The sequence below is a fragment of the Bacillus sp. MSP13 genome, assembly GCF_000815295.1.
GTDB classification, from domain to species: Bacteria; Bacillota; Bacilli; order Bacillales; family Bacillaceae; genus Bacillus; species Bacillus vallismortis.
Genome location: NZ_JXAQ01000013.1, coordinates 227,350 through 342,692, shown reverse-complemented (window position 1 = coordinate 342,692; position 115,343 = coordinate 227,350). Strand labels below are relative to the sequence as shown.

Below are 115,343 nucleotides of genomic sequence, written 5' to 3'. Positions count from 1 at the left end.
ACTCTTCTATATTCTCTCCCTCGATGAACTGCATGACATAATAAGCCTGTCCGTCTATGATGAAATCTTCCATGAAGGCTGGTATGTGCGGGTGGTGAATGCTTTTGAGCAGCTTCATTTCCTGCTGGAACCGGACTCTTTCTTTTTCCTTTTTCGCTTTTGTCTGCCGCAGCTGTTTTAAGACATAAGGTGTTTGCGTACGGACATCGGTGCACAAATAAACCAAGCCATACCCGCCCATGCCGAGGCATTCTTCGATTTTGTATTGGTTGTTCAGGATCACGCCGTCCTTTAGAGGGCGGTCAAATAACAGTTTTTTTATCTGTTTCAAAGCCATGTCTGCACTTCCCTTGGTTGTACTGATTATAGTTTATCAAAACAATGGCATTCCAGGCTAAGTCAGGTGGGAGCTCAGCATGAAAAAGAGCCGGCTCAAGGAATTTGAACCAGCTCATTATGAATTAAAACTGCTTTGTGACATCGTATTCATAATCTATTTTTGCTTTGACATTACTCATCGTCGATCTGGCTGTCGCTAATGTATTATATTTAAAACTCCATACTTTTGCGACACTGAGTTGATCTGACAATGATATATCATAAGACCCTGACGTCGAGCTGTTTACAAGAGCACGGCGCCATTCGTTGTTTTCGCTTGTCATGATCAGATGGCGTGTATTTCCCTGGCTTGGTGTTTGAGTGGCGGTTGTTTGTACTCTAGTGACAATGGCATCGCGTGGTATTCCGGCTTGGTTTGTTAAATCAACCTTGATCACGCTGGAGTCAGAACCTGAGGGGCTAAGGGCAGTGTTTCCTTTATTTTCAGCAACGCCGCTGAATGGGAACGTTCCGCTGCCGGATTTGATTCGATTTTCAATTGAAAGTGTGAAATACATGTTCCCAGTATAGGAGCCGCGTGACACTTTTACATAGAAGGTATCCGTCGTGTTTTGGGCGTCAGCATTGGCATAAATAAAAGAAGAGTACGTATTAGGATTAATGACTTCTGTGCCTTGTGAAACAGGTACTCTGTTTCTATCGTAAATTTCAATTTTCATCCCTGTGTACGCGCTTTGATATGTACTTCTCACATAGACTTTTTCTCCCTTATTAGCTGTAAACGTGAAATAGGCTTCATCCTGCCCAGCTTCCAAAATCGTTGTATCGATATTCTTATATTTCCAATAACCGATTGGCGCGGCGGTATCGAATGAATTGTTTCCTGTAATCGCAGTAACCCCGGCGGCTGATGCCGAATAAGTAAAGGTGAATAAGACAGACAGTATCAACGCGAATGAGATAAGCCATTTTTTTGTCATACAAACAACCTCCTTTTATTTCCATCATACATAATAATGTCCCCTGTGTAAATAAATGTTTTTATAGGTTAATATATACATTGGATTTGCCGATAAAAAAGAGTAAGAGAAAATTGTTCAGGAGGGAATCCAATGCGTCTGAATCGGCAATTTATCCGCACACAGCTGATGGCACAGAACATATTGAATAGGAATGTGGCTGGTACACACAAGAATGCATCTGAAAAAACAGCAGCGGTGCTGGAGAAGGCATACAGCAAGCTCGAGTCACGGTCTTATGATGAGGGGATTAATCAGATTAATTATTCGAAAACCAGTGTGGCGGGAAACAGCGGGACTTTCAGCAAAGTGTATCGATCAGCGAATGAACGAACAGTGAGGGACACAGGGGAGGAAACAGTGATTCAATCCAATAACCCCTATGAGTCTGAGAGTGATGTCAGAATCAAGATACTAGATGAAAAATACAGCAGGATCAATGCGATTAACAAAACGAAGTCTGATCCATTAGGCTATATAAAGGATAAGTACCAAAATGCAAAGTCTCCTTATTTCAGAAGTGATCTGTCTGCTGCGGAAAGACAGGCTGCTTATGATAATGAAACAGAATGGCTATTCAAAGGGAAGGCGCAAAACTATAACTTGCAGGATGCCGCATTTCGCCATGTCACGTTTCATGGAGAAGTGGAGGATGAGAATGCAAAGGTGTATCAGCGAAGCCAGGTGAACCAGCAGCTGCAAGTGCTGTTGAACCGAAATGATATTCACATTCCACAGGGGACGGAGCTTACGTTTACGATTACGCCGATTGACTATAAGGTACAGGTGAGCGGGACAGACGATGAGGCACTGATTGAGCAAATTGAGCAAGTGCTGCAATCTGGAGACAACAGCAAAGAGCTATTTTTACATATCATGAAAAGCCTAAGCGCTGATTCGACACAATATTCCCAAGAGGCATATCAAAAGTATCAAGCTGCTCGTGAGATGTACGATGTCACAGGCTATCAGTTGAAGGATTTAGAAGTGATGGACGGGCGGTACATAACACCTGATGGACGTGACGTAATAGACGTTTATAAAGAAGAGCTTGAAAAAGATCCTGTCCAAAAACAAACGGCTCCCTATGCTATATCCCACTATCGTTTGGCGCTTAGTAAACTGGTGAAAGCCGGGTATGATGCCATTCCGGATTTCATTCTCTCAATTGATTACAGCAATGGATCTTTGAGAGATGTGGGGCAAGGCAAGAGCTATGGCACCGGAGATACCGAGTGGCTTGAAACAATAAAACGTCAAACTGGCGTGCATTATTAGGTGAGCTGTTCATTGAGAACAGCTTATTTTTTATGAAAAGATAAGGAATCACAAAATTCAAACAATTTCATTATATTTATATAAAAAATTTAAAATGAAGTGTTGATGAAAAACTCTGACTAAAAGTGTTTACCTGAAAAAAACAATTGTGTTTTCCAGAGAAATTTATTATGATGAAATAAGTAATTTTAGAGATTATATAACAATATTTCATTTGATTTTTCAGATTGTTATAGAGGGAGATTTCGATAATTTTATTAAGAGGAGGAAGAGAAGTGGCAAATCAAGAATTAAAGAGGGGATTAGGCGCGCGTCACATTCAGATGATCGCCTTGGGCGGCACGATTGGTGTTGGCTTGTTTATGGGTTCTGCCAGCACGATTTCATGGACTGGGCCGTCTGTCCTTTTGGCTTATGCAATATGCGGAATTTTTATCTTTTTTATCATGCGTGCGATGGGTGAAATGCTGTATGTCGAACCGAGCACGGGTTCTTTTGCGACATTCGGCCATAACTATATTCATCCGCTGGCAGGTTATATGACAGCATGGAGCAACTGGTTTCAGTGGGTTATCGTCGGCATGTCAGAAATTATCGCTGTCGGTTCCTACATGAAGTATTGGTTCCCGGATTTGCCTGCTTGGATACCTGGTATCGTGGCAATGGTGATTCTCGGTGCGGCGAATTTAATTTCTGTTAAGTCATTTGGCGAGTTTGAGTTTTGGTTTGCGATGATTAAAATCGTGACGATTATTTTGATGATTATTGCGGGAATCGGGATTATTTTCTTCGGATTCGGCAACGGCGGAGATCCGATCGGATTGTCGAATCTGTGGTCCCACGGGGGATTCTTTACAAACGGCTTCTCTGGCTTCTTCTTTGCGCTTTCTCTTGTTATTGCGGCTTATCAAGGGGTTGAGCTGATCGGGATTACAGCCGGTGAAGCAAAAGACCCGAAAAACACGCTAAGAAGTGCGATTCAAAGTATTATTTGGCGCATTTTGATTTTCTATATTGGTGCTATTTTTGTGATTGTGACAGTGTATCCTTGGGATGAGCTCAATTCACTTGGAAGTCCGTTCGTGTCTACGTTCGCGAAAATTGGTGTTACAGCAGCTGCCGGCATTATTAACTTTGTCGTGATTACAGCGGCAATGTCCGGCTGTAATAGCGGTATTTTCAGTGCAGGACGCATGCTTTATACACTGGGGGTCAATGGACAAGCACCAAAATTCTTTACGAAGATTTCACGCAATGGGGTACCGCTCTACGGCACAATTGCTGTAATGGTCGGTTTGGCTGTTGGTGTTGTGCTGAACTATATCGCGCCGCCGAAGATTTTTGTATATGTTTACAGCGCCAGCGTGCTGCCTGGTATGATTCCTTGGTTTGTCATCTTGATCAGCCACATCGGATTCAGAAAAGCGAAGGGCGCTGCATTAGATAAACATCCATTCAAAATGCCGTTTGCGCCTTTCACAAACTATGTGACGATTGCTTTCTTGCTGATGGTTCTTGTCGGCATGTGGTTCAATGATGATACTCGTATCTCACTGGTTGTAGGTGTGATTTTCTTAGCGCTTGTGGTCATTAGTTATTATGTGTTTGGGATTGGCAAGCGTTCGCAGGCCAATTTGGCAAAAAGCGATCAATCGGTTGAATAACATGGAAAAAGAGACATTCACGGATGTCTCTTTTTTTATTTTTGGCGTATGGAATTTTCCTGTTTCCGCAAGCTATAGGGTAAAGATAGCGGAAGGAAAGGTGTTCATAAATGGATGTTACACTCGGTTATTTGCGTGAATCACTTTCGAACCACCTTGAAAATGAAGTCTGCCAGCGAATTTGCAAGAAGATGCTGGCGAAGCGTTATGCGAATGAAGAGGAATTTGTAAAAGATTTGGATGACAATGAAATGTCTTTTTTGAACCATGTATTAGAAAAAGAAATTAAGTATGCGCAGAATGAACAGGATCAAAAACGGGCCAAAGAATTAAACGAGGTGTATGAATTACTGCTTTGAAAGGCGGGTAAGAAATGGGAGCAATTGAACGAAGCGGATATACATTTCAGCCGGAGTTTAGTGTTATCCGACAAAACGGAGCCATCCATGTATACCATCACGGCGAATTTGTGGAAGAAATTGAATTTGAATGTAACGGAGAATATCCAGATCACGATTTGATTGAAGAGCTTGTGAATCATTATTGTTTCGAGCATGAGATTTAGAGCCCTGCCCATTTCGCAGGGCTTCTTTCATTTAGGATGTGATCAGGCCGTATTTTTTCAGGATATTCACTGTAATGTTTTTGGCTTTTGTGCCGGAATCATCGACATTGGTGACAAGAATATACGAACCATGCTCTGTTTTGATGAATCCAACAAACCAGCCTAATCTCATATCTGTCAAACGGGTTCCGGTTTTCCCATAGAGCGTGTAATGATCTCCTTCCTCTTGAATCATCATGCGCTTGACGGTTTTCATTACTGATTGATCAAAGGGGAGTGTCTCATGAAAAAGTTTCTTCAGAAAGGCTTCTTGTTCCAGCGGAGAAATTGCAAGCGAGCTCTGCAGCCAAAATTGGTCGATGCCGCCGCTGATATCCTCGTTGCCGTACGACAAAGTATGAAGCCAGACCTTCATCCTTTTTTCGCCGATATCCCTCGCCAGTTCTTGATAATACCAGATTGCCGATTCACGCATGGCCGATCCAAGCGTGTGGTCGCGGTTCCATGAATCGAACTCACGCTTGACCCCGTCCCACCGTTTGACATCGTATTCATCTCGAACAGCTTTTACCTGCAAACCGATTAAGGCATTTACGACCTTGAAGGTGGACTGCGGAGTTTGTCTTTTGTTTGCATGTTTTCTGTTGTATATAAAGGCCTTGTCCTTTTGCACATCGTGAAAAATGAAGGTTCCATCCGTATCTTTGAATTCGTTATCGACTTTCATTTGGCTGACATTCAGATGCTTTTCATGGGCAGACGATGATGTGTGAACGGAAAAGCCGGCGATACCTGCAATACCTGCAATACTAAGCACAAGCACAACATATGTCCATTTCTTCATTTGGTTCTCCCCTTTGCTTTGATCAATTATCTTTTCTCTATTTCTTTTGTACTTCCTTTTAAAAGAATGCGTAAATTTGGTTTTGAAAACAAATACTGTAATTGGGTTTATCTGCGTGTGATAACGTGAAAAAAGAGGGTAAAAAGGAAGGCAGGGTTGCAGGATGAATGAGCATATTCCACATGACAAAAGCCTCGATAACAGTCTGGCTTTGATGCGGGAAGGATATTTGTTTATAAAGAATAGAAAAGAGCATTACCAATCGGATTTGTTTCAGGCACGTTTGCTTGGAAAAACATTTATTTGTATGAGCGGCGCGGAGGCCGCGAAGGTATTCTATGATACGGAGCGATTTCAGCGGCAGGGTGCTCTCCCGAAACGAGTGCAGAAATCGCTGTTTGGGGTGAATGCGATCCAGACAATGGATGGTGAAGCTCATCTTCATCGGAAGCTGCTTTTTCTGTCATTAATGACGCCGCCGCATCAAAAGCGTTTGGCTGAACTGATGACAGAGGAGTGGGAAGCGGCCGTCACAAGATGGGAGAAGGCAGATCAGGTTGTGTTATTTGAAGAAGCAAAAGAAATCCTGTGCCGGGTGGCGTGCTATTGGGCAGGTGTTCCGCTGAAGGAAACGGAAGTGAAAGAGAGAGCGGATGATTTCATCGATATGGTCGACGCGTTTGGTGCCGTGGGGCCGAGGCATTGGAAGGGAAGAAGAGCGAGGCCGCGTGCCGAAGAGTGGATTGAAAGAATGATTGAAGATGTTCGTGCCGGCTTATTGAAGACACCTGCCGGAACAGCGCTGCATGATATGGCGTTTCACACGCAAGAAGATGGCAGCCAGCTGGATTCAAGGATGGCCGCCATCGAGCTGATTAATGTACTGCGGCCGATTGTTGCGATTTCTTACTTTCTTGTGTTTTCAGCTTTGGCGCTTCATGAGAATCCTGCGTATAGAGAATGGCTGCGTTCTGGAAGCAGCCGGCAAAGAGAAATGTTTGTGCAGGAGGTCCGCCGATATTACCCATTTGGCCCGTTTTTAGGGGCGCTTGTTACAAAGGATTTTGAATGGAATAACTGTCAGTTTAAGAAGGGTACATCGGTATTGCTTGATGTATATGGAACGAATCACGATCCCCGCTTATGGGACAATCCTGATGAATTTCGGCCTGAACGATTTGAGGAGCGGGAGGAAAATCCGTTTGATTTGATTCCCCAAGGCGGGGGCCACGCGGAGAAAGGCCATCGCTGTCCAGGGGAAGGGATAACAATTGAAGTCATGAAAGCAAGCCTGGATTTTCTTGTGAATAAGGTAGAATACGACGTCCCGGAACAATCGCTGCATTACAGTCTTGCCAGAATGCCATCATTGCCTGAAAGCGGATTTGTGATGAGCGGAATCAGACGGAAAGGGTAAATGCAAAAGCTCTCTTCCTTATCGAAGAGAGCTTTTAAATTACTTCTTTTTTTCATCATAATATTGGACGGGATACATGGAGCCTTCGGATACCATTTTATTGTCCTCAATATCTTGCGGGTGCGGGTGGCCAGCTTTATCGACTGGGAATTTTTCCATTTCAGGTTGTTTTGTCATTTTCATTTTCATGCTGTGAATGAATTCTCGCGCTTTTTGGCGATTTGACGGGTCTTTTAATAGATAAGAAGTGATGCCGACAGTTGAAACAGCGAGACCTGAAAGTAACAGCTTTTGTTTCATGGTGATACTCCTTTCTATTGTTAGAGTAGTGTTTCCTATATCATTCCCGTTCTCATGATCACTAAACCTTGCCGGTTGTCTTAGGAGAACTGTAAAGAGGGTGCTTGTTTCTGTATAGGGAAAGCTGGAGAAGGAAAGAATAATGCCCATGATAAAACCATGTAATATGTAAGATTTTTGTAGTCGATTGGTCATGTTCATGGCGGAATATTACACGAATGTAAACGTGAAATAGGACCATAAGGCTGATTGTTAAGTTATTGTAAATTCAGCGGTTGTTTTATTTACAACCAATTGAACTTGAAACATAATCGAAGAGAGTTTGCTGAATAATGTCTAAATAGAGGTGAACATGTTGGCGATTGATTTACAAACATTACTGTTCGAATTTCTTGGAGGTCTCGGTATTTTCCTGATTGGGATTAAGTTCATGGGAGAGGGGCTTCAGAAATCGGCTGGAGATAGATTAAGGAATATTTTAGACCGTTTTACAAGCAATCCGCTGATGGGTGTATTGGCGGGGATCATTGTGACGGTTTTGATTCAGAGCAGTTCCGGAACAACGGTGATCACCGTTGGGCTTGTCAGTGCGGGCTTTATGACGCTTCGCCAGGCCATCGGCGTTATTATGGGGGCCAATATTGGAACAACGGTTACCGCATTTATTATCGGAATCGACATAGGGGCCTATGCCTTGCCGATTATTGCCGCCGGCGGATTTTTACTGTTCTTCTTTAAACATAAAAATGTGCAAAATGTTGGGCAGGTTGTGTTTGGATTCGGGGCTCTGTTTTATGGGTTGGAGTTAATGAGCGGCGGCATGAAACCGCTCCGTTCACTTGAGGCCTTTCATGATTTAACGGTTAGTATGAGCACCAACCCGGTTCTAGGTGTTGTGATTGGGACATTGTTTACGGTACTCGTACAAAGTTCCAGCGCCACGATCGGTATCCTGCAAGGATTATTTTCAGATGGTCTGATTGATATTAACGGCGCGCTTCCGGTGTTATTCGGGGACAATATCGGAACGACGATCACCGCGATTCTAGCGTCTCTAGGGGCATCTGTTGCCGCGAGACGTGCTGCGGCTACTCATGTGCTGTTTAACCTTATCGGAACAACGATTTTCCTGATTTTGCTCAAACCGTTTACTTCTTTGATCTTATGGTTGCAGGCTTCAATGGGGCTTGATCCTAAAATGACGATTGCCTTTGCGCATGGAATCTTTAATACGTCCAATACACTCATACAGCTTCCTTTTGTGGGGATATTGGCTTTGATCGTAACAAAACTGATTCCGGGCAAGGATTCAATGGTGGAATACAAGTCGCATCTTGATCCGATTTTTATTGAGCAATCTCCATCTATTGCTCTCGGACAAGCAAAAGAAGAAGTTCTGCAAATGGGGAACTTTGCGGTACAGGGGCTGGAAGTCACAAAACAGTTCATGGTCACAAAACAGCCGAAATATGCGGCAAGTGCCTACCAGCTAGAGGATGCAGTTAACAATCTTGACCGAAAAATTACTGATTATTTGATTGAGCTTTCTTCAAGCTCTCTTTCAGAGCACGAGTCTGAAGAGCATCATATGCTGATGGATACAGTCAGAGACATTGAGAGAATCGGGGATCACTTCGAAAACGTGAATGAACTGATTGAATATCAGCAGGCGCACCGTGTGGTTCTTACTGAATCTGCCATGGATGATTTAACCAAAATGATGGATTTGACGATATCTACTGTGAAGGCGTCCATGGATGCTTTGCGCCACAATGATGTGAAGATCGCTGAACAAGTTATTGAAAAAGAAGATGAGATTGACAAAATGGAACGGAAGCTTCGCAAAAAGCATATTATCCGTCTGAATGAAGGGCTGTGCACTGGACAAGCGGGTATTGTCTTTGTCGATATGATCAGCAACCTGGAGCGTATCGGTGATCATGCGGTCAATATTGCAGAAGCAGTTATTGGTGAAAATCAATAAGAAAAAACGCTGAGAATCTTAGGATTCTCAGCGTTTTTTGTAGTCTTTTTTAACGTGCTGGAAGACATCAGGGTAATTTGTGAATACTCCTGTCGCTCCCCAGTCAAGCAGACGGCGCATATCTGCTTCCATATTGACTGTGTAAGGATGAAGCAGGAGGCCGTGACTGCGGATCATGCGGACGTTTTCTTGATTCAAGGCTTTATAATCCGGTCCCGCACCGACAGCGTATGTTTTGATGTCCTCTAGGCCAGCATCTGTCATGGACGCCATTTGTTTGGCATCCAGTAATTGTACGATAGGCAGGTTTGGCTGTAATTGATGAACTTTTACCAGGCTTTCTTTGCTGAACGATTGAATGATCACTTGGCCGCGTTTAGCATGTTTGCCCAGTAATTTATGTTTCTGCAAAGAAGCGAGCAGTTTTTCTTCCATACCTGGATAAGTGTCGGGCGATTTTGTTTCAATGTAGTAGTTCGCGTGTTTTCCAAAACGGTCTAATACTTCGTCTAATGTAGGAACTGTCAGACCGGCGTACCATGGTTTTGCTTTTTCTGGATAGGCTTCATTAAACCATGAACCGGCGTCAAGTTTCTTAATGTCTGCAAGCGTATGGTCTTTCACCCAGCCTGTTCCGTTTGTGGTACGGTCCAGTTTTTCATCGTGCATGGCAATCAATTTGCCGTCTTTTGTCATTTGCAGATCCAATTCAATATAATCTGCTTTCATTCTCTGAGCGGTTTCGTAAGACAGGATCGTGTGTTCAGGCACATATCCGGAAGCCCCTCTATGCGCAACCGTCAGGATACGGTCAGGTGACAGCAGGTTTCCTTTTGACGCTGCCGACACTGGGGTTACCATAAATGAGAGTAAGCCGAGCGACAGAAGAACCAAGGCTAGTATTCTATTTTTCCTCATGATTTCTCCTCCTTATCAATAACTGTTTTTCATATTAAAAAACAGATGTAAACGTCGTATTGGTAAATGATTAATCTTTTATGTTTCTTTCTTAAACGTGCTCCGCCCGTTTTCCTGTATTCCATGTCAGGGCCAAGAAGACGATGGCGAGAATGCAGGAAGAGACCAGCATGATAAAGCCGCCGTTCCAATCATATCGGTCAACAACAAAGCCCATAATGGCGTTTGCGAAAGCAGATCCGCCGATGTATCCAAAGAATCCGGTCAAACCGGCCGCGGTTCCGGCTGCTTTTTTCGGCGCGAGATCAATCGCTTGCAGGCCGATCAGCATAACCGGTCCATAGATTAAGAAGCCAATGCTGATCAGGGCGATGTTGTCGACGAGCGGATGGCCGGCCGGATTCAGCCAGTACACCAATACGGCAATGAAAACGCCCGCCATAAACAAAACGCCTGCCGGTGCCCGGCGGCTTCTGAAAAATCGGTCACTGATCCAACCGCACAGGATCGTTCCCGGTATGCCGGCGTATTCGTACAGAAAATACGACCAACGCGAGTCCTCAGGAGAAAAGCCTTTGGCTTCAGTTAAGTAAGTAGGCGCCCAGTCAACCACGCCGTATCGCACAAAATAAACAAATACGTTGGCAAACGCGATGAACCATAGAAATTTGTTGTTCAGCACATATTGAAAAAGGATTTCTTTTGTTGTTAATTCTTTTTCCTGATTTTTAAAAGCGTGTGTCGGGTAGTCATTCCGATACTCATCAATTGGAGGGAGGCCGCAAGATTGAGGCGTATCGCGAACCAATAAAACAATTAAAAATGAAATGATAATGGCAATGATGGCTGGGAAGAAAAACACGCTTTTCCAAGTCACAAACATCGCGATGCCAAGAGTGACAAGCGGGGCGAGGATACCGCCGCCTATGTTATGGGCAACATTCCAGATCGACATTTTTGTGCCTCGTTCACTAATAGAAAACCAGTGTGCCATTGTCCTGCCGCATGGCGGCCAGCCCATTCCCTGAAACCATCCGTTGATAAACATAAAAATAAACATGATGGTAACGCTTGAAGTCACCCAAGGCATTGAGACGAAAAGAATATTAACGATTGCTGATAAAAACAGGCCTGTCGCGAGGAAATATCTCGGATTACAGCGGTCAGACACGATTCCCATAATGAATTTGCTGAAGCCGTATGCAATGGACACAGCGGCCAGCACCAAGCCCAGTTCCGTTTTTGAAAATCCCTGTTCCTGCAGATAAGGAATGGCAAAGGCAAAGTTTTTCCGCAGCAGGTAGTAGCCCGCGTAACCGATGAAAATACCAATGAAGACTTGGAGCCTAAGCCGTTTATAAGCCTCATCCGTCTTTGAATCATCCAGTCTCTCAATGTGAGGAGCCGGTCTAAAGATGTGAAACATCAAAATCATCCCCCTTTGCTGTATGTGCCGGATGTGTGGCGTGTCTCCTTTCTGAAAAACAAAAAGAGCCAGAAACTCCCTTTGTATAAAGGGGGTTAGATTCCTGGCTCTCCTCATCTCCATCCAAGCTATTAACTTGTTATGATAGCGCTTTCTTAAATTATCATAGTCAGAAGTGAATGTAAACGGTGAATTTTAAAACTGGATTTTTCGAAAAGTGAATATTACCCTTTTACTTATTGTGGTTATGTTTTTTTGCAAGCAGCATAAAAGTCTGGAGGGAGGCTGTTACAGATGGATGAATTAGAACTCGCATTCGGTATTTTGCCGTTAGGGATTATCGTGTTATCGGTTGCCGGGACTTGTGTTTGTCAAAACGTGTATCTGATGCCGATGATTAGTTTGGTGATTTCGCTAGTGCTCACGTTTACCGTTTTTAATCCATCATTTTTGGGGTGGGTTGTTGTCTATACTCTGATTTCAGCCGCTATATCGTATATCACACTGATTGTGGTCAGGAAAAGGAAAGCATCAAAAAAATGAAAATGCCCACTTTCTAAGATATCGTTGACTATGGCAACTATGTTTGGTTATAATTGCCTTAATCAATGATATAAGAAAGTGGGGATTGATTTTGAAAACCAGTGAGACATCTGTTGGATTAAAATTCAGAAAGTTCAATCGATTCTATACGAATGTCCTTGGCTTCCTTAATGAGCATATTTACGACAGCCCGTTTTCCTTAACAGAAACACGGATTTTATTTGAAATCTATAATACGCCGAATTGTACGGCCAAAACCCTCCAGGATAAGCTAGGGCTTGACCGGGGTTATGTCAGCAGGATGTTGAAACAGTTTGAAAAAGAAAAGTTAATCTATAAACAAAAGAGCAAAGATGACGCTCGCCACCATTATATTTATGTTACGGAAACTGGAAAAACGATTTATAAAAAGCTGGAAGAGAAAGCGAACGAACAAGTAGAACGGATGCTCAAAGAAATTGACCAAAAGGACCAGCGGAAGCTTGCAGAGGCGATGGCAGAAATTGAAGCGATTCTCTCACAGTCGCTTTCTTCCAGAACGTCAGACATATCGATTAGAGATTATTTTCTTTCGGATGATCTCCAGCTTCTCATCGAAAAACAGAGACAATTTTATGCGGAGGCCCATGGCTGGGACGACACGTTTTTAGCCTATCTCCATGAGACCTTTGATGCTGAAATTGAAACCATATGGATTGCGGAAAGCGGCGGGAAATTTGCCGGCTCTGTCGGGTTGGTCAAACATGATGAAAAGACCGTGCAGCTTAGGTGGTTCCTAGTTGATGACGCTTTTCGAGGCAGGGGGCTGGGCACACAATTGCTGGAGCATCTGGTTGCATATTGCAGGGATATGGGGTTTGAACGCATTTTTCTTTGGACGGTGAGCACCATGGCTGAGGCTCGTCCGCTCTATGAAAAATTTGGTTTTAGGGTAAGTGAAGTGAAAGAAGAAGCGCCATTATGGGGCCAGCGTCTGACAGAAGAACGGTGGGATTTGGAGCTGTCATGAAAAGACTGCACTACGCGTGGATCATCGTTTCCGTCACCTTTTTGATCTTATTGGCCGTTCAGGGGGTGCGCCTGTCGTTTGGAGCGTTTGTGGAGCCATGGGAACGGCAGTTTTCAATGGATCGAGGCACCATCTCGCTGATTTCTACAATAAGTTTTATTGTCTATGGCATATCTCAGCCTGTGATTGGGCGGCTTGTGGACAAATGGGGTGCCCGGGCTGTTTTGTCATGGAGTGCGCTGCTGACAGGGATCAGCATTTTCTTAACATGCTTTATCTCTTCGCCTTGGCAGCTGTTTTTGCTTTATGGATTAGGTGTCTCGCTTGGAGTTGGGGGAGCATCGAATGTGGCAGCAAGTGTGTTGGTCGTCAATTGGTTCAGCAAAAAGCGGGGACTAGCCTTTGGGATCATGGAAGCAGGTTTTGGAGCGGGGCAAATGCTTCTCGTTCCAGGCTCACTCATGCTGATCCATTGGTTTAGCTGGAAGCTGACGGTGGTAGTATTGGGCTTGCTGTTAATCGTGATTGTTTTTCCGGCTGCACTGCTGATGCTGCGGAACAATCCTTCAGAAAAGAATGCAGAGCCGATAGGCGGAGTGGCTGCTGCAGAAAAAGAAACAGCGCCCAACACAACTGCTCTTTCAGTGACTGGAATGTTTCGGATGAGGCAATTCTGGTTTTTGATTTTGCCGTTTTTGATCTGCGGGTTTACGACCGTGGGACTGATGGATACCCATTTGATTCCATTTTCTCACGATCATGGCTTTTCCACGACAGTCACAAGTGCCGCTGTCAGTCTGCTTGCCGGCTTTAATATCGCTGGCATCTTACTGTCCGGAATGGTAGCGGACCGGTGGAGCAGCCGGAAAATCCTGTGCTTTTTATATGCGGTGCGCGCGCTGTCGATCGTGATACTCATATACAGCCACGAGCCCTACTTGCTTCTAGGTTTTGCAATTCTGTTTGGATTAGTGGACTTCGCTACCGTAGCGCCGACTCAAATGCTCGCCACCCAATACTTTCAAAACTACTCGATCGGCCTTATGATCGGCTGGCTGTCGCTCGCCCATCAAATCGGCTCGGCACTCGGCGCGTATATCCCTGGCGTCATCTATACGGTAACGGGAGAGTATACAATGGCTTTTTATTTGTCGATTGGGATGCTTGTGCTGGCAAGTGTGATGAATGTGATGCTGAGGGAGCCCGCGGCGGTTATACGTGATAGTGCGGCTGTGGCGGAGAAGGTGTAAGAGAGAAGGAGCATCTCTGATGATGGCATTATTCAGAGATGCTTTTTTTGTATTTTTGTTCTAATACGAAGTCAATCATGCCGACAATACGGGCGTTTTCGGATTTTTGTTTAAAGCGGTCAGAGATTTGAACTTTTCTTGAGAATGGAAAAACAACAAAAACCCAAAAAAGGCCGATCAAGGCAAAAAACATTTGTACAGATAATTGTATTAATTCATTAAAACGAGTGCTGAAAAAATAAATATATAAAGTTACGAATGTCACGAAACAAACGATTTTGACGGTGTGTTTGAATGTGAGTTGCGGTTCGCTAAAGAATACTTTTAATTGATTAAGCATGATGGAGTCATGTTTGTTTAGGAAAATCAAAAGTTCTTTATCATCTTTTGCATGTTCTACAATAAACTTCGCTGCTGTTTCGGTTTCTTTATATGTGTGTAGGTCTACATTCAATACATACATCTCTAATTATAAAAATTGCGTATTTCTTTTCTTAATTCAAGTTGAAACAAAACTAAAGAATTTTTTTGTTATATCTTTCAGTTAGAATAAAATCTATAACTCCTTTCATTCGCAAATATTCGGCTCTCTGCACAAAGTGCAGAACAGTATGTAATTGTCCTTTTCTAGAAATATGTAAAAGCTTAATCAAATCAATAAGGATTTTTAAAAAAATGATGAATAAAAGATAGATAAACATATCTGGTATGTCAATGTAATTAATTTGTCCTGAAAATAGAGTAGTTGCATAAATGACAATTATACTTCCGCAAAACATTAAACTCATATAATGTGAAAGGGAAAATGGACGAGCAGAAAAATATGCTTTTAATTGGTTTAGCACAGCGATATCTTTTGAATCTAAGAAGGCCAAAAGCTCTTTATCATTTTTACTAATTGTAAGTACATGGTTCAATACAGCATGAAAATTCATTGAATCTTCTTTATCAGAGGCAGTTGGTTCATTTGCTTGTATGTTTTGTTGATCCACTTTATATTTTTTATAAAGTATTGTATGAATTAACTTGTTTTTCTCATAGAATTCAGATTGTTGAATAAGGGATGCTTCTCCTTTGTTTTTATATCCTCTTTTTATGACGTGGGTATAAGTCATAAACATACATATGACTGTAAAAATAGAAAAAGCTGCAGGTGAAATATTTGATAATATAGGATTGATGAAGACTTCTTTTGCTTGAATAAAAAAGAAAGAAGCTAAAGTCATAGATATAAACATGCATAAAACTGCTACTTTCACTAGAAAATGAAGCGGAAGAAAGGGTTCAGAATAATATTGCTTCAACTGGTTGAGTGTAAGAGAATCTTGGCGAAAAAGATAATCTATTTTCTCCTGTTGATTTTGCATCTGATCGATATCATGAGTGATGGTCCTAGTTTTTTCAAAAACGATTTGATCATTCTTCATTTTTGATAAACCTCCAAAAGATCATAAATAAACTAAAAAACTGCATGAGCATATTTTAACTTATGTTCATGCAGTTTTGTATTAAAGTAGCCAGTATAATAAGTAAAAATGGCCAATAATACACCAGAAAGTTGAGCTACTACTTAATTGTTCGTTATATCGAGACTCGTTTTGCGTGGTATGCCTCCTGTCGGTGTGGTGGTCTTGGGTTGCGTGTAGTATGATTTTTGGGGATTTTTTATATGATGTTCCTGTGATAAAAAGGGAAAGCAGATGATTTCATCACCTGCTACTAAATGACAAATGTTTCATCATCGGCTGCCTATATTTCTCTAATAATACTGTTTGAATCATTATTTAGGAAAATAATGATTCGTGTTAAAAATAATTACTGAGGATTTTTTTCTCTAAACTCTTTTAGAGCATTTACCCATATTTCAATTAATTGTCTAAGTTCTCTTGTTTCTATTTCACAGGTTCTGCTTTTTATATATGCCTCGGGATCATCTTCATCTTCAGCTGCGTATTCTGCAAGATTATCGTAAATAAAAGTTTTATCTTTTTTAATTTCTAATCCACAAACATTCCCATTTAGTTCCTCGTACTCACTTGTCCCGTTTAGTACTTTATCTATTACTTCATATTCAAAGGTAGGATCTCCTTGAACATCTGACATTAGAAATTCTGCCACTAATTGAATACGCTCAGGTAATATGATAACAAGGCTTTTACTTCCGTTCTTAAATCTAACTTGGTCAAATTTGTAATTGTATTTCATATGGTCCTCCTACGCTTACGGATAAATCGGAAAACTTGAAATGATTTTCCCGTTGCTATCGATAAACATTCTAATTCTTAAATTGTCTTTTGTCCGTCCTTCATATGTGTTTTTTGTTCCAGGAATAAATTCTTTATTTTCATATGCTTCATTTATGGAGTCAACGACTTGTTGAGGAGTCCATTCTTCAGGGAAAAATGTTGAAAACCCATTGTTGCTAAATTTCTTTTTTCCATTTACTTCAACTTTCCCTTTGTAAACACCGTGTTCATTTTTGTCAGATTTTGTTCCTGAAATGACTTTTCCTGCAGTATCATCTAATCCCTCATAATGATATCCAACGGCTGCTTCTCTATAGTTTACCTCGCCTTCAAAGATGTGTTCTAACGCTTTAGGTCTAAAATTTTCTACGTTGCTCAGTTGCGCTATTAATTTCTTGCTCGGTTCACTTTTTAAATTTTGGTCGCTATCAAATCGCATAACACTCTCTTGCTTCTTATCCAGTTCCTTCTTCAGCTTCGAAACAGGGTTCTCAAAACCCCCAGCGCCCTGTATTGCAGGTTTTAGATGATTGTTATTTGGCAATGTGAAATAAGGTTTCGCTTTATCAGTAATGTTCTTTGCTAAAGATTTATGATCGTTCACAAAAGCTTTTGTTTCCTTTGTCACGAATTTTCCGGCTTTTGTTGCTGATGACACTTTTCCGAGTCCTTTTGCTCCAAAAAGGGAAGCAAGTGCGTAGGTGATGTAATGGGAGCGGCTATATGCATCACCATGAACCATATTGTCGTTCCAAGATGTTTTGAATGAATCGACCATATATTCAAAAGTCTCGGGCGCGCTATAAATCACATTTTGGAGTTCCTGTCCGGCTTTGACTTGTTCCTCGATGCCCATCTTACCCTGCGCTCTATAAGACCATACAGCAAGATCGTAAGCGCCGACTGCGAGGTCGCATGCCCCGGTGACGATATCTTTTCCGGCATCCCAGAGCCCGACAATTACACCCTTTCCGCCTTCGACAAGCATTTTTCCTGTTTCTTGCTGTGCCTTCATTTGAACAATGCTTGAATAATATTGTAATTGCTCAGCGTTCAGGTTGTCAGTGCCAATCTTGTCTGCAATTTTCAAGTATTCCTCAGGATCAGTAGTTTTGTGGAGTTTTTTCTTAAGATACTCGATTTCTTCCTGTTTTTTTGCTTTGATGAACTGCTGGGATTGTTTGTGAATATCTTCTTTGTTTTGATAAGCGTCTGTTTCGTGAAAGGCTTTTGCGTTAAAGTTCATTGGATTTGTGCTTCCGCCTTTGCTGGTGGCGCCTGTCAATGCTTCGAAAAATGCCCGAACCTCATGTTCCACAGCTTCTGAGGCCTCGTAATCACTGTTTAGTTTCTCATCTAGGTCATGCAGGTGTGTAACCGTTTTTTTCGTTTTTATTTGCTTTATCCAGTTTATCGGTGACAGTAGATTGATCGAAGAGGGATAACGGCAAAATGTCATCAATTGAATTCAGGATTGATTTCATTTCTTTATGCTGTGCCTCTATAATGCCATCAGCTTTGACAAGTCCGTTATGCAATTCATTATCGAGATAAGATTCCTCAACGTATGCATCGTCATCGAATGTTGCTTCCTCAATTGCAGCTGGCACGTTTTTGAAAAAAGCAATTCTCATGTCAATGAGGTCCAGCCACAGTTCCGCTCCTGCCGCTTGTTCCTTATAGAATGCTTTAATTGCGTTAGCACCCTTGCCTGTCATAGCATCATCCAAATTTGCCATCTCTTTGAACTGTTTCTTTAGAACAGCCATATGCTCTCTTAATGTTTGATAGGCTTTAAGGCGCGTTTCAGCAGCTTCTAAAATTGTATTTGCTTCAAGTGTTTTCAATGTACTGTGTCCTTTCGCCTGAATTTTCCTGTAAATATGGTACCATGGTGAATTAAGGAAAGGAGCGTAAACTGAATAATCAAGGAAAAACAGTACTTTTTTACTGATTCTATTTATTCATTTTACTCGCAGACAGGGAAAGCTGCTGGATCAGCTGTCATGCCCATATGCCGGTTTCTACACTGGTTTTGTGCAAATAAATTTTAGGTGATTCTCTACGGTATATGTGGAGCTCACCTGCATTCTTATGAAAAAATCTCTGTTGCAAGCTCATGATGATTTCTAATTTCGTCTTTTTGAATAAAAATTTATTTTTCAAATATTTCAGTTATAATGGTTGGGAAATAGATAGGAGGGGCAAAGATGTATCAATCAAAGAAGGTTTTGTTGTTAGGTTCAGGTGAGTTAGGAAAAGAGGTAGTGATTGAAGCTCAGCGTCTAGGGGTGCAGACGGTGGCGGTTGACAGTTATGAGCACGCTCCGGCGATGCAGGTCGCACACAATAGTTATGTCGTTGATATGCTGGATCGCGAGCAGATCAGAACCATTATTGAGAAAGAAAAGCCGGATTTGATTGTGCCTGAGGTTGAGGCGATCGCGACGGATGAATTGCTGAAGCTAGAGGAGGAAGGGTTTCATGTCATACCGAATGCGCGTGCTGCAAAGCTAACGATGGATCGGGAAGGGATCAGGCGGCTTGCGGCGGAAACACTCGAACTTCCAACGGCTGGCTATGAGTTTGCGAATACATATGACGAATTTGTACAAGCGGCAGCTCAGATCGGCTTTCCTTGTGTCGTTAAACCATTGATGAGTTCATCTGGAAAAGGCCAGAGCGTATGCCGCTCTGAAGCAGATGCAGAGAGCTGCTGGGAGACAGCCATGGAAGGCGGACGTGTGAAAAACGGGCGCGTGATCGTTGAGGAGTTTATCCCATTCGAATCAGAAATTACGCTCTTAACCGTACGAGCGGTAAACGGCACGGCATTTTGCGAGCCGATCGGACATGTGCAAAAGGACGGAGACTATATCGAATCATGGCAGCCGCATCATATGACAGAGCAGCAAATGGAAGAAGCGAAGCATATTGCGAAAGCCATTACAGATGAGCTTGGCGGATACGGCCTGTTTGGCGTTGAGCTTTTCCTTGCGAAAGATAAGGTGTATTTCAGTGAGGTTTCTCCTCGTCCGCATGATACGGGCCTGGTCACGCTGGTGACGCAAAATTTGTCAGAGTTCGCGCTGCATGTCCGGGCGATTCTCGGTTTTCCGATTACAGAAATCACACAGCTTTCTCCTGGTGCCAGCCGGCCCCTCAAAGCACCGGAAGAATCAGCGGATTACACAGTTGAAGGACTGGAAAACGCACTGGCAGTACCGAAAACTCAAGTTCGCGTCTTTGGTAAGCCGATAACGAAAGCCGGACGCCGTATGGCAGTTGCGCTTTCTGCGGCTGATACAGTTGAAAAAGCGAGAAATAACGCAAAGAAAGCGTTGGATCAGCTATCTATAACATAGAGCGAAATCAGGCCTTGTCAGGGTACAAGGCCTTTTTTCATTCCTGATAAAAGTTTTATCATAAGAATCAGAAACGTGATTATAATGTAAAAGTCTTCCACTGTTAAGGGTGGTTGACACATAGGGAGGGAGATGACAAAATGAAATTAGTTCCAAGATTCAGAAAAAAGTGGTTCGCTTACGTAACGGTTTTATGTTTGGCATTAGCAGCGTCGGTATCTTTCGGCGCACCGGCAAAGGCGGCAGAGAACCCGCAAACGTCTGTTTCGAATACGGGTAAAGAAGCTGATGCTACGAAAAACCAAACGTCAAAAGAAGAACAGGTTTCCGCTCCTTATGAGGGAACCGGGAAAACAAGTAAATCGCTATACGGCCAAAAGGAACTGGAAAAAAACATTCAAGCCTTACAGCCTTCGAGTATCATCGGAACCGATGAACGCACCAGAATCTCCAGCACTACATCTTTTCCTTACAGGGCAACTGTCCAACTTTCAATCAAGTATCCTAACACCTCAAGCACATATGGCTGCACCGGGTTTTTGGTCAATGCCAATACAGTCGTAACGGCTGGGCATTGTGTGTACAGCCAGGATCATGGCTGGGCTTCAACGATAACAGCCGCGCCGGGCCGCAACGGTTCGTCATATCCATATGGAACTTATTCAGGCACGATGTTTTACTCCGTCAAAGGATGGACGGAAAGCAATAACACCAATTATGATTACGGAGCTATAAAATTAAACGGTTCTCCCGGAAACACGGTTGGCTGGTACGGCTACCGGACAACAAACAGCAGCAGTCCTGTTGGCCTTTCCTCGTCAGTGACAGGATTCCCATGTGACAAAACATTTGGCACAATGTGGTCTGGTACAAAGCCGATTCGATCCGCTGAAACATATAAGCTGACCTATACAACCGATACGTACGGCTGCCAAAGCGGCTCACCTGTTTATCGAAACTACAGTGACACAGGCCAGACAGCTATTGCGATTCACACGAACGGGGGATCGTCATACAACTTGGGAACAAGGGTGACGAACGATGTATTCAACAATATTCAATATTGGGCAAATCAATAAGTACAGCAAATTAGCCATTTTTATGTTTATTTTGTTTTTATGCGGGTGCGGTTCACCGACCCAATCTGCTCAAAAAGAAACAACGATTCCTGTCACTCTTCATGTGGAGGATGCCGAGGGGCTGCCGGTTGAAGGGGTGCAAGTGACAATTGTCGCAGCACCGGCCTCAGATCAAGAGCCGAGTATAGAGATTGGCGAGATACTCGGCAAAACAGACAAAAATGGAGACATCAAATGGGATACCGGCAAAAAAGGTCATTACTCAGTCGCATTGACGAAGGATGAAACATCAGTAACCCATCACATCTCATTAACAGAGGATCAGAAAGATAAGGTGATCATCTGTGTTTTTAATAGTAAAGATCGTTCAGAAATAAATTAAAACTACTGTAAAAAGGGGACTGATCTACGTTTTTAAGACAGGGATCAGCACATCTTTTAAACAGTCAATTGCCAATCGTTTATAGGTGATTGGCTGTTTAGTTTCTTGAATATAAATATTGTTATAATAGTAAATGCGTTCAACGTCGTGGTTCAAACAAGCTGTTAAGATAGAACGTTTCATACTTTAGCGAGGATTAAAACGATTCGATGGAAGCATGATCGGCGGGTGTTCCTTGCGAGACATGCTCATGGTAATGCATTCTAGTTTTACGATAAAAATGAATTCACAATGTATTTTTGAATAAAACCTTCAAACTTCATAGTGGATTCTCTTTTGGAAACAAGCTTCTAGTAGAGCGATAATCGTCTAAGGGCAGTAACGCTAAAAAAGCTTTCAGCTAATCTTTTACAGATCGGAAGTGTCAAATAACCGGATCAAGAGCGACATCTTTTGTATTCACTTTGTAAGGCTTGATCTTTTCAATGATAAAAATGAAGCAAATGCTCCTCTTTAACTTTGGTCAAACAGATCAAATTCTGCTGCATTGCACCGTCCTTTAAGTCTTTCTTTTTTTACGAGAGAATAGATATTATCGAATTTAATCAATTCTTATCAATTCTTATAAATTGAAAATACCTGAACCCTTAATAAACCCTTGTAAACTTAGTCTTGATATTAGACTAGCTATTTCCTCAGGTGACTCCTGCATTCCTTGATTTAGCCACTCTCTTATAATTCCAAAATGAGCAGAAAAAACATAAGATATCAGAAAGTTTCTGCTAATTGTTCCCTGCTCTTGTTTTTTTACATTAGGAATACTGAAAATATTTTCTTCCATAAGATTTTGTATTTCTCTTTTAAACGTTAAATCAAATTTCTCTTTGAGGAGAGCACCGAGTATTAAGTGGTTTTCTTTATAATATTTTATCATTTCGACAAGAAAAGGGATGTGTTTATTGGATCTATAGTATTCTACTATATCTAACTTCTCCACTGTAGATGATAGACTTTTTAAGTCAGATAGAAATTTTTGCTGACATTTCGATAGTAAGTCATGTTTATCTTTATAATGTAAATAAAAAGTGCCTCTATTTATATCAGCTAATGTAGTAATGTCTGTAATCGTAATTTGGTCGAAGTTCTTTTGGTTGAGTAATTGTCCGAATACTTTATATATTTCTCTTTCAGTTTTTAAATAGCGTCTATCATTTTTATTCATCTTAACTTTCATCCCTCAATTAATTAGTATTCATATATTTTATATTTGTTGATTAGCAAACGAATTTCTAATATATATATATTGTTCAATTATCTGTCATAAAGTATACTCAAAGTAGACCTAAACAATCAATAATTTCTCATTTTTAAGTTTTTAGACTTCGAGGTACGAGATATGGAAAGTTTAATGTGGGTTTTTCCGATTATTTTCATGTTTCATGAATTTGAAGAGATAGTTTTTTTTGTTCCATGGATCAAGAAAAACAAAAAGTACTTGCTTAACAAATATAGTGGAGTAAGAACTACATAAATAGGTTTGAAGGGATAAGCAGCGAGTCATTTTCAATTGGAGTTTTTGAAGAGTTTATAATTATATGCATATTTACAGTTGTTTGTATTCAATTTAACTTTTATAATTTATTTTTTTCTTTAGTTTTAGTTTATTTTCTTCACATACTAATCCATATACTTCAATGCATTTACATAAAAAAATATGTACCCGGAACTTTAAGTGGGGTGATATCTAGTGTTCATAATGTATATATCTTTTATGAATTTTATGAACATCAACTAGTGAATTGGAAATATATTGTTCCTTACATATTGATTCTCTTTATTTTGAATATTCATTTTTGTCTACATATAGGTAAAAAGGTTTATGCGGTTATTTCAGGAAAAATTCTCATTAAATCATTTTTTGTTTAAGATTCTAAAACTATAAAGAGCATTCTTTTGCAAACTCTGATGGAGTGTAAGATGAAAAAGATTTGTTGTGTATTTTGTACCTTTTGCTTGTAAATTAATCTAAAATAAATGATTAACGGTATTTAGTATCAAATGCATGAAAAAATAGAAGTGTACCTGAATATAGATAAACTGGTGATCTTTCAGTGGGACTGTCTAAAAATTTACCAACTATGGTTGGTTCCAATCTAATCATTAGCAGAGAATATATATGTTAATGATTATTTTTTATATATTTTCAAAAGTGGGCTGCTCGCTCTTCTTATATTTATGGTAAATAAACCTGGATCTAAGTATGATTATCATTTCTAGTAAAGTTTAATATGTTTTTTAAATGATCAGTGTAGAAACCCTTAATTAGTTAGCTCCAAAACAAACATTTAAGGTGAGTTCCAGCCAACAGGGAACTCACCTTAACACTTTCTATATTAATTGCTTAATTCCGCTGTATTCGCTCTAGCATTATTTAAATCATTTTTTGAACGTTTTAATATTGATAATATTAAAACAATTAAACTGATTATTCCTATATATATTAAAACTTTAACTGGCTCATCACTGATTTGCAGTTTAGTTTTAAAGTATAGTAATTCACGAAGACCATCGACAACAAAACGAGAAGGTAACCAAGAATTAACATATTGATAATTGAAAGATGTTAAAAACTCTTTTGGAAGATTTAATATCGGCAAACTAATGAAAAGTACAATGGCGAATAAAGGAATACCTGCTATACCAATCCATGATAAGATTGCTGATATTAAAAGATATATACAAAAACATGATAAAGTTAAAAATAGAGCTGTATTTGTGTAATTTGGAATATTCAAATCTAACCAATAGACTGATATCCAGACAATACTGAATCCAACTATAAAAGATAGGAGAATACCTAATACAATCTGCCAAAGTTTTAAATATAGTTTCTCAATTTTTGTTGGGCAAGTTATTTTTTTTATTGCCAAAAATACAAGTGCGGAACAAATAAGACTTGCCATCCACAGAGGTTGAAATATTGAGATAGGCGCATTACCATTTGCGCTATGTGAGCTGACTTCATTTACATACTTTGTTTCTTTTTTTATTGGAGTTACCATGGCTAAAGATTGTGCAAAACTTAATTTATCGGTGTTTTGTTTTAATAAATCGGTAATTTCTGCACGTGTTTTAGTATTTATTGAATCATAAATCTTATTTATTACTTGTTCAGTCGCTTTTACGCCAACTGGATTCATTCCTTGGTTAATTAAAATTTTGACTTCTGGGTTTATAGGTTTTTCAGTTTGGAAGGAAAGTTGTTTTTCAGAAAACTCTTAGGGATGATGATAGCAGCATAATATTTTTGATTATTCAACTCTTCCTGTGCTTTTTCCTCACTATTGACGTCTATCCATTTAACGATAGCATCCTTGCCGGCAGAAGCCTTTGTTTTGCTTTTCATTGCCTTGACAATCTCTTTACTTACATTAACCTCTTCGTTTTTTGAGATTTTTACACTATGATCATTATTTACTATTGCAATAGGTATATCTTTAGGTTCTGGGTTAACTGTTGGATTGTTTGAAAGGCAGAAGATTGCTACTACTAAGAAAGCCATGATTGGGGATAGCAGTATAAGTTTTTGTTTGAAAAAATTCATAGATTTTCACCTCTAGTTTTGTTTTATTTTATTCTGGATATAAGGTCTTGAATAATTGTAATTTTTTTAAAAAGAATTGCAATACACAATAAAGTTGCATTAGTTTATTACTCAACAAATCGTTAAGAGGTGTCTTGTTAATTTCATAAAATTATATTATTGAATTAACTAACGATGCGTATGGATATCATAATCTGATGGAAGGGACTATTTCTTACTCTTTAACAAAAAATAATGAATGAGCCCCTAAGTTGTATTTTAGATATTAAAGCAGATTATAGAAATGTTAAAAAGGTGCAAGACTGGAGGGAATAACAAATCATTTTTAATGAATTCAATTGTTATATACCAATTTTATGATATAGGGAGTCGTTTTAAATAAATATACGGATCCTGTTTGTATCTAATCTAGTATTCCAAAAAGTGCTATACTGAACATAAAAGATATGAGATAATGAATGTTGTTTTAAAACGGTCTTGCATTTTCTGCTCTGTGTAACAATTCATTAAATATGACCGATGACCGATATAAATATTATGCTCAAACTTGTTGCTGTGTATTTTATATGTATGCGTTAATAAGTGCTTAAATAGACTTCTTGAGATTTTATATAGATTTAATTTGATCACATGTTCCGTATTAGGATTGTTTTAATTGGAGGTTTGGCTACACTGTGAATTATATCCCCTGTATGATTACAATAGGAAATTTTATTTGCGGCCTGCTGGCGATTCATTCCTTGTTATATCATAACATTCATTCAGCAGTGCTTTTCATTTTTACCGGCATGCTTCTCGACCTTTTTGACGGGATGGCTGCACGTAAGCTTAATGCCGTTTCTGATATGGGCAAAGAACTCGATTCGTTTGCCGACCTGGTGACGTTTGGTGTAGCTCCTGCCATGCTTGCATACAGTGTCGCATTATATTCCCTGCCATTTATCGGGATTTTATGCGCATTGACGTATAGCATTTGCGGAATGCTTCGCCTCTCTAAATTTAACATTGAACAAAGTAAGCTTCCGACATTTATCGGAATGCCGATTCCATTTGCGGGTATGTGTCTTGTGCTGCTCAGCTTTACCTATCACCCGATCCTGCTGGCCATCGGTGCTTGTGGACTTTCTTATTTAATGGTGAGTAAAATCAAATTCCCTCATTTTAAAAAACATGAGGCAGAAAACCTGGAGTCCGAGAGATGGAATTAGTTCAGGATCTCATAGCGGATTACGGTTATCTCGCTATTTTTTTGATGTTGGTATTAGGGATTGTTGGATTGCCGATTCCAGATGAAGTGATGATGACTGTTGTCGGCTACTTCACAAATACGGACGTGCTGAATTATGAGCTTTCAATATTCATCAGCTTTGTCGGAGCTTTGTCAGGTATGCTGATCAGCTACATGATCGGCAGAAAAGCCGGCCGCCCATTTATTGACAAGTACGGCAAGTGGGTCGGATTAAAAGAAAAGAGAATGATCAAAGTGGAAAAATGGATGAAGAAATACGGTCCATATTCGCTCATTTTTGGTTATTTCATACCCGGCGTCAGACATATGACGTGCTACTTTTCAGGAATCGGCAAAATGGAATTGAAAACGTATATTACGTTTGCGGCAGTCGGCGCCTTTTTATGGTGCTTTATTTTTATTACAATCGGAAGGGTTATAGGGATTATTCATGTTTAACACAGCTGTAAAGATTCTGTATCGTTCATTGATAGAGCTGACAAATCATCGTCTGTCTTCCTATCTGATTAAAAGATTTTGCGAGTCTACCATCAGCAAACCAGTCATTCCGCTTTTCTCAAAACACTTTCGGATTAACTGGGATGATGTAGATGGCTCGGCCGCTGATTACGGCTCGCTGTCCGAATTGTTCATTCGGCATATTAATTTGGAGAGGCGCCCTGTTTCTAAAGAGGCGCATGCGGTGGTCAGCCCTGTGGACGGTGTGGTTCAGACGGTAGGAACAATAAATCCAAACCAGACCTTTACGGTAAAGGGAAAAGATTACTCATTCGCTGAGCTGACCGGCTGTAAAAGTGCGGACCATCAATATAACGGCGGATATTTCATCGTACTGTATCTAAGCCCGCGGCATTATCACCGTTTCCATTCCCCGATCAGCTGCACGTATCAAAAGCTGGCCGAGCTCGGAAATCGCTCATATCCGGTCAATCAATTAGGATTACAATACGGAAAAGATGTGCTTTCGAAAAATTACCGGTTTGTGTACGAGCTGAATGGCGGTGCTCGAAGTGTCCTGATGATTCCTGTCGGCGCAATGAATATTAACTCTATCGTGCAGACGAGCACCCGGGATGAATTAAAGATCGGCGAGGAGCTTGGCTACTTTTCATTCGGCTCAACCGTCATTTTGATTTTTGAAAAAGACGCGTTCCAGCCGTCCGCCCATTTAACAGAAGGTCAGGAAGTCCAAGTGGGACAGGCAATTGGCTATATGAAATAAATAAAGAGGCGCCGACTTTTAAAAGCCGGCGCCTCTTTGTTTTTATATAACGCCTTGAGAAACCATGGCGTCTGCTACTTTTAGGAACCCGGCGATATTGGCGCCTGTGATCAAGTCCCCCGGCTGGCCATATTTTTCAGCCGCCGTCATACTGTCACGATAAATAGTGACCATAATATCGCGCAGTTTGGCATCTACTTTTTCCGCTGGCCAAGACAATCTGGCGCTGTTTTGCGCCATTTCAAGGGCTGACACGGAGACACCGCCCGCATTGGCTGCTTTCGCAGGACCGAAAAGAATTTGATTGCTTCTGAACACTTCGATGGCTTCCAATGTAGATGGCATGTTCGCGCCTTCTCCAACAGCCTTTACGCCGTTTCTCACGAGAATGTTCGCGTCTGTCTCGTCAATTTCATTTTGTGTGGCGCACGGCAAAGCGATGTCACATGGAATGGACCATATACCAGAGCCGTCTTCGACATACTGCGCGTGCGGATGCTCTTTTACATACTCGCTGAGTCGTTTGTGTTCAACCTCTTTTAAACGCTTCAGTGTACTGAGGTTGATACCGTTTTCGTCATAAATATAACCGTTTGAATCGCTGCATGCCACAACCGATGCACCGAGTTCAGCGGCTTTTTCTATCGCATAGATGGCCACATTTCCAGAGCCGGAAACAACAACGGTGCTACCTTCAAAAGTAAGGCCATTGTCTTTTAAGAGCTCTTGCATAAAGTAAACCGTGCCGTAGCCGGTAGCTTCTGTGCGGATTAAGCTTCCGCCAAAACCGGGGCTTTTCCCAGTTAATACACCGGCCTCATATCCGCCTTTTATTTTCTTATACTGTCCGAACATGTATCCGATTTCTTTCGCTCCGACGCCGATATCGCCAGCAGGCACATCCTGATCCGGTCCTATATATTTACAGAGCTCTGTCATGAAGCTTTGGGTAAAGCGCATTACTTCTCCGTCTGATTTCCCTTTTGGATCAAAATCTGATCCACCTTTTCCTCCTCCGATCGGCTGGCCTGTTAAGGAGTTCTTGAAAATCTGCTCAAATCCCAGAAATTTTGTAATGCTGGCATTGACGGAAGGGTGGAACCGCAAACCGCCTTTGTAAGGGCCAATCGCGCTATTGAATTGTACGCGGAATCCGCGGTTGACCTGAACACAGCCCTGATCATCAACCCATGGGACGCGAAACGTTATCATTCGTTCAGGTTCTGCGATTCTTTCAAGGATATTGTGTTTGATGTATTCTGGATGTTTGGCTAAGACTGGTGTGAGGGAATCGAATATTTCTTTTACAGCTTGAAGAAACTCCGCTTCATGAGGGTTGCGCTGCTCCACAACTTTATACACTTTATTCACATAATTTACTGCGGCCTGTAAGTTGGATTGTTTTACATCTTCTAAGGTATGCATGTTTCAATACTCCTTTTTCTTCTAGTATTAAAATATAATGGAGGTAATCTGACAAATGAGTTGACATGCTTTGTTAGGTTACATATTGTGGTACATTTTACAAGTTTGATTATGTCTAATCAATATGGAAAATAGATGAAAACGATGCTGATATGAGATGGATCATCACTCAAACGAAAAACAGGGAAAAAAGGTCTACGAAAGGCGGGAGCATAGAAACAAATGTAAACAGGACCGCATGAAGAAAATCTGACAAGCGATCAACGAACAGATTGGCAGATGATGTCTGTCGGCTTATCATTGAAGGGGGTGATGATGATGGATGAACAACTGATGAACTGGATACAGCGTTTTCAGCAAACAGGGGATCATGAATCTCTTCTGAATCTTCGAAATGCATGCTGGCCGGTTGCAGAGACACTCATTCGTGAGCTTGTAAAAGAGAATGAGCCGGAAAAAGCAGATGACCTTCGGCAAAAAGGAATGGAGCGTTTTCCATTTATCATCGGTAAATACCGGCAAGAGGTGCAATTGCCTGTCGAGACGTTTTTGGGGAACACGTATCGGTTTTATTTTCAACAGGTCATGAGAGAAAAATAAGAGCTTAAAATATAAATCTTTGAAGAAAGGGAAAGTAAACCGGGAGAAGTGACAGGGAAATATAAAGATATCTAGAATGGAATAAGCTTGTTGATTAGCCTAACTGAGGGCAGGTCAACAAGCTTTTTAATACTGGAAAAGGAAACTTTTGTGATGTCTATTCATTTTGAAATGGGGGTTGATCATGAAAATGTTCATCAAGGAAAGGTGTCGGGGTATGTAAAGTCTAAAACGGTACAGGATGCCGGTGACTTTGCTACGATGATGCAGCAGTTTAAAGCCGAGCGTTATATAGGAAAAAGAATCATGCTTTCGGAGTTTATTCAGACGAAACCGGTTCAGCAATTCTCCTCACTTTGGATGAGGGTGGATCGTGTGGCGGGAGATATTCTTCTATTCGAGAATATGAGTAATAGGCCGATTACTGGGACAACGGAATTGGAATTACTGTTCTATCGTGTTAGATGTTCCGGAAAATAGCGCTGTGATTTCATTTGGCGTTATTATCCGGCCCGGGCCAGACTTGGATTGATCAAGTGTCTTTTGAAGAAGGGAATAAACATGTGCCGTCTGCGAATATGGAAGTGGCTTCTGAACTTTTGGAAGAACCCGTGAATTTATCGTTTGAAGAAGAGGTGGAGTAGGATAAACAGGAAATCAACCTATTAGTAAATGAATGGAAAAAACCATACCGAAATAATCAATACCGTTTTTCGTCCCCATGTATCAGCCATTCTGCTCTAAAAATAGAGTGTGGGCGGATATGTTCATCTTTGCGGCACTTTCCTGTATGATATAGTAAGAGTGTGCATAGCAACTAACTATAATTGAACAGGGTGTTTAAATCATGGAAAAACAATACAGAGTTTTACTTTACTATAAATATGTTCCGATTGAAGATCCAGAGGCGTTTAGAGAGCAGCATCTGGCTTTTTGTAAGGAGCTTGGTTTGCTAGGCCGTATCCTTGTTTCTTCTGAAGGAATTAACGGTACGGTATCAGGTACGGTTGAGCAGACTGAAAAATATATGGAAACAATGAAAGCTGATCCTCGTTTTGCGGATATGGTATTTAAAATTGATGAGGAAGAAGGCCATGCGTTCAAAAAAATCTTCGTCCGCCATAAGGAAGAGCTTGTAACGCTTCGTCTAGAAGATGATGTGGATCCGAATGAAACAACGGGACAGCATTTGAAGCCTTCGGAATTTTACGAGAAAATGCAGGACCCAAACACAATTGTGATCGACGCGCGTAACGATTACGAGTATGATCTTGGCCATTTCAGAGGCGCTGTCCGTCCTGATATCGAAGCCTTCCGTGAATTGCCTGAGTGGATCGAAGAAAACAAAGACATGCTTGAAGGCAAACAGATTTTAACGTACTGCACAGGCGGCGTGCGCTGTGAAAAATTCTCAGGCTGGCTGATGAAACAAGGTTTTGAAGATGTATCACAGCTTGACGGCGGAATCGTGACATACGGAAAAGATCCTGAGGTGCAAGGCAAGCTTTGGGACGGCCAGTGCTACGTATTCGATGAAAGAATCAGCGTGCCTGTCAACCGTGTCGAGCATGTGATTGTGGGAAAAGACCACTTTACAGGTGAACCGTGTGAGCGTTATGTGAACTGCGCAAATCCATCTTGCAACAAAAAAATGATATGCACACCGGAAAATGAGTATAAGTATATGCGCAGCTGCAGCCACGAATGCCGCACGAACTCAAGAAACCTGTATGTCAAAGAGCACAATATGACAGAAGAAGAAGTAAACGCAAGACTGGCAGCGATTGAAAAAGAAGATCACGCTGCTGCTGAATAATAGATAGTGCACCTTGTTTTTAAGGTGTTGTTAGATTGTTGACAAAATCCTAAAAGCTTCGTTTTGGGATTTTGTCTTTTTTACGGCGATGTTTTCATGCTTTTGCAGCGGCTCGCTTTTTGAACTGTTAAGAACAAAATACAATATTGAAATCAGCGGTTACTTATTCACCAATGTCGGCGCGACGGCGTTTTTATCAGAATCCCTCACCTATGATAAAAATGAAGAGATTGTGGAATATGCGCATATGAATACGAGGGGAGACCGAATGAAATTCACCGTAGAACAGTCATATCATTCATAAAGAATACGTGTTGAAGAAAGGAATGGTGGTTCTATGTTTCTTTTGACGAATGGAAAGGTGCTGTGGGGGTCTGTCATTGCTGCTTTCATCCTTTCAATCGTGTGTTATCCGTTTCTTCCGGCCGAGATGCCGATTCATTATGATGCAACAAACAGCCCGGATATGATGGTTCACAAGCTGGCGGGGACAGTGATACTGCCTGTCATGATGTTGGTGTTTGCATGGGCGCGGAAGGTCAATTGGCAATTTGTGATTGCGGTGTATATTTTGCTGATTTGTCATCTTGTCATCTTGTATTTAGCGGTCTAATGTCAGACAGCCGGAGTGAATCTGGCTGTTTTTCTTTTATTCATCTTCATTTGACAATGAATGTGGTGTATAATAGCTCATGATCATAAAGAATATTCTGAAATTTATAGGTTGGAAGCGGCGTATCATAAAAGAAGCGGCTGTGTTTTTTGTAATTTTAAAAGACTGAATATTTAAACAACTACGGAAGGTGTGTTAAAGATTGAATAAGCTTATTGAACGAGAAAAAATGCCATTTCATAAGGAAAAGCCCGATCCGTCATCCTTGGAATTCGGGAAGTATTTTACGGATTATATGTTTGTGATGGATTATGAGGAGGGAATGGGCTGGCATCATCCGAGAATTGCACCATATGCGCCGCTTACGCTTGATCCTTCTTCATCTGTATTTCATTACGGCCAGGCTGTGTTTGAAGGATTAAAAGCGTATAGGACAGAAGATGGCAGAGTGCTGCTGTTCCGGCCTGACCAAAATATCAAACGGCTGAACAGGTCGTGTGAGCGCATGAGTATGCCTCCTTTAGATGAAGAGCTGGTGCTTGAAGCATTGACGAAATTAATTGAACTGGAGAAAGATTGGGTTCCAAAGGAAAAGGGAACGTCATTGTATATTCGTCCCTTTGTTATCGCCACAGAACCGAGTCTCGGGGTGAAGGCATCCAAAAGCTATACATTTATGATCGTGCTTTCGCCTGTCGGCTCCTATTATGGCGATCAGCTGAAGCCGGTAAGAATTTACGTCGAAGATGAGTACGTGCGGGCGGTAAACGGCGGAGTCGGATGTGCAAAAACGTCGGGAAATTACGCGGCCAGCCTTCAAGCGCAGCGAAAAGCGAATGAGCGGGGCTATGACCAGGTGCTTTGGCTTGACGCTATTGAAAAGAAATATGTGGAAGAAGTCGGAAGCATGAACATCTTTTTTGTTATGAATGGGGAAGCTGTCACCCCGGCTTTAAACGGAAGCATTTTAAGCGGGATTACACGGGCGTCTGCCATTGAACTGATTCGCAGCTGGGGCATTCCGGTTCGTGAAGATAGAATTTCAATTGATGACATTTATGCGGCGTCTGTACGCGGGGAATTGACGGAGGTCTTCGGCACGGGCACGGCAGCTGTGGTTACCCCTGTCGGTGAACTCAATATTCATGGAAAAACGGTGATTGTAGGCGACGGACAAATCGGGGACATATCGAAAAAACTGTATGAAACGATAACAGATATTCAGCTTGGCAAAGTGAAAGGTCCGTTTAACTGGATAGTGGAAGTGTGAAGTTGAAAAAAGAACCTGCTCGGAGGCAGGTTCTTTCAGCGTGTCGACAAACCCTCGCATTCGTTGTCAGTCCTGCGCGTTGGTGCTCACGAATTGCTACATTCGCTGTGCTCCAATGCTCGTCCTTCCTAGACTTCAAGGGTTTTCAATCACGCTGAAAAGCTGACAAAGTCATAAAACGAAAACCGTTTTATGACTTTGTCAACAATCTGAAAGAACCTGCTCGGAGGCAGGTTCTTTTTACTTTGAATAAGTCATATCAGATGTCTGCTTGCTTTTCCGGTTTTTCGCATAATACACAGTATAGCAGACGGCCATAAACGGAATGCCGCAATACAGTGCGATTCTTTGATTCGGATCAAAGGCTATGCCGATGACGGAAGCCAGACATAAGAGGAACGCGGCAATCGGCACGAACGGATACCAAGGGGTCCGGTATTTTAAATCGGCGACCTTGTTTCCCGCTTCGATATAACGTTTTCTGAACATAAATTGAGAAGCGGCGATACCCATCCACACAACAACGACCGCAAAACCGGAAACCGACACGAGCACAACGTATACAGTGTCTGGCGCAAATACGCCGGACAGCAATGACAGAATGCCGCCGATCATGCTGAACATTAGCGCGTTAAACGGAGTTCCTTTTGACGTCAGCTTTGCAAATGCCGGGTGAAGCGTTTTTTCTTTTGATAAAGACCACAGCATCCGGGAAGAGGCGTAGAGTCCTGAATTAGCCGCTGACAGGATCGCTGTCAGAATGACAAAATTCATGATATCGGCTGCGTACGGCACACCGACTCTGTCAAAGACAGCGACAAACGGGCTTTTGATGACGCCAGCTTCTTGAATTGGAATCAGCCCTGAGAGGACAAAAATCGTTCCGATAAAGAAGAGTGAAAGGCGCCAGACCGTTGTTTTTATCGCTTTTGGTATCGTTTTGTCGGGATCAACACTTTCTCCGGCGGCAATCCCGATCAGCTCAGTTCCAGAAAAGGCAAAGTTGACGGCCAGCATTGTCATTAAAATTGGGACAAATCCATTCGGAAAGAGCCCGCCTTCCGCTGTGAAGTTGGACAGCATCGGAGCCGCTTCCCCGCCTTGAATCGGGATGATGCCGAACATGGCAGAGCCGCCTAAAAGAATAAACATAATAATGGCTAATACTTTGATGCTGGAAAACCAAAATTCTGATTCAGCGAAAAACTTGACTGAAAATGCATTCAGCAAGAAAATGAACAGCGCAAAGACGGCGCTCCACATCCAAACGGATGTATGGGGAAACCAGCGCTGCATTAACAGGCCCGCTGCTGTGAATTCTGACCCCAATGCCACAGTCCATGTCAGCCAGTACAGCCAAGCGACCGTAAATCCGGTGCCCGGCCCTATGTATGTGGCCGCATACGTGTGAAAGGCGCCTGTCACAGGCATCGCCACTGACAGCTCACCGAGGCACAGCATAACCAAATAGACGATTCCAGCGCCGACTAAGTAGGCGAGTATCGTTCCCGCCGGGCCTGCCTGCTGAATGGTATAGCCAGAGCTTAAAAACAGCCCGGTTCCGATGACACCCCCTAAGGAAAGCATAAAGAGGTGCCGGCTTTTCATACTTCTCTGAAAGTTTGTCTCATTCTTGTTGTGAACAGATTTCATCTTTTACCAACTTTCTATCGGCGATTTATTTCCTTCCTAATAAAAAATCTCATGTCAGCGAGTGACACGAGATTCCGGCGAACCGGCTTTAAGATAGAATATACAAACAATTCCGATAAGTCAAGTTGTTTTTAAAGATTGCGCCCAAGCCGCAATTTCTTTGATATCTTCTGGTGTTGTCCGGCAGCAGCCTCCTATCAGCTTCGCCCCTTTTTCATGCCACGTGCGGGCGCTTGTTCCGTAAGGTTCTGTGCATCCTGCGCCGTTCCACGTTTTTGTCTTGGGGTCGTATTGCTCGCCTGAATTCGGGTAGACAATGATCGGTTTTGATGTGTGCTTTTTTAACTCCTCTATTAAAGAAGGGATATGCTGAAGCGGCGTGCAGTTGATGCCGAGCGCCGCAATTTGGCGGTGCTCATCAAGCCATGACGCGCAGTCAGCGGCAGGTGTTCCGTCACTGATATGCTGGCTGTCTTTTGCGCTGAAGCTGATCCACGCATACGCTTCAGGAAATTCCTTCAGCAGCCGCGCAATCGCTTTTGCTTCGCTCAGACACGGGATCGTTTCACATGCCAAAACATCGGCTCCGGCTTCGATCAGCGCCTTCATGCGGGGGCGATGAAATTCAACAAGTTCATCCTCTGAGATTCCGTAGTGTCCGCGATACTCAGAACCGTCTGCAAGATAAGCGCCATAAGGGCCTACAGAAGCTGCAATGATCGGTTTCGGGCGATTCAGGCGGTTTTCTTCAAACGCCCAAAATTCATCACGTGCTGCTGCTGCGATGCTGACGGACATCTCGATGAGCCGGCGTGCTTCGGCTTCGCTCAGCCCGCGTGCGGCAAAGCCTTCAAACGTAGATTGATAGCTGGCGGTGATCGCACAGTCGGCGCCTGCCGCGAAATAATCAGTATGCACTTGTTTGATCAGCTCCGGCTCTTCCATCAGGATTTTTGCCGACCAGAGACTGTCGTTCAAATCACAGCCTTTGCGTTCAAGCTCAGTCGCCATGGCGCCGTCTAGCACAATAAGCGGGTATGTATCTAGTATGTGTTGGATAGGGTTCATAGAATGTACCGATGCCTTCTTTCAGATTTTTTGAAAAAGATATAAAAATCGTAATGGAGGCTTGCGTGTTTGTCAATAAACGAAAAGGGAAAGGTGTTCAGCTCATCTTTCTGAACATCCTTTTTTACGATATTTGTTTGTTGTGTGTGTCAGCCTGTGTGTCAGAAATCGGCCAGCATTCAATGCCATTGTGGTTGTTAAGCACATTTTTATAAAAGCCCGGGTCTTTGCCCGCTTTTTTCTGGCGTGTATAGTCGTGCAGCGCCACAAAAATGACCTTTGACAGTAAGAAAATTGCTGTTAAATTCACGACGGCCATCAAACCAGATTCCATACGAGCTGGACTTTGGCAACACAGCCACATACAATCATCCCCAGCACTTTTGTTTAAAAAACTGATATTGGTTTCGACATCATAATAGTTTCCGCTTAGTTACGAGCCTCTCGCCCCTGCGAGAGTCAATATGAAAAAATTCATTCACGTGTTCTTTTTGGAAGCGAAGCTTTTGTACGACACGGGGAAACAGAGCCCTTTGTAAACAAAAACAGTCGTCCTGGCTGTTTTTTTTGCTGTGAAGAAATACTGGGCTGACAGCGTTTTGCGGCTTTTTTATAAAAAATCAGAAAATAAAGATATTGACTTATTGTTCATTTGTCTTACAATTAAACAAAAGAGTATAGGGAAGGAGCGGATGAAAACCAAACTAACAATAAAAGCGCTTTCAGACAGGAGCTGTATACACAAATAACAGGAGGTTATGTGGATGAACCGTATCAGAAAAGCACCCACTGGCATTTTAGGTTTTCCGGTTGCGCCTTTTAACACACAAGGACAACTGGAGGAAGAAGCTCTTTTTCAAAACATTGAGTTTTTGCTGGAAGAAGGCTTGGAAGCTATTTTTATCGCTTGCGGATCAGGTGAATTTCAATCTCTCAGCCAGAAGGAATACGAGCAAATGGTCGAAGTTGCAGTCTCGGCAGCCGAAGGAAAGGTACCGGTTTACACGGGGGTTGGCGGTAACCTCAGCACGGCGCTGGAATGGGCGCGCCTGGCGGAGAAAAAAGGCGCCGACGGCTACTTGATCCTCCCGCCGTATTTGGTACATGGCGAACAGGAGGGGCTGTACCAGTATGCGAAAACGATTATTGAAAGCACTGACCTGAATGCGATTCTTTACCAGCGCGATAACGCCGTTCTTTCTGTTGAACAGATTAAGCGGCTGACCGAATGTGAACAGCTTGTCGGGGTGAAGGATGGGGTGGGGAATATGGATTTGAATATTAACCTCGTCTATACACTCGGCGACCGTTTAGGATGGCTCAACGGAATGCCGATGGCTGAAGTGACGATGCCGGCTTACCTGCCGATCGGGTTTCATTCTTATTCTTCAGCGATTTCAAATTATATCCCGCATATTTCCCGGATGTTCTATGACGCATTGAAAAACGGAAATGACGAGCTGGTGAAGGAGCTCTATCAGCATGTGATTCTGCCGATCAACGACATTCGCAAACAACGAAAAGGATACGCCGTATCTTTGATTAAAGCGGGCATGGAGATTATGGGGTTAAATGTGAGAAACACAGCCAGACCGCCTGTCGGCCCGGTTGAAAAAGAGCACTATCAGCAATTAGAAGCGATTTTGAAGCAGGCGGCTGACCGTTTTCCGAAAAAAGCCGCGACGGTTTGATGAACAGAAAAAAACATGAAAGGGGCAATGGGCATGTCTGTAATCACGGAACAAAACACGTATCTCAACTTTATTAACGGAGAGTGGGTGAAGTCTGAGTCAGGCGATATGGTCAAGGTCGAAAACCCCGCGAATGTGAATGATATTGTCGGTTATGTACAGAACTCAACGGCTGAAGATGTGGAACGGGCCGTCACCGCTGCCAATAAAGCCAAAAGGGCTTGGAGAAAGCTGACGGGGGCCGAGCGGGGCCAATACTTATACAAAACGGCGGATATCATGGAACAGCGTTTGGAGGAAATCGCCGCCTGCGCAACGCGTGAAATGGGAAAAACACTGCCGGAAGCGAAAGGAGAAACGGCTCGGGGTATTGCGATTCTGCGCTATTATGCCGGAGAGGGCATGCGCAAAACGGGTGACGTCATTCCGTCTACTGACAAAGACGCGCTCATGTTCACAACCCGTGTTCCGCTCGGTGTGGTCGGCGTGATTTCTCCGTGGAACTTCCCGGTCGCGATTCCGATTTGGAAAATGGCCCCGGCATTGGTATACGGCAATACCGTTGTCATCAAACCGGCGACAGAAACAGCCGTTACTTGCGCGAAAATGATTGCCTGCTTTGAAGAAGCGGGGCTGCCGGCAGGGGTCATCAATTTGATAACAGGACCGGGTTCTGTTGTCGGGCAGGGGCTTGCTGAGCATGACGGTGTTAACGCTATTACGTTTACCGGATCAAATCAGGTCGGAAAAATCATTGGGCAGGCCGCTTTAGCGAGAGGAGCCAAATACCAGCTTGAAATGGGCGGCAAAAACCCGGTCATCGTAGCTAATGACGCTGATCTGGAAGCTGCGGCTGAAGCTGTCGTTACGGGTGCCTTCCGTTCAACTGGCCAGAAGTGCACTGCGACAAGCCGCGTCATCGTGCAAAGCGGAATTTACGACCGTTTTAAAGAAAAACTGCTCCAGCACACAAAGGATATTACGATCGGAGACAGCTTACAAGAGGATGTCTGGATGGGACCGATCGCCAGCAAGAATCAGCTTGATAACTGCCTGTCGTACATTGAGAAAGGCAAACAGGAAGGGGCTTCCCTTTTGATCGGAGGAGAAAAGCTGGAGGACGGAAAGTATCAAAACGGCTATTATGTTCAGCCTGCCATTTTTGACAATGTGACATCTGAGATGACGATTGCCCAAGAGGAAATCTTCGGCCCAGTGATTGCCCTGATCAAGGTGGACACGATGGGGGAGGCACTGGACATTGCCAATGATGTGAAGTTCGGCTTAAGCGCATCCATTTTCACGAGAAATATCGGCCGAATGCTTTCATTCGTTGATGAAATTGACGCCGGGCTTGTCCGGGTCAACGCGGAAAGCGCGGGAGTAGAGCTTCAGGCGCCTTTTGGCGGCATGAAACAGTCGAGCTCCCACTCCCGCGAACAGGGTGAGGCAGCGAAGGACTTTTTCACGGCGATCAAAACCGTTTTTGTGAAGCCGTAATGATGCTGGAAAGAGGCTAACGTCTCTTTCCCAGCTTTCTCACAGCCAGCATATGATTCTCTACTTTGAAAAGGAGAAGATACTATGAAAAAAGACTATGCGAATGTTTCACCGGCGCGCAAAAAAACGTCTGTACGCTGGTTCATCGTTTTTATGCTGTTTCTTGTGACCTCAATCAACTACGCGGATCGGGCGACACTTTCTATCACGGGAGATTCCGTCCAGCATGATTTGGGGTTGGACTCGGTCGCCATGGGATATGTCTTTTCTGCTTTTGGCTGGGCCTATGTTATCGGGCAGCTTCCGGGCGGCTGGCTGCTTGACCGGTTTGGTTCAAAGACTGTCATAGCGTTAAGCATCTTTTTCTGGTCGTTTTTTACGCTGCTGCAAGGGGCGATTGGTTTTTTCTCCGCCGGCACAGCGATTATCCTGCTGTTTGCCCTTCGTTTTCTGGTCGGCTTTTCCGAAGCGCCATCATTTCCCGGAAACGGCAGAGTTGTTGCTTCATGGTTCCCAAGCTCCGAGCGCGGGACAGCTTCAGCCTTTTTTAATTCAGCTCAATACTTCGCAATCGTCATTTTTTCTCCTTTAATGGGCTGGCTCACCCACTCTTTCGGCTGGCATTCCGTCTTTGTTGTCATGGGTGCAACGGGCATTCTTCTGGCTATCTTCTGGATAAAAACGGTATATGAACCGAAAAAACATCCGAAGGTGAATGAAGCCGAGCTTGCGTATATCGAACAGGGCGGCGGGCTGATTTCGATGGATGACAGCAAAAGCAAGCAAGAAACAGAATCGAAATGGCCGTATATCAAACAGCTGTTAACGAACCGCATGCTGATTGGCGTATACATCGCGCAATATTGCATTACGACTCTCACTTATTTCTTTCTCACATGGTTTCCGGTATATTTGGTTCAGGCCCGCGGCATGTCTATTCTTGAAGCTGGGTTTGTCGCTTCTCTTCCGGCGCTGTGCGGATTTGCCGGCGGCGTGCTTGGAGGCATCGTGTCAGACATCTTACTCAAAAAAGGCCGTTCGCTGACCTTTGCAAGAAAAGCGCCGATCATTGTCGGCATGCTGCTGTCTTGCAGTATGATCATCTGTAACTATACAGATTCAGCGTGGCTCGTCGTCGTCATTATGTCACTTGCGTTTTTCGGAAAAGGCTTCGGCGCATTGGGGTGGGCTGTCGTGTCGGACACGTCTCCGAAAGAGTGTGCAGGATTAAGCGGCGGTTTGTTCAACACGTTTGGGAATATTGCCTCGATTACAACACCGATTATCATCGGCTACATCGTAAGTGCCACAGGATCTTTTAATGGCGCGCTCGTGTTTGTCGGCGCGAACGCGGTTGCGGCGATCCTTAGCTATTTGCTGCTGGTCGGGCCAATCAAACGTGTGGTGTTAAAGAAACAAGAACAGGGCCCCGATCAATCAGTGCCCATCTAATATTTATGAAAGCGCTTTATAATAGGAGGGAAATAGATGAGTTCATCACTGCAAGAGCAGGTTCAAAAAGAAAAGAGATCGAATATTCCTTCAATTTGTGAGATGAAGGTGATCCCTGTTGCGGGACATGATAGTATGCTGCTGAATTTGAGTGGCGCGCATAGCCCATTTTTCACCCGAAATATTGTGATCCTAACTGACACCAGCGGAAATCAAGGTGTCGGCGAGGTGCCCGGCGGAGAACAGATTCGCCGCACACTGGAGCTGGCGGAGCCGCTTGTTATCGGAAAATCCATTGGCGCATACCAGTCGATATTGCAAACGGTCAGAAAGCAGTTTGCCGACCAGGACAGAGGAGGACGCGGCATCCAGACGTTTGATTTGCGCACCACGGTACATGCCGTCACAGCGCTGGAAGCGGCTTTGTTAGATTTGCTTGGAACGTTTCTTCAGGAACCGGTCGCGGCTTTGCTGGGCGAAGGAAAACAGCGTGATGAAGTGAAAATGCTCGGCTACCTCTTTTACATCGGCGATCGAAAGCGGACGACCCTGCCATATCAAAGCGATGAGCAGTCAGATTGCGGGTGGTTCCGTCTCCGCCATGAGGAAGCGCTGACCCCAGAGGCCATTGTACGTCTTGCTGAATCCGCGCAGGAGCGCTACGGCTTTCAGGATTTTAAGCTGAAAGGCGGGGTGCTGCGGGGGGAGGAAGAAATCGAAGCTGTCACCGCATTGGCGAAACGTTTTCCAGAGTCAAGGATCACCCTTGATCCGAACGGGGCGTGGTCATTAGAGGAAGCGATTGCATTATGCAAAGGCAAGCATGATGTGCTCGCGTATGCGGAAGACCCGTGCGGGGATGAAAACGGCTATTCCGCCCGAGAAGTAATGGCTGAATTCCGCCGCGCGACAGGCCTTCCAACTGCGACCAATATGATTGCAACCGACTGGCGGGAAATGGGTCACGCGATCCAGCTTCACGCCGTGGATATTCCTTTGGCTGATCCCCATTTCTGGACAATGCAGGGTTCGGTGCGGGTTGCGCAAATGTGCCATGATTGGGGGTTGACATGGGGCTCCCACTCCAACAACCACTTTGATATCTCCCTTGCGATGTTTACCCATGTGGCAGCAGCGGCTCCGGGACGCATCACGGCGATTGATACCCATTGGATCTGGCAGGACGGGCAGCGGTTGACGAAACAGCCTTTTGAGATTGCCGATGGCTGTGTGAAGGTGCCGAATAAGCCCGGTCTTGGTGTTGACATTGATATGGAACAAGTGGAAAAAGCGCATGAACTCTATCGAAAAATGAATTTAGGCGCCCGGAATGATGCGATCCCTATGCAGTATCTGATCAGCAGCTGGGAGTTCGATCGGAAACGCCCGTGTCTTGTGCGATAAGTTTGATTGACAATATTGTCATACCGGCTATTTTGTCTTACAATTGAACAACTGAAAGGAGAGTTGTTCGTGTACGAAGGTTTAGAAGATCTGAAAGTCGATACAGTCAATCGGAAAACATTAGCCAAGCAGGTCATTGAACGGATTGTTCATTTATTATCAAGCGGACAGTTAAAGGCTGGAGACAAATTGCCGACAGAAATGGAACTGATGGACATTTTGCATGTCAGCAGGCCGGTGCTTCGGGAGGCGCTAAGTTCACTTGAAACGCTGGGCGTCATTACGAGAAAAACCCGCGGCGGCACGTATTTCAATGACAAAATTGGCATGCAGCCATTTTCCGTCATGCTTGCCTTGGCCACTGATAATCTTCCGGCTATCATTGAAGCGCGGATGGCGCTAGAACTCGGGCTCGTGACGATTGCCGCGGAAAAAATCAATGAGGATGAGCTTCAGCGTATGCGGAAGACGATCGACGACATCGCCAACAGCACTGACAATCTTTATGGTGAAGCAGATAAAGAATTCCATCGAATTATTGCATTAAGTGCCAATAACCCCGTTGTTGAAGGGATGATTCAGTCCCTCTTGATCACCCACGCGAAAATTGACAGCCAGATTCCTTACAGGGAGAGAGATATAACCGTCGATTATCACAAAAAAATCTACGATGCACTTGCTGAAAGAGACCCTTACAAAGCGCATTACCACATGTATGAGCATCTGAAATTTGTCCGTGACAAAATTTTGAAAGGCATGGATGAGAAATAATTGTAGAGACAGCCGCAGTTGAACCGAAATAGCTGCGGTTTTTTTGAACCGGTTTAGAAAACGCTTACTATGATATGAGGAGTGATTTCAGATGGCGATGAACCTCAGACAGAACCAAGCGCCCCTTTACATCAAAGTGAATGAAACAGATAACACGGCGATTATTGTCAATGATGGAGGACTGCCAAAGGGCACTGTTTTTTCATGCGGGCTCGTACTTGAAGAAGATGTCCCTCAAGGCCATAAGGTGGCCTTAACCGGCCTGAATCAAGGAGATGAGATCGTGCGTTACGGGGAAGTGATCGGATTTGCCGATGAGACGATCAAACGCGGGAGCTGGATAAGGGAAGCCCTCGTAAGAATGCCCGCTCCCCCGGCTTTAGATGACCTTCCTCTCGCAAACAGAGTGCCGAAGCCGCTGCCGCCACTTGAAGGCTACACGTTTGAAGGGTATCGAAATGCAGACGGCAGTACCGGGACGAAAAATATTCTCGGTATCACCACAAGTGTTCAATGTGTGGTTGGCGTTTTGGATTATGCGGTTAAGCGGATCAAAGAAGAGCTGCTGCCAAACTATCCAAACGTCGATGATGTTGTGCCGCTGCATCATCAATACGGATGCGGCGTGGCGATCAATGCGCCCGATGCTGTCATTCCGATTCGCACAATTCAAAATCTGGCGAAGCATCCGAACTTCGGCGGCGAAGTGATGGTCATCGGATTAGGATGTGAAAAGCTTCTCCCGGCAAGAATCGCTTCTGAGAATCCTGATGACATCCTCTCACTCCAAGATCACCAAGGTTTTGCGGCAATGATTCAATCCATTTTGGATATGGCGGAGGAACGGCTAATCAGGATGAACAGCAGAACCCGTGTGACCTGTCCTGCTTCTGATCTAGTCATTGGCCTGCAATGCGGCGGCAGTGACGCGTTTTCAGGCGTGACAGCGAACCCTGCCGTAGGGTATGCGGCTGATTTATTGGTTCGAGCAGGTGCGACGGTTTTATTTTCTGAGGTGACAGAGGTGCGGGATGCCATTCATTTGTTAACGCCGCGGGCGGTCAGCGAAGAGGTCGGACAATCGCTGATCAAAGAGATGAAGTGGTATGACAGCTATCTCCGGCGGGGAGACGCAGATCGAAGTGCAAACCCTTCACCAGGCAATAAAAAAGGCGGGTTATCCAATGTGGTGGAAAAAGCGTTAGGCTCAGTAGCCAAATCGGGCTCAAGCTCCATCTCCGGCGTGCTCGGACCAGGTGAAAAGGCGGAGCAAAAAGGCCTGCTGTTCGCGGCGACACCGGCAAGCGATTTCGTGTGCGGTACCCTCCAGCTGGCGGCAGGCATGAATCTGCAGGTTTTTACGACAGGAAGAGGAACACCGTACGGCCTGGCCGCTGCTCCGGTGCTGAAAGTATCGACGCGGCATTCATTATCAGAGCATTGGGCGGATTTAATCGATATCAATGCCGGACGAATCGCGACAGGAGAGGCCAGTATTGAAGACGTAGGATGGGAAATTTTCAGAACGATTCTGGATGTGGCAAGCGGCCGCAAACAAACGTGGGCGGACCGTTGGGGCCTTCATAATGATTTGTGCTTGTTTAATCCTGCTCCAGTGACTTAATTCATTTTTATGAGAGTGGAATATTGTATAAAATGGTGACTGGTATAAAAATAGCGAAGGGGTCCATGATGGGCCAAAAACGAAATCGGAGCACAGCTAGCCGCCGGCATAACAGTGGGAGAGCCTGCCTTGACATCTCGATGACAGGCTTCACTTATTCAAGGCATTGGATGCGAGCAAGTCTTCATTTTCATAACAGGTATGGGATATAGAAAAAAAGAAAATTTAATAATTTTTGCAAAACACACACGATTTTCCATTACAATATGTGTAACCACGTGTGTGTTTTTTGATTTTGCAAAGGTTAGGTGAGAAGATGCAGCGCATATTGCTTGTGGAGGACGACCATTCCATCAGTGAAATGGTGGATCATTATTTAACAAAAGAAGGCTTTGAGATGGTGCATGCTTTCGATGGAGAAGAAGGCATCCGGCTGTTTCAGCAGGATTCATACGATTTGATTCTGCTTGATATCATGCTGCCGAAGCTAAACGGCATGGATTTTCTGAAAATCATTCGGGAAAAAAGTAACATTCCGGTGTTGATGATTTCTGCAAAAGACGGAGAGGTGGACAAGGCATTGGGACTGGGGTTTGGTGCGGATGATTATATCGCCAAACCGTTTTCGATGATTGAGCTGACAGCCAGAATAAAGGCTGCGATACGGCGGGCGACGCAATATTCGACGGAGGAACCGGCCCAGAATAAGATGATTCGGATTCACCAGCTTGCGATCGATACAGACAATGTCTCAGTCTTGAAAAATGGGCGGCCGCTTCAGCTGACGTCAACAGAATGGCAGCTGCTGTGCTTATTTGCGGCAAATCCTAAAAAAGTGTTTACGAAAGAACAAATCTACCGTTCTATCTGGAATGAAGAGTACTTTGGCGATCAAAACATCATTAACGTACATATGCGGCGGCTTAGAGAAAAGATTGAAGATGACCCCTCTTCACCTCAATATATTAAAACGTTATGGGGCATTGGTTATAAATTAGGAGAGTTTTAGCATGACAGTGTTATGGATAGCCGCTGTCATCGCTCTGGCGTGTTTGAATGTGATTCAATTTATGATGAAAAAGAGACGGGATGGGAATCTGGCATACACGGCAGAACAGCTTGGCGCCATGCTCAATCGGGATTCGACAGGGCAAATTTTGCTTCATACAGATGATCAGGCGCTCAAAGACCTGCTTGTCAACATCAACCTGTTTGTTGAGAATCGTCAGCAGATCAGCGCCCGGTTTGCCAAAACAGAGCAATCTATGAAGCGGATGCTGACCAATATGTCACACGACCTGAAAACACCGTTAACAGTCATCCTCGGCTATATCGAAACCATTCAAAGTGACCCGGACATGCCTACCGAAGAGCGGGAAAGATTGCAGGGGAAGCTCCGACAGAAAACAAATGAACTCATTCAGATGATCAACTCTTTTTTTGATTTAGCAAAATTAGAATCTGAAGATCAAGACATCCCAATCACCAAAATCCATATGAACGACATATGCAAACGAAATATCCTGCACTATTATGACGCCGTTCAGTCAAAAGGCTTTCAAGCTGCCATCGACATTCCGGATACGCCAGTGTATGCCCACGCGAATGAAGAGGCATTAGACAGAATCCTGCAAAACTTATTATCCAATGCGATTCAATATGGCGCGGCCGGCAAGTTTATCGGCATGGAGCTGTTCTATGACGAAACGAGCGTTGCCATCACTGTATGGGATCGCGGAAAAGGAATCAGTGAGACCGGCCAGCAGCGTGTGTTTGAGAGGCTGTACACCCTTGAAGAATCCAGAAATAAAGCATTTCAAGGAAGCGGTCTCGGATTAACCATCACGAAACGGCTCACAGAAAAAATGGGAGGGTCAATATCCGTTCAAAGCAAGCCTTACGAACGGACCGCATTTACGATTACATTGAAACGCATGACCTATTAACAAACGTAAGAATTTCTTAAGATATGAGAAATAAAAATGACAGGGCTCACCGCTACAATAGAAAACAGAAAAAGAGAAGGAAGGAGAAACCAAGTTGACTTATATCGTACAAACAAACGGACTGACCAAAACGTACCAGGGCAAAGAAGTTGTATCCAATGTCAGCATGCATATAAAAAAAGGCGAAATCTATGGCTTTCTCGGCCCGAACGGCGCGGGGAAAACAACCATTATGAAAATGCTGACGAACCTTGTCAAACCGACAAGCGGTGAGATTAGCATCCTAGGGAACAAGCTCACCCGCACATCATACGAGGTGCTGGGCAACATTGGCAGCATGATCGAATATCCGATATTTTATGAAAACCTGACAGCCGCAGAAAATTTAGACCTGCATTGTGAATACATGGGATATCACAATAAAAAAGCCATTCAAGAAGTGCTGGATATGGTGAATCTAAAACAAATCGACAAGAAGCCAGTTAAAACATTTTCGCTTGGTATGAAGCAGCGCCTTGGGATTGCGCGTGCCATTCTCACGAAGCCGGATTTGCTCATTTTGGATGAGCCGGTGAATGGTCTTGATCCTCTCGGTATCAAAAAGATCAGGCAGCTGTTTCAAGTGCTGAGCAAAGAGTACGGTATGACGCTGCTGATCTCAAGCCACTTGCTGAGTGAAATCGAGCAAATTGCGGACACGATCGGCGTCATTCGGGACGGCAGGCTGCTTGAAGAGGTGTCAATGGAAGATGTCAGAGGCCAGAACACAGAATACCTCGAGCTTGTCACGCCGAATCAGACAAGGGCCTGCTTTGTGCTGGAGAAAGAGCTCCGTATAACCAACTTTAAAATGTTAAACGAGAAAACGATTCGGATTTACGAGACTGAAGTCTCTCAGTCTTCCATTTCTAAAGCGCTGATTTTACATGATGTAGACATTGAATCAATGAACAAAAAGTATACATCGCTGGAGGATTATTTTATTAACTTGATCAACGGCAATAGCATCAATGCGTAAAGGAGGAGAGACAAGTTGCTGAATTTGATTAGAATTGAATTAAGAAAAATGAAAATGGGCTGGTATGTCAGAGGCGTTCTTATTGCCAACCTGATCATCATGGGCTTTTTGTGGCTGATCAGTTATTCAGAAAGTGCCGATGGCGGGGGTTCGTTCCAAAGCATAGAGGAAGCGTTTCTTATCATCGGCACCTTCGTCAGAGCGGTATTTATCGTTTTTGGCGCTGTGCTGATTACAAAACTGGTGATTTCCGAATATAAAAACAAAACGATTCTTGTGATGTTCACATACCCGATCAGCCGTAAAAAACTGCTCGCTGCTAAGCTTATGATCGCGGGCGGACTGACGTTTACAACGATTTTGCTTTCGAATATGCTCATAGCCGCCGGTTTCTTTTGGCTGAATTCGATCTATCATTTCATACCGGGAGAGCTTACGTCAGAAATCATGTCTCAGCAGGCGGTAAAAATGGCGGTTTTCGCTTTTGGCGCCGCTGGAACCAGTTTAGTTCCCATCTTTTTTGGGATGCGTAAACACTCGGTTCCGGCAACCATCATTTCATCTGTAGTGATTGTGATGCTCATCAGTTCAACAAGTCCGGGCTTCTCCATTTCGTCTGTTGTGTATATCCCATTATCTTTGGCAGCTTTCGGTTTGTTTTTTTCCTACATGGCAATCAGGAACGCAGACAAGCAGGATGCGTAAACAAAGGCGCCCCCTTATAAAAGGCCGATGCTATCAGCACCGGCCTCAGCGTGTCGACAAACCCTCGCATTCGTTGTCAGGCCTGCGCGTCGGTGCTCACGAATTCCTACATTCGCTGTGCTCCGATGCTCGTCCTTCCTAGACTTCAAGGGTTTTCAATCACGCTGATAGATGACAAAGACATAAAACAAAAACCGTTTTATGTCTTTGTCAACAATCTGAGGCCGATGCTATCAGCACCGGCCTTTCGATTATGAATCTGTTCTTGTTTCAAGATAATGCTTCTTGCCAATCTCTTTGCTCATCATATAGAAATGGAAGCAATATTCACCGATTGCCATAGCGACCGCGGCAAATAAAGCCGCCAATGCAACTTCACCGCCAGTCATACCCATAGAGAGCGGCATGCCCATCAGCCAAATGACGAGAAAAGCCAGACCAAAATCAGCTATCGTTGCAATCATATTATTCCATCTCGGCAAGATATAAAGATCGCCCAGCAAATAAGAAATAATCCCTAACACAAGTGTTATTAAGAGCGTATCACCAAACGTGTAACCAAAACCCAGACCGAGCACGAGATACAACACAATGATTGTCATAATACCTTTAATCGCGAGTGCTTTCACATGTGTCATTCCAAAAGACCTCCTTCTATATGTTGATTTTGTTATGTATGATTCCTCAAATGCAGAAAGTTAAACCATAAATTGCGTTTTTACAGTCCATATAAGGGAGTGAATGTTTTTATGAAGGGAAAAGTGATGACCATTTTGCTGACGTGTATACTTTTCGGAGGCGGGTGCAAGTCTGCTGAAGAACCCCCCGCATCATCTGCTCAATCATCTCGCCTGCCTGCTTCTTCTAAAAACAAAGCTTACGATATTCATGAGGATTTTGTTGAAGCGGAGCGTTCATTCGGATTCGATTTGTTCCGAAATATGTCAGACCATGGCAGGTTAATGGATAATCTGCTGATTTCTCCGTACAGCTTACACCAGGTGCTGATGATGACAGCAAATGGAGCGGCTGGAGATACAGCAAAAGAAATGAAAGCAGCCCTATACTTGTCGGACATTCAAGACAGCGTTATAAATGAGTCATCGTATGCGCTCTTGAAAAGGTTCGAATCTTTGCCGAAAGGTGATCTGCTGACTGCTAATGCCGTATGGTCAAGGCTTGAAGCTAAGCCAGACTTTAAACAAACGATTAAACAATTCTTCTCAGGCAGTGTCTTTAAAATGGCTGAGAATATTCACACCGCAAAAAACTCGATCAATCAGTGGACGGCTCACCAAACAAAGGGACATATTGACGATATAGCGGATCGTCTTTCACCGGAGGCTGTTTCGCTGTTGATAAACGCCGTCTATTTTCAAGAAAAGTGGTCGCTGCCGTTTGACCGGCACGTGACCGCTGAGGAGCTGTTTTTTCTGCCTGACGGCTCGAGCAAAAAACTGCTGATGATGAAGCAGACTGCACGCCTTGCTTACTTAGAAAATGAATTGTTTCAAGCAGTCAAGCTTCCATATGAAGATCAACACCTATCTTTCACTTTATTTCTGCCAAAGAAAAAACCGGCTTCTTTCATGTCTTTATTTTCAAATCAAAGTGTAAAAGAATGGGACAATTCATTTCAGCCCAAAGCAGTGAAATTGAGTATGCCCCGGTTCACATTGAATGGGAGGTCTCAGGTAAAACAGGCTCTTCGGGAGATGGGGATGGAATCCGTCTTTTCCGCTGCTGACTTTTCCAGCATGTTTACTGAAGGCCGCGGGGTAACAATTGATGATGTGAATCACCATACATTTATCAAGGTGGATGAATCAGGGACCGAAGCCGCGGCTGCCTCTTCAGTGGAAGTTATTGAGAGGGGACTGGCCCCAGACGTTACCTTGAGGGCCGACCGCCCATTTTTCTTTGCCATTACTGATGAACAAACAAAAAGTCTTTTGTTTTTAGGCTTTGTCGCGAATCCGAATGAATAAATTTACAAACTTCTCCTGTCCCTCCGTCATCACTTTTGAAGTCATGAAATATGATGAAAGGAGATCAAGGGGAGGTGACGTGATGGCGGTCGTTAGAGCAACGAGCGAGGATATCGATTTGCTGGCAAGGCTGCTCAGAGCTGAAGCGGAAGGCGAAGGCAAGCAGGGGATGCTGCTTGTCGGCAATGTGGGAATTAATCGGCTGCGGGCAAATTGCTCAGATTTTAAAGGCCTCCGCACCATCAGGCAGATGATTTTTCAGCCGCACGCATTTGAGGCGGTCACTCATGGATATTTTTATCAAAGGGCACGGGAGAGCGAGAAAAGCCTTGCACGCCGTTCGATTAATGGCGAAAGGATCTGGCCTGCAAAATTTAGTTTGTGGTACTTCAGACCGGAGGGGGACTGTCCGCCCCAGTGGTATAACCAGCCGCTAGTGGCCAGATACAAGTCACACTGCTTTTATCAGCCGACTGGGGAAACGTGTGAAAATGTATATAACACATTTTAGAGACAGGGCGCCGTTCAAATCGAACGGTGTCTTTTATTTGAAAAATATACAATGGAAAATATTCCTGTGAGATAATGAAAGTAAAAACGGAGATGACAGAATGGCAACAATAGACCTGCAAAAGAAAAGCGTAAAGATCGTACTGGAGAAAAAGCAATTAACGAAGGTGACGGCCCGTGTCGGACTGGTGCTTGATATCACGGGGTCCATGAGAGCGCTCTATAAAAACGGAACGGTTCAAAACGTGGTGGAACGGATATTGGCTGTGGCCGATCAATTTGATGATAACGGCTTACTGGATGTATGGGTGTATGATAACGAATTCTCCCGATTAAAGCCAGTTTCTGAAAAGGATTTTTCAGGTTATGTCGATCGTGAAATTTTACATAATGACCGCTTGCATAAATTCGGCAGAAATGATGAGCCGCCGGTCATGAAGGACGTGCTGCGCAAATACGTTGCAGAGGAACCGAGTTCTTATCCCGCTTTCGTCGTTTTTATTAATGACGGAGGCTGTAAAAAGTCGATCAAACCAATTATTGCAGCCTCTTCTGATAAGCCGGTGTTTTGGCAGTTTGTCGGCATCGGAAACGGAAACTTCGATTTTCTCAATAAACTGGATACGTTAGAAGGACGCGCTATTGATAATACGAATTTCCTGCGTATTGAAGAAATCGACCGCATTTCTGATGATGAGCTTTATGATGCTCTGCTTACTGAATTTCCATTTTGGCTCAAGGAAGCGAGGCAAAAAGGAATTGTAAGAGAACAAGAGCCCCCTGCTGAAAAGCCGAAAAAGAAGGGTTTTTTCAGCAGATTGTTTTCAAAATAACTGATACGGCACTGAGTCATTCTGCGAAATGGCTCGGTGTTTTTGTTTTTTTAAGATCCTGTGAAGAAAAATAGTTCGAATGGGCGGCTTGCAATCGACAGGGTAAGCGGAAAAAGCGCCATTTAGCCAGCTTTCGATACGAATCAGCAGCAGGTTTGTGAGCGAAGACCTGTTTTTGATGTTCAACGCTTACAATCGGTTCATACTTCTTCACAGCCGTTTAACAATGATTTCCTATAATGGAGGCGATCAATGAGAAGAGAGGGGATCTTGAATGGCACACGACAATCGTTTTGATGAATGGGTACAGAAACTGAAAGAGGAAAGCTTTCAAAACAATACGTTTGACCGCCGCAAATTTATTCAAGGTGCGGGGAAGATTGCAGGGCTTTCGCTTGGATTAACCATCGCTCAGTCAATCGGTGCATTTGAAGTCAATGCTGCGCCTAGGTTCTCTAGCTATCCGTTTACATTAGGGGTCGCGTCTGGAGATCCGCTTTCTGACAGTGTCGTGCTCTGGACGCGTCTTGCGCCAGATCCGCTGAACGGCGGGGGAATGCCGAAACAGGCGGTCCCGGTCAAATGGGAGGTTGCAAAGGATGAACATTTCCGCAAAATTGTGAGAAAGGGCACCGAGATGGCCAAACCGAGCCTCGCCCACTCTGTTCACGTTGAGGCGGACGGGCTTGAGCCAAATAAAGTGTACTATTATCGTTTCAAAACCGGACATGAACTAAGCCCTGTCGGAAAAACAAAAACGCTGCCTGCCCCGGGCGCCAATGTCCCGCAGATGACCTTTGCGTTCGCTTCCTGTCAGCAATATGAGCATGGATATTATACGGCCTACAAGCATATGGCGAAGGAAAAGCTTGATCTTGTCTTCCATCTCGGTGATTACATCTATGAATATGGCCCAAATGAATATGTTTCAAAAACAGGCAATGTCCGCACGCACAACAGCGCGGAAATCATTACGCTGCAAGACTATCGGAACCGCCATGCCCAATACCGCTCTGATGCCAATTTAAAAGCTGCGCATGCGGCGTTCCCTTGGGTTGTGACGTGGGATGACCACGAAGTCGAAAATAACTATGCCAATAAAATACCGGAAAAAGGACAGTCGGTTGAAGCATTCGTGCTCCGCCGTGCGGCTGCGTATCAGGCGTACTATGAACATATGCCGCTTCGCATCTCCTCTCTGCCGAATGGTCCTGATATGCAGCTGTACCGTCACTTTACGTACGGAAACCTGGCATCCTTCAATGTTCTTGATACCCGCCAGTACAGGGACGACCAAGCCAATAACGACGGCAATAAGCCGCCTTCTGATGAATCGCGCAATCCGAATCGGACCCTGTTAGGAAAGGAACAGGAGCAATGGCTCTTCAACAATTTGAGCAGCTCGACCGCGCACTGGAATGTGCTGGCGCAGCAGATTTTCTTTGCGAAGTGGAATTTTGGGACAAGCGCAAGCCCGATCTACAGCATGGATTCGTGGGACGGCTACCCGGCCCAGCGCGAGCGGGTTATCAATTTTATTAAAAGCAAAAACCTGAATAATGTTGTTGTGCTGACAGGTGATGTACACGCAAGCTGGGCATCGAATCTGCACGTCGACTTTGAGAAGACAAGCTCAAATATTTTCGGGGCTGAATTTGTCGGAACCTCGATCACCTCTGGAGGAAACGGCGCGGATAAACGGGCGGACACAGACAAAATTTTAAAGGAAAATCCGCATATTAAGTTCTTTAATGACTATCGCGGATATGTCCGCTGTACTGTGACGCCTCAGCAGTGGAAAGCCGATTATCGGGTGATGCCGTTTGTGACAGAACCCGGCGCAGCGGTTTCAACAAGGGCTTCATTCGTTTATCAAAAGGACCAAACCGGGTTGAAAAAGGTTTCCTCCACAACCATCCAAGGCGGTGTGAAGCAATCTGATGAAGTCGAAGAGGACCGGTTCTTTGCGCACAACACAGCCCATGAAAAACAAATGATTAAGAAACGGGCAAAAATCACGAATTAAGGAGTGAAAAAGTATGTTTTCAAACATTGGGATACCGGGCTTGATTCTGATCTTTGTCATCGCCCTCATTATTTTTGGCCCTTCAAAGCTGCCCGAAATCGGGCGAGCTGCCGGACGGACACTGCTGGAATTTAAAAGCGCCACAAAATCACTTGTGTCTGGTGATGAAAAAGAAGAAAAATCGGCTGAGCTGACAGCGGTCAAGCAGGACAAAAACGCGGGCTGAGTGCTGATGAGGCAGACACCGGGTCTGCCTCTTTTTTTATAAAAGGGAGGGCTTTTTTGAATGGATAAAAAAGAAACCCATCTGATCGGGCATTTAGAAGAGCTTCGCCGCCGGATTATCGCGACTCTCGCGGTATTTCTTCTATTTCTCATCACGGCTTTTTTGTTTGTGCAGGATATTTATGACTGGCTGATCAGGGATTTGGATGGGAAGTTGGCTGTGCTTGGGCCGAGTGAAATCCTCTGGGTGTATATGATGCTTGCCGGCATTTGTGCCATTGCGGCTTCCATCCCTGTTGCCGCGTACCAGCTGTGGCGTTTCGTTGCCCCCGCTTTGACAAAAACGGAGCGCAAGGTGACGCTCATGTACATACCCGGGTTGTTTGCGTTGTTTTTGGCGGGGATCTCTTTCGGATACTTTGTCTTGTTTCCGATCGTACTCAGTTTTTTGACTCATTTGTCTTCCGGCCATTTTGAAACGATGTTTACAGCTGACCGTTATTTCAGGTTTATGGTGAATTTGAGCCTGCCGTTTGGCTTTCTGTTTGAAATGCCTTTAGTGGTGATGTTTTTAACAAGACTGGGCATCTTAAATCCTTACCGGCTGGCCAAAGCGAGAAAGCTGTCCTATTTTTTGCTGATTGTCGTGTCTGTATTGATTACACCGCCTGATTTCATTTCTGATTTTCTCGTCATGATTCCGCTGCTTGTCCTGTTTGAAGTGAGTGTCACCTTATCGGCGCTTGTTTACAAAAAGAGACTGACAAGCGAAACGGCGGCCGCTTAGTGCAGCGTACCGCCGGGTGACTTCACATCCTGATCGTATTGTGCTGCCGTAACAGCGGCGATCCTCAATGCCCGGACAATCATGTCCAAGCTGAGGCTCGGCGCTGTTTTGTCGATGGTCTGTTCAGGAATGAAAGGAATATGAATAAATCCGCCGCGAATGTGTGAAGATGTTCGGCTAATGTGATCCATTAACCCGTAGAACAAATAGTTGCATACAAATGTGCCTGCCGTATGGGAAACAGCGGCTGGTATGCCGTTTTCCTTCATGTTCTCAGTCATCCTTTTTACAGGAAGCCCGGTCCAGTATGCGGCAGGTCCGCCTGGAGAAATCTCTTCATCAATCGGCTGCTGGCCTTCATTATCGGGGATGCGCGCGTCTGCGAGATTGATCGCCACCCGTTCCGGCGTGATCTGCATCCGCTCGCCGGCTTGGCCAACGCAGATCACGATATCCGGCTGATGCTTCTGAATAGCTTGCCGCAGAGTGTCCAAAGCGGTTTTAAAGACAGTCGGAATTTGTGCTGCTGTGATGATGGCTTCATCTGTCTCGAAGCCATCCAGCTGTTTCGCCGCTTCCCATGATGGATTGACTTTTTCTTTGTCAAAAGGGTCAAAGCCTGTGATCAGCACTTTTTTTCTCATCTTCTCATCTCCTTTTTTTTATTCTATTGTTTATTTATGGATTTTTTCATCAAAATAATGAAAAGGAGTGAATCGCAATGGAGCCTTTGCCGCAGCGGTACCGCCAGCTGTTCCCAACCGTGCGGACACATACGATGCTTGCCAGTTGTTCTCAGAGCGCGTTGGCAGAGCCTGTGTCGAGGGCGATCAAAGACTATCATGACAGCCTGTTGCTTATGGGAACGAACTGGAATGAAGCAATCGAAAAAACAGAGAGTGCGAGAAACGAGTTTGCAAAGCTGATAGGGGCTGAACCGGATGAAATTGCGATTGTGCCGTCAGTTTCTGATGCGCTGGTCTCTGTCGCATCGTCTTTATCTGGTTTTCGAAAGAAGCATGTTGTGTATACGGAGATGGATTTTCCGGCGGTGTCCCATGTTTGGCAGGCGCAATCCGATTATACCGTATCTGTCATTCCAACAATAGATAGGGGATTGCATCCCAAACAATATGAAAAAGATATCACAGATGAAACAGTGCTGACGTGTGTTCCGCACGTTCATTATCGGGACGGCTTTGTTCAGGATGTAAAAGCGATCGCAGAGATGTCTAAGAAAAAGGGTTCTTTGTTATTTGTGGATGCTTATCAATCAGCGGGGCACATTCCCATTGATGTGAAGGAGTGGGGCGCAGATATGCTGGCGGCGGGCACCCGGAAGTATTTGCTCGGCATACCGGGAATGGCATTTCTTTATGTGAGAAAGGAGCTTGCGGACGCACTGAAGCCGAAATCATCGGCTTGGTTTGGCAGGGGCGGATTTGATGCGGCTTATGCCACAGGCGCGCGGCGTTTTCAAACAGGCACCCCTGCTTTTATCAGTGTATACGCCGCGGCATCGGCTTTATCACTGCTGAACCATATCGGGGTTTCCCGCATCCGGGATCATGTGAAAACGATCTGTGCTGATGCATGTCAATATGCTGCTGATAAAGGCCTGCAGCTGGCGGCGGCACCAGCGGGGGATCAGCCGGGTATGGTTGCGATCCGGGATGAGCGGGCATCTGAAACGGCGGCGCTGCTGAAGAAGAAAAAAGTGATTTGCGCGCCGCGGGACACTCTCATTCGTCTCGCTCCCCACTTTTACAACACGAAGGATGAATTGCGCCATGCGATTGATGAAATCGCGGCGGTTTTCTCCGCGCGCTGATTGCGGCACATGTAAACAAACAAAAGCCCCTGACCTTGAGATCAGGGGCTTTCCATATTAATGATCAACCTTCACCCGCTTCAAAAAGAAAGCGCCAATTAAACCGATAATCGCCACAATCATCGCAAACACAAACGCGTGCTGTATGCCCGCTGTCAAAGCCTGCGGGATGACTGCCGGATCGGTGGGGTTTTTGGCTGTGCTCATATAATCATGCTGGCCCGCAGCCATAATGCTGACCGCAACCGCTGTTCCGATAGCGCCCGCCATTTGCTGGAGCGTATTCATGATGGCGGTGCCGTCTGGATAAAACTCAGGCGGAAGCTGGTTTAAACCATTTGTCTGCGCAGGCATCATGATCATAGAGATTCCGATCATCAAGCAGGTGTGCAAGATGATAATCATCACAGCCGTTGAAGTGGTTGTGATGTTTGAGAAGAACCAAAGGACAACAGTCACAATCACAAATCCCGGGATGACAAGCCATTTCGGTCCGTATTTGTCGAACAGACGGCCTGTAACAGGGGACATAAATCCGTTTAAAACGCCGCCCGGCAAGAGAATAAGGCCAGAGGCAAATGCCGTCAGGACTAAGCCGCCTTGCAAATACATCGGCAGAAGCAGCATAGAGGACAGAATGACCATCATGCAAATGAACACCATGAGCACGCCCAAAATAAACATCGGATATTTGAACGCACGGAGATTGATCATTGGCTGCTTCATCGTCAGCTGGCGGATTGAAAACAGGATAAGACTGACAACGCCGACAATCAGCGAGACGATAACAGTCGGGCTGGACCATCCGCCGGAGCCTTCACCCGCGTTGCTGAATCCAAACACGATGCCGCCAAAACCAATCGTGGACAGGATGATAGACAATATATCAATTTTCGGCTTTGTAATCTCAGATACATTTTGCATATACGCGATACCGAAAACAAGGGCCAGCACAAGGAACGGAAGAGAGATCCAAAAAATCCAGTGCCAGTTGAGATGCTCCAGAACCAATCCGGAGAAAGTCGGGCCGATGGCGGGTGCAAACATAATGACAAGTCCGATCGTCCCCATCGCCGCGCCTCGTTTATGAGGCGGGAAAATCACCAAAATCGTGTTAAACATCAGCGGCAATAAAAGCCCCGTTCCAATAGCCTGAACGATCCTCGCCGCTAATAAAAACGGGAAGCTGGGCGCAAGCGCCGCGATCAAGGTGCCTGCAATTGAAAAGATCAGTGACACGGTAAAAAGCTGTCTTGTTGTGAACCACTGCAAGAGCAGGCCTGATACAGGAACGAGGATACCAAGCACTAGCAGGTAGCCTGTCGTCAACCATTGAACGGTTGCCGCTGTAATATTTAATTCCTTCATAAGATCGGTTAACGCGATGTTCAGTGCCGTTTCACTGAACATGCCGATAAAACCGGCCAACAGCAAGGAAATCATAATCGGCATCACTTTGTATTGCGGAGATGCTTTAGCTGCTGTTTCCAAAATCATTTCCCCTCTCTGTCAGCTGAATGAATTCATTCAGCTTATATAAGTATGTCTCTTTTTATCTCTTCAGCAGGGCGGGTATGCGGTTGGAGATATGAAGGAGCGGTGTGCTGTTTTTTGCCGTCAATGATAGAAGGATACCGCCTTCAATCATCGCGTTAATCACAGTGCTGGCTTCCTTAGCATGGCTCTCGCTGCAGCCTGCCTTCCGCAGTTTTTCCTCATACACAGAGGCCCACTCTTTGTAGGCTTCATGGCAGGCTTCCCTCAAAGGTTCGCTTTTCAATGACGTCTCAGCCGCAAGCAAGCCGACAGGCAAGCCTTCAATGTCTTCCGTACATGAAAATTGGCAGGAGAGCTCCTTCAAAAAGGATTGAATGCCTTCCGCCGGATCGGTGCAGGCTTCCATGCAGTCCGCGATTTTCTGGCGGATATAGTCCTTCATCTCATTCACCGCTTCGATCGCGAGCTGTTCTTTACCGCCCGGAAAGTGGTAATAAAGAGAGCCTTTAGGCGCGCCGCTTTCCTTTATAATCTGGCTCAGCCCCGTGCCGTAATACCCCTGCAGCTGAAATAGCCGGGTAGCTGCTGAAAGGATTTTCTCACGGGAATCTCCATAACTCATCACATTCCCACCTCACTGAATTGCAATCAAAAATAAAATATAGTGACTGGTCTATTATCTTGATTCAATCATCATATGTCAAGAGAAATTGACTGTATGAAAAACAAAAATTAAAGGGCCTCTGGTACTTTTAGCTTTCTTTATCTTTGAATTTGCTAATGATAAAATGATGGAAGAAACCGATAAGGGAGGTCTCTCTCATTTGCGATTCAATAGATACACAATGATCCTCATCCTTCTTGCCGCAGCATCTCATGTCATTTCAATATACGTATTTCACCAAGGGATTCTAGCTTACCTACTTGCCATTGTCTTTTTATTAGCAGCTGGATACTCCACGAAATCAACGAAACCCAAAGACGAGAATCAAACCAAATAAAAAAGAGAAAAGGATTACTCTCCTTCTCTCTTTTTTTTGTGCCTGATCCACACACCATCAAAAATGAAAGCAGCTGTCATCACAACAACTAAAACGATGATTGTCACTGTGAAAGAAAAATGTTCTCTTATATTTGCCATAAATAACGCCCCTAAAGCCCCAAACACAAAACCCTTTACTGTATTCAACGCGAAGTTCAAACCTTTCTTCATTTGATTGGTCGTGAGTACAAAAATGAAAGAACTCAAGATAAGATTGTTAATATTTATATGTTAAAACAAAAATAGGTGAAAATACCTTTCTCGAATCTTAAATTCTCTTTAAAAATAAGGTGAAATTACCCTTCTCATAATTAATTTGGTAATGTAATATATTTGAAGAATTTGTTACAAAAAAAGGAGGAAATTATGAAATTTGTAAAAAGTAAGTTCATTGCACTTGTAACAATTTTGGCGCTGTCAGTTACATCGCTGTTTGCGGTGCAGCCGTCAGCAAAGGCTGCTGAACACAATCCTGTTGTTATGGTACATGGTATTGGAGGAGCATCATACAATTTTTCGGGAATCAAGAGTTATCTTGTCTCTCAAGGCTGGTCACGAAGCAAGCTGTATGCAGTTGATTTTTGGGACAAGACAGGCACGAATTATAACAATGGCCCTGTATTATCACGTTTTGTGAAAAAGGTGTTGGACGAAACAGGTGCGAAAAAAGTGGATATTGTCGCTCACAGCATGGGGGGCGCGAACACACTTTATTACATAAAAAATCTGGACGGCGGAAATAAAATTGAAAACGTCGTAACGCTTGGCGGAGCGAATCGTTTGACGACAGGCAAGGCGCTTCCGGGAACAGATCCTAATCAAAAGATTTTGTACACATCCATTTACAGCAGTGCCGATATGATTGTCATGAATTACTTGTCAAAATTAGACGGTGCCAAAAACGTTCAAATTCATGGTGTTGGCCACATCGGGCTTCTATACAGCAGCCAAGTCAACAGCCTGATTAAAGAAGGGCTCAACGGCGGGGGCCAAAATACGAACTAATAAGAAACATAACCTTGAAGAATGTCTATTCTTCAAGGTTATTCTGCTTTCAGCACAATGGTTTTCGCAGCCATATCATGAACGGCTTGTTTTTTCTTCGTAAAGGCGGCTGTTAAATAGATCAGGCGGGAGAACACATGCACCCAAGCGATCATGTAACGGGCAATAGCCTGTGGGAGGGTGATTTTCTCGTAGGTTTCGTCCCTCACAATTTGCAGCCCGATGATTTTTTTTCCGAGTGTACCCTTCCAATTTGTCAGCGGCATCAGCAGTGGATACACAAGCAACACCAATATGGCGGTAACAATGACGCCGGCGGATCCGTCGCCAAACGTAAATCCGGATGCCACAATCACTGCGGCTGCTATGATCACATCAAGTAGTAGAGCGCAGGCGCGCAGCATAAAACCAGCTGGTTCCAACATAAACACTTCCTTACATTTAAATAAACACCTAATCATTGTAAAAAAGAAGAGCCTTTAGATGGAATAGGTTATAAGTCTTAAATCACAAAAAACAGTTAAAATATCATAGGTAAATAGACATGATCACTAAGCTTTTCATATTGCCAAATTCTTTTTTAGCCCGAAACCAAGCCCTCAGAAGTTATTTTTGTTAAAATAGAAAAGTTACAACAGAATTCGGAGGGTTTATTGTGGGAAAAGTGAAACGAAATGCTCCTTGTCCATGTGGCAGCGGCAAGAAATATAAAAAATGCTGCGGAAGTAAAGTTGTCGACTTCCCGACAGAACTAGCGGCAAAAGAAGCAAAACAAATTCAGGAAGACCTAGTGGAGTTTGCCTTCACAGCACATAGAGAAAGCATGTCAGGATTTATCAACCAGCATGAATTTCTTTCTGCTATGGACAGACAGACGAAAGATATCAGCGTATTTAATTTAGGGATCTGGGGAATCTTCTTCCACCCTCTTGCTGGTGAAAAGACCATTTTCGAAGATTATCTTCAGAAAAAAGGCGATTCGATCACTCGTCCGAAAACGCGTGAGATCGTTGAATCATGGAAGAGCATGACGCCAGCGTTATTGCTGCTGCAAGACTTGAAAGAAGGTGTCATTCACTTTGAGGATGTCATTACGACAAAACAATTCGAAGTAGAAATGGACGCCAACAATCAAGACTTACCGCCAGTGGGAAGCCTGATTCTCGGCTATCCGATCCATGAGGCGGAAAAAGCGGAATTCTTCATGCAGTTCACGATCTTCCCGGTGAAGAGAACCGAAGCGCTGATCAGCAAGGTGAAGAAATATGCGGATGCTGCTGTGAAAAGTGGCAAAACGCCTGAGGACTTCATGAAGCAAGAATTCAACAGCGTTCTATTCGCGCTGTTAGCGGAGAAGGATGAAGAGCCGCAAGCAGAGGCAGCGGAAGAAAGCAATGTTGAGTGGGCAAACGACTTGGAGAAAGAAACAGCTGCGGCTATCGAAGAAGGCATGAGCGGAGATGAGTATCCGACTGAACTAATTCCGGCTGTTATTGACATTTGGAAAACATTCTGCGAGAAAAAATCACCAGTCATCAGAAAGCCGGAAGCTTTTGCAGCGGCAGTTGAATATTATGTGAATGCGATTTCTCTTAACGGGGTGTCCGTATCTCAAGCCAAATTGGCGAAAAAATACGGCGTCAGCGCATCAACGATTTCCAGCCGCTACAAAGAAATTGAAAGCACGCTGCAAGATGACGCGGATCGTTTTGCGCAATCATTATCATCTTAACGAAAAAAACCTTGAAAAGCCGGGCTTTTCAAGGTTTTTTATTTCTGGAACGGTATCTTGATCTCTAGCCGGAAGACAGGATGGCGGTAGGTAAAATCTAATTTGCCGGAAGCGCTTTTCACCAGTTTTTGAATGATGTACGTGCCCATGCCTTCATGAGCACCGCTTTTCGTTGAACGGCCAAATGATTGATACAGTGTGTCGAGCACTTTTTGGTCCATGCCGGGCGTGCTGTTTTCACAAATGAGCACATAAAGCCCGCTGCGCAGCGAGGTTTCCAGCTTGATCTCCGCTTTTTCTCTGGCCTCCGCCGCGCTGTCGAGCGCATTTTCCAATACGTTCCCGATCATGCTGACTTGATCAGCGGGTGAAAACGGAAGTGAAGAAAGCGGTGTATGCATATGCAGCGAAACCTTCACACTTGAAGCATGCGCTTTTTCAAGAAAATCATATAGCACCCCTGCAACATACGCATTCTCTCCTTTCAAAAAACGGTCATATTGACTGTACTGGTTCGACCAGATTTGGATATATGCTTGTGTATCTGCATGAGACTGTGCTGAACGGATCGCTGCTATATGCTTCATTGTGTCGTGATTCCGGCTTCTGACATCCATCAGCATTCGATTGGCGTGCTCTTCAGCTTGCGTCAGTTTATCAATTTGATCAGAAAGCCCAGCCAACGAGGAAGACTGTTCGATACGGACCCCCTCACCGGCTGCAAATATCACAATCAAAAACAATATCGGCAGTATGGGAGCGCCGATCAGCATGGCTGCCGCTGACATCACCTGAATCACGGCAATCCACGAACAAAGCTGGAGAGAACAACGATTCCACATCCGCTTCGTTTTCCAGAGGTACAAACCTGCCGCCGCCGCGCCTAAAGCAGCCACAGGCAAAGAGACGGCTGTGCTTTGCGAAAGAGCAGCAGCTCCCTGATAAAATATGAAACTAAATGAAAACAAGCAAAGACATTGAAAAAAGGGTATCACGTTCCGAACTCCTCAAAAATAGTAGTTTTGAAAATAATCAAGCTGCTGCTTGGTGATCATCGCTTTTTTAGGCGTTCCCTCAAAAGCAACCGTAAACGAATGCTTTGTATAAGCCGAAAAATGCTTTATGTAATGAATGTTGATAATAAAGGAACGGTGTGAACGGAGAAAATCTTTTTCAGGCAGGTCGCCTTTAATATCATTTAATGTTTGATACGTCTGCACCTCTTCTGTGGTTGTCACAATCGTCGTCGAGCGTCCTGTCCGTTCTGCGAAAATGATATCCTTCTTTTGCAGGACGTGCATCTCAGATTTTTGCTTGATCAAAATCCGCCCATTCAAGCTCGTTTCCGTTTTCTTTTTCGCATAACGGTCGAAAGAAGCTTTCAGCCTGTCGGCGTGGTACGGCTTCATAATATAATCATGGACGTTCAGGTCAAAGGCGTGGACTGCATAGCCGCCGTTTCCGGTCACGAAAATCACATCCACATCAAGCGAATGGGATCTGATCAAATCAGCAAGTTCGTACCCAGACATATGAGGCATCTCGATATCGGCAAGCAGCAAATCAATGTCTCCGTTCTTCACCCGCCTGTAGGCTTCCTCCGCTGAATCGGTCGAAAAGACCATTTCGACATCCTGTATTCTAGATACGATCGCTTCCAGTTTCTCTAAATCTACTCGATAATCATCGACAAGTCCGACTTTTACCATTATCATTCCCCTAGTTACATAGAATCATCTTTATTCTATCCCATTTCACGACATAAAAAGAACTCTTCGCGACAACTTTATCCAACAAATCCATCATTTCGTATATAGTCATTACTAGAAATAACGAAAAGGGAGATCATGACATGATTACACTGACCGATTGCAGCCGCAGGTTTCATGATAAGAAAAAAGTAGTCAAAGCGGTGCGAGATGTAAGCTTAACCATTCAAAAAGGAGAAGTCGTCGGCATTCTCGGGGAAAACGGTGCCGGCAAAACCACGATGCTGAGAATGATTGCTGCCTTGCTTGAACCGTCACAGGGCGCTATCACTGTAGCCGGCTTTGACACGGTCAAGCAGCCGGCCGAGGTCAAAAAAAGAATCGGCGTCTTATTCGGAGGGGAAACCGGACTTTACGACCGGATGACCGCTAAAGAAAACTTGCAATATTTCGGCCGTTTGTACGGGTTAAACCGCCATGAAATCAAAGCAAGAATAGAAGATTTATCGAAACGGTTCGGCATGCGCGATTATATGAACAGGAGAGTGGGCGGATTTTCGAAAGGCATGAGGCAGAAAGTTGCTATTGCCAGAGCACTGATTCACGATCCGGACATCATTTTATTTGATGAGCCGACAACAGGGCTTGATATTACCTCTAGCAACATCTTTCGTGAATTCATCCAGCAGCTGAAAAGAGAACAAAAAACCATTCTGTTTTCAAGCCACATTATGGAGGAAGTGCAGGCGCTCTGTGACAGTGTCATCATGATTCACAGCGGAGAGGTGATTTACAGGGGAGCGCTTGAATCATTATACGAGAGCGAGCGGAGCAAGGATTTAAATTACATCTTTATGTCTAAGCTTGTCAGGGGGATTTCTTAAATGCTGAGCCATATTTATAAAAAAGAAATGATCGACGCACTGCGCGATAGAAAAACGATTTTACTTACGATCTTAGTTCCGATGATTACAATGCTTGGGCTTGTCTTCTTTTATGAAAGCATACTGTCCGACAAAGGGGAACAATACACGCTGGCTGTCGGCCATTCTCTGCCTTCTGCACTGGAAAGCAAGCTCAATGCGATTAACGAGATCAGCGTAAAAACATTTACAAATCCTGAAGAGGCGGTTGATGACGGAAAAGCAGATGTGTACCTGAACGTCCCGAAAGAGTTCGACTCATACGTCAACAGCATGATACCTTTTAAGATTGAGGTTTACGGCAATTCAATCGATCAAGGCCCAATGCAGCTTGTGCAGTCTGCCTTAGATCAGTACAAAAATGAAATTGTACAGGAACGTTTAACAAATAAGCACATTGATCAATCGGTCATCCAGCCATTTACGATTCAGCAAAAGGAAGCGGATGAGGAGAAAGGGGCTTCGGCTATTATGATTTCTGCCATTCTGCCCATGCTCATTCTAACATCTATTGTTTCTGGCGCAATGCCGATTGCTCTTGATATTATGGCTGGGGAAAAGGACCGGAAATCAATTGAGGCGCTGCTATTGACGCCAGTCAGTAGAAACAAAATGCTGGTCGGCAAGTGGTTGGCGGTTTCCACTTTTGGTGTTGTTTCAGGCGTATTGGCTTTGGTGTTTTTTATTTTGTCGACTGTGTTATTTACAGAAAATTTAAGGACGGCCTTCCAAATGGGGGATCATATGTGGGTCGTGCTCGGTGCTTCCGCCTTAATCATCGTGCTTTCTGCATTGCTGATCTCGGCGATGGAGCTTTTCATTAGCATTGTTTCCAGTTCGGTAAAAGAAGCGCAAAGTTATACGTCTTTCATCGTCTTTCTGCCTATGTTCCCGATGTTTTTTATCTTCAGCAAGGCACCTAATCAATTTGACTTATCGTACTTTGTCATCCCATTTTTAAACTTGCACGCTTTATTCAAACAGCTTTTATTCGGGGTAATTGATCCAGCTGCCATTCTGTACACGTCAGGAACCATCGCCGTGCTCATCGCCATATTCTTTTTACTGGCCAGAGCCTTCTTCTTGAAGGATAAATGGGTTCTGCCAAAATAAACTTGCAAAAGGAGAAATACACTTTCTCCTTTTTGTATATCCTGAAAAAAGAAGGAAAATAGAAAAAGGATATCTAATACAGAAAGTGACCCTGCTCTATTTTTCATCAAAATTGGTTTCAAAGGAGAAGGAACAATGGATCAAACACGTACACTTGGCAAGACGAATCTGCAGGTGAAGCGGATCGGATTCGGCGCGAATGCGGTCGGCGGGCATAATCTATTTCCAAATCTGAATGATGAAACAGGGAAGGATTTGGTGCGCACGGCATTGGATGGCGGCGTCAACTTTATCGATACCGCCTTTATATACGGATTGGGGCGTTCTGAAGAATTAATCGGCGAAGTTGTGCAGGAACGCGGCATGCGGAATGAGCTCATCATTGCCACTAAAGGGGCCCATAAAGAAGCGGGTGGCAGCATTGAATTAGACAACAGCCGGGCGTTTCTTCGCGGCGAAGTGGAAAAGAGCCTGAAGCGGCTGAAAACAGATTACATTGATTTGTATTATGTTCATTTCCCTGATGGCAAAACCCCTCTCGCTGAGGTGGCAGGCACGCTGAAGGAGTTGAAGGATGAGGGCAAAATCAAAGCGATCGGCGCTTCGAACCTAGATGATCAGCAGCTGCAGGAATTTAATGCAGACGGCTATTTGGAGGTCTTCCAGGCAGAATACTCTCTCATTCAGCGTGATGCTGAGAAGGGGATTCTTCCATACTGTGAAAAATACGGCATTTCCTTTATTCCTTATTTTCCGCTCGCGTCCGGACTGCTGACAGGTAAATTCACGAAGGATACGGTCTTTCATGACTTCAGAAAGGATAAGCCGGAATTTCAGGGGGAAACGTTTATTCACAATCTTAGAAAAGTAGAAAAGCTGAAAGCGGTGGCGGAGGAGAAACAAGCGGAGACGGCACATGTCGCCTTGGCGTGGCTGTTAACGAGACCAGCGATAGACGCCATCATTCCAGGCGCTAAACGTCCGGAGCAGCTGAAAGATAACTTGAAAACCTTGAACATTGAACTGACCGAAGATGAAGTGGAATTTATCAGCAAGATATTCACATAAAAAAGGAAATAGCCGCGTGGCTATTTCCTTTGGTGTTTATTTTTGTTGTATGAAAGCTTCGACTAATTCTGCCGCTCTGTAATCGTCCATATCAAGCTGCCATTGGTCGATGTCATTTTTCTTCATTTTGACTTCAATCTTCTCTTCAGTTGATGCCGGCCCAAGTTTTTGAAATTCTTCTGGATAAACTTTAAGCGCGTACTTTAATGCTTCATTATCATCAGCATCAGGGCCTTTTTTATTGTAGAAATCTTTCATCCTTTCCTCTATTCGATCAGAAAGAGTAGAGGCGTCAATAGGTTTTACTGTTGCTTGCACAACAGCTTCATCTCCTGAGATAGATGTAGTCTCGGCTTTGAATGAAGCACTTTTGCTCAAACCAGCTTTTATGCCGTTTAAAATGCCATCAAGCGATGCATTGTTAACTTCACTGCTATACAGGCCTGAACCTCGCAGAAAGCCATCCTTAGCGTTTTGATTAAATTCATTTACTATTTTGTTTTTATTAGCCCCGGTGATTTTTTCGAATTCTGGGTTGTTTTTGCCGTACATGAGCACATCTATATAAGCAGATAATGCTTTGGCAGAGTCTTGAAGTTGATCAGCTGTTGCTAAGACTTTCTTATCTTTACCGTCAATTTTAAATGTAAATGACTTTGGTTTTTTATCACCATAGTGTTCCGGCATGTAATTAAGCTCGTATTTCTTTCCTTTATTTACAATATAGAAAAGGTTCCCTTCAACGGTTTTGTCAGCGTCAATTGTGCTGTTGCGCAACTTTTCGTTATAGTCTTCGGGATCTGAGTCCGACATCTTAGTGTCATCTTGGTACAAAGTAAAATCCATGCTGTCTACATTCAGCGGTTCTTTCCCTGTGTTTTTCACAGCGACATTGACTTTTAACACGATCTGGTCATCTGTAGTGGACTTATTATATTTAGACGGCAGTGCATAAGAGACATCTTTGATTTTCACTTGAGCTATATCTGAGCTTTTTTCTGTTTCTGACTCTTTCTTCTCTGCGCTTGTTTTGCTTCCGGAACAAGCTGCTGTAAACAACATCAGCAGAAGAATTAGGAAAACAGCGTACGTTTTTTTCTGAAACATTCTTTTTCCTCCTTAAATCGTTTAGGGCGGGGAGTCTTTTGTCTTTGAGAAATGGATCTTTTTGAATGGAATATCATTTTATAACCAAAAAAATCAGTTCTTTTCTCACGGTTTTTACCGGATTTTTTGGAAACTCCGCCTTTCTTTGTCATAAATGGACCTATAAAAAGTTACAACGTGATTAATTTTAAGATTATTGGCTTTCATATTGAATAGGTTCATCATCCTATTTTTGGTGAAAAATGTTCTGGTAAAACTGGTAAACTCAGAAATTTGTGTATTTTAGACTATTACTTTCAGATCATTCAGAGAGTGACATTCGAACGAAGAAAGGGGCTGTCTTGGTGAACAAAGAGGAACTGAAACAAAAAGCAATGGAAATCGGCCGTGTGCCGACACACTTAAAACTGGAAATTGAAGATTATGGGGACCATGAGCAAAGAGCCCATTTTTGTTGGACAGATCCTCAAGATGACAACGTCGGAATCATCGTGGAACTTGGGCCGAAGGGGCAGCTGGAATCCATTTCCCGTGATCTTGAGCCAGAAAGCGGAGAAAGGCTGTCAGAAGAGCAATTGGAGAATATCATGCGTCAATTTGTGGAATCACACTATCCTGAAGCGCTCTCTGCGTTTGTCCGTGAAGAAAATGACCGTACATACGACGATAAAGTGAGATTTTCATATGTTCAAATCGAGACCGGACTGCCTCTTCCCATGAGCGGATTTATAACGGATGTTTCCTTTTTAGGCGAGATCATGTTCTTCCGCTATTACGGGAAAGCTGCCAATGTGATCAAACCAAAGCGAGTCGCCGATTATGAAGAGGCACTTGCCTTCATAAAGAAGGATGTGGAGTTCGACCTTTTATATGAGGTTCTCCATCGCTCTGTCTACAAAAACGGAGACGATCAGCCGCATTTGGTGTATGAGCCTGAATGCAGAGCCATTACCGTACCCGCGGATTTGGTTCTAGAAGAACGGGCGATTGATGACGATGACGATGACGATGACAGGGAGCGTGAAAGTTTTCCCCTCCCTTTATTCGAAGGCATTTACGAAAAGGCTGATCTCGGCAGCATGATCGGCATCGAAAAAGAGTTTGTCAAAGAGCGGGAAGCCGATTTGGGAGACGGGAGAATCGGAACCGTTTGGCGGAATCCGGCTGATCCTGTATATGAGCCGGCGGATAAAAGCATGGACAGCTGGTTTCGAGGCCGGTTTCATCAAGTGCTGAAAACCAGCCATAACAAAGAGACCGGAAAGCTTGAAGGTGTCATGTCATTTATGGAGAGAAAAGGGCCGTTGACAGTACCTGAGGCAGAGTGCGAAAAAATCGCGATTCGCTTCTTATTTGCTTTATTTCCGAATGCCGATCAATATTTTAAGATCAGGTACGACGAACTGGATGAAGAGGAAAACGCAGTCGCTGGTTTTACATTTGAAGCGCACTGTCATGGAGTGCCTCTCCGGTTTGGGCAGACCAGAATCTGCGTCAGCCGCCAGACAGGGTACATTACCGCTTATATGGCGCCGGATATTGACCCGAAGGAGCTGGAACCCATTGAACCGGTTCCGGCCATTTCAGCAGAACAGGCGAAGGCAATCTTCTGGCAGCATTTTAAAGTTGAGCTTGGCTGGGAGAGGGAATACCGAGATGATGAAGAAAACAGCTACCGGCTCGTCTACAAGCCGATGTATCCGCGTTTTATCGAAGCCCATACAGGAGAGCCAGTGATGAGTTTATGGTAAAACTGTGAAAAGCCGCACAAATGCCGGAAGATGAAGTGTGATGAAAGTAACAGAAAGAATCTTTGAGAATAAAGACAATAATAGAAAAGGACCTTTCTTCACTTTAAATGAAGAAGGGTCCTTTTATATAATAAACAGGATTCTCTTTGTCGTAGACTCTTTTGAAAGGATGACTTCATTGGTGAATAAACAACTGAAAAAGAAGGCGCAAGAGATCGGGAATGTACCGCCGCATTATGAGCTTGAGATAGAAGATTACGGCCAAAAGAAAAAGGGGCAGGCGTACTTCATCTGGAAGGACCCTGAAGATCCTGAAAAGCATATTACAGTTGAACTTGGAAATGACGGTGCTTTGCTCACCTTTTCAACAACCGTTCGCTCCGAGGCGGACAAAAAGCTCCCGGACGCCGAGCTGAAGCTGATAGCTCTGCAATTTGCTGCTGCCAACCATCCCGACACCTTTATGACATTTCATTTTCAGGGCAAGGAAGAACGGGGGCAGTACATCCGTTTTATATATGCCAAAATGGAAATGGGACTACCGCTACCCAATTCAGGCTTTTTGATTGATATGACACGAAGCGGACAGATTATCCATTTTTTATATTATGGAGAAGAGCATAAAGCCAAAGTCCCTAAGGAATTTGTAGCAAAAGAGAAGGTTGTGTCGCATTACGTAAATACAATGTCCTTGCAGCTGATGTACGATGTCATAGACGGCGAACAGGCACCAAGGCTATTGTATGAACCGATTCTGCCAGGGTACAGCTATCCCGCCGATGTTGACGAAATCGTTCCCGACCAGCATATCGCTGATGAGAGAATAGAAAACGGGGCGCCCCTGCCGACACTTCAGAACACGGGCGAAATCGATATATACACCATGCTCGGCTTCACCTCTGATATGCAGAAAGTCAGTGCGACGGACTTTGGGGAAGAAATGGGAAGCACATGGCGCAAAGGAGACGCGCCGGAGCGGAAGGATTTAAGCATAGGGAGTTATTTTGAAACGAGAAATAAAAACACAATCAAAATAAAAACGGATAAAAGAACAGGGAAATTAAGAGCGGCGATCTCTTTTATGGAACAGGGGAGCACCCGCCAATGCTCAATAGAAGAATGCCGAAGGACAGCGCTTCAATTTTTGTATGCGCTCTATCCTAGAGCGGCTGAGTTTTTCAAAGCGAATCCCGTCCTCATTGATGAAAGAGGGAGAGTCCGAAACCATTTCTCTGTCTGGTATAAAGGAGTGCCGCTGCGGTTTGGCGCTGCCCGGATCATTGTCAATCCGGAAACTGGAATGATAGATGCTTTTATGGCGCCGGATATTGATCCTGAACAATTACAAACAATCAATCACAGGCCGGATGTGTCAGCCCAAGAAGCGAGAGAAACATTTTTAGCCGCTTTTGATGTGAAGCTGGTATGGCAGCCTGATTTTACAGCAGGCAGCGTGCAGCATTACAAGCTTGTATATCAGCCGGTTTATCCTTCCTATATTGATGCGCACATAAGGAAAAGAAAAGGCTGTGAGGGTGTCTAGTCAGGAATCATCTGCAAGTGGGGATAGTCTCTGAATCGTTTCCAGTCCCCGCCCCACTCAAAACCGAGTGTTTTGGCAATCTCGACAACCTCCAGCCAATCTGATTGACCGTTTTGATTGCCGTCATATTCTATATCCCAAATGATGCTGCCATCCTTTTTTCGCAGGGCGAAATCGATGGCTAAACCATAGTTATGATACGATTCCCCTCCTCTTGCATAGGTGACAATATTCCCTTTTTTTGTGCGTCCCTGTTTATATAATTCGTCTTGTTCCTCAAAGGACCTAAATCCTTCTGTAATGACAATGTGAATGCCTTTATTCGCTGCCGCGGCCTTGAGGGCCTCGGCATTTTGTTTCACAATCGGATGAAGATCTGAAGGGACAGGCATATCCTGGAGAGCGTTTTGAGAATGCCATTCGTTTCGTATATAGCTAAAACACAGATCAAGAAGAAACAGAATACATAAGATAACAGAAATTTTTGCGGATAATTTCATATCGGTCTCACTTTCTCATGATGTGCTGAATGTTTTCGCTTTTAAGCGATTGACTCTCTCTAAAAGAGAACAGCTATGATAAAATATAACATAAATAGTATCTGGAGGAAGGAGGCAGACCGATGAGAGCAAAAATTCCATCTGAGGAAGTAGCAGTAAAGCTAAACGAATGGTACAAGCTCATTCGCGCATTTGAAGCAGATCAAGCAGAAGCGTTAAAGCAGGAGATCGAATACGATTTAGAAGACATGGAAGAAAATCAGGACTTGCTATTATATTTTTCTTTGATGGAATTCCGGCATCGAATCATGCTGGATAAGCTGATGCCGGTGAAAGACAGCGACACCAAGCCTCCGTTCTCTGATATGCTGAACGAAATTGAAAGCAATCAGCAAAAACTCACAGGCTTATTGGAATACTACTTTTATTATTTCAGAGGGATGTACGAATTTAAGCAGAAAAATTTCATCATAGCCATTGACCATTATAAACATGCCGAGGAAAAGCTCGAGTATGTCGAGGATGAAATCGAAAAAGCCGAGTTTCTTTTTAAGGTTGCAGAAGTGTATTATCACATCAAACAAACGTATTTTTCCATGAATTATGCGAGCCAGGCGCTTGATATCTATACGAAATATGAGCTGTACGGCCGCCGCCGCGTGCAGTGTGAATTTATCATCGCCGGAAATCTGACAGATGTCTATCATTATGAAAAGGCGCTCACACACTTGTGCAGTGCCTTAGATCATGCAAGGCAGCTTGAAGAAGCGTACATGATTGCTGCAGCCCATTATAATGTCGGAAACTGTAAGTACAGTCTAGGAGATTTTAATGAAGCGGAGGGCTATATCAAAACAGCCGCCGTCATTTTTGAGGAGCACAGCTTTCAGCAGGCCGTTCAAGCCGTTTTTTCACTAACCCATATCTACTGTAAACAGGGGAAATACGGAAAAGCGACAGAGGCGTATGACCGCGGGATCAAGAGCGCTGCTGAATGGGAAGATGACATGTACTTGACGAAATTCCGCCTCATCCATGAGCTCTATCTTGGCAGCGGCGATCGGAACGTGCTTGAAGAATGCTTTGGCCTGCTGGAATCCCGCCAGCTTCTTGCAGATGCAGAAGAACTGCTGCATGATACAGCGGAACATTTCAATCAGCAAGAACGTTATGAGTCCGCCGCTTTCTTTTACCGCAGATTGATGGATATAAAAAAGAAGCTTGCTGAGCAGCGTTTTCAATAGAAAAGGCAGAGAACATTTCCGTTCTCTGCTCAGATTGTTGACAAAGTCCTAAAACGGTTTTTGTTTTAGGACTTTGTCATCTTTTCAGCGTGATTGAAAACCCTTGAAGTCTAGGAAAGACGAGCATTGGAGCGGAGCGAATGTTATGATTCGTGAGCACCAACGCGCAGGACTGACAACGAATGCGAGGGTTTGTCGACACGCTGGGCAGAGAACATTTCCGTTCTCTGCTTTTTTTATGCTGTTTTCAACCCGGAAAAATAGGGTATTTTCCACTGCATAATAGAAAATCAGAGGAGGATATCGTTTATGTTTAAAGATTTAACCGGAAAAACAGCGATTGTGACAGGTTCTTCAAAAGGCATCGGAAAAGCCATTGCGGAACGGTTTGGACTGGAGAAAATGAATGTTGTTGTGAACTACCACAGTGACCCTTCTGGCGCCGATGAAACGGTGGACATCATTAAGGATAACGGAGGGAAAGCTGTCGCAGTTGAGGCGGACGTGTCAAAAGAAGAAGGGATTCAGGCGCTCATCGACACCGCTTTAGAGCATTTCGGCACGCTCGATGTCATGGTGAATAACTCCGGTTTTAACGGCACGGAGGCTATGCCGCATGAGATGAGTCTTGAAGATTGGCAAAGAGTCATTGATGTCAACGTTACAGGAACCTTTCTGGGAGCCAAAGCAGCGCTTGGCCACATGATGAAAAACAACATCAAAGGCAATGTACTGAATATCTCGAGCGTTCACCAGCAGATCCCGCGCCCCGTAAACGTTCAGTATTCCACATCCAAAGGCGGCATCAAGATGATGACAGAAACGCTGGCACTCAATTATGCGGATAAAGGCATCCGCGTCAACGCGATAGCGCCCGGCACTATAGCGACAGAATCAAATATTGATACAAAAGAAGAAGAAAACAGGCAAAAACAGCTGAAAAAAATTCCGATGAACGCTTTCGGAAAGCCGGAAGAAGTGGCGGCAGCAGCGGCTTGGCTCGTATCTGAGGAAGCGAGTTATGTAACGGGCACCACACTCTTTGTCGACGGCGGGATGACACTCTATCCGTCTCAGTTTGAATAGAACAAAACAGGGGGATTGCGGGATGAAAACAGACTGGTGGAAGGATGCGGTGGTCTATCAAATTTATCCGAGAAGCTTTCAAGACAGCAATGGAGATGGAATTGGGGACTTGCGGGGATTGATTTCCCGCCTTGATTACATAAAGGAACTCGGAGCAGACGTGATTTGGATTTGCCCGATTTATCCTTCTCCGAATGTTGATTTCGGCTATGATGTGACGGACCATAGGACGATTATGGATTCATATGGAACGATGGACGATTTTCACGAGCTGCTTGACCAGGTGCACCAGCGCGGATTAAAGCTGGTGATGGATTTTGTGTTAAACCATACTTCGGTGGAGCATCCTTGGTTTAAAGAAGCTGAGCTGGATAAAAACAGCAAATACCGCAGCTATTACTATTGGCGCCCCGGCATAAAGAACGGCCCGCCGACGGACTGGGTATCTGACTACGGATGCCCGGTCTGGCAATACGAGGAGCATACGGGAGAATATTATCTCCACATGAATGCCGTTAAACAAGCTGATTTAAATTGGGAACATCCCGAGGTGCGCCAAGCGGTGTTTGACATGATGAGATTTTGGCTCGATAAAGGGGTCGACGGGTTGCGCATTGATCAGCTCCATCTCATTTCGAAGAAAGAATATCTTCCTTCGTATGAGGACTATCTCAATCAGCAGGCAGAGCCGAAGCCTTTCCAGCCAAATGGCGAACGAATTCATGACTATTTAAAAGAAATGACAGATGAAGTATTTTCCCGGTACGATGTGATGTCTGTCGGGGAGGTTGGCAGTGTCACACCGGAGGAAGGACTGAAATATACGGGGACTGATGAGCATGAGCTGAATATGATTTTTCACTTTCAGCATATGGAGCTTGACCAGCAGCCCGGAAAAGAACATTGGGATCTGAAGCCCCTTGAGCTTTCTGATTTAAAGTCGGTTTTGACCACATGGCAAAAGAAGCTTGAACATGAAGGCTGGAATACTTTGTATTGGTGCAGCCATGACCAGCCCCGGATTGTGTCCAGATTTGGAGACGATGGGGAATACCGTAAAGCATCCGCGAAAATGCTCGCCACCGTTCTTTATCTCATGAAGGGAACGCCGTATATTTATCAGGGAGAAGAAATCGGGATGACAAACGCGCCGTTTACCCGGATTGAGGACTACAAAGATATCCAAACGATCAATATGTATCATAAACGGGTGTTTGAACAAGGCTATGATCAAGAAGAAGTGATGAGGTCAATTTTAGCCAAAAGCCGGGATCACGCCCGGACGCCAATGCAGTGGAGCAGCGGCAAAAATGCCGGATTTACTGAAGGCACGCCTTGGCTGAAGGTCAACCCGAACTTTGCGTCCATTAATGTGGAGGAAGCCCAGGCAGACCCTGATTCGATCTTAACCTATTATAAAAGGCTGATCAGCCTGAGAAAGCAGTACGCTGATCTCATCAAAGGAAGCTATGAACTTTTGCTTCCGGCTGATCAGCAGCTGTTTGTGTACATGAGAGAAAATGGTAAACAACAACTCTTGTCGGTGAATAACTTTTCAAAAGAGCAAGCTGTTTTCAGGTGGCCTAAGAGCTGCGGCAAGTTTCAGGCCTCTCTGCTTCTCAGCAATTATAAAAACAACGGTGACCTTGCTGATGAAATGGTGTTTCAGCCTTATGAAAGCAGGGTGTATCTTCTGGACAATTCAATCAAATGACTCAGCCCGGCATTTTCAGCCGGTTTTTTTTACGTACATATGTTAGCGCTATAGACGGAAAGAATAACAGTAAAATGAAATTTACGCTTGCAAAACGTAATGACTTCGGTTTATTATGATAAAGGATTACAAAATCGTTATCATTTTGATTTGAAATTACTGAAAAAGAGGGGATATAAGATATGTTTAAAAAATGGAGCGGCTTGTTTGTGATGGCCGCATGCTTTTTATTGGTAGCAGCATGCGGCAATTCCTCGTCATCAAAAGGGGCGGAGGATTCAAAGAGTGATAAACTGCACATTGCCACAACCTTCTACCCGATGTATGATTTTACAAAACAAATCGTAAAAGACAAAGCTGAGGTTGACTTGCTCATTCCATCATCCATTGAACCGCATGATTGGGAACCGACACCGAAAGACATTGCCAACATTCAGGACGCTGATTTGTTCGTTTATAATAGTGAATACATGGAAACTTGGGTTCCGTCCGCTGAAAAAAGCATGGGCCAAGACCATGCCGTTTTCGTCAATGCGAGCAAAGGCATTGATTTAATGGAAGGCTCTGAAGAAGAACACGAAGAGCATGAAGAGCATGGTGAGCACGAAGAGCACGAAGAGCACGAAGAGCACGGAGACCACGAGGAGCATGAGCACAGCCATGAAATGGACCCTCACGTATGGCTCAGCCCTGTTCTTGCGCAGCAAGAAGTAAAAAATATTACGGCGCAAATTGTCAAGCAGGACCCGGATAACAAAGAATACTATGAGAAAAATAGTAAAGAATATATTGCAAAACTGCAGGATCTTGATAAACTATATCGTACAACCGTAAAAAAAGCGGCGAAGAAAGAATTCATCACACAGCATACAGCTTTTAGCTATTTGGCAAAAGAATACGGTTTGAAGCAGGTTCCGATTGCAGGCCTTTCGCCTAACCAAGAACCGAGCGCAGCCGACTTAGCGAAATTAAAAACGTATGCCAAAGAACATGACATCAATGTCATTTACTTTGAAGAGGCTGCATCCTCCAAAGTAGCAGATACGCTGGCCAATGAACTTGGCGCGAAGACTGAAGTGTTGAATACACTGGAAGGCTTAAGCAAGGAAGAACAAGATAAAGGGTTAGGGTATATCGACATTATGAAGCAAAACCTCGATGCCCTGAAAGATTCACTATTAGATTAATCATAAGATAGTGTGCGCCGGAGGGTGCACACTATTTCTTTGTGAGAAAGGAAGATTGACATGAATCTCGTCTCATTGAAAGATATCGTTTTCGGCTATTCCCATACGCCTGTTTTGGATAAAGTATCACTTGATATAGAAAGCGGTGAGTTTGTCGGCATCACGGGCCCAAACGGCGCCGCTAAATCGACGCTTATGAAAGTAATGCTCGGCATGCTGAAACCGTGGGAAGGCACAGTGACGATCAGCAAAAAGAATGCAGAAGGAAAACGCCTGACCATCGGGTATGTGCCGCAGCAAATTTCCTCATTTAATGCCGGCTTTCCGAGCACTGTGCTGGAGCTTGTGCAGTCAGGCCGCTATACAAAAGGGAAATGGTTCAAACGTTTAAATGAAGAAGATCATATCGAAGTGGAAAAAGCATTGAAAATGGTGGAAATGTGGGAGCTGCGCTATCGGAAAATCGGCGACCTATCAGGCGGACAGAAGCAGAAAATCTGTATTGCCAGAATGCTTGCCAGCAATCCGGACCTCTTAATGCTGGACGAACCGACAACAGCCGTTGACTACGACAGCAGAAAAGGATTTTACGAATTTATGCACCATCTCGTGAAAAATCACAATCGCACAGTGGTAATGGTTACTCACGAACAAAATGAAGTACAGCAATTTTTAGATAAAGTGATTCGATTAGAGAGAGGAGAAAAAGGCGGATGGAAATGTTTGACTTGGAATTCATGCGACGAGCTTTTCTAGCAGGCGGCATGATCGCCATCATGGCTCCGATACTAGGAGTGTATCTCGTTCTCAGAAGACAGGCCTTAATGGCTGACACACTTTCACATATTTCATTGTCGGGTGTGGCCATCGGCTTTTTCCTTAGCACCAATATTACCGCGGCGAGCATCGTCGTCGTAACCATCGGCGCAATCGGGATCGAATACATGCGGCGGGCGTACCGGACATATTCAGAAGTGTCCATTGCCATCTTAATGGCGGCTGGTTTGTCCTTCGCGATGTTTTTAATCAGCCTCTCAAAAGGCGCCGCCACTATGAGCATCGATCAATACCTATTTGGATCGCTCGTGACAGTCAACCAGCAGCAGGTCTATATTATCGGCATCATTACACTGCTGATTCTGCTATATTTTATCGTACTCAAAAGGCCGCTCTACCTGCTGACGTTTGATGAAGCAACAGCAAAAACATCAGGAATCAATACAAACGTTCTGTCGATGTCATTCAGTATCGTGACAGGGCTTGCGATTTCGGTTATTATCCCGATCATTGGGGTCCTTCTTGTATCAGCCCTGCTCGTATTGCCGGCAGCATTCGCTATCAGAATTGCAAAAGGCTTCAAGTGGGTATTTATTACGGCGGTGCTCATTTCGTTATTCAGCGTATTTATGGGACTGACATCATCTTATCAGCTCGGAACGCCGCCAGGGCCGTCTATTACCCTGCTTTTGATCGTTCTGCTTTTGATTGGATTTGTGGTTCAGGGCGTTTGGATGTTTATGAAAAAAGAAGCCCTGCGCAAAAAAAGCCGCGGGTAACGCAAAAAGCAGTTTTTCCATCGGAAAAACTGCTCAGCGTGTCGACAAACCCTCGCATTCGTTGTCAGGCCTGCGCGTCGGTGCTCACGAATATCTACATTCGCTGTGCTCCAATGCTCGCCCTTCCTAGACTTCAAGGGTTTTCAATCACGCTGAAAAGATGACAAAGTCATAAAACAAAAACCGTTTTATGACTTTGTCAACAATCTGAGCAGTTTTTCCATCGGAAAAACTGCTTTTTTTAGAGAAACAGTCCGGCAAGCCGCTCATATGATTCCTTTTTTGCCTCGAAATCAAACACATTGCACAGAACCATGATTTCATTTGTTTCATAGCGGTCTGTAAGCTCTAAAAGCTGCTGTTTGACAGTGTTTGGGGAACCAATCACCATTCGCTTTCTGTTTTCTTCTATGCGCTTTTTATCGGACTCTGTGTAGGAATGCGTTTTTGCTTCCTCGATGCTCGGCACGCGGCTGTCCAAGCCTTTTCCGACGCGAAGAAGCCATAAATCCTGGCTTAACGCCAGCTCTTCTGCCTCTTCATCTGTTTTTGCGCAAATGACAAAAATCGTAAACAGTGCGGCCGGAGACGAGAAGTGAGCTGACGGCCGAAAGCTTTCCCGATAGATGTGAAACGCATTTTCTCCTCGTTCGGGATTTATGAAATGCCCAAATACATATCCAATCCCCTGATGCGCCGCGCGCCTTGCGCTGTTTTCTCCGAGACCGAGCACCCATAGCTCCGGTGCGGTGTCAACAAGAGGCGCCGCTTTGATTCCGGCATACGGATGCCCGCCAGGAAGCGAATCTGTGAGAAAATAAGAGACATCCTGCAGCTGTCTGTTGAAATCGGTTAAGCTTCTTTTCACCCCGTCCGTCAGCGCAAGACGGGTTTGTGTCGTGCCTCCGGGAGAACGCCCGACACCGAGGTCAATCCGGTTTGGATACAGCGCTTCAAGCTGGCGAAAGGTTTCGGCCACCTTAAACGGGCTGTACTGGGGCAGCAGCACGCCGCCTGATCCGACACGAATCGTGTTTGTCTCTGCGGCGATGCGGGCGATCATGATTTCAGGCGCTGTGCTTGCCAGTCCTTTCGTGCTGTGATGTTCGGCAAACCAATAACGCTTATATCCCCACTGTTCGCTTAATCCGGCCAGCTCAACCGAATGCTGAAGAGTTGTCACAGGGCTTTCTCCATTAGCAACAGGTGCCTGGTCAAGTATGCTGAAATGAATCAAAAGGCCGCTTCCTTTCTGTCTGTTTTTTAGAATGTGACACAAGAATAGGCAAAATGACTCGCTCACGTCAAATGGTTTGTTTTAGAATCATAATTCATATGATTTGCAAAAAACACACCAAATATGGACATTTTTTTCGAGGATTTTCGTCAATCATTCTTAACTTTTATGAAACTTTGCTATAATAACAAACGTATCTATTAATAATTTACGGCATACTCATCTTCCCTTTGTACGTAAAAATAAATGTGACTATATTCACATCTTGATGATTAGGAGTGAATCGTGTGGCGATTTCTTTAGAAAAAGGTCAGCGTATTGATTTAACAAAAGGAAAAGCGGGCTTATCAAAATTGATGGTCGGTCTCGGCTGGGACCCGGTTTCATCCGGCGGAGGCGGTTTTTTCGGAAAGCTGCTCGGCGGAGGCGGACCCAATATCGACTGTGACGCTTCAGTATTGATGCTGGAAAACGGCAAATTCACCGATAAGAAAAATATCATCTATTTCGGCAACCTGAAAAGCCGCTGCGGCGGTGTCAAACACACAGGCGATAACCTGACAGGCGACGGTGCGGGTGATGACGAACAAATTTTGATAGATTTGGGGAAAGTGCCTGCAAATATCGACAGGCTTGTATTTGTCGTTAATATTTACGATTGTGTCAGAAGAAAACAAGATTTCGGCATGATTCAAAATGCGTTTATCCGTGTGGTCAATCAATCTAAAAATGAAGAAATGCTCAAATACAATTTAAAAGACAACTATGCCGGCAGAACAAGCCTGATTACGGCTGAAATCTACCGCCAGGACGGCGAGTGGAAATTCGCGGCGATCGGTGAAGGCACAAACGATACGAGATTAGAAGATATTATCAGCCGATACGTATAAAAGAAAAAAGGAGTGGATGAAACATGGCAATTTCATTGGCAAAAGGACAAAAAGTAGATTTGACAAAAACAAATCCGGGACTTTCAAAGGTCGTTGTCGGTTTAGGCTGGGATACGAATAAGTATGACGGCGGACATGACTTCGACCTTGACTCTAGTGTGTTTCTGTTAGACGCTGCGGGCAAATGCGCGTCTCCAAATGATTTTATTTTCTACAACCAGCTTGAAGGCGGCAATGGTTCAGTCGTCCATTCAGGCGATAACCTGACAGGTGCTGGAGAAGGCGACGACGAGAATGTCAAAGTGAATCTCGGCGCTGTGCCCGCTAATATTGAAAAAATCTCATTTGTGATCACCATTCACGAAGCGGAAGCGCGCAGCCAAAACTTTGGACAAGTATCAAACGCGTTCGTTCGCATCGTAAATGAAGAAACAAATGAAGAGCTCATCCGTTACGACCTTGCGGAAGATTTCTCTATTGAAACGGCAATCATTGCAGGGGAGCTTTACAGACATAACGGCGAGTGGAAATTTTCCGCGATCGGCTCAGGCTACCAAGGCGGCCTTGCCCGCATCGCAACAGACTACGGCTTGCAAATCGGTTAAGACAAATACGAAGAGCAGAAGGAGAGAGGCAGTATGGCCATTCAATTATCAAAAGGACAGCGCATTGACTTAACGAAAACAAATCCGGGACTCGCAAAAGCGGTGATCGGCTTAGGCTGGGACACAAACAAGTACTCCGGCGGGCAAGATTTTGACCTGGATGCTTCAGCTTTTTTAGTTGATGCGCATGACAACTGCGTGAATGATCTCGATTTCGTCTTCTATAATAACCTTGAGCATCCGAGCGGCGGTGTCATCCATACGGGTGACAACCGCACGGGTGAGGGTGACGGAGATGATGAGCAGATTATCGTTGATTTTTCAAAAATCCCTGCTCACATTGAGAAAATCGGGATCACAGTGACCATCCACGACGCCGAAGCACGAAGCCAAAACTTTGGACAAGTTTCCAATGCATTTGTGCGCATTGTGGACGAGGAGACGCAGAATGAACTTCTTCGCTTCGATTTGGGAGAGGATTTTTCTATTGAAACAGCTGTTGTCGTTTGTGAGCTTTACAGACACGGCGGCGAGTGGAAATTCAATGCGATCGGCAGCGGTTTTTCCGGCGGGCTGGCTGCGTTGTGCCGGAATTACGGTTTGCAAGTGTAAGCGAGTGACAAATAGAGAAGTCACCGTTTTCAATTAATAGGAGGAAAAAACTTGGACTTTTTACATCATATCATGTCTACGTATGCTTCATTTTTCGATTGGAAAATGTGGGGGGAAGTGCTGTCTGATCCTGTTTCCTGGGGTCTGATCGGTTCCCTTGTTGTTTTGGAAGGCCTCTTGTCGGCCGATAATGCGCTTGTTCTTGCGGTGATGGTCAAGCACCTGCCGGAAAAACAGCGGAAAAAAGCGTTAACGTATGGTTTATTTGGAGCTTATATATTCAGGTTTATTTTTATCGGGCTCGGTATGCTCCTCATTAAGTTCTGGTGGATCAAGGTGCTCGGCGCGCTTTATCTCGCTTGGCTCGTCATTAAGCATTTCTGGATCGGTGAAAAAGAAGATGAAACGGACGGGATGAAGAAAAATTCTTGGATGGTCCGCACGTTCGGTATCTTCTGGGCGACTGTTATTTCAGTTGAATTGATGGACCTTGCCTTCTCTGTGGACAGCATCCTGGCCGCGTTTGCGGTTTCAGAAAAAGTATGGGTGCTTCTGGTCGGCGGTATGCTTGGTATTTTAATGATGCGTACAGTGGCAAAAGTCTTCCTTGTACTGATTGATAAAATTCCTGAGCTGGAAAATACAGCATTCGTATTAATCGGTATTATCGCGCTGAAAATGGCGGGGAGTGCCTTCCATTATGAAATGCCGCACTCTGTATTCTTCATTATCATTATCGCTGCTTTTGCCATTACATTCATCATTCACTATATCAACAAACAAAAGCAAGTGCGCGAACAAACAGCCGCGTCAAAAGAAGAATAAAACAAAACAAGGAGGGAGGTTGATGTCCTTCCTTTTTTGTTACAGAAAAGAGGTGACGTGTGTGCGGTATTTCCACTATTTATCAACACATCAAGAAGAAAATGTATTTTATCAAGCGCCGAAACAGGTCACGAAAGAGTCGCCTAAAAAGCTGCTTGAGCACGCACTGGGGGCCGTATTATATATGCCGGCAACCCGCCCGGACATAGCGGCGGTGATAACAAAACGCAAATATGAGGATGTATCATCTATTGTTTTCTGTCTGGAGGATGCGATTGGAGATCATGAGGTCAAGCGGGCTGAACATAATGTGAGCCATCAATTACGGTTGATCGAGCAGGCGATCCAGCACCGCACGATAAAGCCGGACCATCTCCCATTTATGTTTGTGCGTGTACGGTCTCCGAAACAGATGCAGCAATTAGCCGATGCCCTGAGGCCTGCACTCCATTTGTTAACCGGATTTGTGTTCCCAAAATTCTCAGCAAAAAACGCCAGTGACTATGTTGAAGCACTTGAAGACATATCGAGTCGCATGACGGTGCCGCTTTACGGCATGCCAATATTGGAAACACCCGATTTGTTAATGAAAGAGACTAGAGCTGCTGCTTTGTCTGAACTGAGTATGGTTTTGCATCAGCATCAGGATTTGATCTTAAATGTGCGGATCGGTGCGACTGATTTATGCGGATTATACGGCATCAGAAGAAAGCCGGAGCAAACGATTTATGATATCCGCATGATTGCGGACTTTATGTCAGATATCATCAATTACTTCGGCCGGGAGTTCGTCATTTCTGGCCCTGTATGGGAGTATTTTCAGGCACCGAAAAAGCCGCATCTGCTTTCGGCACACCAGCCAGTTGAGCTGAATGATTATATAAAAGGTTTGGTGAAAGAGACCGAACTTGACATCGCCAACGGCATCCACGGAAAAACGGTCATCCATCCGACCCATCTCAAAATTGTGAACAGCCTGTATGTCGTAACAAAGGAAGACTATCTCGATGCGTCAAGCATTATTCATCACGGAAACGGTTCAATCGGCGTGATGAAAAGCCATTTTTCTAACAAAATGAATGAAATCAAGCCTCATATGAAATGGGCTGAAAAAATCTTATTAAAATCAGAAATATATGGGGTGTATCATGAAAACCGATCTTTCACCGATTTGCTCAATGAACAGCAAAACCCTTCAAATATTGGACAATATGGCGGTTGATCTGTCGGTCACAGACAACCCGCTTTTCATACCTGAACAAGCATTGTTTGAGATGGCCGCAAGAGTGAATAAGAAAAGGGGCTTTTTATTTGTCAGCAAAGTGCTGGGCAAACATATTCCGGTTCACCCGCTGAAGCCGCTTTTAGCGTCCGGGCTGCTTGCTTTGGAGTACGCCGAACGGAAAACCGGACAGGAGATAAAGGAAAAAAACGAGATGTTGGACGGATTTCTTTCAGAAGAGGAAAGCGAGCTTCAAGCTGCTTATCAAACGCTGCAAAAGCACCGTGTTACATTGAACGAAGCACCGCTTGTAATCGGGTTTGCGGAAACGGCGACGGCGCTTGGACACGCGGTTTATGATTGCTTTGAACATGCGTCGTTTGTCCATACGACACGTGAACAGATTCGAAATACAGAGCCTTCGATCACATTTGTGGAAGAACATTCCCATGCCACTGATCAGCTGTGTTACGCAGAGCCTGATATGATAAACAACAGTTGTCCGATTCTTCTTGTAGATGATGAAATCACGACAGGAAAAACCGCATTACATATGATTCGGGATATCCAATCCAAATTTCCGCGCAAAGAATACGCTGTCCTGTCTTTATTGGACTGGAGGACGGAGGAGCATAAGAAGGCATATGCAGAGGCTGAACGAGAATTAGGCGTCACGATTTCAACCGTTGCTTTATTATCAGGGCGGATTTCCTTTAAGGGTGTGCCATTGTCCGAGTCCTCCTACAACTACAGCCCGAAGCTGCAAGGAACTGCGATAAACAGAACGAACATTGATCTATCGGGTTTCTTCACATCCGTTCCTTATCAGCCGGAACTATCCGCAAACACTCATTCTTACGTGAAAGAAACAGGGCGATTCGGTGTAAAACCGTCTGAGCGAAAGGCTGTTCACGAAGCCTGCCGACAAGCAGCGCTTTACATGGAACAATATCGGAAGGGCAAAAGAACGCTCGTGCTTGGAACGGGAGAGCTGATGTATCTGCCAATGAAAATCGCCTCAACACTTGGCGGTTCGGTTTCCTATCACTCTACCACGCGCAGCCCGATTCACCCGGTTGCGAAACAAGGCTATGCCGTGCAAAACGGTTATTCATTTATGAATCCGGAAGATGAAGAGGTCCGCCATTTTGTCTATAACCTTCCTGCCGGAGTGTATGACGAAGTCTTTTTCTGTCTGGAGAAGGACGTTTCGGATGAGGCATTACAGCCGATTTTTGATATTTTTAAAGAAAAAGAAGTGCCTCATATCCACATTGTCACTTTCTCAGGAAAGGCGTGATCTGATTTGAAAGATGTTATTGAACGTATTGGGAGCTATCCGGAAGAAGATGTGACCTTTCTATTAAAAGACTTGTCCGCTGTATCCATCGAAAAAAGCACGGAAGAACGGGAGAAGTCAATTCAAAGCGGCATCCATTATTCAGAAATGCTGCCAATCGAATATAAGCCGACAGATGAATACATGAAACTGTTTTATGCCTCGCTGGAAGACAGCAAACAGAAGGTCGCATTAGCAGCGGGAGTCGTTGCGGAGCAGATTTATAAAAAAAGCGGGAAAGATGCGGTTTTGTGCAGTTTGGCTAGAGCAGGCACGCCGATTGGTGTTTTGATCAAACGTTATATCAAGATGAAGTACCATGTCTCGCTGCCACATTACAGCATCTCTATCATTCGGGACAGGGGAATTGATGAAAATGCGTTGCATTATCTATTGAAGCATCATCCGGAGGGCAAGATTGCGTTTATCGACGGATGGACAGGCAAAGGCGCCATCACGAAAGAACTGATTCGTTCTGTAGAACGGTTTAATCAACGCTTCGGAGCAAGGCTGTCCTCTGAAATTGCGGTGCTTGCCGATCCGGGGCATTGCGCGGACATCTATGGAACAAAGGAAGACTTTCTGATTCCGAGCGCTTGCTTGAATTCGACTGTATCAGGACTTGTCAGCCGCACAGTTCTAAATGACACGTGGATCGGGCCGTCTGACTTTCACGGGGCGAAATATTACAGTGAGCTCAGCAATGAGGATGTCACAAATATCTACATTGAAACAATAGCGGAGCAAATTCCGTCTATTTATAAAGAAGCGGAACGATTGGCTCTTAGGTTGCAAAACGATCGTGTGAAACCAGATTGGAGCGGTCTAGCTTCCATTGAGACCATCCAAAAGCAATTCGGCATCAGCAACACAAACCTGATTAAGCCGGGTGTTGGGGAAACGACCCGCGTGCTTTTGCGAAGGGTGCCTTGGAAAATACTCATTCAGCCGGGTGCTGAAGAAGCATTGCGGCATATTTTATTGCTTGCGAAGGATCGAGGCGTGCCTGTGGAAGAATACAAGGATATGTCCTATCGCTGCTGCGGGCTGATTCGGCCGGCGGAGAAAAGTTTATGAACGCATTCGCCAGTGATTTAGACAGAACATTAATATACTCAAGGCGCATGATCAGCACTCCTGATAAGGAAGCGGGAGTTGAGCTGATCGAAACATTGAACGGCCGTGACCTCTCTTACATTTCGGGAGTGACAAAAGAACATTTAAGGCAAATTCAAAAGGATCACTATTTTATCCCTGTCACCACACGCACAAATGAGCAGTACAAGAGAATTGTTTGTTTTCAGCAGGACATTGTGCCCGAATATGCTGTGACTACGAATGGCGGCTGTATTTTAAAGGATGGCCAGCCTCTGAAAGAGTGGGACGAGTTCATAAAAGAGCAGCTCGCATCGTGTCTGCCGATTGAGGCTATGTTGAGAGAAATCGCAAGTCTGCCTGTAGCGCAAGCGGTTGAAAGAACCCGAACGGCACATCATTATTTTGTCTATCTTATCTTGAACGAAGCGAAAATAGCCCGAATCGATCCCGCCGCTGTGAAGGAGTGGGGGGCTGAAAGAGGCTGGCAAGTATCCCTGCAGGGGCGAAAGCTGTACTTTATTCCGAAGCCGCTTAATAAATGGAGGGCGGTGAAATATCTGAAATCGAAGCTTTCAATTGATGAAATCTATACAGCGGGAGATTCGCTGCTGGATCTTGAACTGATTCAGGAAGCTGATTTCGGCATCGCACCCGCTCATGGGGAGGTGCTGCGCCACTGTCCGGAATTACGCAAAACGGAAGCAAGCGGCATGGTGGCAGGTGAAGAAATCACAGCAGCTGTTTTATCCCGAATCACCCGAATAAAACAAGTATAGTGCATACAAACAAACCAGAAAGGAGGATATGATGAGACAAGAAGAACTCACCATTCATAAAGCGTTTCCAGCTGATGGGGATTGGAAAAGCGTGCTGTTTCAGCCAATGCCGGAGCGTGAGCACTTTAAAACAGACCAAGGCCTTTCGTTTTCCCGCCTTGCCGGGCAAATACTGGGCACTCCAATTGATGAGACGGACTACTATAACGAGCTGTATGAACTGTCCGTAAACAATCGCATTGCCATTCTGAGTGAAACGCTTGATAAAACAATCGCGCCGGAAACGTTTCAGGCGCTTCAGCATATTCATTCTATCAACAAGAAAGAAAAAGGGCTGTCGGTCAGCCGCTTTGTCGCCTTTTTGGACGGGGAGCAGCTGATTGCGAAGCATTCGAATCCGCTCATGCACCGCCATTTGAGAAAAGCATTGATGACGCTTTTACATACCTTTGCAGACAATCATGAGCAGGGGCTGAATCATCCTGATTTTCGGAGAGTGCTGCTTGATGTCTCGAAGTTTTCGTTGAATCACCTGAATCCTTGGCTGGAAAAAACCGATATAGAACGGGAGATGCCAAAAGTTGTTTGGTACGGAGACGCAACGAAGAGCCAGCTCTATTTCTTATATTATCTGATGTTAGTCGGCTGCGATGTCCTACTGTTCCATCCGGCGGGAACCGATCAGCTGGCGCTTGTCGATCCGAAGCAGGAGCTTAGCTTTACGGAAAAGCTCCCAGATGTGTCGGAGCTTCAGCCGTTTCCGAAAGAAAAACCAGACCGGAAATCAACAGTAGCCTACCGCTCAACAAAGGAATTTGAACATGTGCTGAATCACGAGGAATCCATGCTGTACAAGCCGTGGCAGTTCAGGGATCACACACCGATGTCTGTTACGCTGAAAACGACCTATGATGAATTGTTTTTAATCGCGAAAGAGCGCGCCTTTATTCGGCCGAATTTCAAAGCCGATAAACATTCCATCGAGATTCCAAATGTATTCGCCAAAATCATGGGCGTATCGAAAGACAATAAAGAATATTGGAACAGGCTTCATACATTAGCCGATTATCAGGAAACAGAAATGATCAGAAGCTTTCCGTTTACAGAAGACATCAAATCGAACTATCAATTTCATTACAGCCACGCCCTTGACCATGAAGGGAACATTGATCCGGACAAGCTGATGGCAAGCAATGTGTGGCAGTACAAGCAGCTTCCGGCGGGCGTTCAGGCCGCCATTGCCAAAACGATTTCGAGAATGTGCAGGCACCCGCGGCTTAAGGCTATGCATCAAGAACAAGTCAAGGATGTTCAAATTTACTTGTTTAAACAAACAACGAACCTGCCTGCCAAGCTGCTGAAATTGATTCAAACGTTCGACTATGCGCAAACTGTTCCGAAACTTGTTGTATATCATACGGAAATGAGCGGCGGACTCACGCGTTCAGATGCCGCGGCCCTGCTGTTTCTGAATGAAATCGGAATCGATATCATCATGTATAATCCTCCCGGCCACCAAGACATTGAGCATTTTATTGAAGAGGATCAGTATGATATTCACTGGCTGGATGACATGGTGTTTCAGCAGGAGTATAAAGAGCCTTCCCTAGTCAAAAGGCTGTTCAGAACGATTACCCAAAAATAAGGAGAGAAGAAAAGCATGACAACAGATAATCATAACCCGCTTGTTCTCGATAAAAACGAAGAAATGTCCCAGCAAAAAGCTGACGATATCCGTCTCCAGCTCCGCCAGGAACCAGAGGTGAGGCGGCTAGTCCAACAAATTGACGTGAAAAATCAAATGGAGCTCCTTGAGTATGGAAAGGAGCCGGCCGTTGAAATTTCCAAGTTCTCCGACCGCATCTTAGGGATGATGAAAACATCAAGCGTGACAGACTCAGGCACGATGCTGACCCAGCTTGGAAAAATCATGGACCGTTTTGACAAAAACGATTTTGACGAGCCAAAGGGACTAATGGCTAAAATTTTCAAACGCGGCGGCAGCATGATTGAAAAAATCTTTAAAAAGTACCAGACGCTCGGCGGAGAAATTGAAAAAATCAACGTTGAGATTTCTAAATATAAAGATGAGATGACCAAAACAAACTATACGCTTGATGAAATGTATGAAAACAATATTAATTACTATATGGAGCTTGAAAAGTACGTTGTTGCCGGACAAATGAAGCTGGAAGAAATGCAGTCCATTCTTCCTTCATATGAAGAAAAAGCGGCCAGCGGAAATCAGCTTGCGCAAATGCAGCTTGATACGCTCCGCAACGGCATTCAGGCGCTTGAAGAGCGGGTATACGACCTTGATATGGCGCGAATGGTGGCGCTTCAAACTGCGCCGCAAATCCGTCTTCTTCAGCGCGGTAATGCGAAGTTGATCGGAAAAATCAACTCCGCTTTCATCATCACCATTCCGATTTTCAAAAATGGCATTATTCAGGCTGTCACCGTGAAACGCCAAAAACTTGTGGCTGACTCCATGAGCGAGCTTGACCGCCGGACAAACGAGATGCTGAAACGAAATGCGGAAAACATTTCGAGCCAGAGTGTTGAAATAGCCAGAATGGCCGGCAGACCAAGCATTGATATTGAAACGATCGAATCGTCTTGGAATACGATCGTCAGCGGCATGCAGGAAACAAAACAAATCGAAGAAGAAAACAAACGCCTCCGCGAAGATGGTGCAAGACGAATTGCCGAGCTTCAGCATAATATTAAAAAAGCAGCATTGCAGCAATAAAAAGCCCCCCGCTTGTGAAATATAAGCGGGGATTTTTCTTTTACATCAATTTAATAATGACAATGTGTAAAGACAGGTGTAAACTAAAACGGTAATGATTTTGCATATCAGAGGTGTTGGCAATGGGAAAACAACAGCCTATATCCCAGCGAAAACTGCTGGGCGTCGCCGGTTTGGGGTGGCTGTTTGATGCAATGGATGTTGGAATATTATCGTTTATTATCGCCGCGCTCCACGTGGAGTGGAATTTGTCGCCCGAAGAAATGAAATGGATCGGAAGCGTCAATTCCATCGGCATGGCTGCGGGTGCGTTTTTATTTGGGCTTCTGGCTGATCGAATTGGCCGAAAAAAAGTGTTTATCATTACCCTTTTGTGCTTTTCCATCGGAAGCGGCATTTCAGCTTTTGTGACAAGCTTATCGGCATTTCTCATTCTGCGTTTTGTTATTGGAATGGGGCTTGGCGGCGAGCTGCCAGTCGCTTCAACACTTGTGTCCGAAGCGGTTGCGCCTGAAAAGCGGGGCAGAGTGATTGTGCTTTTGGAAAGCTTTTGGGCCGTAGGATGGCTCGTAGCAGCACTGATTTCTTATTTTGTAATCCCGAGCTTCGGCTGGCAGGCCGCCCTGCTGTTGACGTCACTGACGGCTTTTTACGCTCTGTACCTGCGGACGAGTCTGCCTGATTCGCCAAAATATGAGTCGCTTTCAGCCAAAAAGACATCGGTATGGGAGAATGTAAAAAGCGTTTGGGCAAAACGGTATATACGGTCGACCGTGATGCTGTCGATTGTTTGGTTTTGCGTGGTGTTTTCTTATTACGGCATGTTCCTATGGCTGCCGAGTGTCATGTTGCTCAAAGGTTTCAGCATGATTGAAAGCTTTGAATATGTCCTTCTGATGACGCTGGCTCAGCTTCCGGGTTATTTTTCTGCCGCGTGGCTGATCGAAAAAGCGGGACGGAAGTGGATACTGGTCTTTTACCTGATTGGAACGGCAGGAAGCGCCTATTTCTTTGGCACGGCGGATTCCTTAGGCCTTCTGCTTACAGCTGGAATGCTGTTATCGTTTTTCAATCTTGGTGCGTGGGGAGTCCTGTATGCCTATACCCCAGAGCAATACCCGACAGCGATTCGCGCCACAGGTTCAGGAACGACAGCGGCATTTGGAAGAATCGGCGGCATCCTCGGGCCGCTGCTCGTCGGAACGCTCGCAGCCCGCCATATTTCATTTTCGGTCATCTTTACAATCTTTTGCATTGCAATCTTACTCGCGGTTGCTTGTATTTTGATTATGGGAAAAGAAACGAAACAAACTGAGCTTGAATAGGAAAAGCACCTCGCGACTGAGGTGCTTTTTTACATTTCCGACCGGTGCCCTGAGGGGCGTTTAACTGCTTTCTTGTTTGTCTGGCAGCTAGAAAAAATGCTGTGTGTTTTGATTGATGGTTCCTACCGCATTGCCACAATGAAACACATATGCGTTGAGAAATCCTATTTCGCCTACCAATTTTTCCGGAGTCCATTCACTTCGCCTCACATGGGGATGATGTTGTGTTTTTAACAATGCTGCATGCATATCCGCAGCGAGTTCTTTTCCGTTGGAATCAAGCGTACGAATAATAACATGTCTCGATTCATCAGACAGCATTTTACTGTTTATCGTCTTGAAACCACAATTCAATCAACTTATTTTTCCAATCGGAGTGTCATAAGTCATGAAATAAAAAACATAATAAATCTACTGTAAGCGCTTAATAGTAGAAAAAGCCTGAATTTTATCTGTAATAGGCACTAATAAACAAGGATTAAAGAGTATTTAGGAGTATTCACAAGGTTAAAGAGCTATAATAAAGAATATAAAGAAATGATACAGAATAAAAGAGTATATGCTGTTTGTATGGAATGTTACATAAATGTTACGGTAATAAAGATTGCTTAATAAGGAGGGAAAATATGAGTGTAGATGAGAGACCAATTAAGATAAAAGTTGAAAAAGTATCTAAAATTTTTGGGAAACAATCAAAGAAAGCAGCTCAAATGCTTGCCAACGGAAAGACAAAAAAAGAGATCCTGAAAGCGACTGGATCAACCGTTGGGGTAAATCAGGCAGATTTTGATGTATATGATGGTGAGATATTTGTCATCATGGGTCTATCAGGGAGCGGGAAATCAACATTAGTGCGGCTGCTAAACCGTTTGATTGAACCGACTGCCGGTAACATTTATATTGATGGTGACATGATAACAAATATGTCTAAAGACCAGCTCCGGGAAGTCCGTCGGAAAAAAATCAGCATGGTCTTCCAAAAGTTCGCTCTATTCCCGCACAGAACGATACTTGAAAACACGGAATACGGGCTGGAGCTTCAAGGTATAGACAAACAAGAGCGTCAGCAAAAAGCGCTTGAGTCCCTTAAGCTTGTCGGGCTTGAAGGATTTGAACAGCAATATCCTGACCAGCTCTCCGGCGGAATGCAGCAGCGTGTCGGCCTTGCCCGCGCGTTGACGAATGATCCGGACATCCTTCTGATGGACGAAGCGTTTAGTGCGCTTGATCCTTTGATTCGTAAAGATATGCAGGATGAGCTCCTTGATCTTCACGATAATGTCGGAAAAACGATTATCTTTATTACGCACGACTTGGACGAAGCGTTGCGGATCGGCGACAGAATTGTTCTCATGAAGGACGGTAACATTGTTCAAATCGGAACGCCTGAAGAAATCCTGATGAATCCATCTAACGAATATGTTGAGAAATTCGTCGAGGATGTTGATTTATCTAAAGTCCTCACAGCAGGCCACATTATGAAACGCGCTGAAACGGTGCGGATTGATAAAGGGCCTCGCGTAGCTTTGACACTGATGAAAAATCTCGGCATCTCTTCGATTTACGCAGTGGATAAACAAAAGAAATTGTTAGGTGTTATCTATGCGTCTGATGCGAAAAAAGCGGCTGAGTCTGATTTGTCACTACAAGATATCTTAAATACAGAATTTACGACTGTGCCTGAAGATACGTATCTGACAGAGATTTTTGATGTGGTTTCTGACGCAAATATTCCAATTGCGGTTATTGATGAGAAGCAAAGAATGAAAGGGATTGTCGTAAAAGGCGCATTGATTGGCGCACTTGCTGGCAATAACGAATATATCAATGCTGAAAGCACTGACGAACAAACACAAGATCCTTCTGTACAGGAGGTGAAGTAAGATGGATAGACTGCCTAGAATACCTTTAGCAGATATCATTGACCGTTTTGTTGACTGGATTACGATGACGTTTGGCGGATTCTTCGACGGAATCTCAAACGGACTTGCCGCTTTTGTAAATGGAATTGTCAGCGGACTTGGCTTTATCCCATCTATTTTGTTAACGATTATTTTTGCCGCACTTGCGTGGTGGATCAGTACAAGGGGAATTGCGTTATTTACGTTGATTGGTTTCTTCTTGATTGATTATTTAGGATATTGGGGTCCAATGCTTCAAACATTGGCGCTTGTTCTGACATCGGTCATTATTTCGATTGTGGTCGGGGTTCCGATCGGGGTTTGGGCGTCCCAGAAAGAAACGGTTCGCCGTATTGTAACGCCTTTTCTTGATTTAATGCAGACAATGCCTGCTTTCGTATATCTATTGCCGGCGATTTTCTTCTTCAACATCGGTGTTGTGCCGGGGGTTGTTGCATCTGTTATCTTCGCGATGCCGCCGACAATCCGCATGACTGTTCTCGGTATTAAGCAAGTGCCGGCAGACTTAATTGAAGCAACTGAGGCGTTCGGTTCTACGACAGCTCAGCGTTTGTTTAAAGTTCAGCTTCCGCTTGCGACAAAAACCATTCTTGCCGGGATCAACCAAAGCATCATGCTTGCGTTATCAATGGTTGTTATCGCCGCAATGGTCGGTGCACCGGGACTTGGTTCTGAAGTATACAGTGCCGTTACACAGCTGAAAACCGGGGTCGGCGTAGAGGCCGGTATCGCCATCGTGATCGTTGCCATCACGTTGGACCGCATTACTCAAAACATTAAAGTGAAGAAGAAAAGCAGGGGGAATGCCTGATGTTTAAAAAGATCATCGGTATCGGCGTTTCCGCTATGCTGGCGCTCTCACTTGCGGCTTGCGGTTCAGAAAGCGATGAAAATGCAACCGCGGCTCAACAGGTGAATAAGACCATCATCGGGATTGACCCCGGTTCAGGGATTATGGCCTTGACCGACAACGCGATGAAGGATTATGACCTGAACGACTGGACATTGATTTCGGCGTCAAGCGCCGCGATGACCGCGACACTCAAAAAGTCATACGACCGTAAGAAACCGATTATCATTACAGGATGGACACCGCACTGGATGTTCTCCAGATATAAGCTGAAATATCTTGATGATCCGAAACAATCTTACGGCAGCGCAGAGGAAATCCATACGATCACACGCAAAGGCTTCAGTAAGGAACAGCCGAATGCCGCTAAGCTTCTGAGCCAGTTTCACTGGACGCAAGACGACATGGGTGAAGTCATGATCAAGGTGGAAGAAGGCGAGAAACCTGCCAAAGCCGCTGCTGAGTATGTGAAGAGCCACAAAGATCAAATTGCGGAGTGGACAAAAGGTGTTCAAAAGGTGAAGGGAGACAAAATCAACCTTGCCTATGTGGCGTGGGACAGTGAGATTGCAAGTACAAACGTGGTTGGCAAAGTCTTTGAAGACTTGGGCTATGACGTAACATTTACTCAGGTAGAGGCTGGCCCGATGTGGACCGCGATTGCGACGGGAAGCGCGGATGCATCCCTCTCCGCATGGCTGCCGAATACCCATAAATCATACGCTTCTAAATATAAGGGCAAATATGACGATATTGGCACCAGTATAACTGGCGTGAAGATGGGCCTTGTAGTGCCTCAATATATGAAAAACGTTAACTCAATTGAAGATTTGAAGAAGTAAAGACAATGAAGGCTGCCGAGTAGATCTCGACAGCCTTCCATTTTTTTCTAGAAAAAAGATAGAAGTGAGAATGTAGAAAGGTTATGATGACATACCCACTTATCACTTTTTCCTAATCCAAATGGTCTTTCGGTTTTTCTTTATGATTTCTATTTTTCACTTCCGTAAATATATTATTTGCAGGTGTTGCGGATTCGTTGGAGGGTTTAGAATGATGCGATTCAATCAGCGATTTTAGCATTTGAATATCTTCTTTCGTGGCATACTGTTTTTCAGATTTTAACATATAACCTAACTGGCCGTTGGATTCAATTGTAGCCCATTGTAAATCAGCGAAGTGCTGAATATTTTGTTGTCTCAGCCTTACTTCAAGCATATCAACCGTTAATCGCAGCTTTTTTAAATTCCTTTCATTCACTTTTCCGTTTTCGACTACGATCAATGATTTTCCATAAATAAACGTTTCAAGGGCATCTGATTTCATAACGATAGATTCAATAAAAAGAAGCGTGAGCACCATTAAAAACGTAATCAGCATGGTAATCCAAATGTTCCTGTTGCCAACAGGTTGAATAATTAATGATCCAACAGCGATCATCATGACAGTCTGAGCTACCGTAAGCTGAGAAACGGATTTTCTCCCAGCTAACCGTAAAATAAGAACTCCTCCTGCCACAACCACTATAGATTTCCATATGAAATTTAAATCCAAAAAACATCCCCTCTTTTCAACCAATCAATCTCTTCCTGCGCTGTTTTTATTGTGTGTTATATTTTGTATTCTATTCTTCATGGTCTCAAGCGGAATCCACATGCAGCATGCTGCTTTATTTCTGTCAGTCTGTGTCTAAGACTTCTTTTTCTTTTCAACATTCTTAATGGTTTCTCCGTGAGGAATATGATATAACCTGCTCTTAGGTTCGTATATTTTTTGTGATGGCCATAGTCCATGGTGTCCTGAACATATATAACTCACGATACAAGCAACAAAAAAGTACTCCAGCCCCTTTCCGTGAAACATCTCCATTGCCAATAGGAAGGCTGCTAAAGGGGTATTGGCACCTCCGCAAAAAACAGCGATTAATCCCAATGCAGCGAGAAATGACATAGGTAAATCCATGAATGCGTGTATGGTGTTTCCTAATGTTGCCCCCATGAAAAATAAAGGTATGGCTTCTCCGCCAACAAAGCCGGTTCCAAGCGTAACGGCTGTAAAAACCAGTTTGGCGAGGAAGGCAAAAGGAGGCACTTCTTCTTTAAAGGATTGTTGCAGCATGTCTAATCCGCGGCCATTATAATCTTGAGAACCTGCTATTAGCGTTAAGGACACAATGATGATTCCGCCAACAAAGGCTCTCTTCATATGGTTTTGATTGAAGAGCTTCTCAGAAAATGTTTGTATACCGTGCCTCATTTGGCAGTATAAAACACTTAATAAACTGAAAATAACAGCTGCGAGTATCACTTTAATAAACGTCATAACAGATAGATGCGGCACACTTTGTATCATAAATTCTTCGTGTTTATGCCCCAAGGCTGCTGTGGTCATAAAGTGACCGGCAAAGCTGGCCGCCAGACAAGGAACAAGCGCTTCGAATTTGAGCTTTCCTAATGCAGCCATTTCCATTCCGAAAACAGCACCTGTTATGGGAGCTCCAAAGGCGGCGCCAAACCCGGCGCTTATGCCGCTCATAATGAACATTTTACTGTCGAATATGTTTAAACGAAACAACTTGTGTACTGCCGTAGCGATGCTTCCTCCCATTTGGACTGCCGCCCCTTCTCTTCCTGTAGACCCGCCAAAAAAGACTGTTATGAAGGTTCCCAAATAGACGATAGGTCCCATTCTCCGCGGGACCACTTTCTTGCCATGAACCCCGTCTATCACTAGATTGTTCAATTCAGCAGTGTCATGTAATGTGTGATTCAGCCAAACCTTTCCGTAGTTCATATAGATGTATCCTAAGATCACTCCCCCTAAAGGGAGAAGGAAAATAAGCCAATCCCTTTTTTCCCGCACTTCTCCTAGATAATCGTTTGTCTCTAAAAGGAAAGTTGTTGTCGAGCCCACAATGATGCCAATAAGGCTTCCGAACATGATCCATCGAACAAGAATGGAAAAAAAGTTTTTATACTTTAGTATGATTTCAGTCATCCATTACCCTCTTTTCACATTTCTAGCTGCATAACTTATGTCTATTTTGATACGCTTCCCTTTGCGATTGTTGGTTACATGTTTGATTTGTCAGTATGTAACGATCTAAGCGACTGTTTGAACCTATTGTTGCCCATTGGCCATAAATTGATGAGCGAAATGTTAACGCAAAAGGATGCTTCTAAATGACTCAGCTTCTTACAAAGGATGCGAATGGTGAAGCATCCGGCTGAAGGCCGCAGCCAATGTTGGATGCTGTGTGTGCGGCAAGCGGGGTTTCGTATGGGAAGCGGCTTCAGTATAATGCCGCTCACCCTGATTCGGCTTGCCTTGACTAGGGGACTGGATCGTGCGGCGGGCTTTTGATTTATTCATTGCAGAAGCACAGGGTGTTATTGTAAGATGTAAGCCAAAGCCATTCGTAAAAGTGCGGGAGGAAGGTCATGAATAATCTGGGTAATAGACTTTCAGGCGTGAATGGGAAAAATAAGAGAGTAAAAGAAAAAGAACAAAAAATCTGGTCGGAGATTGGGATGATTGCGGGGTCGTTTGCGCTTCTTGATGTAATCATCCGCGGCATTATGTTTCAATTTCCGTTTAAGGAATGGGCGGCAAGCCTTGTGTTTTTGTTCCTCATCATCTTATATTACTGCATCAAGGCAGGAGCGTCGGGAATGCTCATGCCGAGAATAGACACCGAAGAAGAACTGCAAAAACGGGTGAAGCAGCAGCGTATAGATTCAATTGCGGTTGCCTTTGCGGTAGTGGTGCTTATGATGTACGACAGGGGGATTCCCCATACATTCTTCACTTGGCTGAAAATGATCCTTCTTTTTATCGTTTGCGGCGGTGTACTGTTTCTGCTTCGGTATCTCATTGTGAAGTGGTCATACAGAAGAGCGGTAAAAGAAGAGATAGAGAAGAAAACATCTTAGGTAGATGGTTGGTTCATGTTAAAGATAGAGCCCAGTATCCTTTATTATCAAGGGTTTTGGGTTCTCTTTCTTTTTGTGTTCATAAGATTTTACTCCTTTATACTCCACTTAAAGTTACTGGAAACAAAAACTCCTTCCATCGCTCTGTGAAGAACAATGGAAGGGGTTTTTTTATCTATGCTGACTTTTTTGTTTGTGTGTTTGTTCTGCTGGTTCTTTGCTAAAAAGTCCAATAATGCTCCACAAGATAATTATAAAAGCTATTATTAAATGAGTAGTACTGATTTCTTTGTTAGTAAGTACCTTATACCCTACTTCTGATCCCAATGCTACTATGCAAAAAATATTGAACCATTTACCCAACGGAATGAGAAACCTCCTTTTAACTTCTTTACATGTCCAAACGCCTATACACGCTTATCATTTTACCAGTATCTTGCTGAATATATATAATTTTTTAATACTCAACCTTAAATCTTTTTTCCACACTTGTTTCGTTTTTTTCTAGGTACCATAAAAAGGATGCTGCACGATGTAACACCCTTTTTTATGATTTGATTCTCAAAACTTTTAAACTAGTCACCCGACGCCGGGCAAAGATGGTTTCTTTTTTTATTTGAAAATGGCGTTCCGTCCCAGGTTTTCTAGCTGGATAGGCACATTGATTTGAATTCGCGCTACTGCGTTGTTTTGATAGAGTGATTGTGATAATTTTAAATGTAAGCGTTAACAAAATTATCCAGTCTTCACATCAGTTTGAAAGGAGGAAGCGGAAGAGTTGTAAGAGGGGTTTTTGACTCCGCTGTAAGTTTATAAAAACCATATAAGGAGTGTCATGAATGTTTGAAAAACGATTCAAAACCTCTTTTCTGCCGTTATTCGCTGGATTTTTGCTGCTGTTTCAGTTGGTTCTGGCAGGACCGGCGACTGCAAATGCTGAAACAGCGAACAAATCGAATGAGCTTACAGCACCATCGGTCAAGGACGGAACCATACTTCATGCCTGGAATTGGTCGTTCAATACGTTAAAACACAATATGAAGGATATTCATGAAGCAGGATATATAGCCATCCAGACGTCTCCGATCAACCAAGTGAAGGAAGGGAACCAAGGAAACAAAAGCATGTCGAATTGGTACTGGCTGTATCAGCCGACATCGTACCAAATCGGCAACCGCTATTTAGGTACTGAACAAGAATTTAAAGAAATGTGCGCGGCGGCTGAAGAATACGGCGTAAAGGTCATTGTTGACGCGGTCATCAACCATACCACCAGCGACTATGCCGCGATTTCCAACGAGATTAAGAGTATTCCGAATTGGACACATGGAAATACACAAATTAAAAACTGGTCCGATCGATGGGATGTCACGCAAAATTCATTGCTCGGGCTGTATGATTGGAATACACAAAATACACAAGTGCAGTCCTATCTGAAACGTTTCTTAGAAAGAGCATTGAATGACGGTGCAGACGGCTTTCGTTTTGATGCCGCCAAACATATAGAGCTTCCGGATGACGGGAGTTACGGCAGTCAATTTTGGCCGAATCTCACAAATACATCTGCCGAGTTCCAATACGGAGAAATCCTGCAAGATAGTGCCTCCAGAGATGCTGCATATGCGAATTATATGAATGTGACAGCATCGAACTATGGACATTCCATAAGGTCTGCTTTAAGAAACCGTAATCTGAGCGAGTCGAATATCTCCCATTATGCATCTGATGTGTCTGCGGACAAGTTAGTTACATGGGTGGAATCGCATGATACGTATGCCAATGATGAGGAAGAGTCCACATGGATGAGCGATGACGATATTCGGTTAGGCTGGGCGGTGATTGCTTCCCGCTCAGGCAGTACGCCTCTCTTCTTTTCCAGGCCTGAGGGCGGCGGGAATGGCGTAAGATTCCCGGGGAAAAGCCAAATAGGCGATCGCGGGAGTGCTTTGTTTGAAGACCAGGCTATCGTTGCGGTCAATACTTTTCACAATGTAATGGCTGGACAGCCTGAGGAACTTTCGAATCCGAATGGAAACAATCAGGTATTCATGAATCAGCGCGGCTCACAGGGCGTTGTGCTGGCAAATGCAGGTTCATCTTCTGTCACCATCAATACGCCAACGAAATTACCTGATGGCAGCTATGATAATAAAGCTGGTGCCGGTGCATTTCAAGTCACGAATGGTAAATTGACAGGCACGATCAATGCCAGATCTGTGGCTGTTCTTTATCCTGACGATATCGCAAACGGTCCTCGCGTCTTCCTTGAGAATGTCAAAACAGGGGTTACACATTCTTTCAATGATCAACTGACGATCACCCTGCGTGCAAATGCGAATACAGCAAAAGCCGTGTATCAAATGAATAATGGGCAAGAAACTGCGTTCAAAGATGGGGAGCAGCTAACGATCGGAAAGGGAGATCCGTTTGGCAAGACATACAATATCACGTTAACAGGGACGAACAGTGATGGTGTAACGAAGACGCAGAAATACACTTTTATAAAAAGAGATCCGTCTTTGGCTAATACAATCGGCTATCAAAATCCGAATCATTGGGGCCAAGTAAATGCTTATATCTATAAACAGGATGGAGGCCGGACAATCGAATTGACCGGATCTTGGCCGGGAAAAGCAATGGCTAGGAATGCGGATGGAATTTACACGCTGACGCTTCCTGCGGATACGGATACAACGAACGCCAAAGTGATGTTTAATAATGGCAGCGCCCAAGTGCCCGGCCAAAACCAGCCCGGATTTGATTATGTGCAAAATGGTGTATATAACAACTCTGGCTTAAGCGGTTCTCTTCCTTATTGAGGGAAAGCGAGAGGAGAATCTCATAGAAACCAACATGGATCATTTCTCAGCGTGTCGACAAACCCTCGCATTCGATGTCAGGTCTGTCCGTTGATGCTCGTCCTTCACTAGATTTCAAGGAGATTTACATCACGCTGAAAAGATGGCAAAATCCTAAAATGATAGACCGTTTTAAGATTTTTCATCATCTGAGAAACCATCCTCGATGGTTTCTTTTTTGTTCATAAATCAGACAAAACTTTTCTCTTGCAATAGTTTGTGAAATATTGCACAATATAAATGTGAAATACTTCACAAACAAACATCAAAGAAAAACATACCCTTGGAAGGATGATTAATGATGAACAAACATGTAAATAAAGTAGCTTTAATCGGAGCGGGTTTTGTTGGAAGCAGTTATGCATTTGCGTTATTGAACCAAGCGATCACAGATGAGCTTGTGGTCATTGATGTAAATAAAGAAAAAGCAATGGGCGATGTAATGGATTTAAACCACGGAAAGGCGTTTGCGCCGCAACCGGTTAAAACATCTTACGGAACATATGAAGACTGCAAGGATGCTGATATTGTCTGCATCTGCGCCGGAGCAAACCAAAAACCTGGTGAGACACGCCTTGAATTAGTAGAAAAGAATGTAAAGATTTTCAAAGAAATCGTCAGTGAAGTGATGGCGAGTGGATTTGACGGCATTTTCTTAATCGCGACAAATCCGGTTGATATTCTGACTTACGCGACATGGAAATTCAGCGGCCTGCCAAAAGAGCGGGTGATCGGAAGCGGCACAACACTAGATTCTGCGAGATTCCGTTACATGCTGAGCGAATACTTTGGCGCAGCGCCTCAAAACGTGCACGCGCATATTATCGGCGAGCACGGCGACACAGAGCTTCCTGTCTGGAGCCACGCGAATATCGGCGGTATGCCGGTTAGTGAACTGGTTGAAAAAAATGCTGCGTATAAACAAGAGGAGCTTGACCAGATCGTAGATGACGTGAAAAACGCCGCTTACCATATCATTGAGAAAAAAGGTGCGACTTATTACGGTGTCGCGATGAGTCTTGCCCGTATTACAAAAGCCATTCTTCATAATGAAAACAGCATTTTAACTGTCAGCACATATCTGGACGGGCAATACGGTGCAGATGACGTGTTCATCGGCGTTCCTGCTGTTGTCAACCGCGGAGGTATTGCAGGCATTACTGAGCTGAACTTAAATGAGAAAGAAAAAGAACAGTTCCTTCACAGCGCAGGCGTCCTTCAAAACATTTTAAAGCCGCATTTTGCAAAACAAATCGTCAACTAGAATCAACTTCAAAGTAAAGGGCTGATTGTCAATGTGGGAGCAGCTGTATAATCCGTTTGGAAACGAGTATGTGAGCGCACTTGTGGCGCTCACTCCAATTCTCTTTTTTCTCTTGGCTTTAACTGTTCTTAAAATGAAAGGCATTCTCGCGGCATTCCTTACCTTAGCCGTCAGTTTCATCGTCTCCGTTCTGGCATTTCATATGCCGGTTGAAAAAGCCATTTCTTCTGTTTTGTTAGGAATCGGGAGCGGCCTGTGGCCGATTGGCTATATCGTCCTGATGGCGGTGTGGCTGTATAAAATCGCTGTGAAAACCGGAAAATTCACGATTATTCGGTCCAGCATTGCCGGCATTTCGCCAGACCAACGATTACAGCTATTATTAATAGGTTTTTGTTTTAACGCGTTTTTGGAAGGCGCGGCCGGCTTTGGTGTTCCGATTGCGATTAGTGCGGCGCTGCTCGTCGAACTCGGTTTTAAACCGTTAAAAGCGGCAGCGCTCTGCTTGATTGCGAACGCAGCCTCCGGAGCCTTCGGGGCGATCGGAATTCCTGTTATCACAGGGGCGCAAATAGGTGGTTTGTCCGCTCTTGAACTGTCACGGACATTGATGTGGACATTGCCGATGATCACATTTTTCATTCCGTTTCTGCTCGTCTTCCTTTTAGACCGAATGAAAGGAATCAAACAGACTTGGCCTGCCCTGTTGGTTGTGAGCGGTGTGTATACAGCGGTTCAGACACTGACAATGGCGGTACTCGGGCCGGAATTAGCAAACATTTTGGCTTCCTTATTCAGCATGGGCGGGCTTGCGCTCTTCCTCCGCAAATGGCAGCCGAAAGAGATGTACCGGGAGGAAGGAGCCGGCGAGGCTGGTGAGAAAAAGGCTTACAGTGCCGCTGACATTGCGAAAGCGTGGTCTCCTTTCTATATTTTAACCGCGGCAATCACAATCTGGAGCCTTCCTGTCTTCAAGGCGCTTTTCCAAGAAGGCGGACTGTTGTATCAAACAACACTTCTTTTTAAAATGCCTTTTCTGCACCAGCAAATAATGAAAATGCCGCCGATTGCGCCATCTGCCATGCCGTTGGATGCAGTCTTTAAAGTCGATCTGCTGTCAGCGACAGGTACAGCGATTTTAGCGGCGGTCATCGTGACAGGGCTGTTCAGCAAAAAGTTCTCTTATCGGGATGGCTTTGTTTCCTTGAAGGAGACAGGAAAAGAGCTGTGGGTGCCGATTATGACGATCTGCTTTGTGATGGGGTTTGCCAATTTGGCCAACTTCGCGGGGCTCAGCTCTTCAATTGGGTTAGCACTGGCGAAAACAGGAGACTTGTTCCCGTTTGTCAGTCCTGTTCTCGGCTGGATCGGCGTGTTCATCACCGGTTCTGTTGTCAGCAATAACGCTTTGTTCGGACATTTGCAGGTTGTCACTGGAGCGCAGATCGGTGCGGGTTCTGATTTGCTGTTGGCCGCAAATACGGCGGGCGGGGTGATGGCGAAACTCGTTTCTCCTCAGTCTATCGCCATCGCCGCCGCAGCGGTCGGCCAGACAGGCAAGGAATCTAAACTGTTTAAGCGTACAGTGGCGTACAGCCTGATTCTGTTATTGATCATTTGTATATGGACATTTATCTTAGCAAGATTAGGAGTGTAATCAAAAAAGCAGTACATGCCAGCCATGTACTGCTTTTTCGTGTTAATTTGCTTTCTTCGCCATTTCCGCTGTTGTTTTCACTCTGGTTTTTCCCATAAACAAAATGGTGACCGCCGCGATGCCAATTGGAATCAAAGCGAGCAAAAAGACGTACGTGATACTTGATGACATCGCGTCAATCACGCGATTCAGGATCGCCTCAGGAATCTGGGAACGTGTTCCTGCCTGGAAAATATCCTGCGGATCGCCGATATTTTGCGCGGCTCCTGATCCCGCTGAGCCTTTCATGCCGCTGAAGGCGTCGCTCAGCTTGTTTGTGAACACGTTTGTTTGCACCGTCCCGAAAATCGTGACGCCCAGAGTCATGCCGAATGACCGCAAAAACGAATTGGTTGAGTTGGCCGTCCCCCGGAAGCGAGGCTCAAGATCGTTCATTGATGCCGCCGGCAACAGGGAAAAGTTAAAGCCCACACCAAAGCCTGTCACCATCATAAAGACTGTCAGCCATACCCGCGCCGTCTCCGGTGTCATATTGGATAAAAGCAGCATGCCGATAAAGAACGCCGTAACAGAAATCAGCATCAGGTTGCGGAAGCTTGCCTTCGTTTGAAAGATCCCGCCGATCATGCTCCCGATGACTGATCCAATCATCATCGGCGTCAAAATAAAGCCCGCGCTTGTCGCGGAGCTGCCGTACACCGCCTGAACGAAAATCGGAATAAATACCGCTAAAATAATGAATGTTCCGCCATACAGGAAAGCGAGAATCTGCGCTGTGGCAAACAAACGGTTTTTAAACATCCAGAACGAAATGATCGGCTCTTCCGCTTTTCTCTCCACAATAAAAAAGGCAATGAAGAAAACGGCGAAGACAATAAACAAGCCGATGATCTGAATGGAATTCCAATCGTATGTTTTGCCGCCGAGCTCAAGGGCGAACATCAGGCATACAATGGATACGACCAAGGTAACCGCGCCGCCCCAGTCGATTTTCTGCTTTCTGTGCTCCAGAGATTCTTTGTAATAGCGAATAATAAAAAACAATGACAATGCGCCGATCGGCACATTGATGTAAAACACCCAGTGCCAGCTGATCGCGTCTGTAATGATCGCGCCTAACAGCGGCCCGAGAACACTGGATAATCCAAATACAGCGCCGAACATGCCGGACATCTTACCGCGTTTTTCTGGCGGAAACAAATCAAAGATAATGGTAAAGGCAATTGGCAGGAGCGCACCGCCTCCGATCCCTTGGATTGCCCGGTAGATGATCAGCTGATTCATCGTCTGTGCAATCCCGCATAAAGCCGACCCGATTAAGAAAAAAATAAGTCCAAACAGGAAAAAGCGTTTTCGGCCGTACATATCGGAAAGCTTGCCGTAAATCGGCATTCCAGCCATGACTGCCACCATATAGGATGCCGTCACCCAAGCAAATTTATCGAAGCTTCCTAGATCCGCTACAATGCTGCCCATCGCGGTGGCAACAATGGTATTGTCCATTGCGGACATCAAGATCCCCAGCAGGAGACCGAGGACCACAAATTTGGTGGAAGCCTGTTTTGCTAATGTTGAGTCCATTTGTTCTACCTCCTCTTACTTTTCTATGTAAGTTTTGATATGATGATAATAGTTTATCTATCGAATATCTTGATTATCGAGATAAATTTGATTTTATAGGGAGGACTGTCAGTTGTCAACAAGAAATTCCAGAAGTGAGTTGGAAAAGACTGCCGTTCAGCTTTTTCGGAAATTGGGCACAAGAACGGTTCTGTTTCACCAGGCAGCCGCTCAAGCTCTCGGTCTGTTTCCCACCGATTTGAAATCAGCTGACATTTTAAATGAAGCAGGGCCGATGACTGCCGGGGAGCTGGGGAAAAAGACAGGCCTCAGCACGGGTTCAGTCACGGCGCTTGTTGACCGGCTGGAAAAAGCGGGGTATGTGGCTCGTGAAAAGGACCCGGATGACCGCAGAAGAGTCATGATCGTCCCATTGATCGCTTCAAAAAAACATGTAAAGGATTTGTTCCGTTCCCTGTCAGAATCGACAATGGATTTATGCCAAGACTATACCGAAGAAGAACTGGAACTCATTTTCAGTTTCGTAGACAAAGCCGCCGATATCATGGAGGAAGAGCTAAAACGTCTGAAACAGTAAGCGAATTTTGTGCATAGCTTGGCCCGTTCCCGAATAAATTGTACAAGTTACGTAAGAGAAGGGAGTACGGGCCGGTGAACATTTTTTTGAGCTATATTGTGCTTGGACTGTCCTTGTCTGCGCCTGTGGGACCAGTGAACGCGGCGCAAATAGACAAAGGAATTAAAAACGGTTTTTGGCATGCGTGGGTTTTTGGTTTAGGCGCCATGGCAGCGGACGGACTATACATGCTATTTATTTATTTCGGGCTGTCACAGTTTTTGACCGCTCCATTTGTGAAAACGTTTTTGTGGCTCTTCGGCTTTTTTGTTCTGACCTATACCGGAATTGAAACGCTGAAAAATGTCAGAGAGCCGATGGATGTGCGAAGCTCACGTGGAAAAGCGTCGTACCAGAAAACATTCGCTTCGGGTTTTCTCATTTCACTGTCAAATCCATTGAGCATCCTGTTTTGGCTGGGGATTTACGGCAGCATACTGGCCAAAACAGCAGAGGCCTACGATATGAATCAGCTTCTCATTTATAGTTCCGGCATCATGATCGGCATTTTAATCTGGGATTTTTGCATGGCGATCACAGCCAGCATGTTCAGAAATCTGCTTCATGAAAAGCTATTAAGAGGGTTGACCGGAATCGCTGGTGTGTCCCTCCTTGTATTTGGATGTTACTTCGGTTATCAAGGCATCAAACAGTTATTGGGCTGATTCATCAAGGACAGTCACCTGCCGCCTCCGATTTTAATATAGTATCCAGATGATACTGGAGGTGGATCAATGTGGGTGGGATGTACACCAAAAGTTTTCTGGAACGTAATCAAGAAGAGCTTCTTGAATGGCAAAGAATCGCTTTTGAGCTTCTGAAAGAAACTGTGGCCGATGACGCGGATACGTTTCCGTGCATTCCCGGACGGCAGGCGTTTCTGACTGACCAGCTCCGCATTGCGTTTGCCGGAGATCCGCGGGAAAACGGTACGGCGGAGGAACTGGCTCCATTGCTTGCGGAGTACGGAAGGATTTCGCGGGACACTGGAAAATACGCTTCTCTCGTTGTGTTGTTTGACACACCGGAAGATTTGGCTGAGCACTATTCGATTGAAGCGTATGAAGAGCTGTTTTGGAGCTTTTTAAATAGACTGAGCCATCAAGACAAAAAAGAATGGCCGGAAGACATTCCGGCCGATCCCGAGCATTACAAATGGGAGTTTTGTTTTGACGGCGAGCCTTATTTTCTGCTCTGCGCTACACCAGGGCATGAGGCGAGAAGGAGCCGGAGCTTTCCCTTTTTCATGATCACGTTTCAGCCAAGGTGGGTGTTTGAAGAGTTAAATGGATCAACCGCATTTGGCCGCAACATGAGCAGGCTGATCCGCTCACGTTTGAAAGCCTATGATCAAGCTCCGATTCATCCGCATTTAGGCTGGTACGGAGGAAAGGACAATCGCGAATGGAAACAGTATTTCCTCCGTGATGATGAAAAGCAGGTCTCGAAGTGCCCGTTTTCTTATTTAAAGAACATGTTCAATAAAATGAAATAAAATCACGAGCTGGCAGGGCGGTCCTTATGTCCCTGCTTTTTTTGATAGATCACGGTAACGACGGCAATGACCGCGAGAAACCCGATACTCACAAAAAAACCGGGCCGGCTTGATTTTTCAAACAATGTGCCGGATACAGCCGCTGCAATCAGAATCATCGCTAAATATATTTGCGTTTTCCCCATGCCCGCGGGATCGGTCAGCTTTTTGCTGGAGAACAGGATAAACAGCCAAGTGTACAAAAGCATCAGTCCCGCTGCTGTGGTCATGTGCTCATAAATATTTTTAGGAAGCACTAATGACAGAATGATGGATAAAATAAGCCCTGCAAACGTCAGTCCCAGCGCCGGCCAGCATATTTTTTTGCCTTCCTTTAAGGTAAAGCATTTTGGCGCGTCGCCGTCATCGGCCATCGTACAAAGCAATGTCGTGACCGCAAATAGGGAGGCGACGAGGGTCGAGAACCCGGCGATAATGAAAATCCCGTTAAAAATGTCGAGAATGATCTTAAGGTTATATCCCTTTAACGACGTAATGAACGGGCTGTTTTGCTCAGAAAACGCGTCTAATGGAACCAGCAGCAAAGCCAGCCCGATCGAAATGACATAAATCACCGCCAGTGTCGCCAGCATGAGTTTCCCTGATTTAGACGCTTCTTCTGGTTTTTTTAAGTGAACCGCCATCAGCCCCATGACCTCAATTCCGCCAAAGGCGTAAAACGCGTAGATTAAACCTGTCCACAGCCCCATGGCGCCGTATGGAAAAAACTCACTCGTCTGATTTGGAACCTGTACACCATGCTTTCCACCGGATAGGATCCCGCATAATGCCAGAATAGCAATCACAATAAACATCAAAATAGCGGCTGTTTTGATAACCGCCAGTACGTTTTCGGTCTTCTCAAACACAGAAAGCCCGGTGAAAATGATCAAAAGCCCGAGGACCGCGTAGATGGAAGCAAACACCCATAGCGGCACTTGTGGAAACCAATGCTTCGTAAATAGCGAAATGGCTGTCAGCTGGCTTCCGGTAATCAGCATTTCCGATGACCAATACACCCAGCCGTTGCTGAATCCGGCCCATCTGCCGAATGCTTTTCTTGCATACGCGCAAAACGAGCCTTTTTCCGGCTGCTTTGCCGACAGCTTGGCAAGCTGCTCGAATACAAAATACGTGCCGATTGCCCCAATCAGAAATGAAAGCAGAACAGAAAAACCGCTTTTCACGATGGCGATGCTGGAACCGAGAAAAAATCCTGTTCCGATTGTGCATCCTATACCGATTAGTGACAGCTGCCACCAAGCCAAATTTCCTTTTTGCTGGTCTTTTTTTGTTTGACTCATCCATTTCAACCCCTTTTATCTAAGGTTAGATTGCGACCCGCCCGAAGCTTATATACATCGGATTTTTGCCTCTTTTTACATGGAGAAGGCGGCAAACGCCCATACTAATGAAAAAAGGAGCGAAGCCATGACACAGCAATATATCGTTGAACCGAAGAAAGGGCTTGGCCTGAAGCTGAAAAAAGGGCAGATGTTGAAGGTGGTTGATGTAGAAGGGCAGCAGGTAGCAGATTTTGTCGCGTACCATGCCAAGGATTTCTATGAGCACCTTGATCAGGGAGCGACCATTGACGCCAATCATTCCATTCATGTGAAGGTCAATGACCATCTCTACTCCAATTTGTACAAACCGATGCTGACGCTGATTGAAGATACGGTCGGCAAGCATGATCTGCTGCTTCCCGCCTGCCGCCCTGATATGAACAGGCTGTTATACGGCAAGCAAAAGGATGAGTTTCAGGATACGTGCTATGACAATATGAACCGCGCGCTTGAGCAGTTTGGCGTACCGAAGCCTCACATGCATTACCCGTTTGCGATTTTTATGAATACTGTCCTTGATGAGAAAGGGAACCTGTCTGTGGAAACGCCGCTTTCGAATGCCGGCGATTATGTAAGGCTGAGGGCGGAAACGGATTTGATTGTCGCGTTTTCTTCCTGTCCGATCGAAAAAGGAAAGTGTAATGGCGACAGTGTAACGTCAATACGGGTGGAAGTCAGCTGATCTCTCTTGTTCACTGTAAATGAAAACCTGTGCTATATTAAATAGGGATACATAACGATCATGATTCATTTCAATTCATTTGGGGAAATGATCAAATAAGAAACAGCGATTGTACAGGAGGAATGAGTAGGATGAGTGTGCAGGAAACGATTATGCGCGAATTACATGTGAAGCCTTCAATTGATCCAAAACAAGAAATTGAGGACCGAATCAACTTTTTAAAACAGTATATTAAGAAAACCGGCGCTAAAGGCTTTGTATTGGGAATCAGCGGCGGACAGGATTCAACTCTAGCGGGACGGCTTGCCCAGCTTGCTGTGGAAAGCATTCGCGAAGAGGGCGGAGACGCTCAATTTATCGCGGTCCGTCTTCCGCATGGCACACAGCAGGATGAAGACGATGCCCAGCTTGCTTTGAAGTTCATTAAGCCGGATCAATCATGGAAGTTCGACATTAAGTCGACAGTCAGCGCGTTTTCTGACCAGTATCAGCAGGATACCGGCGATCAGCTGACCGACTTTAATAAAGGAAACGTAAAAGCAAGAACAAGAATGATCGCTCAATACGCGATCGGCGGGCAGGAAGGCCTTCTTGTCATCGGCACAGACCACGCGGCCGAGGCTGTTACAGGTTTCTTTACAAAGTATGGTGACGGGGGAGCGGATCTCCTGCCGCTGACCGGATTGACGAAGCGCCAGGGAAAAAGCCTGCTGAAAGAGCTCGGTGCACCGGAACGCTTATACTTAAAAGAACCAACTGCCGATCTGCTCGACGAAAAACCGCAGCAGGCGGATGAAACAGAGCTTGGCATTTCTTACGATGAGATTGACGATTATCTTGAAGGAAAAGAAGTATCAGCGAAGGTGTCAGAAGCGCTGGAAAAACGCTACAGCATGACTGAACATAAACGCCAGGTACCGGCATCTATGTTTGATGACTGGTGGAAATAAGTTGAAGAAAGCCCGCTCTCGGAGCGGGCTTTTGTCATGCGCATAATACCTTCGGAGGAACACAATAAAGGCTGTGAGGTTGAAAGGATTTAATGCTTTTTTGCGTCAAAGTATTAAAATACCTCTGAAAATGTTGTACAATGAATGACATTCAGGCACAAGCGCTTAAAGGACGGGCAAGCAGGTATCTATATAAATATTCGTAAAATGAGCATATAATGAATATAAAATTTCATTCCTTAGGAGGATTTCGCCGAAGATGAACGCTAAACGAGCCATCCCAGTAAGAGAAAGAAATATCGTCCTGATCGGGTTCATGGGTGTAGGAAAAACGACAATCGGCCAATTGGTCGCTAAAAAATTATATAGAGATTTTATCGATATAGACCAAGAGATTGAAAAAGATTTCAATATGTCGATCCCTGAGATATTTGAGAAAAAGGGCGAAGATTTTTTTCGGAAAACGGAGAAGGAATATATTTTAGACATTTGCCATCATAAACGATTCAAAATCGTCTCTCTGGGCGGCGGGTCTTTTAAACAAGAGGAAATCAGAACGTGCTGTCTGGAAAACTGTCTCGTGCTTCATCTAGACCTGTCATGGGAGAACTGGAAGCAGCGCGCGGACTTATTGATCGAGAACCGCCCTGTGCTGCACAACCGTTCAATGGATGACATGGAACAGCTGTTTAACGAAAGAAAAGCCATTTACGACAAACACAATTCAAAAGTCGCAACAGACAACCTTTCTCCTGAAGAGGTCGCCGATTATATTGCGGAGACATTGAAAATCGGCTGGGATCTTTATCAGCCAATGTAAAGCCGTGCTTTCGCACGGCTTTTTATCATTTTATACCTTGAATCAAAATCGCTTTTAAGCAAAAGGAGTCGGGCTGTCCGTTTTGATTCAATTTGATACAGAACGTGTCACGTGCTTCGTCTGATGCCTGATGTAAATGGCTGATAATCTGTTTTTCTCGATCGGCAGGGGTTCCGCCCCGTTTAATCCAGCTTTCGTATTGAATCGGCAAATTCCACTTTTGGACTTCTTGATAGCCCAGCTGATGAGCGGTGAACATTGACTGCCATTCTGTTAATGAGCTTTCCCGTACATGGGAAGGGTCTCGGAGCCGGTTCAGGTGATTGACAAACTCATCAAGAACGAGGTCTTCAGGCGCGTAATGATCGACCAAGAGGAAACGTCCGTCCTTTTTCAACACACGTGCGACTTCGCTGACGGCTTTGCGGACATCTGAAAAGTGGTGGGCCGCGTATCGACAGGTGATGATATCAAATGATTCGTCCGGGAAGGGGAGCGATTCTGCCGTTCCTTGCTGAAAGCGTACGTTTTCAGCTCCTTTTTCCTGCGCAAAGGAGGACGCAACCTCTACCATTTCTATCGTCGCATCAATGCCGACGCATTCCTGTACATACGGGGAAAAGGCCAGCGCCGTATGGCCGGCACCCGCTCCGATATCCAGCACCCGATCATCAGCCCGGCATTCCGCCGTTTTCATCATCAGCCCCAAATCTTCCCCCTCGGCAAATACCTTCTCATCCCGATACATCTCGGCGTTTTTCGAAAACGGTGTTTCATTTGTCATCTAAAACCAGCCCCTTCTTTTATAAATGATGATATGGATTATGTTAGCAATTTCTGTTATGATTCGTCCAAGATATAAAAATGATAGAAACGATAGGTTTAACCTATGGAGGCTGGAATGGATATTAAAGTGATGGAATACGCAGCCGAAATTGCTCGGCGCCAAAGTTTTACAAAGGCGGCGGAGCATCTTCATATCGCCCAGCCATCTCTCAGCCAGCAAATCAAAAAGCTTGAGGCTGAGCTTGGGCTTGCCCTTTTCCACAGATCCCACGGCGCTGTTACCCTGACACCCCACGGCCGGCGTTTCATTGAAAAAGCCGAGGACATCATTCGTTCCAGAGATGACTTGCTCCGGGAGATGGAGGAGCGGTCGCAGGGGCTCGGGCACAAGCTTTCCATTGGGATTCCCGCTGTCACGGGGAGATATCTTTTTCCGCCCCTGCTGAGGAAATTTTTGGCGCGCTATCCTCATGTAGAGGTTCAGCTTGTTGAAAAAGACCCTGCTTCATTAGAGGAAATGACGGCAAAGGGAGAGGTTGACCTTTCTGTTTTGTCCTTGCCGATCGAGGATGAACGGCTCTCCATTACACCTTTGCTTACGGAACCGATTGTTCTCGCGGTGCCGAAGGAAAAACAAAGGTGGATGCCGCCGGAAATGACCGCGTTGATTGAGAAAGCGCTGGAAGGAGAGGCGAACCGGGAGCTGTGTGTGCCCCTTGAAATGGTCAGGGATGTGCCGTTTATTCTGTTAAAAGAGGGCTTCGGATTTCGCAGGACCGTTCTCGATCTCTGTGCGGAAAGCGGCTTTAAACCGAATGCCGCCTTTAAGACGAGCCATATTGAAACCGCGCAATCTCTTGTGGCCAACGGCTTAGGTGTGACAATGGCGCCGAATTTGGTCAGAAGGGATAAGGACCCGGGTGTGATCTATTTATCCATCCAATCCGCGCCATCCCGAACCCTTGTCTTTGTATATTTAAAGAGCCGATATGTCAGTCTGACGGCTCAGGCTTTTATGGAAATGAGCCGGAAAAGTTTTAAACAAACGTTTGATGAAGAGTGTTTGGGAAACAAGAATGAAAATATGTAGAAAACGTGGTACTATAGGAATACAAACTAAATCTAACAAAACAAAGGGGAATAATCGGAAATGCAACTATTCGATATGCCGCTCGACCAATTGCAAACGTATAAGCCTGAAAAAACAGCGCCGAACGATTTTTCTGAGTTTTGGAAATCGTCTCTGGATGAGCTTGCAAAAGTCCAAGCAGCACCTGATTTACAGCCGGTTGATTATCCTGCTGATGGAGTCAAGGTCTACCGCCTTACGTATAAAAGTTTCGGAAACGCCCGCATTGCCGGATGGTACGCGGTGCCTGACAAGGAAGGACCGCATCCGGCGATTGTCAAATATCACGGCTATAACGCAAGCTACGATGGTGAAATTCATGAAATGGTAAACTGGGCGCTCCACGGATACGCCGCATTCGGCATGCTTGTCCGCGGGCAGCAGGGCAGCGAAGACACAAGCATTTCTCCGCATGGCCACGCTTTAGGTTGGATGACGAAAGGAATCCTTGATAAAGATACATACTATTACCGTGGCGTTTATTTGGACGCCGTTCGCGCGCTTGAAGTCATCAGCCGTTTTGAGGAAGTCGACGAAACCAGAATCGGTGTGACAGGCGGAAGCCAAGGCGGCGGCTTAACGATTGCCGCGGCAGCTCTGTCAGACATTCCGAAAGCCGCGGCTGCCGATTATCCTTATTTAAGCAACTTTGAACGGGCCATTGATGTGGCGCTTGAACAGCCGTACCTTGAAATCAATTCCTTCTTTAGAAGAAATGGCAGCCCGAAGACAGAGGAACAGGTAATGCAGACACTTTCATATTTTGATATTATGAATCTTGCTGATCGAGTGAAGGTGCCTGTCCTGATGTCGATCGGACTGATTGACAAGGTCACGCCGCCGTCCACCGTGTTTGCAGCGTACAATCACTTGGAGACAGAGAAAGAGCTGAAGGTGTATCGCTACTTCGGGCATGAGTATATCCCCGCCTTTCAAACGGAAAAACTAGCTTTCTTTAAGCAGCATTTGAAAGGCTGATAAACGTGAAAAGCCGCCGCACCTCATCGGGCGGTTTTTTTCTGCAAACTGTCGGAATGAAACCAGACTGGAGACGAATAGATATGAAACAAAGGATCATTGATGAATTAAAACGAATCGAACAGTCATACGGCGTCAAAATCGTATATGCCGTTGAATCAGGAAGCCGGGCCTGGGGATTCCCATCCCAGGACAGTGACTACGATGTCCGCTTTATTTATGTTTCCAAAAAGGAATGGTATTTTTCAATTGAGCAGGAGCGGGATGTCATTGAGGAACCGATTCACGATTTGCTGGATATCAGTGGCTGGGAGCTGAGAAAGACGCTGCGCCTCTTCAAAAAATCAAACCCGCCGCTCCTTGAATGGCTGTCCTCAGACATTGTGTATTACGAAGCATTTACAACCGCAGAGCAGCTCAGAAAGCTGCGGACGGAGGCGTTTAAACCCGAAGCAAGCGTGTATCACTATATCAATATGGCGAGAAGGAACGTCAAGGATTACCTTCAAGGGCAAGAGGTCAAAATCAAAAAGTATTTCTACGTGCTTCGGCCTATCTTGGCTTGCAAATGGATTGAAAAGCACGGAACCATTCCGCCAATGGATTTTACTGTGTTGATGAATGAACTTGTTACTGATTCTGAGCTGAAGGCGGAAATGGAAACCTTGCTTGAACGGAAAAGAAGAGGCGAAGAGCTGGATCTTGAAGCGCGAATCCATGTCATTCACCAATTCATCGAAACGGAAATCGAAAGAATCATGGAAGCGGCAAAAACGATGAAAGCAGAACAGAAGGATATGACGCCTGAACTGAATCGTTTGCTTTTGAATACGGTTGAAGAAGTGTGGAAGGATGGAGGAAGCTGATATTTTTTGTCGCTTCCTTTTCCCCTTTATTCGACACGATTCCCCGACTTTCTAACTATCTGATTGTGAGAAAACCACAAAAATAATCAGAATCTTTGTATTTTGAGAATATTGTGAACGACGGTTTTGTCCATTTACAATAAACTCATACAAATACTTCTTAGATTGCGGGGTGTTGAGGTTGGAAGTGATCACAAGAGATTTTTTCTTATTTTTATCCAAAAGCGGCTTTCTCAATAAAATGGCGAAGAACTGGGGAAGCCGGGTAGCAGCGGGTAAAATTATCGGAGGGAATGATTTTAACAGTTCAATCCCGACCATTCGACAGCTAAACAGCCAAGGCTTGTCAGTTACTGTCGATCATTTAGGAGAATTTGTGAACAACGCCGAGGTCGCGCGGGAGCGTACGGAAGAGTGCATTCAAACCATTGCGACGATTGCGGATCAACAGCTAAACTCACACGTTTCTTTAAAAATGACGTCTTTAGGTCTCGATATAGATATGGATCTGGTCTATGAAAATATGACGAAAATCCTGCAGACGGCCGAAAAGCATAAAATCATGGTCACCATTGATATGGAAGATGAGGTCAGATGCCAGAAAACACTTGATGTCTTCAAGGATTTCAGAAAGAAATACGAGTATGTGAGCACA

114 protein-coding genes and 7 pseudogenes (2 of these 121 only partly in view) are annotated in these 115,343 nt (G+C 44.6%); 84 read left to right on the top strand and 37 right to left on the bottom strand.

Annotation, left to right across the window (positions count from 1 at the left end):
• Positions 1 to 337, bottom strand: partial view of a serine/threonine protein kinase gene (locus SC79_RS16595; RefSeq protein ID WP_039076000.1) — the 5' portion only. The gene continues 434 nt to the left of window position 1, outside the view; 337 of the gene's 771 nt are visible here — the first part of the coding sequence; the start codon lies at positions 335 to 337; the stop codon falls past the left edge of the window.
• 124 nt (positions 338 to 461) lie between these two features.
• The gene (locus SC79_RS16590) at positions 462 to 1,319 is read right to left on the bottom strand and encodes a hypothetical protein (RefSeq protein ID WP_039075999.1); all 858 of its coding nucleotides are present in this window, start codon (positions 1,317 to 1,319) and stop codon (positions 462 to 464) included.
• Between the two features lie 132 nt (positions 1,320 to 1,451).
• Between SC79_RS16590 and SC79_RS16585 the strand changes: the two genes are divergently transcribed.
• The 4 genes from SC79_RS16585 to SC79_RS16570 all read left to right on the top strand — a co-directional run bounded on the left by SC79_RS16585 (position 1,452) and on the right by SC79_RS16570 (position 4,865).
• The gene (locus tag SC79_RS16585; RefSeq protein ID WP_039075998.1) at positions 1,452 to 2,636 is read left to right on the top strand and encodes a DUF4885 domain-containing protein; all 1,185 of its coding nucleotides are present in this window, start codon (positions 1,452 to 1,454) and stop codon (positions 2,634 to 2,636) included.
• 275 nt (positions 2,637 to 2,911) lie between these two features.
• The gene (locus SC79_RS16580; RefSeq protein WP_039075997.1) at positions 2,912 to 4,300 is read left to right on the top strand and encodes an amino acid permease; all 1,389 of its coding nucleotides are present in this window, start codon (positions 2,912 to 2,914) and stop codon (positions 4,298 to 4,300) included.
• Positions 4,301 to 4,410: 110 nt separating this feature from the next.
• Positions 4,411 to 4,659, top strand: a complete 249-nt coding sequence (csgA, locus tag SC79_RS16575; RefSeq protein WP_003234887.1) for a sigma-G-dependent sporulation-specific acid-soluble spore protein CsgA — start codon at positions 4,411 to 4,413, stop codon at positions 4,657 to 4,659.
• Between the two features lie 14 nt (positions 4,660 to 4,673).
• The gene (locus tag SC79_RS16570) at positions 4,674 to 4,865 is read left to right on the top strand and encodes a YbxH family protein (RefSeq protein WP_039075996.1); all 192 of its coding nucleotides are present in this window, start codon (positions 4,674 to 4,676) and stop codon (positions 4,863 to 4,865) included.
• 31 nt (positions 4,866 to 4,896) lie between these two features.
• On the opposite strand, the gene blaOXA is transcribed toward SC79_RS16570, so the two are convergent.
• Positions 4,897 to 5,709, bottom strand: a complete 813-nt coding sequence (gene blaOXA, locus SC79_RS16565; protein WP_039075995.1) for a class D beta-lactamase — start codon at positions 5,707 to 5,709, stop codon at positions 4,897 to 4,899.
• A 163-nt stretch (positions 5,710 to 5,872) separates the two neighbouring features.
• Here blaOXA and SC79_RS16560 point away from each other — a divergent pair, with 163 nt between their 5' ends.
• Positions 5,873 to 7,126, top strand: coding sequence for a cytochrome P450 (locus SC79_RS16560; RefSeq protein WP_039075994.1), 1,254 nt, complete (start codon positions 5,873 to 5,875; stop codon positions 7,124 to 7,126).
• A 39-nt stretch (positions 7,127 to 7,165) separates the two neighbouring features.
• Here SC79_RS16560 and SC79_RS16555 read toward each other — a convergent pair whose 3' ends face one another.
• Complete coding sequence (locus SC79_RS16555) at positions 7,166 to 7,426, bottom strand: hypothetical protein (protein ID WP_039075993.1); 261 nt, start codon at positions 7,424 to 7,426, stop codon at positions 7,166 to 7,168.
• A 355-nt stretch (positions 7,427 to 7,781) separates the two neighbouring features.
• On the opposite strand from SC79_RS16555, the gene SC79_RS16550 reads away from it, so the two are divergent.
• Complete coding sequence (locus SC79_RS16550; RefSeq protein ID WP_197057939.1) at positions 7,782 to 9,410, top strand: Na/Pi cotransporter family protein; 1,629 nt, start codon at positions 7,782 to 7,784, stop codon at positions 9,408 to 9,410.
• A 27-nt stretch (positions 9,411 to 9,437) separates the two neighbouring features.
• On the opposite strand, the gene SC79_RS16545 is transcribed toward SC79_RS16550, so the two are convergent.
• Together SC79_RS16545 and glpT are read right to left on the bottom strand one after the other, a co-directional pair.
• Positions 9,438 to 10,328 (bottom strand): glycerophosphodiester phosphodiesterase, encoded by an 891-nt coding sequence (locus SC79_RS16545; protein WP_039075991.1) that lies wholly within the window; start codon positions 10,326 to 10,328, stop codon positions 9,438 to 9,440.
• A gap of 91 nt (positions 10,329 to 10,419) precedes the next feature.
• A complete protein-coding gene (gene glpT / locus SC79_RS16540; protein ID WP_039075990.1) occupies positions 10,420 to 11,754 on the bottom strand; it encodes a glycerol-3-phosphate transporter in 1,335 nt (444 codons plus the stop codon).
• A gap of 294 nt (positions 11,755 to 12,048) precedes the next feature.
• Here glpT and SC79_RS16535 point away from each other — a divergent pair, with 294 nt between their 5' ends.
• From SC79_RS16535 to SC79_RS16525, 3 genes are all read left to right on the top strand, one after another.
• Positions 12,049 to 12,297 carry a YbeF family protein gene (locus SC79_RS16535; protein ID WP_039075989.1) on the top strand — a complete coding sequence of 83 codons (249 nt, stop codon included), beginning with the start codon at positions 12,049 to 12,051 and terminating at the stop codon, positions 12,295 to 12,297.
• Between the two features lie 91 nt (positions 12,298 to 12,388).
• Positions 12,389 to 13,306: a bifunctional helix-turn-helix transcriptional regulator/GNAT family N-acetyltransferase gene (locus tag SC79_RS16530; protein ID WP_039075988.1), complete on the top strand. Its 918-nt coding sequence runs from the start codon at positions 12,389 to 12,391 to the stop codon at positions 13,304 to 13,306.
• Positions 13,303 to 14,556, top strand: coding sequence for an MFS transporter (locus SC79_RS16525; RefSeq protein WP_039075987.1), 1,254 nt, complete (start codon positions 13,303 to 13,305; stop codon positions 14,554 to 14,556). The genes SC79_RS16530 and SC79_RS16525 overlap by 4 nt, the downstream gene beginning before the upstream one ends.
• Before the next feature lie 28 nt (positions 14,557 to 14,584).
• On the opposite strand, the gene SC79_RS21065 is transcribed toward SC79_RS16525, so the two are convergent.
• The 5 genes from SC79_RS21065 to SC79_RS21410 all read right to left on the bottom strand — a co-directional run bounded on the left by SC79_RS21065 (position 14,585) and on the right by SC79_RS21410 (position 18,649).
• Positions 14,585 to 15,010 (bottom strand): hypothetical protein, encoded by a 426-nt coding sequence (locus SC79_RS21065; protein ID WP_039075986.1) that lies wholly within the window; start codon positions 15,008 to 15,010, stop codon positions 14,585 to 14,587.
• Between the two features lie 61 nt (positions 15,011 to 15,071).
• The gene (locus SC79_RS16515) at positions 15,072 to 15,983 is read right to left on the bottom strand and encodes a hypothetical protein (RefSeq protein ID WP_039075985.1); all 912 of its coding nucleotides are present in this window, start codon (positions 15,981 to 15,983) and stop codon (positions 15,072 to 15,074) included.
• A 388-nt stretch (positions 15,984 to 16,371) separates the two neighbouring features.
• Positions 16,372 to 16,761 carry a hypothetical protein gene (locus SC79_RS16510; protein ID WP_010331441.1) on the bottom strand — a complete coding sequence of 130 codons (390 nt, stop codon included), beginning with the start codon at positions 16,759 to 16,761 and terminating at the stop codon, positions 16,372 to 16,374.
• 15 nt (positions 16,762 to 16,776) lie between these two features.
• Positions 16,777 to 18,120: an EndoU domain-containing protein gene (locus SC79_RS21415; RefSeq protein WP_231559205.1), complete on the bottom strand. Its 1,344-nt coding sequence runs from the start codon at positions 18,118 to 18,120 to the stop codon at positions 16,777 to 16,779.
• Positions 18,121 to 18,163: 43 nt separating this feature from the next.
• The gene (locus tag SC79_RS21410) at positions 18,164 to 18,649 is read right to left on the bottom strand and encodes a T7SS effector LXG polymorphic toxin (RefSeq protein ID WP_231559204.1); all 486 of its coding nucleotides are present in this window, start codon (positions 18,647 to 18,649) and stop codon (positions 18,164 to 18,166) included.
• A 363-nt stretch (positions 18,650 to 19,012) separates the two neighbouring features.
• On the opposite strand from SC79_RS21410, the gene purT reads away from it, so the two are divergent.
• From purT to SC79_RS16485, 3 genes are all read left to right on the top strand, one after another.
• A complete protein-coding gene (gene purT, locus SC79_RS16495; protein ID WP_039075984.1) occupies positions 19,013 to 20,167 on the top strand; it encodes a phosphoribosylglycinamide formyltransferase 2 in 1,155 nt (384 codons plus the stop codon).
• 140 nt (positions 20,168 to 20,307) lie between these two features.
• On the top strand, positions 20,308 to 21,246 hold the full coding sequence (gene mpr, locus SC79_RS16490; RefSeq protein WP_039075983.1) for an extracellular metalloprotease Mpr: 939 nt from the start codon (positions 20,308 to 20,310) through the stop codon (positions 21,244 to 21,246).
• The gene (locus tag SC79_RS16485) at positions 21,209 to 21,628 is read left to right on the top strand and encodes a DUF2606 family protein (RefSeq protein WP_039075982.1); all 420 of its coding nucleotides are present in this window, start codon (positions 21,209 to 21,211) and stop codon (positions 21,626 to 21,628) included. Before mpr ends, SC79_RS16485 begins: the two co-directional genes overlap by 38 nt.
• Before the next feature lie 622 nt (positions 21,629 to 22,250).
• Here SC79_RS16485 and SC79_RS16480 read toward each other — a convergent pair.
• Entirely contained in the window at positions 22,251 to 22,850 is a 600-nt protein-coding gene (locus SC79_RS16480) for a TetR/AcrR family transcriptional regulator (RefSeq protein WP_039075981.1), read from the bottom strand.
• A gap of 174 nt (positions 22,851 to 23,024) precedes the next feature.
• Here SC79_RS16480 and SC79_RS21690 point away from each other — a divergent pair, with 174 nt between their 5' ends.
• Both SC79_RS21690 and SC79_RS21685 read left to right on the top strand, forming a co-directional pair.
• Entirely contained in the window at positions 23,025 to 23,159 is a 135-nt protein-coding gene (locus SC79_RS21690) for an HXXEE domain-containing protein (protein WP_082022775.1), read from the top strand.
• The gene (locus tag SC79_RS21685; RefSeq protein WP_082022773.1) at positions 23,156 to 23,554 is read left to right on the top strand and encodes an HXXEE domain-containing protein; all 399 of its coding nucleotides are present in this window, start codon (positions 23,156 to 23,158) and stop codon (positions 23,552 to 23,554) included. The genes SC79_RS21690 and SC79_RS21685 overlap by 4 nt, the downstream gene beginning before the upstream one ends.
• A gap of 467 nt (positions 23,555 to 24,021) precedes the next feature.
• On the opposite strand, the gene SC79_RS16475 is transcribed toward SC79_RS21685, so the two are convergent.
• Positions 24,022 to 24,828 carry a hypothetical protein gene (locus tag SC79_RS16475; RefSeq protein ID WP_052245620.1) on the bottom strand — a complete coding sequence of 269 codons (807 nt, stop codon included), beginning with the start codon at positions 24,826 to 24,828 and terminating at the stop codon, positions 24,022 to 24,024.
• A gap of 32 nt (positions 24,829 to 24,860) precedes the next feature.
• On the bottom strand, positions 24,861 to 25,232 hold the full coding sequence (locus tag SC79_RS20205; protein WP_052245619.1) for a YhgE/Pip domain-containing protein: 372 nt from the start codon (positions 25,230 to 25,232) through the stop codon (positions 24,861 to 24,863).
• A 674-nt stretch (positions 25,233 to 25,906) separates the two neighbouring features.
• Here SC79_RS20205 and pssA point away from each other — a divergent pair.
• The 3 genes from pssA to SC79_RS16460 are packed head-to-tail and all read left to right on the top strand — an operon-like array spanning position 25,907 to position 27,703.
• Positions 25,907 to 26,440 carry a CDP-diacylglycerol--serine O-phosphatidyltransferase gene (pssA, locus tag SC79_RS16470; protein ID WP_039075980.1) on the top strand — a complete coding sequence of 178 codons (534 nt, stop codon included), beginning with the start codon at positions 25,907 to 25,909 and terminating at the stop codon, positions 26,438 to 26,440.
• Positions 26,431 to 26,919, top strand: a complete 489-nt coding sequence (locus SC79_RS16465; RefSeq protein WP_039075979.1) for a DedA family protein — start codon at positions 26,431 to 26,433, stop codon at positions 26,917 to 26,919. Before pssA ends, SC79_RS16465 begins: the two co-directional genes overlap by 10 nt.
• Entirely contained in the window at positions 26,912 to 27,703 is a 792-nt protein-coding gene (locus SC79_RS16460) for a phosphatidylserine decarboxylase (RefSeq protein ID WP_039075978.1), read from the top strand. Before SC79_RS16465 ends, SC79_RS16460 begins: the two co-directional genes overlap by 8 nt.
• 42 nt (positions 27,704 to 27,745) lie before the next feature.
• Here SC79_RS16460 and gdhA read toward each other — a convergent pair whose 3' ends face one another.
• A complete protein-coding gene (gene gdhA / locus SC79_RS16455; protein WP_039075977.1) occupies positions 27,746 to 29,128 on the bottom strand; it encodes an NADP-specific glutamate dehydrogenase in 1,383 nt (460 codons plus the stop codon).
• Positions 29,129 to 29,446: 318 nt separating this feature from the next.
• Between gdhA and SC79_RS16450 the strand changes: the two genes are divergently transcribed.
• The 6 genes and pseudogenes from SC79_RS16450 to SC79_RS16425 all read left to right on the top strand — a co-directional run bounded on the left by SC79_RS16450 (position 29,447) and on the right by SC79_RS16425 (position 33,427).
• Positions 29,447 to 29,728, top strand: coding sequence for a hypothetical protein (locus SC79_RS16450; protein ID WP_039075976.1), 282 nt, complete (start codon positions 29,447 to 29,449; stop codon positions 29,726 to 29,728).
• Positions 29,729 to 29,887: 159 nt separating this feature from the next.
• Positions 29,888 to 30,372 (top strand): annotated as a pseudogene (locus SC79_RS16445) (AraC family transcriptional regulator); the annotation flags it as partial.
• 203 nt (positions 30,373 to 30,575) lie between these two features.
• A complete protein-coding gene (gene trhO, locus SC79_RS16440) occupies positions 30,576 to 31,544 on the top strand; it encodes an oxygen-dependent tRNA uridine(34) hydroxylase TrhO (RefSeq protein WP_039075975.1) in 969 nt (322 codons plus the stop codon).
• A 103-nt stretch (positions 31,545 to 31,647) separates the two neighbouring features.
• Positions 31,648 to 31,848: pseudogene (locus SC79_RS16435) on the top strand (GntR family transcriptional regulator); the annotation flags it as partial.
• Between the two features lie 33 nt (positions 31,849 to 31,881).
• On the top strand, positions 31,882 to 32,157 hold the full coding sequence (locus tag SC79_RS16430; protein WP_039075973.1) for a DUF1648 domain-containing protein: 276 nt from the start codon (positions 31,882 to 31,884) through the stop codon (positions 32,155 to 32,157).
• A gap of 202 nt (positions 32,158 to 32,359) precedes the next feature.
• The gene (locus SC79_RS16425; protein WP_039075972.1) at positions 32,360 to 33,427 is read left to right on the top strand and encodes a branched-chain amino acid aminotransferase; all 1,068 of its coding nucleotides are present in this window, start codon (positions 32,360 to 32,362) and stop codon (positions 33,425 to 33,427) included.
• Positions 33,428 to 33,667: 240 nt separating this feature from the next.
• Here SC79_RS16425 and mmuP read toward each other — a convergent pair whose 3' ends face one another.
• The 3 genes and pseudogenes from mmuP to SC79_RS21405 all read right to left on the bottom strand — a co-directional run.
• Positions 33,668 to 35,080: an S-methylmethionine permease gene (gene mmuP / locus SC79_RS16420; RefSeq protein ID WP_039075971.1), complete on the bottom strand. Its 1,413-nt coding sequence runs from the start codon at positions 35,078 to 35,080 to the stop codon at positions 33,668 to 33,670.
• A 120-nt stretch (positions 35,081 to 35,200) separates the two neighbouring features.
• Positions 35,201 to 36,148 (bottom strand): homocysteine S-methyltransferase, encoded by a 948-nt coding sequence (mmuM, locus tag SC79_RS16415; RefSeq protein WP_039075970.1) that lies wholly within the window; start codon positions 36,146 to 36,148, stop codon positions 35,201 to 35,203.
• Between the two features lie 124 nt (positions 36,149 to 36,272).
• Positions 36,273 to 36,581 (bottom strand): annotated as a pseudogene (locus SC79_RS21405) (alanine:cation symporter family protein); the annotation flags it as partial.
• Between the two features lie 4 nt (positions 36,582 to 36,585).
• On the opposite strand from SC79_RS21405, the pseudogene SC79_RS21400 reads away from it, so the two are divergent.
• The 11 genes and pseudogenes from SC79_RS21400 to SC79_RS16360 all read left to right on the top strand — a co-directional run.
• Positions 36,586 to 36,687 (top strand): annotated as a pseudogene (locus SC79_RS21400) (hypothetical protein); the annotation flags it as partial.
• A 225-nt stretch (positions 36,688 to 36,912) separates the two neighbouring features.
• On the top strand, positions 36,913 to 37,839 hold the full coding sequence (kdgD, locus tag SC79_RS16405; protein WP_039075968.1) for a 5-dehydro-4-deoxyglucarate dehydratase: 927 nt from the start codon (positions 36,913 to 36,915) through the stop codon (positions 37,837 to 37,839).
• Positions 37,840 to 37,872: 33 nt separating this feature from the next.
• Positions 37,873 to 39,339, top strand: a complete 1,467-nt coding sequence (gene gucD / locus SC79_RS16400) for an alpha-ketoglutaric semialdehyde dehydrogenase GucD (protein WP_039075967.1) — start codon at positions 37,873 to 37,875, stop codon at positions 39,337 to 39,339.
• Positions 39,340 to 39,423: 84 nt separating this feature from the next.
• On the top strand, positions 39,424 to 40,791 hold the full coding sequence (gene gudP, locus SC79_RS16395) for a glucarate transporter GudP (protein ID WP_039075966.1): 1,368 nt from the start codon (positions 39,424 to 39,426) through the stop codon (positions 40,789 to 40,791).
• 36 nt (positions 40,792 to 40,827) lie between these two features.
• A complete protein-coding gene (gudD, locus tag SC79_RS16390; protein ID WP_039075965.1) occupies positions 40,828 to 42,195 on the top strand; it encodes a glucarate dehydratase in 1,368 nt (455 codons plus the stop codon).
• Between the two features lie 69 nt (positions 42,196 to 42,264).
• Complete coding sequence (locus SC79_RS16385; protein ID WP_039075964.1) at positions 42,265 to 42,966, top strand: FadR/GntR family transcriptional regulator; 702 nt, start codon at positions 42,265 to 42,267, stop codon at positions 42,964 to 42,966.
• A 91-nt stretch (positions 42,967 to 43,057) separates the two neighbouring features.
• Positions 43,058 to 44,590, top strand: a complete 1,533-nt coding sequence (garD, locus tag SC79_RS16380) for a galactarate dehydratase (protein WP_039075963.1) — start codon at positions 43,058 to 43,060, stop codon at positions 44,588 to 44,590.
• 328 nt (positions 44,591 to 44,918) lie between these two features.
• Complete coding sequence (locus SC79_RS16375; protein WP_082022801.1) at positions 44,919 to 45,599, top strand: response regulator transcription factor; 681 nt, start codon at positions 44,919 to 44,921, stop codon at positions 45,597 to 45,599.
• A gap of 1 nt (position 45,600) precedes the next feature.
• Positions 45,601 to 46,536: a HAMP domain-containing histidine kinase gene (locus SC79_RS16370; protein ID WP_039075961.1), complete on the top strand. Its 936-nt coding sequence runs from the start codon at positions 45,601 to 45,603 to the stop codon at positions 46,534 to 46,536.
• Positions 46,537 to 46,630: 94 nt separating this feature from the next.
• Positions 46,631 to 47,554: an ABC transporter ATP-binding protein gene (locus SC79_RS16365; RefSeq protein ID WP_039075960.1), complete on the top strand. Its 924-nt coding sequence runs from the start codon at positions 46,631 to 46,633 to the stop codon at positions 47,552 to 47,554.
• Between the two features lie 18 nt (positions 47,555 to 47,572).
• A complete protein-coding gene (locus SC79_RS16360; RefSeq protein WP_082022799.1) occupies positions 47,573 to 48,259 on the top strand; it encodes an ABC transporter permease in 687 nt (228 codons plus the stop codon).
• On the opposite strand, the pseudogene SC79_RS21395 reads toward SC79_RS16360, so the two are convergent.
• Both SC79_RS21395 and SC79_RS16355 read right to left on the bottom strand, forming a co-directional pair.
• A pseudogene (locus SC79_RS21395) lies at positions 48,220 to 48,312 on the bottom strand (hypothetical protein); the annotation flags it as partial. The gene SC79_RS16360 and the pseudogene SC79_RS21395 sit on opposite strands and share 40 nt — an antisense overlap.
• A 198-nt stretch (positions 48,313 to 48,510) precedes the next feature.
• On the bottom strand, positions 48,511 to 48,897 hold the full coding sequence (locus tag SC79_RS16355) for a DUF2512 family protein (protein WP_039075958.1): 387 nt from the start codon (positions 48,895 to 48,897) through the stop codon (positions 48,511 to 48,513).
• A gap of 111 nt (positions 48,898 to 49,008) precedes the next feature.
• On the opposite strand from SC79_RS16355, the gene SC79_RS16350 reads away from it, so the two are divergent.
• The 7 genes and pseudogenes from SC79_RS16350 to tatC all read left to right on the top strand — a co-directional run bounded on the left by SC79_RS16350 (position 49,009) and on the right by tatC (position 54,628).
• Positions 49,009 to 50,247, top strand: coding sequence for a serpin family protein (locus tag SC79_RS16350; protein ID WP_039075957.1), 1,239 nt, complete (start codon positions 49,009 to 49,011; stop codon positions 50,245 to 50,247).
• A gap of 82 nt (positions 50,248 to 50,329) precedes the next feature.
• Positions 50,330 to 50,758 carry a cell wall hydrolase gene (locus tag SC79_RS16345; protein ID WP_039075956.1) on the top strand — a complete coding sequence of 143 codons (429 nt, stop codon included), beginning with the start codon at positions 50,330 to 50,332 and terminating at the stop codon, positions 50,756 to 50,758.
• A 100-nt stretch (positions 50,759 to 50,858) separates the two neighbouring features.
• Complete coding sequence (locus SC79_RS16340) at positions 50,859 to 51,590, top strand: vWA domain-containing protein (protein ID WP_039075955.1); 732 nt, start codon at positions 50,859 to 50,861, stop codon at positions 51,588 to 51,590.
• Between the two features lie 79 nt (positions 51,591 to 51,669).
• Positions 51,670 to 51,846 (top strand): annotated as a pseudogene (locus tag SC79_RS20200) (hypothetical protein).
• 18 nt (positions 51,847 to 51,864) lie between these two features.
• A complete protein-coding gene (phoD, locus tag SC79_RS16330) occupies positions 51,865 to 53,616 on the top strand; it encodes an alkaline phosphatase PhoD (RefSeq protein WP_039075954.1) in 1,752 nt (583 codons plus the stop codon).
• A 13-nt stretch (positions 53,617 to 53,629) separates the two neighbouring features.
• Positions 53,630 to 53,842 (top strand): sec-independent protein translocase protein TatAD, encoded by a 213-nt coding sequence (tatAD, locus tag SC79_RS16325; protein WP_003223835.1) that lies wholly within the window; start codon positions 53,630 to 53,632, stop codon positions 53,840 to 53,842.
• 60 nt (positions 53,843 to 53,902) lie between these two features.
• Positions 53,903 to 54,628: a twin-arginine translocase subunit TatC gene (tatC, locus tag SC79_RS16320; RefSeq protein WP_039075953.1), complete on the top strand. Its 726-nt coding sequence runs from the start codon at positions 53,903 to 53,905 to the stop codon at positions 54,626 to 54,628.
• On the opposite strand, the gene pcp is transcribed toward tatC, so the two are convergent.
• Positions 54,625 to 55,272: a pyroglutamyl-peptidase I gene (pcp, locus tag SC79_RS16315; protein WP_039075952.1), complete on the bottom strand. Its 648-nt coding sequence runs from the start codon at positions 55,270 to 55,272 to the stop codon at positions 54,625 to 54,627. The genes tatC and pcp overlap by 4 nt on opposite strands.
• A 77-nt stretch (positions 55,273 to 55,349) precedes the next feature.
• Between pcp and SC79_RS16310 the strand changes: the two genes are divergently transcribed.
• Positions 55,350 to 56,459 carry an aminotransferase class V-fold PLP-dependent enzyme gene (locus SC79_RS16310; RefSeq protein WP_039075951.1) on the top strand — a complete coding sequence of 370 codons (1,110 nt, stop codon included), beginning with the start codon at positions 55,350 to 55,352 and terminating at the stop codon, positions 56,457 to 56,459.
• A 57-nt stretch (positions 56,460 to 56,516) separates the two neighbouring features.
• Here SC79_RS16310 and lmr(B) read toward each other — a convergent pair whose 3' ends face one another.
• From lmr(B) to SC79_RS21560, 3 genes are all read right to left on the bottom strand, one after another.
• Complete coding sequence (gene lmr(B), locus SC79_RS16305; protein ID WP_082022771.1) at positions 56,517 to 57,956, bottom strand: lincomycin efflux MFS transporter Lmr(B); 1,440 nt, start codon at positions 57,954 to 57,956, stop codon at positions 56,517 to 56,519.
• A 55-nt stretch (positions 57,957 to 58,011) separates the two neighbouring features.
• Positions 58,012 to 58,578 (bottom strand): transcriptional regulator LmrA, encoded by a 567-nt coding sequence (gene lmrA, locus SC79_RS16300; protein WP_039075949.1) that lies wholly within the window; start codon positions 58,576 to 58,578, stop codon positions 58,012 to 58,014.
• 393 nt (positions 58,579 to 58,971) lie between these two features.
• Positions 58,972 to 59,097, bottom strand: a complete 126-nt coding sequence (locus SC79_RS21560) for a hypothetical protein (RefSeq protein ID WP_257392331.1) — start codon at positions 59,095 to 59,097, stop codon at positions 58,972 to 58,974.
• Positions 59,098 to 59,364: 267 nt separating this feature from the next.
• Here SC79_RS21560 and SC79_RS16295 point away from each other — a divergent pair, with 267 nt between their 5' ends.
• Positions 59,365 to 60,003, top strand: a complete 639-nt coding sequence (locus tag SC79_RS16295) for an esterase/lipase family protein (RefSeq protein ID WP_010331400.1) — start codon at positions 59,365 to 59,367, stop codon at positions 60,001 to 60,003.
• A gap of 38 nt (positions 60,004 to 60,041) precedes the next feature.
• Here the strand turns inward: SC79_RS16295 and SC79_RS16290 are convergent, their stop codons facing one another.
• Positions 60,042 to 60,425: an RDD family protein gene (locus SC79_RS16290; protein WP_039076038.1), complete on the bottom strand. Its 384-nt coding sequence runs from the start codon at positions 60,423 to 60,425 to the stop codon at positions 60,042 to 60,044.
• Positions 60,426 to 60,658: 233 nt separating this feature from the next.
• Here SC79_RS16290 and SC79_RS16285 point away from each other — a divergent pair, with 233 nt between their 5' ends.
• Positions 60,659 to 61,735 (top strand): helix-turn-helix domain-containing protein, encoded by a 1,077-nt coding sequence (locus SC79_RS16285; RefSeq protein ID WP_039075948.1) that lies wholly within the window; start codon positions 60,659 to 60,661, stop codon positions 61,733 to 61,735.
• Between the two features lie 38 nt (positions 61,736 to 61,773).
• Here the strand turns inward: SC79_RS16285 and SC79_RS16280 are convergent, their stop codons facing one another.
• Both SC79_RS16280 and natR read right to left on the bottom strand, forming a co-directional pair.
• Entirely contained in the window at positions 61,774 to 62,730 is a 957-nt protein-coding gene (locus SC79_RS16280) for a sensor histidine kinase (protein ID WP_039075947.1), read from the bottom strand.
• Positions 62,731 to 62,742: 12 nt separating this feature from the next.
• Complete coding sequence (gene natR / locus SC79_RS16275) at positions 62,743 to 63,444, bottom strand: two-component system response regulator NatR (protein WP_039075946.1); 702 nt, start codon at positions 63,442 to 63,444, stop codon at positions 62,743 to 62,745.
• A 143-nt stretch (positions 63,445 to 63,587) separates the two neighbouring features.
• Here natR and natA point away from each other — a divergent pair, with 143 nt between their 5' ends.
• The 3 genes from natA (at position 63,588) to SC79_RS16260 (ending at position 66,548) form a co-directional block, all read left to right on the top strand.
• Complete coding sequence (gene natA, locus SC79_RS16270; RefSeq protein WP_039075945.1) at positions 63,588 to 64,328, top strand: sodium ABC transporter ATP-binding protein NatA; 741 nt, start codon at positions 63,588 to 63,590, stop codon at positions 64,326 to 64,328.
• A complete protein-coding gene (locus SC79_RS16265) occupies positions 64,329 to 65,480 on the top strand; it encodes an ABC transporter permease (RefSeq protein WP_039075944.1) in 1,152 nt (383 codons plus the stop codon).
• A gap of 135 nt (positions 65,481 to 65,615) precedes the next feature.
• Entirely contained in the window at positions 65,616 to 66,548 is a 933-nt protein-coding gene (locus SC79_RS16260) for an aldo/keto reductase (RefSeq protein WP_039075943.1), read from the top strand.
• Positions 66,549 to 66,584: 36 nt separating this feature from the next.
• Here the strand turns inward: SC79_RS16260 and SC79_RS16255 are convergent, their stop codons facing one another.
• Together SC79_RS16255 and SC79_RS21055 are read right to left on the bottom strand one after the other, a co-directional pair.
• Complete coding sequence (locus tag SC79_RS16255; RefSeq protein ID WP_039075942.1) at positions 66,585 to 67,655, bottom strand: DUF5105 domain-containing protein; 1,071 nt, start codon at positions 67,653 to 67,655, stop codon at positions 66,585 to 66,587.
• A 29-nt stretch (positions 67,656 to 67,684) separates the two neighbouring features.
• Positions 67,685 to 67,807, bottom strand: a pseudogene (locus tag SC79_RS21055) (hypothetical protein); the annotation flags it as partial.
• Positions 67,808 to 67,972: 165 nt separating this feature from the next.
• On the opposite strand from SC79_RS21055, the gene SC79_RS16250 reads away from it, so the two are divergent.
• Both SC79_RS16250 and SC79_RS16245 read left to right on the top strand, forming a co-directional pair.
• Positions 67,973 to 69,406 (top strand): YcdB/YcdC domain-containing protein, encoded by a 1,434-nt coding sequence (locus SC79_RS16250; protein ID WP_331386565.1) that lies wholly within the window; start codon positions 67,973 to 67,975, stop codon positions 69,404 to 69,406.
• Between the two features lie 178 nt (positions 69,407 to 69,584).
• A complete protein-coding gene (locus SC79_RS16245) occupies positions 69,585 to 70,949 on the top strand; it encodes a YcdB/YcdC domain-containing protein (RefSeq protein WP_039076037.1) in 1,365 nt (454 codons plus the stop codon).
• Here SC79_RS16245 and SC79_RS16240 read toward each other — a convergent pair.
• Positions 70,946 to 71,449 (bottom strand): M15 family metallopeptidase, encoded by a 504-nt coding sequence (locus SC79_RS16240; RefSeq protein WP_039075940.1) that lies wholly within the window; start codon positions 71,447 to 71,449, stop codon positions 70,946 to 70,948. The two genes, SC79_RS16245 and SC79_RS16240, sit on opposite strands and share 4 nt — an antisense overlap.
• 122 nt (positions 71,450 to 71,571) lie before the next feature.
• Between SC79_RS16240 and rapJ the strand changes: the two genes are divergently transcribed.
• The 6 genes from rapJ to znuB all read left to right on the top strand — a co-directional run bounded on the left by rapJ (position 71,572) and on the right by znuB (position 78,236).
• A complete protein-coding gene (rapJ, locus tag SC79_RS16235; protein WP_039075939.1) occupies positions 71,572 to 72,693 on the top strand; it encodes a response regulator aspartate phosphatase RapJ in 1,122 nt (373 codons plus the stop codon).
• A 309-nt stretch (positions 72,694 to 73,002) separates the two neighbouring features.
• Positions 73,003 to 73,779, top strand: coding sequence for an SDR family oxidoreductase (locus tag SC79_RS16230; protein ID WP_039075938.1), 777 nt, complete (start codon positions 73,003 to 73,005; stop codon positions 73,777 to 73,779).
• 22 nt (positions 73,780 to 73,801) lie between these two features.
• Positions 73,802 to 75,493, top strand: a complete 1,692-nt coding sequence (locus tag SC79_RS16225) for a glycoside hydrolase family 13 protein (RefSeq protein WP_039075937.1) — start codon at positions 73,802 to 73,804, stop codon at positions 75,491 to 75,493.
• Positions 75,494 to 75,675: 182 nt separating this feature from the next.
• On the top strand, positions 75,676 to 76,680 hold the full coding sequence (locus tag SC79_RS16220; RefSeq protein WP_039075936.1) for a metal ABC transporter substrate-binding protein: 1,005 nt from the start codon (positions 75,676 to 75,678) through the stop codon (positions 76,678 to 76,680).
• 60 nt (positions 76,681 to 76,740) lie between these two features.
• The gene (gene znuC / locus SC79_RS16215; RefSeq protein ID WP_010331386.1) at positions 76,741 to 77,436 is read left to right on the top strand and encodes a zinc ABC transporter ATP-binding protein ZnuC; all 696 of its coding nucleotides are present in this window, start codon (positions 76,741 to 76,743) and stop codon (positions 77,434 to 77,436) included.
• A complete protein-coding gene (gene znuB / locus SC79_RS16210; RefSeq protein ID WP_039075935.1) occupies positions 77,394 to 78,236 on the top strand; it encodes a zinc ABC transporter permease ZnuB in 843 nt (280 codons plus the stop codon). The genes znuC and znuB overlap by 43 nt, the downstream gene beginning before the upstream one ends.
• 241 nt (positions 78,237 to 78,477) lie before the next feature.
• Here the strand turns inward: znuB and SC79_RS16205 are convergent, their stop codons facing one another.
• The gene (locus SC79_RS16205; protein WP_039075934.1) at positions 78,478 to 79,473 is read right to left on the bottom strand and encodes an LLM class flavin-dependent oxidoreductase; all 996 of its coding nucleotides are present in this window, start codon (positions 79,471 to 79,473) and stop codon (positions 78,478 to 78,480) included.
• A gap of 287 nt (positions 79,474 to 79,760) precedes the next feature.
• Here SC79_RS16205 and SC79_RS16200 point away from each other — a divergent pair, with 287 nt between their 5' ends.
• From SC79_RS16200 to SC79_RS16130, 14 genes are all read left to right on the top strand, one after another.
• On the top strand, positions 79,761 to 80,363 hold the full coding sequence (locus SC79_RS16200; protein ID WP_039075933.1) for a TerD family protein: 603 nt from the start codon (positions 79,761 to 79,763) through the stop codon (positions 80,361 to 80,363).
• A gap of 23 nt (positions 80,364 to 80,386) precedes the next feature.
• Positions 80,387 to 80,968 carry a TerD family protein gene (locus tag SC79_RS16195; protein ID WP_039075932.1) on the top strand — a complete coding sequence of 194 codons (582 nt, stop codon included), beginning with the start codon at positions 80,387 to 80,389 and terminating at the stop codon, positions 80,966 to 80,968.
• A 33-nt stretch (positions 80,969 to 81,001) separates the two neighbouring features.
• Entirely contained in the window at positions 81,002 to 81,580 is a 579-nt protein-coding gene (locus tag SC79_RS16190) for a TerD family protein (RefSeq protein WP_039075931.1), read from the top strand.
• Positions 81,581 to 81,631: 51 nt separating this feature from the next.
• Complete coding sequence (locus SC79_RS16185) at positions 81,632 to 82,405, top strand: TerC family protein (protein WP_010331380.1); 774 nt, start codon at positions 81,632 to 81,634, stop codon at positions 82,403 to 82,405.
• Positions 82,406 to 82,466: 61 nt separating this feature from the next.
• Entirely contained in the window at positions 82,467 to 83,627 is a 1,161-nt protein-coding gene (locus tag SC79_RS16180) for an HpcH/HpaI aldolase/citrate lyase family protein (protein WP_039076036.1), read from the top strand.
• Positions 83,617 to 84,927 (top strand): phosphoribosyltransferase family protein, encoded by a 1,311-nt coding sequence (locus tag SC79_RS16175; RefSeq protein WP_039076035.1) that lies wholly within the window; start codon positions 83,617 to 83,619, stop codon positions 84,925 to 84,927. The genes SC79_RS16180 and SC79_RS16175 overlap by 11 nt, the downstream gene beginning before the upstream one ends.
• A gap of 6 nt (positions 84,928 to 84,933) precedes the next feature.
• Positions 84,934 to 86,043, top strand: a complete 1,110-nt coding sequence (locus tag SC79_RS16170; RefSeq protein ID WP_039075930.1) for a cysteine protease StiP family protein — start codon at positions 84,934 to 84,936, stop codon at positions 86,041 to 86,043.
• A complete protein-coding gene (locus SC79_RS16165) occupies positions 86,040 to 86,840 on the top strand; it encodes an HAD family hydrolase (RefSeq protein ID WP_039075929.1) in 801 nt (266 codons plus the stop codon). The genes SC79_RS16170 and SC79_RS16165 overlap by 4 nt, the downstream gene beginning before the upstream one ends.
• A gap of 31 nt (positions 86,841 to 86,871) precedes the next feature.
• On the top strand, positions 86,872 to 88,485 hold the full coding sequence (locus tag SC79_RS16160; RefSeq protein ID WP_039075928.1) for a YceG family protein: 1,614 nt from the start codon (positions 86,872 to 86,874) through the stop codon (positions 88,483 to 88,485).
• Between the two features lie 15 nt (positions 88,486 to 88,500).
• Positions 88,501 to 89,592, top strand: coding sequence for a toxic anion resistance protein (locus SC79_RS16155; protein ID WP_039075927.1), 1,092 nt, complete (start codon positions 88,501 to 88,503; stop codon positions 89,590 to 89,592).
• A gap of 122 nt (positions 89,593 to 89,714) precedes the next feature.
• Positions 89,715 to 90,917 (top strand): niacin permease NiaP, encoded by a 1,203-nt coding sequence (niaP, locus tag SC79_RS16150; protein ID WP_039075926.1) that lies wholly within the window; start codon positions 89,715 to 89,717, stop codon positions 90,915 to 90,917.
• Between the two features lie 626 nt (positions 90,918 to 91,543).
• Entirely contained in the window at positions 91,544 to 92,800 is a 1,257-nt protein-coding gene (opuAA, locus tag SC79_RS16140) for a glycine/proline betaine ABC transporter ATP-binding protein OpuAA (RefSeq protein ID WP_039075924.1), read from the top strand.
• Between the two features lies 1 nt (position 92,801).
• The gene (opuAB, locus tag SC79_RS16135) at positions 92,802 to 93,650 is read left to right on the top strand and encodes a glycine/proline betaine ABC transporter permease subunit OpuAB (RefSeq protein ID WP_039075923.1); all 849 of its coding nucleotides are present in this window, start codon (positions 92,802 to 92,804) and stop codon (positions 93,648 to 93,650) included.
• Positions 93,650 to 94,531: a glycine betaine ABC transporter substrate-binding protein gene (locus SC79_RS16130; protein ID WP_039075922.1), complete on the top strand. Its 882-nt coding sequence runs from the start codon at positions 93,650 to 93,652 to the stop codon at positions 94,529 to 94,531. Before opuAB ends, SC79_RS16130 begins: the two co-directional genes overlap by 1 nt.
• Positions 94,532 to 94,643: 112 nt before the next feature.
• On the opposite strand, the gene SC79_RS16125 is transcribed toward SC79_RS16130, so the two are convergent.
• On the bottom strand, positions 94,644 to 95,243 hold the full coding sequence (locus tag SC79_RS16125; RefSeq protein ID WP_039075921.1) for a DUF421 domain-containing protein: 600 nt from the start codon (positions 95,241 to 95,243) through the stop codon (positions 94,644 to 94,646).
• 135 nt (positions 95,244 to 95,378) lie between these two features.
• Positions 95,379 to 96,686, bottom strand: coding sequence for a voltage-gated chloride channel family protein (locus tag SC79_RS16120; protein ID WP_039075920.1), 1,308 nt, complete (start codon positions 96,684 to 96,686; stop codon positions 95,379 to 95,381).
• A 216-nt stretch (positions 96,687 to 96,902) separates the two neighbouring features.
• On the opposite strand from SC79_RS16120, the gene SC79_RS21050 reads away from it, so the two are divergent.
• Entirely contained in the window at positions 96,903 to 97,052 is a 150-nt protein-coding gene (locus SC79_RS21050; protein WP_156122677.1) for a hypothetical protein, read from the top strand.
• A 77-nt stretch (positions 97,053 to 97,129) separates the two neighbouring features.
• Positions 97,130 to 97,621 carry a DUF6773 family protein gene (locus SC79_RS16115; RefSeq protein WP_039075919.1) on the top strand — a complete coding sequence of 164 codons (492 nt, stop codon included), beginning with the start codon at positions 97,130 to 97,132 and terminating at the stop codon, positions 97,619 to 97,621.
• A 171-nt stretch (positions 97,622 to 97,792) separates the two neighbouring features.
• On the opposite strand, the gene SC79_RS16110 is transcribed toward SC79_RS16115, so the two are convergent.
• Positions 97,793 to 97,984 (bottom strand): hypothetical protein, encoded by a 192-nt coding sequence (locus tag SC79_RS16110; protein ID WP_231559203.1) that lies wholly within the window; start codon positions 97,982 to 97,984, stop codon positions 97,793 to 97,795.
• 476 nt (positions 97,985 to 98,460) lie between these two features.
• Here SC79_RS16110 and amyE point away from each other — a divergent pair, with 476 nt between their 5' ends.
• The 3 genes from amyE to SC79_RS16095 all read left to right on the top strand — a co-directional run bounded on the left by amyE (position 98,461) and on the right by SC79_RS16095 (position 103,400).
• Positions 98,461 to 100,440 carry an alpha-amylase gene (amyE, locus tag SC79_RS16105; protein ID WP_039075917.1) on the top strand — a complete coding sequence of 660 codons (1,980 nt, stop codon included), beginning with the start codon at positions 98,461 to 98,463 and terminating at the stop codon, positions 100,438 to 100,440.
• Between the two features lie 337 nt (positions 100,441 to 100,777).
• Positions 100,778 to 101,743, top strand: coding sequence for an L-lactate dehydrogenase (locus SC79_RS16100; protein ID WP_039075916.1), 966 nt, complete (start codon positions 100,778 to 100,780; stop codon positions 101,741 to 101,743).
• 31 nt (positions 101,744 to 101,774) lie between these two features.
• Positions 101,775 to 103,400: an L-lactate permease gene (locus SC79_RS16095; protein WP_039075915.1), complete on the top strand. Its 1,626-nt coding sequence runs from the start codon at positions 101,775 to 101,777 to the stop codon at positions 103,398 to 103,400.
• Positions 103,401 to 103,442: 42 nt separating this feature from the next.
• Here the strand turns inward: SC79_RS16095 and bmr3 are convergent, their stop codons facing one another.
• Entirely contained in the window at positions 103,443 to 104,981 is a 1,539-nt protein-coding gene (gene bmr3, locus SC79_RS16090) for a multidrug efflux MFS transporter Bmr3 (protein WP_039075914.1), read from the bottom strand.
• Between the two features lie 112 nt (positions 104,982 to 105,093).
• Between bmr3 and SC79_RS16085 the strand changes: the two genes are divergently transcribed.
• The 3 genes from SC79_RS16085 to SC79_RS16075 all read left to right on the top strand — a co-directional run bounded on the left by SC79_RS16085 (position 105,094) and on the right by SC79_RS16075 (position 107,092).
• Positions 105,094 to 105,558 carry a MarR family transcriptional regulator gene (locus SC79_RS16085; RefSeq protein WP_039075913.1) on the top strand — a complete coding sequence of 155 codons (465 nt, stop codon included), beginning with the start codon at positions 105,094 to 105,096 and terminating at the stop codon, positions 105,556 to 105,558.
• A gap of 74 nt (positions 105,559 to 105,632) precedes the next feature.
• Complete coding sequence (locus SC79_RS16080; RefSeq protein ID WP_039075912.1) at positions 105,633 to 106,262, top strand: LysE family translocator; 630 nt, start codon at positions 105,633 to 105,635, stop codon at positions 106,260 to 106,262.
• 80 nt (positions 106,263 to 106,342) lie between these two features.
• The gene (locus tag SC79_RS16075; protein ID WP_039076034.1) at positions 106,343 to 107,092 is read left to right on the top strand and encodes a YqcI/YcgG family protein; all 750 of its coding nucleotides are present in this window, start codon (positions 106,343 to 106,345) and stop codon (positions 107,090 to 107,092) included.
• Between the two features lie 2 nt (positions 107,093 to 107,094).
• Here SC79_RS16075 and SC79_RS16070 read toward each other — a convergent pair whose 3' ends face one another.
• The gene (locus SC79_RS16070; RefSeq protein ID WP_039075911.1) at positions 107,095 to 108,435 is read right to left on the bottom strand and encodes an amino acid permease; all 1,341 of its coding nucleotides are present in this window, start codon (positions 108,433 to 108,435) and stop codon (positions 107,095 to 107,097) included.
• 127 nt (positions 108,436 to 108,562) lie between these two features.
• Here SC79_RS16070 and SC79_RS16065 point away from each other — a divergent pair, with 127 nt between their 5' ends.
• The 3 genes from SC79_RS16065 to SC79_RS16055 all read left to right on the top strand — a co-directional run bounded on the left by SC79_RS16065 (position 108,563) and on the right by SC79_RS16055 (position 110,929).
• Positions 108,563 to 109,159, top strand: a complete 597-nt coding sequence (locus tag SC79_RS16065) for a DUF1989 domain-containing protein (RefSeq protein ID WP_039075910.1) — start codon at positions 108,563 to 108,565, stop codon at positions 109,157 to 109,159.
• Positions 109,160 to 109,290: 131 nt separating this feature from the next.
• Complete coding sequence (gene nadE, locus SC79_RS16060) at positions 109,291 to 110,109, top strand: ammonia-dependent NAD(+) synthetase (RefSeq protein ID WP_039075909.1); 819 nt, start codon at positions 109,291 to 109,293, stop codon at positions 110,107 to 110,109.
• 259 nt (positions 110,110 to 110,368) lie between these two features.
• A complete protein-coding gene (locus tag SC79_RS16055; protein ID WP_039075908.1) occupies positions 110,369 to 110,929 on the top strand; it encodes a shikimate kinase in 561 nt (186 codons plus the stop codon).
• Between the two features lie 25 nt (positions 110,930 to 110,954).
• Here the strand turns inward: SC79_RS16055 and SC79_RS16050 are convergent, their stop codons facing one another.
• Positions 110,955 to 111,713 carry a class I SAM-dependent methyltransferase gene (locus SC79_RS16050; protein WP_039075907.1) on the bottom strand — a complete coding sequence of 253 codons (759 nt, stop codon included), beginning with the start codon at positions 111,711 to 111,713 and terminating at the stop codon, positions 110,955 to 110,957.
• 117 nt (positions 111,714 to 111,830) lie between these two features.
• On the opposite strand from SC79_RS16050, the gene SC79_RS16045 reads away from it, so the two are divergent.
• The 4 genes from SC79_RS16045 to putB all read left to right on the top strand — a co-directional run.
• Complete coding sequence (locus SC79_RS16045) at positions 111,831 to 112,805, top strand: LysR family transcriptional regulator (protein ID WP_039075906.1); 975 nt, start codon at positions 111,831 to 111,833, stop codon at positions 112,803 to 112,805.
• Between the two features lie 60 nt (positions 112,806 to 112,865).
• Positions 112,866 to 113,822 carry a cephalosporin C deacetylase gene (gene cah / locus SC79_RS16040; RefSeq protein ID WP_039075905.1) on the top strand — a complete coding sequence of 319 codons (957 nt, stop codon included), beginning with the start codon at positions 112,866 to 112,868 and terminating at the stop codon, positions 113,820 to 113,822.
• A gap of 83 nt (positions 113,823 to 113,905) precedes the next feature.
• Positions 113,906 to 114,688 (top strand): nucleotidyltransferase domain-containing protein, encoded by a 783-nt coding sequence (locus tag SC79_RS16035; protein WP_039075904.1) that lies wholly within the window; start codon positions 113,906 to 113,908, stop codon positions 114,686 to 114,688.
• A gap of 187 nt (positions 114,689 to 114,875) precedes the next feature.
• On the top strand, positions 114,876 to 115,343 hold the 5' portion of the coding sequence (gene putB, locus SC79_RS16030; protein ID WP_082022797.1) for a proline dehydrogenase PutB. The gene runs 444 nt beyond the window's last position; the window shows 468 of its 912 coding nt (coding positions 1–468); it begins with the start codon at positions 114,876 to 114,878; its stop codon lies off the right edge, out of view.

Excerpts from the sequence above, each read along its gene's own strand:
- SC79_RS16590 (WP_039075999.1), bottom strand. The coding sequence starts at position 1,319 with ATGACAAAAAAATGGCTTATCTCATTCGCGTTGATACTGTCTGTCTTA.
- SC79_RS16585 (WP_039075998.1), top strand. The coding sequence starts at position 1,452 with ATGCGTCTGAATCGGCAATTTATCCGCACACAGCTGATGGCACAGAAC.
- csgA (WP_003234887.1), top strand. The coding sequence starts at position 4,411 with ATGGATGTTACACTCGGTTATTTGCGTGAATCACTTTCGAACCACCTT.
- SC79_RS16570 (WP_039075996.1), top strand. The coding sequence starts at position 4,674 with ATGGGAGCAATTGAACGAAGCGGATATACATTTCAGCCGGAGTTTAGT.
- blaOXA (WP_039075995.1), bottom strand. The coding sequence starts at position 5,709 with ATGAAGAAATGGACATATGTTGTGCTTGTGCTTAGTATTGCAGGTATT.
- SC79_RS16560 (WP_039075994.1), top strand. The coding sequence starts at position 5,873 with ATGAATGAGCATATTCCACATGACAAAAGCCTCGATAACAGTCTGGCT.
- SC79_RS16555 (WP_039075993.1), bottom strand. The coding sequence starts at position 7,426 with ATGAAACAAAAGCTGTTACTTTCAGGTCTCGCTGTTTCAACTGTCGGC.
- SC79_RS16545 (WP_039075991.1), bottom strand. The coding sequence starts at position 10,328 with ATGAGGAAAAATAGAATACTAGCCTTGGTTCTTCTGTCGCTCGGCTTA.
- glpT (WP_039075990.1), bottom strand. The coding sequence starts at position 11,754 with ATGTTTCACATCTTTAGACCGGCTCCTCACATTGAGAGACTGGATGAT.
- SC79_RS16535 (WP_039075989.1), top strand. The coding sequence starts at position 12,049 with ATGGATGAATTAGAACTCGCATTCGGTATTTTGCCGTTAGGGATTATC.
- SC79_RS16525 (WP_039075987.1), top strand. The coding sequence starts at position 13,303 with ATGAAAAGACTGCACTACGCGTGGATCATCGTTTCCGTCACCTTTTTG.
- SC79_RS16515 (WP_039075985.1), bottom strand. The coding sequence starts at position 15,983 with ATGAAGAATGATCAAATCGTTTTTGAAAAAACTAGGACCATCACTCAT.
- SC79_RS16510 (WP_010331441.1), bottom strand. The coding sequence starts at position 16,761 with ATGAAATACAATTACAAATTTGACCAAGTTAGATTTAAGAACGGAAGT.
- purT (WP_039075984.1), top strand. The coding sequence starts at position 19,013 with ATGTATCAATCAAAGAAGGTTTTGTTGTTAGGTTCAGGTGAGTTAGGA.
- mpr (WP_039075983.1), top strand. The coding sequence starts at position 20,308 with ATGAAATTAGTTCCAAGATTCAGAAAAAAGTGGTTCGCTTACGTAACG.
- SC79_RS16485 (WP_039075982.1), top strand. The coding sequence starts at position 21,209 with ATGTATTCAACAATATTCAATATTGGGCAAATCAATAAGTACAGCAAA.
- SC79_RS16480 (WP_039075981.1), bottom strand. The coding sequence starts at position 22,850 with ATGAATAAAAATGATAGACGCTATTTAAAAACTGAAAGAGAAATATAT.
- SC79_RS21690 (WP_082022775.1), top strand. The coding sequence starts at position 23,025 with ATGGAAAGTTTAATGTGGGTTTTTCCGATTATTTTCATGTTTCATGAA.
- SC79_RS16475 (WP_052245620.1), bottom strand. The coding sequence starts at position 24,828 with ATGAATCCAGTTGGCGTAAAAGCGACTGAACAAGTAATAAATAAGATT.
- SC79_RS20205 (WP_052245619.1), bottom strand. The coding sequence starts at position 25,232 with ATGAATTTTTTCAAACAAAAACTTATACTGCTATCCCCAATCATGGCT.
- SC79_RS16465 (WP_039075979.1), top strand. The coding sequence starts at position 26,431 with ATGGAATTAGTTCAGGATCTCATAGCGGATTACGGTTATCTCGCTATT.
- SC79_RS16460 (WP_039075978.1), top strand. The coding sequence starts at position 26,912 with ATGTTTAACACAGCTGTAAAGATTCTGTATCGTTCATTGATAGAGCTG.
- gdhA (WP_039075977.1), bottom strand. The coding sequence starts at position 29,128 with ATGCATACCTTAGAAGATGTAAAACAATCCAACTTACAGGCCGCAGTA.
- SC79_RS16450 (WP_039075976.1), top strand. The coding sequence starts at position 29,447 with ATGGATGAACAACTGATGAACTGGATACAGCGTTTTCAGCAAACAGGG.
- trhO (WP_039075975.1), top strand. The coding sequence starts at position 30,576 with ATGGAAAAACAATACAGAGTTTTACTTTACTATAAATATGTTCCGATT.
- SC79_RS16430 (WP_039075973.1), top strand. The coding sequence starts at position 31,882 with ATGTTTCTTTTGACGAATGGAAAGGTGCTGTGGGGGTCTGTCATTGCT.
- mmuP (WP_039075971.1), bottom strand. The coding sequence starts at position 35,080 with ATGAAATCTGTTCACAACAAGAATGAGACAAACTTTCAGAGAAGTATG.
- mmuM (WP_039075970.1), bottom strand. The coding sequence starts at position 36,148 with ATGAACCCTATCCAACACATACTAGATACATACCCGCTTATTGTGCTA.
- kdgD (WP_039075968.1), top strand. The coding sequence starts at position 36,913 with ATGAACCGTATCAGAAAAGCACCCACTGGCATTTTAGGTTTTCCGGTT.
- gucD (WP_039075967.1), top strand. The coding sequence starts at position 37,873 with ATGTCTGTAATCACGGAACAAAACACGTATCTCAACTTTATTAACGGA.
- gudP (WP_039075966.1), top strand. The coding sequence starts at position 39,424 with ATGAAAAAAGACTATGCGAATGTTTCACCGGCGCGCAAAAAAACGTCT.
- gudD (WP_039075965.1), top strand. The coding sequence starts at position 40,828 with ATGAGTTCATCACTGCAAGAGCAGGTTCAAAAAGAAAAGAGATCGAAT.
- garD (WP_039075963.1), top strand. The coding sequence starts at position 43,058 with ATGGCGATGAACCTCAGACAGAACCAAGCGCCCCTTTACATCAAAGTG.
- SC79_RS16370 (WP_039075961.1), top strand. The coding sequence starts at position 45,601 with ATGACAGTGTTATGGATAGCCGCTGTCATCGCTCTGGCGTGTTTGAAT.
- SC79_RS16355 (WP_039075958.1), bottom strand. The coding sequence starts at position 48,897 with ATGACACATGTGAAAGCACTCGCGATTAAAGGTATTATGACAATCATT.
- SC79_RS16350 (WP_039075957.1), top strand. The coding sequence starts at position 49,009 with ATGAAGGGAAAAGTGATGACCATTTTGCTGACGTGTATACTTTTCGGA.
- SC79_RS16345 (WP_039075956.1), top strand. The coding sequence starts at position 50,330 with ATGGCGGTCGTTAGAGCAACGAGCGAGGATATCGATTTGCTGGCAAGG.
- SC79_RS16340 (WP_039075955.1), top strand. The coding sequence starts at position 50,859 with ATGGCAACAATAGACCTGCAAAAGAAAAGCGTAAAGATCGTACTGGAG.
- phoD (WP_039075954.1), top strand. The coding sequence starts at position 51,865 with ATGGCACACGACAATCGTTTTGATGAATGGGTACAGAAACTGAAAGAG.
- tatAD (WP_003223835.1), top strand. The coding sequence starts at position 53,630 with ATGTTTTCAAACATTGGGATACCGGGCTTGATTCTGATCTTTGTCATC.
- tatC (WP_039075953.1), top strand. The coding sequence starts at position 53,903 with ATGGATAAAAAAGAAACCCATCTGATCGGGCATTTAGAAGAGCTTCGC.
- pcp (WP_039075952.1), bottom strand. The coding sequence starts at position 55,272 with ATGAGAAAAAAAGTGCTGATCACAGGCTTTGACCCTTTTGACAAAGAA.
- SC79_RS16310 (WP_039075951.1), top strand. The coding sequence starts at position 55,350 with ATGGAGCCTTTGCCGCAGCGGTACCGCCAGCTGTTCCCAACCGTGCGG.
- lmrA (WP_039075949.1), bottom strand. The coding sequence starts at position 58,578 with ATGAGTTATGGAGATTCCCGTGAGAAAATCCTTTCAGCAGCTACCCGG.
- SC79_RS21560 (WP_257392331.1), bottom strand. The coding sequence starts at position 59,097 with ATGGCAAATATAAGAGAACATTTTTCTTTCACAGTGACAATCATCGTT.
- SC79_RS16295 (WP_010331400.1), top strand. The coding sequence starts at position 59,365 with ATGAAATTTGTAAAAAGTAAGTTCATTGCACTTGTAACAATTTTGGCG.
- natR (WP_039075946.1), bottom strand. The coding sequence starts at position 63,444 with ATGGTAAAAGTCGGACTTGTCGATGATTATCGAGTAGATTTAGAGAAA.
- natA (WP_039075945.1), top strand. The coding sequence starts at position 63,588 with ATGATTACACTGACCGATTGCAGCCGCAGGTTTCATGATAAGAAAAAA.
- SC79_RS16265 (WP_039075944.1), top strand. The coding sequence starts at position 64,329 with ATGCTGAGCCATATTTATAAAAAAGAAATGATCGACGCACTGCGCGAT.
- SC79_RS16260 (WP_039075943.1), top strand. The coding sequence starts at position 65,616 with ATGGATCAAACACGTACACTTGGCAAGACGAATCTGCAGGTGAAGCGG.
- SC79_RS16255 (WP_039075942.1), bottom strand. The coding sequence starts at position 67,655 with ATGTTTCAGAAAAAAACGTACGCTGTTTTCCTAATTCTTCTGCTGATG.
- SC79_RS16240 (WP_039075940.1), bottom strand. The coding sequence starts at position 71,449 with ATGAAATTATCCGCAAAAATTTCTGTTATCTTATGTATTCTGTTTCTT.
- rapJ (WP_039075939.1), top strand. The coding sequence starts at position 71,572 with ATGAGAGCAAAAATTCCATCTGAGGAAGTAGCAGTAAAGCTAAACGAA.
- SC79_RS16230 (WP_039075938.1), top strand. The coding sequence starts at position 73,003 with ATGTTTAAAGATTTAACCGGAAAAACAGCGATTGTGACAGGTTCTTCA.
- SC79_RS16225 (WP_039075937.1), top strand. The coding sequence starts at position 73,802 with ATGAAAACAGACTGGTGGAAGGATGCGGTGGTCTATCAAATTTATCCG.
- SC79_RS16220 (WP_039075936.1), top strand. The coding sequence starts at position 75,676 with ATGTTTAAAAAATGGAGCGGCTTGTTTGTGATGGCCGCATGCTTTTTA.
- znuC (WP_010331386.1), top strand. The coding sequence starts at position 76,741 with ATGAATCTCGTCTCATTGAAAGATATCGTTTTCGGCTATTCCCATACG.
- znuB (WP_039075935.1), top strand. The coding sequence starts at position 77,394 with ATGGAAATGTTTGACTTGGAATTCATGCGACGAGCTTTTCTAGCAGGC.
- SC79_RS16195 (WP_039075932.1), top strand. The coding sequence starts at position 80,387 with ATGGCAATTTCATTGGCAAAAGGACAAAAAGTAGATTTGACAAAAACA.
- SC79_RS16190 (WP_039075931.1), top strand. The coding sequence starts at position 81,002 with ATGGCCATTCAATTATCAAAAGGACAGCGCATTGACTTAACGAAAACA.
- SC79_RS16175 (WP_039076035.1), top strand. The coding sequence starts at position 83,617 with ATGGCGGTTGATCTGTCGGTCACAGACAACCCGCTTTTCATACCTGAA.
- SC79_RS16165 (WP_039075929.1), top strand. The coding sequence starts at position 86,040 with ATGAACGCATTCGCCAGTGATTTAGACAGAACATTAATATACTCAAGG.
- SC79_RS16160 (WP_039075928.1), top strand. The coding sequence starts at position 86,872 with ATGAGACAAGAAGAACTCACCATTCATAAAGCGTTTCCAGCTGATGGG.
- SC79_RS16155 (WP_039075927.1), top strand. The coding sequence starts at position 88,501 with ATGACAACAGATAATCATAACCCGCTTGTTCTCGATAAAAACGAAGAA.
- niaP (WP_039075926.1), top strand. The coding sequence starts at position 89,715 with ATGGGAAAACAACAGCCTATATCCCAGCGAAAACTGCTGGGCGTCGCC.
- opuAA (WP_039075924.1), top strand. The coding sequence starts at position 91,544 with ATGAGTGTAGATGAGAGACCAATTAAGATAAAAGTTGAAAAAGTATCT.
- opuAB (WP_039075923.1), top strand. The coding sequence starts at position 92,802 with ATGGATAGACTGCCTAGAATACCTTTAGCAGATATCATTGACCGTTTT.
- SC79_RS16130 (WP_039075922.1), top strand. The coding sequence starts at position 93,650 with ATGTTTAAAAAGATCATCGGTATCGGCGTTTCCGCTATGCTGGCGCTC.
- SC79_RS16120 (WP_039075920.1), bottom strand. The coding sequence starts at position 96,686 with ATGACTGAAATCATACTAAAGTATAAAAACTTTTTTTCCATTCTTGTT.
- SC79_RS16115 (WP_039075919.1), top strand. The coding sequence starts at position 97,130 with ATGAATAATCTGGGTAATAGACTTTCAGGCGTGAATGGGAAAAATAAG.
- amyE (WP_039075917.1), top strand. The coding sequence starts at position 98,461 with ATGTTTGAAAAACGATTCAAAACCTCTTTTCTGCCGTTATTCGCTGGA.
- SC79_RS16100 (WP_039075916.1), top strand. The coding sequence starts at position 100,778 with ATGATGAACAAACATGTAAATAAAGTAGCTTTAATCGGAGCGGGTTTT.
- SC79_RS16095 (WP_039075915.1), top strand. The coding sequence starts at position 101,775 with ATGTGGGAGCAGCTGTATAATCCGTTTGGAAACGAGTATGTGAGCGCA.
- bmr3 (WP_039075914.1), bottom strand. The coding sequence starts at position 104,981 with ATGGACTCAACATTAGCAAAACAGGCTTCCACCAAATTTGTGGTCCTC.
- SC79_RS16075 (WP_039076034.1), top strand. The coding sequence starts at position 106,343 with ATGTACACCAAAAGTTTTCTGGAACGTAATCAAGAAGAGCTTCTTGAA.
- SC79_RS16070 (WP_039075911.1), bottom strand. The coding sequence starts at position 108,435 with ATGAGTCAAACAAAAAAAGACCAGCAAAAAGGAAATTTGGCTTGGTGG.
- SC79_RS16065 (WP_039075910.1), top strand. The coding sequence starts at position 108,563 with ATGACACAGCAATATATCGTTGAACCGAAGAAAGGGCTTGGCCTGAAG.
- nadE (WP_039075909.1), top strand. The coding sequence starts at position 109,291 with ATGAGTGTGCAGGAAACGATTATGCGCGAATTACATGTGAAGCCTTCA.
- SC79_RS16055 (WP_039075908.1), top strand. The coding sequence starts at position 110,369 with ATGAACGCTAAACGAGCCATCCCAGTAAGAGAAAGAAATATCGTCCTG.
- SC79_RS16050 (WP_039075907.1), bottom strand. The coding sequence starts at position 111,713 with ATGACAAATGAAACACCGTTTTCGAAAAACGCCGAGATGTATCGGGAT.
- SC79_RS16045 (WP_039075906.1), top strand. The coding sequence starts at position 111,831 with ATGGATATTAAAGTGATGGAATACGCAGCCGAAATTGCTCGGCGCCAA.
- cah (WP_039075905.1), top strand. The coding sequence starts at position 112,866 with ATGCAACTATTCGATATGCCGCTCGACCAATTGCAAACGTATAAGCCT.
- SC79_RS16035 (WP_039075904.1), top strand. The coding sequence starts at position 113,906 with ATGAAACAAAGGATCATTGATGAATTAAAACGAATCGAACAGTCATAC.